The sequence below is a fragment of the Acidovorax sp. 93 genome, from assembly GCF_003633835.1.
GTDB lineage: Bacteria > Pseudomonadota > Gammaproteobacteria > Burkholderiales > Burkholderiaceae_C > Acidovorax > Acidovorax facilis.
The window spans coordinates 5107501-5221500 of sequence record NZ_RBIT01000001.1 but is presented as its reverse complement, the minus strand read 5'-3'; the positions used below and the strand labels follow the sequence as shown (position 1 = coordinate 5221500).

Below are 114000 nucleotides of genomic sequence, written 5' to 3'. Positions count from 1 at the left end.
GCCGCTCACCTTCAAGAATTCGTCCGCTTGGATTAATTTGGTAACTTTGCCGACCCTCCAGCCTTCGGACCAAGCGTACCGGTCCTCGTAGACAGGTGTGCTGCAGCCGGAGATCGCAAGGAATGTCAGCGCAGCAGCTGACAAGAGCATTGATTTTTTCATCATGAAATTTCCTTAGCCGCTGTCTCGGTACCGCTCAATGAGTCAATGCCTGTGCTGATGGTGCACATCGGGCGCGTGGGGATGGGCATGAGTCACCGGCTCGTGAAAGTGCACATGGCTATGGCTCCCAGTGGGCATCACGTCATGGGAGTGCGTATGGTGTCCATCGTCGTGACGGTGGGCATGCTCATGCTCCAGCGGGTCATGCGCATGTTCATGCCCGTGACTTTCAGCCAAATGCAGCAGCACCCCCGCAAGCATCAGAAGACCACCGAGCAGCATCAGCCACCCCGCAGACCGTTCACCGAAGCCGAACGCTACAGCCGCACCGATGAAAGGTGCAAAGGCGAACACGGAGCCAGTCCGCGCCGCCCCAAAAGCCCGCTGCGCTAGAAGGTAGAACCGAAGACTCAAGCCATACCCCGTGGCCCCCACGGCAAAGAGCCCTAGAGCTGCCGTCAGGGTGGGCAAAGGCTCGCCCCACGCCATGGCAAGACATGCTGTCGCAGCGGCTCCCAGCGAGGCCTTTGCCATTACGACCTGGCTGGGATCGCGCTCGGCCAGTCCCCGGGACAGGGTGTTGTCCACGCCCCAGGCCACCGTCGCCAGTAGCACGGCAAGCAGACCGAGCAGCTGCGTGCCGCCCTGCAGGCCCTGGTCCATGACCAAAGCCATGCCACCGGCCAGCAAAAGAAGCATGGCTGCCCACACACGGCGGTCCATGGTCTCGCTATACAACCACCACGCCAGAGTGGCTGTGAACAGCGCTTCCAGCGTGAGCATGAGCGACGCGCTGGCGCCACTCGTGTGTTGCAGACCCCAGGACAGGGCGACAGGACCTAGGGCAGCGCCAAACCCCGCCATGCCGATGAGGCGCCAGGCGTCGGATCTTTGCAACCTTGCCTCGTGGGCAGCGGTCCGCAGGGACAAGGCACCAACGACAGCCGCCCCTGCATACAGCAGCGCAGCCGTCGTGAACGCCCCCAGCCCAGCACCCAGCCGTTGAACCAGCGGGGTGCTGATGCCAAACAAGGCTGCGGCCAGCAAGGCCAGCAGACCGCCTCGCAGTGCAGGCAAGGACAGAGAGCCGCGCGCCATGGGCCTTACTTCACCGTGAATCGTACAGTGACGGTCTTTTTGCTGTTGGTCGTGATCAGCGCAACCACCTTTGTGCCCTTGACCAACTTCACGCCCTTGGCCTCCAGCTTGTTGCCGCCTGCAGATTTCAGGGGCGCCTCTGCCTTTTCAGTGCCGTTCAGCACGGTGACCTTGCCGCCAAACTTGGATGCGTCCGCATCCTCGTCGTGGTCCACGATGTAGATTGCCGCGCCGTCAGCGGTGGCGACCAACTCGAACGACAGGTCGGAGGCGGTTTGCACCACGCCGCCGTGAGCAGGCTCGGCTGCACCATGGGCCATTGCAGCAGGCGCACTTGTCAGGGATGCCATCACGATTGCGGTGGCTGCCAGCAGTTGGGAGAAGTTCTTTTTCATGGTCATTTGGGTTTCCTTCCGTTGAGTTTGTTTCACTGGCGCGCTTCAAAAGGCAGCGCACCAAGGCCTATCAAAAAGTGGGTGAGAATTAAGCTGGAGCCTGGGATCAGAAGGCCTCCTGGCCTATGGGTTCGCTTTCGGCTTGCGCGCTGCTGCCCTCAATCAAGCGCCGGGTGGCACTTTCGCCGAAAAGCCAGAACATCACGGGCGTCAGCAGCGTGTCCAGCAAGGTCGAGCTGACGAGTCCACCAAAAATCACGACCGCCACCGGATGCAGGATTTCTTTACCAGGTGCATCGGCCGCCAGCAGCAGCGGGGTCAGCGCAAAGGCAGCCACCAGCGCCGTCATCAACACCGGGGTCAACCGCTCCAGCGAGCCGCGCACGACCATGGGTTGGCCGAAGACCTCACCCTCGAACTTGCACAGGTTGATGTAGTGGCTGACCTTCAAAATCCCGTTGCGTGTGGCAATGCCCGCCAGCGTGATGAAGCCCACCATGGAGGCCACGGACAGGCTCACCCCCGCCAGCCACATCGCGGCCACGCTGCCGATGAGCGCCAGCGGAATGTTGGCCATGATGATCCCGGCCAACACCGCCGACTTGTAGCGTACATACAAAACGAGAAAGATCATTGCCAAAGACACCAGCGACAAGCCGACGATCAGTTGCATCGCTTGCTCCTGGGCCTGGAACTGGCCTTCCAGACTCAGAAAGGTCCCCGGTGGCAATGGCGTCTTTGCCATCACCGCACGAATGTCTGCAATGACTCGGCCCATGTCGGAGCCGTCCGTGTTGGCATAAACGACGATGCGCCGACGACCGTTTTCTCGGCCAATCTGGTTGGGGCCATCGGTTTCCTGGACCGTGGCGATGGCAGACACCGGTATCTGCCCCGCAGGCGTGTCGATCAGCGTGCGAGCCAGATCCTGAGGACTGCGTTTGTCATCGGGCAGGCGCAGCACCAGTTCATAGCGGCGCAGGCCGTCCACAATCTGCGCACCATGGGCACCATCCGTCAGGGCCTGCAGCACCCGCACCGCCTCGCCAGGAGACAGCCCAACCTGCGCGGCCTTGCGGTGGTCCAGCCGTACCGTGATCTGGGGGATCAGCACCTGCTTTTCCACGGTCAGATCCACCAGCCCTGGAACGCCCGAGAGTCCCTGGCGCATCTGTTCGGCCAGGCCCCGCAAGGTGTCCGTATCGTCGCCGAAGATCTTGAGCGCGATCTGCGCCCGCACCCCTGACAAGAGGTGATCCAGGCGGTGGGAGATAGGCTGGCCAATGGCCACCTGGGCTGGAAGGACGGCCAAACGGGCACGGATGTCTGCCATCACGGCCTCGCGGTCCCGGGCGGACCGCTTCAGGTCCACATCAATCTCGGCCGAATGCACGCCTTCGGCATGTTCATCCAGCTCGGCCCGCCCCGTCCGGCGCCCCACCTGGGTGACCTCGGGGACCTCAGCAATCAGCGTCTCCGCCAACGCGCCCATGCGATTGGCTTCCGCCAGCGCAGTGCCTGGGTTGAACACCATGCCCAGCACCAGCGAACCCTCATTGAAGGCAGGCAGAAAGGCGCGTGGAAAAAACGGGACGCTTGCAGCTGCTGCAGCTACCGCCAGTGCAGCGACAGCCATCAGCACCTTGGCGCGAGAAAACGACCAGCTGAGCACTTGCGCATCCCGCCGCTTGAGCCAGGCTACCAACGTGCTGTCACCGTGGTCCAGCCGTTTCATCCCCGGCAACAGGTAAAGGCACAGCACGGGCGTTACTGTCATCGAGACCAGCATCGAGGCCAGCACTGACACGATGTAGGCGATGCCCAGGGGCGTGAACAGGCGCCCTTCGATGCCCGGCAGCGCAAACAGCGGCACAAACACCAGCACCACGATGGCGGTGGCGTAGACGATGCCCGAGCGGACCTCCACGCTCGCCCGGCGCACGACCTCCAGCATGGACAGAGGATTGCCCTGGGCACGGTTTTGCTTCAGCCTGCGCAGGATGTTCTCCACGTCCACCACCGCATCGTCTACCAGTTCGCCAATGGCAATGGCCAGGCCGCCCAGGGTCATCACGTTGATGGACTGATCCATCAACCGGAACACCATGGCTGTCACGGCCAGCGACAAGGGTATCGCCACGAGCGAGATCAAAGTGGTTCGCGCGGACAACAGGAAGGCGAACAACACGATGGCCACCATGATGGCGCCATCGCGCAGAGCCTCGGTCACGTTGCCGATAGACGCCTCGATGAAGTCCGCCTGGCGAAACAACACCTTCGGAGCAGCCAAACCCACGGGCAGCCCTTGTTTGAGGTCCCCCAACGCCGCTTCGATGGCGTGGGTGAGCTTGACGGTATCGGCCGCAGGCTGCTTTTGCACACTGACGATGACGGCAGGCACGCCGCTGTATCCGGCGTCACCGCGCTTCATGGCGGCAGCGAACCGGACATTGGCCACCTGTTCCAGCAAGATGGCTCGGCCGTCCTTCCAGGCTACGGCCACGCCCTGCAGGTCTTCGACACGGCTGGTGCGGCCAATGTGGCGGATGAGGAATTCACGGCTGTTGAGGTCGATGAAGCCACCTCCCGCATTCCCCGCAAAGCCTCGAAGGGCCTGCTCGATCTGCGTCAATGTCACCCTGAACTGCGCCATGCGCGCGGTATCAGGCTCCACCCGCAACTGACGTACTTCACCGCCGATAGGGATGACCTGAGACACCCCTGGAATCGACAGAAGTCTTGGGCGCAGCACGAAGTCCGCGTACTCACGGGCCTGCATGGGTGTCGCTGCGGCGGCCTTACCATCGCCTGCTGCCAACGGCAGTGCGATGAGCATGACTTCGCCCATGATGGAAGACACCGGTCCCATGACGGGCGTAATGCCTCCGGGGAGTTGCTCCCGCACCAGTGCCAGGCGCTCCGCCACGAGCTGGCGGTTGCGGTAGATGTCCGTCCCCCAATCGAACTCGGCATAGAGGATGGACAGGCCCACGCCGGACGTGGAGCGCACGCGCGTGACCCCCGGCATGCCGTTGAGCGCGGTCTCCAGAGGGAAGGTCACCAGTTGCTCGACTTCTTCGGGTGCCATACCTCCTGCTTCCGTCAAGACGGTGACCAGGGGTTTGTTGAGGTCGGGAAACACATCGACCGGCGTGCGCCATGCGGTGATGGCCCCGTAGACCATCAGCAGCGCCGCGACCGCCAGGACGAACAGGCGGTTGTGAAGGCTGTTCCTTACGATCCAATTGAACATTGCGTGGGCTCCGTTCAGCGGATCTGTGCGATCAGCGGCGCACCTTGCACCACCACGCGGTTGTCAGCGCCCAGGCCCTGCGTGACGACCACCGTGGCGGCGTCCAGGGACCGGTACTGCACCGGCTGGGGAATGTAGCGCTCTGCACCGGACTTGATCCAGACCACCGGCTCGTTGGCACTGTTGCGCACGACGGCCTGCGCAGGCAGGACGAAGCCCTTCACCTGCTCGTTCAGCGAGGCCACGACGGTGACGGGCTGTCCGACCGCCAGCGGCAAGGCTGTGCCCGATTGCTCCGGGACGGCCCTGAAAGTCATCGGGAGGACGCCATCACGCAGGCTGCGCGCTGCGCCGATCAGCTGCAGCTTGACGCCAAGCACCCCCTGCAAGTGGGCTGTACCCGTGCGTGCGGGCAAGCCAGGATCTGCCGTAGTGGCCTCCACCAACACTCGTGCAGGGTCAATCACCTCGAACAACACTTCGCGGGCCTCAACCACCTGGCCTTTGGTTGCGTCGGCTCTGGCAATCACGCCGGAGACGGGAGCCAGCAAGGCCTCTCTGGCAGCCAGGCTCGCTCCAATGCTTTTCTCGCGCGCGGTGAGGCTCTGTAGCTCAGCACGTGCGGCCTCGATCTCCTTGCGCGGCACCGTGCCTTCAAGGGACTGCAGCCGCTGCACCCGCTGTGCGGCCAGTTCCCGGCCACTGCGCAACTCGGCCAGCTGGGCCTGCTGGTTGGCCTGGGCATAAGGCTCGGCGTGATGGGCCACATAGGCCAGCACCTCTCCTTGCCGCACGGTCTGGCCGGCGACCGGCAGACCGCGTGGTCCCGCTTCGATCCGTCCCCCATGGATCGCCTGGACACGACCACTCGCATTGGGGTCCACGACCACACGGCCTGACAGCTCGATGGTGGCGGCGGCCTGGGTTTCAGGGGTCAACTGTGTGCGGATACCCAGGCGCCGTTGGGCGAGCATCGGAACGTTGACACTGCCGTCTGGCAACCGCATCAAACCGGATGCGCTGACCGCCGTGGGGGCATCTAGATGCTCACCGTTCGGCCCATGGGCACCTGGCGCTGCGACGGCAACAGGTGGGAACATCGCCGCGATGCACGCGATGGCAGTCAGGCCGAGAACGTGAAGCATGCGGGTCGCCTTGGCTTTTTGGATCAATGAGTTCACAGCGCATCTCCTTTGGAAGATGTGCCTGCAGCCTTGGGCCTGCGACCAAAGAACCAACCGACCGCTGCCAAGACGGCCAGGGCCAGAGCCAGCCACACCGTGCGGGAGGGCCCATGGGCGTGACCGTCGTCGTGGGAGTGACCATGGTCATCGAGCACGGCACCGGCGACTGTGAGGGTGCCGTCAAGCAGGTCAGAGTCATTGCCCGCCAGTACGGTGACCACCATGGGGTGGTCACCGGGCGCCGCCAGGGCCTTGAGCATGTTGGCATCGTCGATGGCGTAGTCCCCCATGTCCGCATGGAACTTGGCAGGCGCCTTGAGATTGCCCGTCTCCACCTCGACCGTGGCGTTGAGCACGGGCTCGTTGGTGGCAAAGCGGTTGATCAGGATGGACAACTCTCCGCCCTGCAGCCGGCCCACCAGCTCGAAGGCTTCCGAGCGGGCCTCAAAACTGGGAACGGAGCCGCTGTTGGCCCCTGCTTGAGCGGGGGCGTCCAGGTGCTCACCATTGGGGCCGTGCGCGCCTGGCGCGGCATAGCTGGGTGTACCTGAAAGCACCAGCACGGCAAAGCCTGCCCCCAGCAATATGCTGCGGTAGCCGATGAGGAATAGATTCAAGAGATTCATGGAAGGATTCCGAGAGATTGCTGGAGGCGCGCGAGGGCCAGGCCCAGTGCCACTTGCTGGCGCGCGAAACTGGTGTCTGCCTGGGTAGCTGCGGCGAGCGCGCGCAACAACTCGGGCAACGGGGTTTCTCCAGCCTTGAAAGATCGGTCAATGAGGGAGGCGCGCTCCCTCAGCAGTGCCGAGCGCTGGCGCTCCGCCTCCAGTTGCTGCTCGGCCGTGTGCACCGCAGCCTGCGCCATCGCTGCATCAGCAGCCAGCCGCTCCTCGGTTCGCTGTTTCGTGGTCAGCGCCACATCCAGCTCACTCAGTGCTGCAGCTTGCAGTGGTTGGTTGCGGCTCGCTGTGCCCAGGGGAATCCGCAGGCCGACCCCGATGCTGTTTTGCGCCGACTCGCCCCTACCAGGAATGTCTTGCCGGATACGCAGTAGCAGTTCAGGCGGGTCGCGCCGTGTGGCGGCCACCACGTCAAGCCGCTTGCGTGCGCGTTCAACCGTTAATGCAGCGACACGCGCATCCGGGTGCGTTTCAACGGCGAAGTGCGCCCCGCCTGGTGAAACTGCGGCACCATCAGAAACCGGGACAGACGTGAGATCAGGCGCCAGGGCTATGCCCGTCAGGGTCATCCATTGCGACTGGCTGGCGCTCAGGCGCTGGCGTGCAGCCAACTGTGCAGATTGCGCAGCCAGAGCCTCGGATTGAGCGGCAAGCGCATCCGCGTGGGCCAGATCACCCGATTTGACACGGCGCCGTACGTCGTCGGAGATCTCGTGCAAAGATCGCACTTGGGCGTCCGCCAGGTCGGACCCGGCCTTTTGCGCGGCAATGCCCCAGGCGGCTTCCCGCACCAGTCCCGCGAAATGCAGGCGCCCCGCTTGAACGGCAGCTTGGGACAGCTCTGCGTCGGCGGCCACAGCAGCGCCGCGTGCATTGCGCTGCCCAGGCAACCACAGCGGCCACGCCAGGCCGGCCTCGGCTTCCCTGCGTCCTGCCGACGTTTGCCAGCGGTCGTCTCGGTAGGAAAACTCCAGTGCGGGGGGCGCAGCCCACAGACTGGAGATAGCCGCCCGTTCGGCAGCAGCCCGCTGTGTCTGACCTTCGGCTTCTCTCGCCTGGGTGGCACGCTGCCATGCGGCCTCCGTAGCTTGTGCCAGTGTTGGAGCCGCGGGCGATGCCGTGGCTGAAAGCGATGGGGCGGTATTGGACTGCGCAACCGCAGCGCCAACGAGGACGCAGCTCAAAGCACAGCCTGCGGCACAACGCACCGCAAGCCCGGAAATAACAAAACGCACGTGATTCCTGACCGATCAAAGGCGGCAAACCAGGATCGTTGACGCATCAGCGCCTGATCAAAGTAGTACCGCACCGATGAACAACCCCGCTTTCGTGTGGAAAGCGCGGCGCTAAGGGTGGATCAGGAAATCAGTCGGGGAGGTCGTCGTAAACCGTCCAGATGAGGGGACGGGCTGACGGATTCGGCGGTCACGGCCGGTGCGGGTGAGCGGTCGAGAGGAAGCGACAGTTGCGGGAAGTGGAGAAGTGCTGCAGTCCCAGGGCCTGCGTCCGCCAGCATGTGCTGGATGGACTCCTGGGAATCGTCTTGGTGCGCCACACCGTGTTCATCATGGTGGTGGGCGGAGCCTTCCAGATGCATTTCAGCATGCACCGCCTGGAACTCGCCCTCGTGGTCGAACGCAGCCGTCTGGCGGGCCGTTGCGAAGGCCTGGCAGAAGAAGGAGCTCAACAGGATGACTGCGAGCAGTCGGCGCATGAAATTGGAAGCAGGCAATTGAAAATTCGTCGCAATGATAGCCGCAGACTGCTGCCTGTCTCGCAGAAACCCACATCTAACACCTGGTATCAGGGGTCTTGCAGCCATGTACAGAGGCACCGAGGAATCCGTACGGTGTAGATCCCCCTTGGACCCGCGTCACGATCTCGTGCGTATGGCCGCACCCAGCGCAAAAACTGAGTTTGGCGCATTCTCACGCGGAAGTTGCCGTTTAGGCGGAGCAAGCCGTTTTGGTGTTGGCGCCGCCCCAGGTGGTTCCTCCACGGCACATCCAGTAGCGAGATGACGCTCCACCAAGTCAGCCAGAGTAACGGACCGCAAATAGTCTTCCACCGTTTGATGGAATGCTCTCCACAACTCATGTGTCATGGCCCCTGTTGGGCGCTCATGGCGTCGTGGCCACGAGGGAAGCGTTCCGATTTTCCCTGCTCAGTGGCCCGAGATAAGTCCGCGACGGGAATTCCTGGGCCAGTATTCGGACTGTGCTCGGTCAGCGTCTGCTCTTGAGACAGCGTGAATGTCTGATTCAGGCTGAAGAGAGCCGCTCGATAGATGTGACCTAAGCGGCGACGGCGCTCTTCACCGGTCATTCGGCGGTTAGAAGGCTGTATGACCGGTGTACTCCCGAGACCTGCCACTTGATGCTCGATACAGGTGGGCAGAACACGATCGACGGTTCTTATAAGGACGGTGCAGCAGCTCCCGACCCGATGCGGCGCTCGTACCGCCAAGGCGCCTCCCCGATAGCAGCCGTTAGCTTACTTGTGGGCCCACCATCTCGCTTGCGCGAAGCTAGGTTTTACAGGTAATGGACACAGGACTAACCCGCTCTTGCGGTAGATGCGCCGCCCTCACTATCCGTTGTAAACGAATTCACAGCGGGCCAAAACCTCGGTGGGCTGGTAGCTCCCATATCTTCCGCGTGAGCGACCGGCCTCCGAGATGAGGTGCAAGTGCTTTCGAGCGCGCGAGGCCAGGACATACAGCAGCTTGCTGGCGGCGACATCGCCGTCGGAATCACTGAAATGGGGCACCATGCCCTGAAGAAGACCGAACGCGATGACCACGTCAAACTCGGCGCCCTTGACCCCATGAATGGTCGACACGGTGATCCCGGTCCGTTCGCGGAACACCTTCTTGAAGAACGACAGATCGGTGATGTAGCTGGCACCAGAGTTCTGCAGCCTCTCCAGCCGCGCCTGGGAACTCGCAAAGAATGCCTCGCGATGCTCCACCAGCGCGGGGAAAGCATTCAGCTCGATCAGCAGGCGATCCAGTAACGCTGCGAACGCCTGGTCCAGATACGCCAAGCCGTCTGTCTCGGCAATGGCGAGAGAGTTGGACTCCCGCAGCAGCGAACGCTGCGTGATCCTGGACGTGTCGACGCCGAAATCGCGGAGGTCGGCAATGACGTCCCTGGCCCATCGCATGCGTCGCACGAGCATTTGGGGCGACGACTCCGTCAGCAAGATCTTAGAGAGCTTGAACCAAAAGTTGTCGGGATCATTGCTGAACGGCACCAATCCCGGACCGTCGAACTGCTGGTCGGGGAGCTGTGCCACAAGTTTTCGGGTGGTAGACGCCAGCAAGATCCACCACGGCGCCAGCACGCATATCTCTTCGGGTGCATGTCCGTCGGCCAAGCTCTTTTGGATGAGCCTGACGAGCTCATCGTGAAGATCTTCGTGCGCAACGAGGCGGTTGTAGGAGACTTGGCTCGGAAAGCCAACCATCTTGCCAGCTCCCTCAATGTCGGTAGCGTGCACATTAAAGTTGGAGAAGTGCCCGATGATCCTCGCACTTGAGCGGTAGTTCAAACGCAGCGTCATCTCCCGAATTGGAATGTCCGTGAGCGCGCGAAAGTCCGCCGCTGAAATGGCATACCCGCCAAGTGATCCGTAAATCGCTTGATTGGGATCTCCTACGATGAACGTCTTGGTGCTACCGGCACCCGCCCGCAGGATGGCCCCCACCAAGTTGTATTGGATCCGCTTCGTATCCTGGTACTCATCGACGAGGACATATGAGAACACTTGGGAGAGCAGCGCCACGATATGCGGCTGACTTCGGATCAGTACCTGGGAGTACCAGAGGATCAACTCGAAATCGATTCGTCTCGTTTCCATTAGCTCTCGAAAGTACCCCGCCAGCACTTGGTGGATCGTGTCATGCTTCCAGGTGTCGGCGCACCCGAGCCGGTAATCGTCTTCTTCGAAGTAATAGTCGCAGTCATAAAAAGTCACGCCGGGGTACTGTGAGCACAGTCGCTCAAGCATCTTCTCGCGGTCGTGTCGGTCCAAGACCGTGTACCCACGAGCCAGCTCCGGGACATAGATCCCGTAAGGCTTGATGATCCATTCGAGACAGAACGAATGAATGGTTCCGATCCACAGGGCGGTGGTATCGACTCCGAGGGCTTCGATTCGCTCCTGAATCTCGTCAGCGGCACGGTGTGTATAGGTGATGGCCACGACGATGCGCTTATCCGTGCGCCGGGACAGCTCATACGCGATCTTGTACGTCAGGGTACGCGTTTTTCCGCTGCCTGGACAGGCGACCAGGAAGACGCTCGACGGCTCTTCTACTGCAGCCGCTTGCTCAGGATTGAGCTCCGTGGCATCCCAGACAAACATCAAGCCATCTCCGCCAGGAACGCATGGACTACGTCGCCAGGTAACGCCGTTGCAGCTGCGGCACGAAGGGTCGGCAGATCTATCTCCGAGCGCCCGAAACGCTCCACCTCAGCATTGAATGCCGTCAAGCGCGGACGCGCAGCTCGGTCGATAGCCAACATGCGATTCATTCGATGACGGAGGATTCGCATGATCAGCGGTCGCGAGAACGGGCCATGCGCAAACAGCACCGCGTCTCGGATGTAGCCGGGCACCACGGCTTGATGATCCAGCGTTTGCGCGAGCAAGATGGCAAACCACCCCTTGCCTTCTTGCTCGGCCATCGTCAAGGTCCGACCGCCACCTTGGTCGATGAGGCCCGAGCGAAGATCGGTGGTTGCCTGCGTGATCGTCGCTGGCGCCTTGTAGACCTTGTCTACTGTGCGCACAATGGCTTCATGATTGCCCGAGCCGAGCAGATCCACCTCAAAGGTATGTGTGGCGTAGAAGCTCTGAACCCAGGCGTTGCCCACGGCAAATGCATCCAAATCAATTTTTCGCAGCGCCCCAGCCGCTTGCGAACCAATCGCCTTGCGCTTCCTGGCGGCCAAGGCGTCGCCATCCGCCGCATTCGGCGTTGTGTCGAAGAAGATCGTGTCCAAGTCAGTGACGATCGCGCACCGCTTGCGGATCCGGATGTCGTGGAACAGGACCGCGACGTTTTTGAAGCCGGTACTGCGGATGTTGATGACACTGATCCCCAACTCGTCCACGCTCAAGCCCAGGACCTTCTTCACGAGCACAGGGATCAGGATCTCTTCCGCGTCACCCTCCACCAAAATTACGCTCTTGGCGAACAGTAGGTTGCTTCGCACTGCGTCCAGGTACCGCTGGATGCTTGTCACCTGAGCAGGATCCAGTCCGGTCGCCGGCTGGTATGCCTCACAGAATGCGCCGCGTCGACCTAGGATGTTGACGTTGCTCACGTTGCTCACTTCGGAGATGTGTGTGGAGTGAGTCGTGTAGATGACCTGAGCATCCTCGTAGGCGATGCGATCAAACAGCGTCTTCTGGATATGGGTGTTAGTGCCAGTGCAAACGTGATCAGCAGTGCCAGTCGAACATTGACCAGGGGCTAAAGCTGGTTCCATTAGAAACCAGCTGTGGATAACTATAGGGTGGATGCTTCGGTAGGGCCTCCTTTTTTTGAACTGGTGGTTGGTATTGCCGAGCCGTCAGGCGAGGCCCCTTCCTCCGCGGTCTCGCTAACCTGGGCGGCCACTGCCTTCTTGGTCTGCTCACGAGCCTTGATGCGCCCCTTGGCTTCGTGCGTGCTGTGGCGGAAGCGGTAGGACTCGTTGCCGGTCTCGATGATGTGGCAGTGATGGGTCAAGCGATCCAGCAACGCGGTGGTCATCTTGTCATCGCCGAACACCGTGGACCACTCCGCGAACGTCAGGTTGGTGGTGATCATCACGCTGGTGTGCTCGTACAGCTTGGACAGCAGGTGGAACAACAAGGCACCACCGGCCTGGCTGAAGGGCAGGTAACCTAACTCGTCGAGCACGACCAGGTCCATGCGCACCAGACTCATGGCGATGCGTCCGGCACGGCCCTGGCTCTTCTCATGCTCCAGGGCATTGACCAGATCGACCGTGGAGTAGAACCGCACTCGCTTGGCGTGCCGGGTGAGCCCAGCAATTCCCAGCGCCGTGGCCAGGTGGGTTTTGCCGGTGCCTGGGCCGCCGACCAGCACCACGTTCTGCGCATCCTGCGTGAACGAGAGGTCCGCCAGTTTCTGGATCAACGCGCGGTCGACCGGCGCGACGGTGAAGTCGAACCCAGCCAGGTCGCGGTGCATCGGGAAGCGTGCCGCCTTCATCTGATGGGCGATGGAACGCATCGCCCGATCAGCATCTTCAGCCTGCAGCAGGTGCTCCACCAGCCAGCGTGATGCAGCCAAGGCCGTATCGCCGCCTTGCTCCGTCAGATCGGCCCAAGCCGTGGCCATGCCGTTGAGCCGCAGCGCCTTCAGTTGGGCCTGTACATCGATGGAGGTCTCACGCATGGCCCACCTCCTGCCCGTCTAGATGATCCTGGTGGGTGGGGCGCAGCCGGTCATAACGCGCGGTATCGGCCTTGGGCGCCTGGGTGAGTTGCAAGGACGTCTGCGCTTGCGCCGGCGTGGCCGGGTTGTTCAAGCGGGCCAGCACGTTGCGCACGTGTTCCACGCTAATGCTGCCGCTGGGGGTCCTGCCTTCGAGTACCAGCTCGATGGCCACCAGCACCGCTTCCAGCCCGGCCTGCGGCACCACGGCCAGCACCTGTGCCATGACCCGGTCTCCTCCAGGGTGCCTGAGCAGCGACTGGCGCAAACGCAGCAACGGCGCCGGCAGGTCCAGGAACGGCGTGCCGTTGCGCAAGGCGCCCGGTTTGCGCTGCACCAGGTCGATGTAGTGCTGCCAATCGTAGCTGGTCTGGCCGCTGCCCGGCAGCCGGGCGTGACTCGCGACGACGGCGTCCGCGGCCGCCACATCGATTCGCTCGGGATAGACGCGGGTGCTGACGATGTGGCCGGCCCACTCGCACGGCACGGAATAGCGGTTGCGAGCGGCAGCCACCAGGCAGGTGCTGCTGACCCGGGCCAACCGTTCGACGTAGCCGTCGAAGGGGGCCGGCATGGACATGAGGTGAGGCTTCTCCAACTCCCACATCTCGGCCACGGTGAACTGCCGATGGATCGGGTGCGTGGTGTCGCTCCACACCGAACGACATCGCTCGCTCAGCCAGGCATTGAGTTCGATGAACGAGCCGAAGCGACGGGTCGCGGCTTCGATCCAGATGCGCCTGCGGCTGTCCTGCACGTTCTTCTCCACCACCCCCTTCTCCCATCCCGAGGCGACGTTGCAGAAGTCGGCATCGAACAGGTAGTGACTGCACATGGCTGCGAAGCGCGCGTTGACGGTGCGCTGCTTGCCACGCTGCACCTTGTCCACAGCGGTGCGCATGTTGTCGTAGATGCCGCGTCGGGTGACGCCACCTAGTGCCTGGAACGAGCGTGTGTGCGCGTCGAACAGCATCTCATGACCCTGGCTGGGGTAGGCCACCAGCCAGAAGGCCCGGCTGGCGCACAGCTTCAGGTGCGCCACTTGCACGTTGTAGAACACACCGCCGACGAGCATGGCTTCGACGCTCCAGTCGAACTGGAAGGCCTCGCCCAGCTCGAAGCTCATCGGAACGAACGCCTTGGCCGGACTGGCTGCGGACTCCACCCGCCAGCGCCGGATGTAGTCGGTGACGGCGCTGTAGCCGCCGCGATAGCCCTGGGCCTGTATCTGAGCAAACAAAGCTCGGCCGCTGCGCCGTCCCTGCTTGGGGCGATGGCTGTCGGTCGTGAGCGCTTGATGCAGGATCGGCTCGAACGCAGTTAGCTTGCCATCGAGCTTCACCCGCTCGTACTTCGGCACAACATCGCCGGGCGCCTTGAGCCACTTCTTGACCGTGTTGCGCGACAGGCCTGTGCGCTTTGCGATCTCGCTGAGAGAGAGTTGGTCGCGCAGCCTCATGCGCCTGACCTTGCCAATCATGTCCATGGTGATCACCTTGAATCCCCTGCTGAAATTCTCAGCAGGTCAGTGGAACACCCTGGTCAATATTGGATTGGCACTTTGCGGTTTAGCTGGTCAAGATTGCATCGGCACCAACAGTTCAGCGGCGAAAACCCCGGCAGTGGATAGCTCTCGACGACGACATCGAGGGTTGGCCTGAATCATGTCTACATAACCTCGTCGCATGCGATGGAACGACGGGCTTGTCCAACCCCGACGTCCAACAGGAACTGAGGGAGAAGTTGGGCCACTGTTTTGCGGCTCTGGGTGCCAAAGCCTCGTAATTCCTAGAAGCAGCAGATGTCGGGGAGCTAGGCCGCGAGAGGCTCATTGCAGTCCGTCGGCTCACCGTAGCCAGAGGCAGAATTGCAGCGATTGCTGGCTTTCGCTCGTGCGTGTCAGCTGACGGCTCAATAGCCGATTCCTGCCCTTGGGCCCAGCTCAAACGATGAGTGATGTATTTCTTTCAATGATCGGTTTGGTGAGTGGAGAAGTCACGTAGCAGTTTCACTGCGGCAACCTAATAAGATCTCATCGCAATGACGTCGCGCCCCGACCCAATGATCACAACGCAAATGCCCGTGACTGCCGGAAAACTTGCGCGCCAACTACAGACAGCCGGTCGCGGAGAACTCGAAATCGAGATCCCCTCCGGAGCACAGCTCGATCTCTCCACCACTCCCGGTGCGTCGGTCGATGGCGGCAAGTTGCGTTTCGCTCGCATTGAGTACCGGAACTCGGCAGCAGCTTGGGATGTTTTGGCTGAGTTGGGCGATCCTCCTTTAACGAGCAGGTGGTGTGGGCCGCAGCCTATGACCAGTGGCGCCGCGAGATTGGCAACACCGACATGGCTAGCGGAAGGCTTCTAGTGGCCATCCACCCATGGGTCAGCGTCCTGCGCCTGGCGACGACACTATCGAGTACCGGTTGAGCCTTGGACTTGTGACAGAAAGCAGTCCAATTTTTTATCCGCTCCCCACCATTCCATCGAAACAATCGATGATCGGTGACAGGTAGATCTTGCCAGCCGGGATCTGGAACTACATCGAAAGGAGGCGTCTATATTCCGCGTCTAGATATGCATCCACGGCCTCATCATCTAGCGTGCCCTCTCCGTACCAAGCTTTCAGTTCCTTCAAAGCCAATGTGCCGAATCGAGCCCACGCCAGAAGATTGCTACGCAGCATGAATTGAATGATCTCGCCTCCAGACCGCAGTGCCGCATCAGCCCCGTCTACAAGACACAAGCTGTTGATTTCCACGCAGAAGTGACCCACTAACCCCCGGGTCAGCTTTGCGTGGAAATCAACAATCAACCCATCAGTACTGGTGCGCGGCACCCTTGGGGCTTTATCTACAGGCTGCAGAGCTATCTTTACGACCCACAGTGCATGAGTCAAATTTGTAGAAAATTCCCACAATCGAAAAATAATTGTTGAAATCTAATTTTTATACATGAAAAAGTCCATAACTTTAGTCAATTAAGGCGACGCAATCCCCCAACCAGCGCATCACTCCACTGTGACACTCTTGGCCAGGTTCCTGGGCTTGTCCACATCCGTCCCCCGCGCACACGCGGTGTGGTACGCCAGCAGCTGCAGCGGCACCACGTGCAGCAGCGGGCTCAAGGGGCCGTAGTGCTCGGGCATGCGGATGACATGGATGCCGTCGCTGCTTTCAATGCGGGTGTCGGCGTCGGCCAGCACGTAGAGCACGCCAGCGCGCGCGCGCACTTCCTGCATGTTGCTCTTGAGCTTTTCGAGCAAGGTGTCATTGGGCGCCACGGTGACTACGGGCATGGCACTGGTCACCAGGGCCAGGGGACCGTGTTTGAGTTCGCCGGCCGGGTAGGCCTCGGCGTGGATGTAGCTGATTTCCTTGAGCTTCAAGGCGCCTTCCAGCGCAATGGGGTAGTGCAGGCCTCGACCCAAAAAGAGAGCGTTTTCCATCCGGGCAAAGTCTTCGGCCCAGCTGATGATTTGTGGCTCCAGCGCCAGCACGGCCTGCAGGGCCACGGGCAGGTGGCGCATGGTTTTGAGGTGGGCGGCTTCTTGCTCGTCGCTCAAACGGCCTTTGGATTGGGCCAGCGCCAGCGTCAGTAAAAACAAGCCCGCCAGCTGGGTGGTGAAGGCCTTGGTGCTGGCCACACCGATCTCGACACCGGCGCGCGTGATGTACGCCAGCTTGCATTCGCGCACCATGGCGCTGGTGGCCACGTTGCAGATGGTCAGCGTGTGCTGCATGCCCAGGCTCTGCGCGTGGCGCAACGCGGCCAGGGTGTCAGCGGTCTCGCCAGACTGGCTGATGGCGACAACCAGGGTGCGTGGGTTGGGCACGCTGGTGCGGTAGCGGTATTCGCTGGCCACTTCGACTTGCGTGGGGATGCCCGCGATGTCTTCGAGCCAGTATTTGGCGGTGCAGCCGCTGTAGTAGCTGGTGCCGCAGGCCAGGATCAACACGCTGTCGATTTCCTTGAACACGCGCCAGGCGGCGGCGCCAGGTTCGCCATGCTGGCCCGCGCCGTCGAACAGCTCGGGCACGATGCCAGCCAGACCTTCGAGCGTGTCGGCGATGGCACGCGGTTGCTCGAAGATTTCCTTTTGCATGTAGTGGCGGTAGGGGCCCAGCTCGGCCGCGCCGCTGTGGGCCAGCACGGTGCGCACGGGGCGCTGTTCGGGCGTGAGTGCGGCACCGTCCTTGCGCACGATCCAGTAGCGACCCAGCTGCAGGTCCACCAGGTCGCCCTCTTCCAGATAAACGATCTGGTCAGTGACGCCCGCCAGGGCCATGGCATCGCTGGCCAGAAAGTGCTCTGCGCCCCCGTTTCCAACCCCCAGGATCAGCGGCGAACCAGCGCGTGCACCCACCACGCGGTGCGGTTCGTCCTTGTGCATCACGGCGATGGCGTAGGCGCCATGCAGTTCGGCCACGGTGGCCTGCACGGCGTCGAACAGGTCGCCGCTGTAGTGGCTGTCCACCAGGTGGGCGATGACTTCGGTGTCGGTCTGGCTCACAAACACATAGCCGCGTGCCTGCAGCGCCTTGCGCAGTTCTTCGTGGTTTTCAATGATGCCGTTGTGCACCAGGGCCACACGGCCCGGCCTGGCCGGGTCGTTTGCCTGGTTCTGGCCCGCGCTTTGGGCCTGCGCGTCTGCGCCAGTGCCGTGGCTGAAGTGCGGGTGGGCGTTGTGCACGGCGGGCGCGCCATGGGTGGCCCAGCGGGTGTGGGCAATGCCGGTGGCACCGTCGATGTATTCGGTGGTCACCTGCTCCAGCAACTCAGCCACGCGGGCGGTGCTGCGGGCGCGCTGCAGGCCCGCCGGGCGCGCTGCATCGAGGCTGGAGGCATGTACCGCCACGCCGCAGGAGTCATAGCCCCGGTATTCAAGCCGCTGCAGGCCCTGGACGAGGATGGGAACGATGTTGCGCGTAGAGACCGCGCCGACGATGCCGCACATGGTGTTTGCCCTTGGGTTGGATTCGATGGGGCGGATCGTAAGCAGCATTGAGAAAAATTATCGATTGATATTTCAATGAAATTGAACTTAAATTTCACCAAACACAATGCATGAAATTTTTATTCAATTTATAGAAAATAATGGAATCCATATCACTCGACAGCACAGACTTGCAGCTGCTCAACCTGCTGCAAACCGACGCGGCGCAGAGCAACCAATCCCTGGCCGAACAGGTGCATGTCTCCCCGCCCACCTGTCTGCGCCGCGTCAAGCGCCTGCACGATGCCGGTCTGATCGAGCGCCAGGTGGCCATCCTGCAGCCCGATCGGCTTGCGGCCATTCAGGGCCACGGGCTGGCCTGCATCGTCGAGGTGTCGCTGGACCGCCAAGGCGCCGAACAGCTTGACGCGTTCGAAGCCCGCGCCGTGGCCGACGACGCTGTGCAGCAATGCTGGCGCGTATCGCCCGGGCCGGACTTTGTGCTGGTGGTGCACACACGGGACATGCCGGGGTACCTGGCGCTGTCGCAGCGCCTGTTCACGGGCGATGCCAATGTGCGCAACGTGAAGGCCTTCTTTGCAACCCGCAGGGCAAAATTTGGTACAAAAGTGCCTCTAGCGCTTGATCATAAAGCGCAAGCAGCTATTTAATTCATAGCAAATGGTTGACAGCCCCTTTGCATGCCGTTGTCCCAGTCCTCTTGCCTTCCCGCCGCATCGGCATAGAGTGGTTGGACACACAGGAGCCACGCCGCATGGAGTTCAAGGACTACTACCAGACGCTGGGGGTCAGCCCCACCGCCACGGCCGACGAGATCAAGAAGGCCTACCGCAAGCTGGCGCGCAAATACCACCCCGACGTGAGCAAGGAGCCCGACGCCGTGGCGCGCATGACGGCGGTGAACGAGGCCAACGCCGTGCTCTCCGACCCGGAAAAACGCGCCGCCTACGACCGCCTTGCGCAAGAACCGCGCATGCAGCCGGGGCAGGACTTCCGCCCGCCCCCGCACTGGGATGCGGGGTTCGAGTTTTCGGACGGCGCGGGTGATCCGGGTGGCGCTCCGGGCGACTACAGCGACTTCTTTGAACAGCTGTTTGGCCGTGCCGCCCGGGCGCGTGGCGCCGGGCGCAGCGAACACACCAGCAGAAGACCACCCCCCACCCAGCGCGGCGCAGACCACCACGCCCGCATCGAGCTGGACCTGGCCGACGCCTACCAGGGCGCCGAACGCACCCTCACGCTGCAAAGCGCGCACCAGGCCGATGACGGATCGCTGGTGCGCGACGAGCGCCATCTGGCCGTCAAGATCCCGCAGGGCGTGCGCGAAGGCCAGCTCATCCGCCTGGCTGGCCAGGGCAGCCCGGGCTGGGGTGGCGCACCGGCGGGCGATTTGTTTCTGGAGGTGCTGTTCAAGCCCGACCCGCGCTGGCGCGCGGAGGGCCGCGATGTCTACCAGCCGCTGGTGGTGGCCCCCTGGGAGGCAGCCCTGGGCGCCTCGGTCGAGGTGGGCACGCCGGGCGGCTCGGTCATCGAGGTGGCGGTGCCCGCAGGCTGGAAGGCGGGGCGCAAGCTGCGCCTCAAAGGCCGGGGCATCCCGGGCACACCACCGGGCGACCTCTATCTGGAACTGCATATGGCCCTGCCGCCGGCCACCACCGATGCCGAACGCGCTGCGTACGCCGCGCTGGCCCAGGCCTTTCCCCACTACAACCCGCGCGCTGCGCAAGGAGCCCAGCCATGAGCGCCCACTCCCCCACGCCCCCTGCAGAACTGCTCGACGATGGCAGCGCCGCCCTCACGCTGGACGCCCTGGCCCGCGCCTGCCGCATGGATGCCGAATGGGTGGCAGCGCGGCTGCAGGAGGGGTTGCTGCAGGCTGGCACCGAAGGCGAAGGCGACCGCTCGGCCTGGCGCTTCAGCGGGGCCACCGTGGTGCGCGCCCGGCGCATTGCCCACCTGGAACTCACCTTCGACGCCGACCCGCACCTGGCCGCACTCACGGCCGACCTGATCGAAGAAGTCACCACCCTGCGCCAGCAGCTGCGGCACCTGAAAGGCCGTTGAACGGCGCTGAGCACGACGGGACGCCTGGGGGCCACGCCGCAGCACCTGGTCATTTCATGCTGGCATCGCCCCACAGGGGCATGTAAGCTCCCCCCAGCCCCTTCGCGAGCCCGCCCCCCCCAGAGCGCTGCACGAGCGGCATCACCCTATCCATCCATGCCCACACCCCGCCGCCAGATGCCCCGCCGCATCTACCCCCTGCGCATTCTGGGCATGGGGCTCGGTGGCATGGTGGTGGGCGTGGTGCTGTGGGAGCGCCACGCCAGCGTCACCGCCTGGCTGGCCATGGTGCTGCCTGCTTTTGTGTGGCCCCATGTGGCCTACCTGATCACACGGCACAGCGCCGACCCCTACCGCGCTGAAACCCGCAACCTGCTCATTGACTCCGCACTGGCCGCCAGCTTTGTGCCGTTGATGCACTTCAACCTGCTGCCCAGCGTGTTGCTGCTGACACTGACCATGGTGGACAAGATCACCACCGGCATCCGCGGGCTGTGGGCGCGTGCGCTGCCCGCCATGCTGGTCGGAGGGCTGGCGGGCGTGGCGCTGGCCGGCCTGCACTGGGCGCCGGAAACCTCCATGCGGGTCATGGTTGCCTGCCTGCCGGTGATGGCGCTGCACACGCTGTCGGTCAGCATGGTCAGCTACCAGCTCATCCGCCAGTCGGCAAGGCACAACCAGATGCTGGACGAACTGCGGCGCGTGGATGCGCTCACGGGCCTGTTCGGGCGCGGCCACTGGCAAGAGCAGGCCGAGGCGGCGCTGCGCCGCCACCACGCCAGCAACGAACCCGCCTGCATGCTGATGCTGGACATTGACCATTTCAAGGAAATCAACGACGCCCATGGCCACACCGTGGGTGACGAGGTGATCCGCGCGCTGGCCCATGTGGTGCGCGGCAACGTGCGCGCGGGCGACTGCGCGGGGCGCTACGGCGGCGATGAATTTGCCATCGTGCTGCCGGGCATGCTCGCCAAGGACGCGCTGGCCATTGCCCACCGCATCCGCGAGCAAACCGAAGGCGTGCGCCTGCGCAGCCTGCCCGGCGTGCGCATCACCAGCAGCATCGGCGTAGCCCCCGCCGACCACCGCCACAGCAACCTGCGCGCCTGGATCGACGCCGCCGACGCCGCGCTGTATGCCGCCAAAAACGGTGGGCGCAACCGCGTGGCGGGGTGCATGGAGCCAGCGCTGGCGCCTGCGGTGTAGCAGCCCAGAACCGGTTCCAGAACACCACATTCGCCGCCCCGTGCCAGCATGACCCCCGCGAACGATCCGCAGCCTGCTTCTTACCGCCGCCACGGTGGCATCGGCCCCGCGTCGGAGCGGCTGACCTACCGCCGCATCTACCCGTTGCGCATGCTGGGCATGGGCCTGGGTGCCGTGTTGCTGGGCAGTGTTCTGCACGACAACCAGTCTCCGGCGTGGATGTGGTGGTTGCTGGGGGTCACCGCGCTGGTCTGGCCCCAGCTGGCCTACCTGCTGGCCCGGCACAGCGCCGATCCCTACCGGGCCGAAGTGCGCAATCTGCTGATCGACTCGGCCATCGCTGGCATGTGGGTGCCGCTGCTGCACTTCAACCTGCTGCCCTGCGTGGTGATGGTCCTCATCACCACCTACGACAAGTTCAGCACCGGCATCAAACGCCTGTGGCTGCACTCCCTGCCCGGCATGGCGGGCATGTGCCTGCTGATGACCTTGCTGCTGCGGCCCGAGCCACGACTGGAAAGCTCACTGCTGGTGGTGGTGTGCACCCTGCCCCTGCTCATCGTGCATGGGTTGGCGGTCAGCACGTCCAGCTACCGGCTGATCCGCACGGTGGCGCGGCAAAACCGCGAGCTGGAGAGCCTGCGCCGCACCGACGCCCAGACCGGCCTGGTGGCCCGCAGCCACTGGCAGGACCAGGCCAAGCTCAGCCTGGAGCGGTTTCACGCCAGCGGCAGCCCCGCCTGCCTGCTGATGATCGACATCGACCACTTCAAGTCCATCAACGACCTGCACGGCCACACCGTGGGGGACGAAGTGATCCACGCCGTGGGCCAGGTGATCCTGGACTGCGTGCGCGCACACGACCACGCAGGCCGCTACGGCGGGGACGAATTTGCAGTGGTGCTCAGCGGCACCCGCGCAGCCGATGCGCTGGCCATCGCCGAGCGCATTCGCAGCCGCATCGCGGCCCTGCACCTGCGCGACCAGCCTGGTTTGCACCTCACCAGCAGCATCGGCCTGGCACAAGCCGCGCCCCACCAGGCGGGCCTGCGCGAGTAGATCAACGACGCCGACGCCGCCCTGTACCGCGCCAAAAACGCCGGGCGCAACCAGGTGGCAGACCATGAAGCGCAGACATCCCACGCGGCACCACCTGCGCCGGTGGTGCAGACCCATTGAACCCGGAGGGGGTTTGCTGAACCTGCTGAGCCCGGGGCGCTGACAACGCCGCGGGACCCAGGAATCAGCATAAAAATTGCCGCCAGCGCTTATCCATCAAGCGTAAAAAGCTATATTTTTAATAGCAAATTATCAAATCTTTGCTCACGCCGGCCAGCACACGCGCACCGTGCAGCCACCGCCCGGCACCGCCGTGGCACTGATCTGCGCGCCATGGCGCTGCGCCACCGCGCGGCACAGCGCCAGCCCCGCGCCCACGCCGTCAAACTCTGTCTCGCGGTGCAGGCGCTGGAACACGCCGAACAAGCTGCCCGCGCGCGCGGGGTCAAAGCCCACGCCGTTGTCTTGCACCGTAAAGGCCACCTGGCCTGCGGGTGCAGCATCCGCCGACACCGTGATGCACGCGTGCGCCACGGGGCGGGTGAACTTCAGGGCATTGCCCAACACTTGCACCAGCAGCTCCTGCAGCAGCGTGGGGTCGGCCTGCAGAGTGGGCAAATCCGACGCAATGCGCCACTCCACCGCACGCCCAGCCTCGGCAGCGGCCAGCGCGGCGCGCGCCTGGGCGATGGCACCGCCCAGCGGCACCGGCTGCAGGCGCAGCGGCGCGCGGCTGGCGCGCACCAGGGTTTGCAGGCCGTCGATCATGAGCCCCATGCGCCGGGCAGACTGGTCCATCGTGGCCAGAAAACCCAGCGCCTCCTGCACCTCGGCACCCAGCACCACCTCGGGCGGGAGGTCGCCCAGCACCTCGCGCACCAGCGTGCCGTACGACGTCACGTGCCGCAGCGGCGCGCGCAGGTCGTGCGACACGGCACGCAAGAACTCCTCTTGCGCAGCGGCCATGTCGGCCACCTGCTGCTGGCTGCGGGCCAGTTCGGCGCGCAATCCCTGCAATTGCTGCAGCTCGTCCCCGGCGCTGGCGTCTGGCGCGCTCATGGCTTGGGTTGTTTGGCGGGTCTCGCCCAGTTGGCAATGCTGACCTGCTTGCCCCGCGCCACACTCAGCGCCCCCGGCGCCGTGCTCTTGGTGATGGTGCTGCCACCACCCACCGTGCCGCCCGCACCAATGGTCACGGGCGCCACCAGCACGCAGTTGCTGCCCACATGCACATCGGCCTCGATCACCGTGCGATGCTTGTTGGCGCCGTCGTAGTTGGCGGTGATGCTGCCTGCGCCGTAGTTCACGCGTTCGCCCACCGTGGCGTCCCCTAGGTAGGCTAGGTGGTTGGCCTTGGCACCATCGGCCAGGGTGGAATTCTTCACTTCCACAAAGTTGCCGATGTGCACCTCGCGGCCCAGTTGGGCGCCGGGGCGCAGGCGGGCAAACGGGCCGATCAGCGCGCCCTCGCCCACGGTGGCGCCCAGCTTTTCGCCGTCGATGTGGGTGTAGGGGTGGATCACCGCGCCTGCCGCGATGCGCGCATTGGCAATGCAGCAGTTCGCGCCGATGCTCACACCCTCGCCCAGCTCCACACGGCCGGTGAAGACGCAGTTCACGTCGATCTCCACGTCCTGCCCGCAGACCAGCTCGCCACGCACGCCGGTGCGGGTGTCGTCGCGCACATCGAACCGGGCCGGGTCGGCCAGGCGCACGCCCTGCTTCATCAGCGCCCGCGCCTGGCGCAGTTGGTGCGCACGCTCCAGCTCGGCCAGTTGCAGCGGGCTGTTGACGCCTGCCACTTGCAGAGCGTCGGTGATGCGGTGGGCCACCACGGGCACACCATCGGCCACGGCCATGGCGACGATGTCGGTGAGGTAGTACTCGCCCTGCGCGTTGTTGTTGGTCAGCCGCGCCAGCCAGGGCGTGAGCAACCGCGCGGGCACGGCCATGATGCCGCTGTAGACCTCGGTGATGGCGCGCTGGGCGTCGCTGGCGTCCTTGTGCTCGACGATGCCTTGCACGGCATCCGATGTATTGCGCACGATGCGGCCATAACCGGTGGGGTCGGGCAGGGTCACCGTCAGCAGGGCCAGCTTGCCGCCTTCGCTGGCAGCCACCAGGGCGCGCAGGGTGTCGGCGTGTGTCAGGGGCACATCGCCCGAGAGCACCACCACCGTGCCGTCATCGCGCAGGTGCGGCACGGCCTGCTGCACCGCGTGGCCGGTGCCCAGCTGGGGTTCCTGCCGCACGAATTTGAGGTCAAAAGAGGCGCTAGCGCCTGCTGCACCTGCGGTAGCCGCTTCTACTTCTGTAGCGCCGTGGCCGGTGATGACGATGGCGCTGCGGGCCTGCAGGTGCGCGGCCTGGTCCAGCACGTGGTGCAACAAGGGGCGGCCAGCAAGGCGCTGCAGCACTTTGGGCAGGCGGCTTTTCATGCGCGTGCCTTTGCCGGCCGCCATGATGAGGATGTCGAGTGAGGTCATGAAAGGGGAGATGGGTGGGCGCTGCAAAAGCCCGGCGCGCGGGCATGGCGTGGATTATCGGCTGCAGCCCGCTGGGCGCAAAAAGCTATTAAAACAATAGCTATTCACGCTTATCTATCAAGCGCTAGAGGCCATTTCTCTCAGATTTCTGCCGCGGCAGACAGCGTTTTACAGCAACGGCATTAGTCGGGGCGGCGTGTCGTAGTACTCGGCGATGCGCGCGAGAGCCCGGGTGTTGAGCAGGCGCAAGCGGCCGTTCTTCAGCTCATGCAGGCCCAGCAGCGACAGGCGCCGCAGCGTCTTGTTGGTGTGCACCAGCGACAGCCCCAGGGCGTCGGCAATGTGCTGCTGGTTGAGCGGGAACGCCACTGTGCCGTCCTCCACCAGCCCGATGCGGTCGAGCCGCCGGTACAGGTGCATGAGCAGCATGGCCACGCGCTCGGTGGCGTTGCGGCGGCCGGCGGTAAGCAGGTTGTCGTCCACATGGCCTTCTTCGTGGGCCGACAGCCAGGTGATGTCGTAGCCCAGGCGCGGGTGCTCGCGAAACAGCGCCCACAGGCTGTCGTTCTGGAACACACACAGCGAACAATCGGTCAGCGCCTCGATGCCATGGGTGGAGACATCGCCAAACTCCTGCTGCAGGCCCACCAGGTCGCCAGGCAGCAAAAAATTGAGGATCTGGCGGCGCCCGTCGCTCATGGTCTTGTAGCGAAAGGCCCAGCCCGAATACAGCGTGAACAGCTTGGCGTTGGTCTGGTTTTCGCGTACCAGCGCGCCGCCTGCTTCCACGGCCAGGCTGTCGGTGCGAAAGCCTTCAATGAAGTCCAGCACCTCGGGCTTCACGGCGGTGAAGGCGCCGGTCTTGCGCAATCTGCAATCGTGGCACGTTGGGGGGCAGACATGGGCGGGCAGGGTGGCGTTCATGGTGGCGCAATTCTCATCGATTCACATTTGGCGACAGCACCACAACGCGCCGGGTGGCGCAGCAGTTACATCTATGTCTTTTGACATTGTGCAACCGCCGTGTGCCCCCTACATTGGGCCTCACTTATGAACGTATCCCCCGCCCTTTACGAGGTCCTCTACGTGAGCACCCTCGCCCCCGAGCAACCGCTGAGCGTGGTGGCCGAGATTGCCGGGCGAGCGCGCCAGGTCAACGCGGAGCTGGACGTGACGGGATTGCTGATTTTTGACGGCCAGCGTTTTTGCCAGCAGCTCGAAGGTCCGCAGAAGGCGGTGCTCAAACTCATCGAACGCATCCGCAACGACCCCCGCCATGTCAACGTCGAGGTGCTACACCACGGCCCGCTGGCGGGCCGGCGTTTTCAGCACTTCAGTCTGGCATTCAGCACCGTGGAAGACGAGGATGCACTCGCCCGCATGGAGAAATTGGATGGGGAAGCAGCCCTGGCCGCCTTCGAAGCCGTGCGGGGCGAACTCGTCCACTGAGATCGCTCCCCCCACAGCACGGGGCAGGCACCAGACATCAAGCGGCGACGGGCCAGCGCCGCAGGACCAGCGTGGCGTTCACGCCGCCAAAACCAAACCCGTTGAGCATGGCGTGGGAGAGCGCCATGGGCCGGGGCCGCAGCGCCACCAAGTCCAGCCCCTCGGCCAACGCATCAGGCGTGTGCAGGTTCAGCGTGCCCGGCACCACCTGGTCGCGCAGCGCCAACGTGGTGAAGATGGCGGCCACCGCGCCCGCCGCCCCCAGCAGATGGCCTGTGGCCGACTTGGTGGAGCTGATGGCCACCTGTGACCCCGCGCCAAACACACGGCGAATGGCCGCTAGCTCGCCCCGGTCGCCCACCCCGGTGGACGTGGCGTGGGCGTTCAGATGCTGCACGTCCTGCGCCGTGAGGCCTGCCTGCGCCAGCGCTGCCAGCATGCTGCGCGCTGCGCCGTCACCGTCTTCGGGGCCGGAGGTGATGTGGTACGCGTCGGCCGACGTGCCGTAGCCCACCAGCTCGGCCAGCGGCGTGGCGCCGCGCGCGAGGGCATGGTCCAGCGCCTCGATCACCAGCATGCCCGCGCCCTCGCCCATCACAAAGCCGTCGCGCTGCGCATCGAACGGGCGCGATGCCTGCTCGGGGGTGTCATTGAACGCCGTGCCGAGCGCCTTGGCCGCTGCAAAGCCGCCCAGGCTCACGCGGTCAATGGCCGCCTCGCTACCGCCGCACAGGGCCACATCGGCCTCGCCGCTGCGGATCAGGCGCGCGGCATCGCCAATCGCCTGCACGCTGGCGGCGCAGGCGGTGACCGGCGCCCCCAGCGGCCCCTTGAGGCCATGGCGAATCGACACCTGCCCTGCCGCCAGATTGACGAGGAAGGAGGGCACCGTGAACGGCGACAGGCGCTGCGGGCCGCGCGTGTCGGTGGTGCGCACCGCCTCGGCAATCGCGCCAAAGCCGCCAATGCCCGAAGCGATCACCGTGGCCGTGCGCTCGCGCGCACGCTCATCGGCGGGCGGCCAGCCGGCCTGCGCCAGCGCCTGCTGCGCCGCGCCCAGCGCAAAGGGAATGAAGCGGTCCATCTTGCGCTGGTCCTTGGACGAGACGACAGCGTCCACATCCCAGCCGCCTTCGGGGTCTTGCGCCACATCCGGCACCTGCCCCGCCACCTTGGCGGCAATGCCGTCCGTGACCGCGTCCGGCAGGCGCGACAGGCCCGAGCGCCCGGCCAGCAGGCGCTGCCAGACCAGTTCCACGCCGCAGCCCAGCGGCGACACCAGGCCCATGCCCGTGACCACAACGCGCCGCATCAGGCCACCGCCTTGTCGCGGCACAAACCACTCCACACCTCGGCACCACGGCCGCCAGGGATCATTTTTTTCATGCATTCACCTCGTCAGACAAATTAGGCGCAGCACCAAGAACCGGTTCTGGGACGCTGCATCGACGCGCGGAAAGGGCCCGCGCCTTTATGATTGCAGCCATCATCATAAAGGCACAACCGCTTTTTGCGTACGCTCGCAATCAATAAGAGGCTCCCATGAAGGTTTCCAAAGCACAGGCCGCAGAGAACCGGCAGGGCATCCTGGATGCAGCCTCCCGCCTATACCGCGAGCGGGGGCTGACCGGCGTGGGCGTGGCCGACATCACGCGCAACGCCGGGCTCACCCATGGCGGGCTGTACCGGCATTTCGCCTCCAAGGACGCGCTGGTGCAGGAGGCGTGTGCGCGGGCGTTTGACTGGTCGATGACCCCGCTGGAAGGCGCCACACCCCACACCACCGTGGGCGAGCGCATCCAGCGCTACCTCTCGCCCCAGCACCGCGACGCGCCGGGCACCGGCTGCCCCGTCGCCGCGCTGGCGGTGGACGCCGCGCGGGCGGGCGGTGGGCTGTCGGAAGTGTTTGCCGAGGGCATCGAGCGCAACATCCAGCGGTTTGCCCAGTTGTTGGTCGACAGCAGGGCCGAGGCAGGCAGCGCAACCGTGCGGTCACAAGACCGGGATTGCGCGATACAAGTGCTGGCCACCATGGTCGGCGGGCTGGTGCTCGCCCGAGCCACCGCTGCGGCGCAGCCCGCGTTGTCGGATGAACTGCTGACGACGCTGCAGACCCAGCTGATTGGGCTGTTGGGCGAAGAGCCGCGCTGACGGTCTGGTGCTTGCCCCGTTCGCTGTTAAAAAAAGAGCTGCTACCGCTTGATGGACAAGCGGTAGCAGCTCTTTTGACTCTAACCCCACACCCAACCGAGGCGACCGAGCGCCTCAGATCAGGTCAGGCGCAGCAGGCATCGCCCCAGGCGGGAGCCCCGTTGCCAACGGACGCACGGCGCCACCAGGATGCGGGGCGGGCACTGGCGGCATCGCTATCCACCCAGCGGTACTGCAGACGGCGGCCGTTCAGCGGCTCGACCACCACAGACTGGCCCGCAGCCACGGGCAGCGACTGCCCTGCGCACAGGAACACGTCGCTGCTGTCGCCCAGGCCCTTGCCCAGCGTAACCCAGGCCTGGCCTTCGGCAATGCGCAAAGTCATTGCAACCTTGGGTGCCAGCGTGACAGCAGCGCCCGCTGCCACGTTGCCGGTGCTACCAGCGACCGCGCCCAGCGCGCGGGAAGATGCAAACAGATGAAGAGCGTGAGAGGTTGTCATGGTGTTCTCCGGGTAAACCCTAATAAGACCGTATGGTGCGCGGCTTGCAGAACAACGTCCAATGAAAAGCACGGCACCTATTGATGCTTTTCCTGCATATACGCTTCAAGCGGGCTTGCGCTGTAGCGGTGCTGCTATCCGATGCAGAGCAAACCGGGCCAGACCGGCGGCGAACCGGCCGCCTGCGCCCGTCACATCGGCCAGCGCCGCACCCAGGGCGCGCCCGCCTTGCCCCAGTGCCTGCACCAGGTCGCGCAGCGGCTGCACCACGCCACATTCCCAGTCGCGGGCGGCCAGGCTTGTGGGCTGCGCCGTGGCGGGTGCCACCACGCTGTCCCAACGGAAAGCCACGGCCTCAGCGTTGCCCCGGGGGTTCCAGGCTTCCATCACCACATGCTGGCCCGGCGCAATGGTCAATTGCTCCCCAGCCCGCAGCACATGATCGGCCGCCGCACCCGGCAAATCCGCCAAAGACCCGCTCAGGGTGAGCCAGACCTGCCCCTGCGCAATCTGCAATACACCATGGGTGTGCGGCCGCAGCGACAAGGCCCGGCCTGTGGCCAGTTTCCAGCAACCGGCCGCACGACGGCCAGCCAGGGCGGCGTGGACGGATTGTTGCGATTCCAGAACGTTGCGGGGGGACATGACAGGCTCCTTGGCTTCAGTAAAACGTGTTGAGGAGCCTGAATGGTGCGCCTTCCACCGTACACAGTCCAATGAAAACGCGGTACGCTATTCATTCCGTCAACGCATGAATCGCCCTCCAGGACACCTGCCATGGTCTCTGCCGAATATTCCCCCGCCGTCCTTCGCACCCGCCCCGTGGCCACCGGGCACTGGCGCGCCTTTCTGGCCGTGGCCAAACACCTCAACTTCCGCGCCGCCGCCGACGAACTGGCGCTCACCCAGTCGGCCGTAAGCCGCCAGATCCAGGCGCTGGAGGAAGAAGTGGGCGTGCCCCTGTTTCTGCGCCACACCCGCGCGGTGGAGCTGACCAGCGCGGGCGCGCAGCTGCAGCGCGCGGTAGGCCCGGCGCTGGAGCGCATGGACGCCGCCGTGCGCCTGGTGCGCCAGACCGCCGGGCGCCGCAGCGTGGCCATCACCACCTGGGCCAGCTTTGCATCGATGTGGCTGATCCCGCGCATGGAGGAGTTCCAGCGCGACAACCCGGGCATCGACATCCGCATTGATGCGAGCGACGTGCAGGTGGACCTGGAAACCTCGGACGTGGACCTGGCCCTGCGCTACGCCATGCCCGCCGGCGCCACGCAAGGCGGCATCCGCCTGTTTGGCGAGCAACTGGCCGTGGTGGCCAGCCCCTGGCTGCTCAAGAGCGGCAAGCCGCTGCGCACGCCGGCCGACGTGGCGCAGTTCACCCTGATCGAGGCAGGCGACGCCCACCGCACGCACTACCTGGAGTACCTGAGCTGGCGCCGCTGGTTCGACACCCGCGACCTGACCAAGCTCCAGCCCCAGCGCTGGCTGTACTTCAACTACGCCCACCAGATCGTGCAGGCCGCGCTGGCCGGCCAGGGCCTGGCGCTGGCACGCATGCCGCTGATTGCCGATGCGCTGGCCGCTGGCGACCTGGTGGAGGTGCTGCCCGGCCACCGCATCGACTCGCCGCTGGCCTATTGGCTCATGGTGGGGCCACGCAGCGCGCAGCGGCCGGAGATCAAGGCCTTCTGCGCCTGGCTGCAGGTGCAGGCCGAGGCCACCCGCCAGGCAATTGGCGATGTGCCCGACCCGGATTTGAACGACAACCTGGACGGGGCCTGATGAAGAAAGCGCTGGGCCTTGCGGCTTCAGCGCTTTTATTTTGATAGCTGCCAGCGCTTATTCGACAAGCGCTGGCAGCCAATCTGACTTAAAAATCAGGACAAAATCACTCTTGCGAACTTGCGCTTGCCCACCTGCACCACGTAGGTGCCCGCAGCCAGCTTCAAGCCCTTGTCGCTGACCACGCTGCCATCCACACGCACGCCGCCGCCGTCGATCAGGCGGTTGGCCTCGCTGCCCGAGGGCGCCAGGTTGGCCTGCTTGAGCAAGGCGCCGATGCCCAGCGGCGCACCGGAGAGCGCCACCTCGGGAATGTCTTCGGGCACGCCGCCCTTGCTGCGGTTGATGAAGTCCTGTTCGGCCGCATCGGCCGCAGGCGCGCTGTGGAAGCGCGTGGTGATCTCCTTGGCCAGCATCACCTTGGCATCCTTGGGGTTGCGCCCGCCCTCCACCTCGGCCTTGAGCGCGGCGATCTCGGCCAAGCTCTTGAACGACAGCAGCGTGTACCAGTCCCACATCAGGGTGTCGCTGATCGACAGCACCTTGGCGAACATGGTGTTAGCGTCTTCGGCAATGCCGATGTAGTTGTTCTTGGACTTGGACATCTTGTCCACGCCATCGAGCCCCACCAGCAGCGGCATGGTGAGCACACACTGCGGCTCCTGGCCATATTCCTGCTGCAGATGACGGCCCATGAGCAGGTTGAACTTCTGGTCCGTGCCGCCCAGCTCCAGGTCGCTCTTGAGCGCCACAGAGTCGTAGCCCTGCATCAGCGGGTACAGGAACTCGTGCACCGCAATGGACTGGCCGGTGGTGAAGCGCTTGTGGAAGTCGTCGCGCTCCATCATGCGCGCCACGGTGTAGCGCGAGGCGAGCTGGATCATGCCGCTGGCGCCCAGGGGTTCGCTCCACTCGCTGTTGTAGCGGATCTCGGTCTTGGCCGGGTCCAGCACCATGCTGGCCTGCTTGTAATAGGTCTCGGCGTTCACCTTGATCTGCTCGGGCGTGAGCGGCGGGCGCGTGCTGTTGCGGCCCGAGGGGTCGCCGATCAGGCTGGTGAAGTCCCCGATCAGGAAAATCACCTGGTGGCCCAGATCTTGCAATTGCCGCATCTTGTTCAGCACCACCGTGTGGCCGATGTGGATGTCGGGAGCCGTGGGATCGAGCCCGAGTTTGATGCGCAGCGGCTGGCCTGTGGCCTCCGAGCGCGCCAGCTTCTTGACCCATTCGTCCTGCGGCAGCAGCTCTTGCACGCCACGCAGGGAGATTTCGAGGGCCTGTCTTACACCATCAGAGACCGGGGTTGTTGTAACAGCAGATTGATTCATAAGGGTTTTTTGGGATGTCTAGACAGCATGCACCGCTATACTTCAGCCCACATTGCTTGAGGCGGATTCTAGTGGGACCGCTGTTTCGACCTGTTTTTGACCATTCTGTCGAACGACTGCAGCCTGACAGTCTGTGCTCCATGCCTTGCCCCGCGCCAGCACCGGGGAAGTGTCACGGATTCACTCTCACCCTGGGGATAGACCATTGATTCACGGCTTGACCACCGCCAGCTCGGCTTTGCTTGACCGGCTGTCCCGCACGATCCAACAACATCCCAAACGCATCACCGCCGCCGTCGCAGCCATCCTGCTGACGGGTGGTGGCGGCGCATTCGCTGTGGCGTCCTTTGCGCCGGACCCGGCCGAGCTGCCGGTGCGCATGGTGAGCTACCCCGTTGAATCGCTGGCAGAAAACCTCGTGCTGGGCGAGCTGGAAGCCCCGGGCTTTTCGCTGTTCCGCTCCGAACAGGTGCGCTCCAGCGACACCCCCGAGTCGCTGCTGCAGCGCATGGGCGTGGCCGACCCGGCCGCCGCTGCATTCATGCGTGGTGACACTCCTGTGCGACAAAATGTGCTGGGCCGCACCGGCCGCATCGTTTCGGCAGAGACCACCGACGACCACCGCCTGATTCGCCTGACGGTGCGCTGGGTGCCGGACGACAGTGGCAACTTCCGCCGCCTGATCGTCGAGCGCACGGGCGACAACAAGTTTGCGACGCGCATCGAAACCGCCAAGATGACGACCAACAGTCGGCTGGCGGGCGGCATCATCCACAGCTCGCTGTTTGCCGCCACCGATGCGTCCAACATCCCAGACGCCGTGGCCGTACAGATGGCCGAGCTGTTCTCGGGCAACATCGACTTTCGCCGCTCCCTGCGCAAGGGCGACCGCTTCTCGGTGGTGTACGAAACGCTGGAAGCCGATGGCGAGCCCCTGTCCAGTGGCCGCGTTCTGAGCGCCGAGTTCGTGAATAACGGCAAGACCCATGAGGCCGTCTGGTTCCAGGAACCCGGTGCCGCCAAGGGCGCCTACTACACGCTGGACGGCGAAAGCATGCGCCGCGCGTACCTCACATCCCCGGTGGAGTTCTCGCGCGTGACCAGCGGCTTCAAGATGCGCCTGCACCCCATCCTGAAGACTTGGCGCGCCCACCTGGGCACCGACTTCGCCGCGCCCACCGGCACCGCAGTGCGCACCGTGGGCGATGGCGTGGTGGAGTTTGCAGGCGTGCAGAACGGTTTTGGCAATGTGGTCTTCGTCAAGCACCGCAACCAGCACGTCACCGTGTATGCCCACCTGAGCCGCATCGACGTGCGCCAGGGACAGTCGGTCGAACAAGGCCAGACCCTGGGCGCCGTGGGCGCCACAGGCTGGGCCACCGGCCCGCACCTGCACTTTGAGTTCCGCGTCAACGGCGTACACCAGGATCCGCAGACCATCGTGGCCCAGAGCGAGGCCGCAGCGCCAGTCTCAGCGGCTTCGCGCCCTGCGTTTGACCGCCTGGCTGCCAACATGCGCATCCAGCTGTCGGCCGCTGCACGGATCGAACAAGCCAGCGCAGAGTGAAGTGAAGCCCCCCCTGAGTCGCTTCGCGCCTTCCCCCCACGGGGGGACGCCGCCAGCGCACGCAAGCGAAGCGCCGCATACGCGGCGCGGCGGCCCTTGCGCGGCAGCCACAGGCCTCGGCCGCGCCGCTTGCCTGGGCTTTGAGGCCCCTGGACCTGAGGCTCTTCCGTCCACGCCTTCACAGTCCACACGGCTCCTGTGAGCGCATCCGAGCTGTACATCGGCCTGATGTCGGGCACCTCGCTCGATGGCATCGACGGGGTGCTGGCCGATTTTTCCGGCTCGCACTGCGTGGTCACCCACCATGCCAGCGTGCCCTTCGCGCCCGAACTGCGGGCCGAACTGATGGCCCTCAACACCTCGGGCATTGACGAACTGCACCGCGCCGCGCTGGCGGGCAACGCCTTGTCACAGGCGTATGCGCAGGTGGTGCAGACGCTGCTCGAACAGAGCGGCCTGGCTGGCTCTTCCATCCGCGCCATCGGCGCCCACGGGCAGACGGTGCGCCACCGCCCCCAGGAATTTGATGGCACGGGCTATACCCTGCAGCTGGGCAACCCAGCCCTGCTGGCGGAGCGCACCGGCATCACCGTGGTGGCCGATTTCCGCAGCCGTGACGTGGCGGCAGGTGGACAGGGTGCACCCCTGGTGCCAGCGTTTCACCAGGGGGTTTTTGGCCGCGCGGGTGAAACCGTGCTGGTGCTCAACATCGGCGGCATCTCCAACCTCAGCGTGCTGGGCGCCGACGGCAGTGTGCTGGGCTTTGACTGCGGCCCCGGCAACGCGCTGATGGACTACTGGTGCCAACGGCACACCGGCCAGGCTTTCGACGCAGGAGGCGCGTGGGCCGCCAGCGGAAAGGTGCTGCCGGAGTTGCTGGCATCGTTGCTGGACGAACCGTTTTTGCACAAGCCCCCCCCCAAGAGCACGGGGCGCGATCTGTTCAACCCCGCATGGCTCGCCCACCACCTGGCGCCGTTCGCACAGGCAAACCCTGCCGACGTACAGGCGACCCTGACCGAATACACCGCCCGCGCATGTGCAATAAGCGCAAACAGCTACAAAAAAAATAGCAAAACGATGGCAGTGTGCGGCGGTGGCGCACTCAATGCCTACTTGATGGCACGGCTGCAGGCAGCCTGCCCTGGCGTGCAGGTCACCGCCACCGATACCCTGGGCCTGCCCGCATTGCAGGTGGAGGCGGCGGCCTTTGCCTGGCTGGCACGGCAGGCGCTGCACGGACGGCCCGGCAACCTGGCCAGTGTGACCGGCGCTGCGGGAGCCCGTGTGCTGGGCGCTGTTTACCCGGCCTGAAAAAACAAAAGCCGCCCATGCGGGCGGCTACGTGGTAAGAGGTCAGGTACAGAGGGGTGTGTACCACCTGACCCCTACCCTCTCCGTGTCAGGCAGAGAAGCTGGAGCCACAGCCGCAGGTGGTCGTGGCATTGGGGTTCTTGATAACGAACTGAGCCCCTTGCAGGTCTTCCTTGTAGTCGATCTCGGCGCCGACGAGGTATTGGTAGCTCATGGCATCGATCAACAGCGACACACCGTTCTTCGTCATGGTGGTGTCGTCTTCATTGGTGATTTCATCAAAGGTGAAGCCATACTGAAAACCCGAGCAACCGCCACCTTGCACAAAAACGCGCAGTTTCAGGTCAGGGTTGCCCTCTTCGGCAATCAGGTCCGCCACCTTGGCCGCCGCGCTGTCCGTAAACAGGATGGGGGCAGGCATTTCGGTCTGGATGTTTTCGGCAACAGCGCTCATGGGGTACTCCGGGTTCAAAGTTTGCGGTGAATAGTACTGCAGTCTTCTCGGGAATTCAGTTCACTGCCCGTTTGACGCTAACTTCAGTGGGGGCTTTTCCTCCACCAGCACAGCCACCGGGCACATCTGCCCGGCAATCACGGCGCCCTGGTGCATCTCCAGCGCCTTGTAGTGCACATTGCCGGTGATCTTGGCCTTGGGCTGCAGCTCCAGCAGTTCGGCAGCGTGCACAGGCCCCACCACCTGGCCATTGACGATCACATGGTCGGCATGCACCGCCCCCTCCACGCGCGCCGTCTCGGAAATCACCAGGATGCTGGGCTGCTCCGAACCCGCACGGATGTCCCCCACCACCTCGCCATCAATGCGCATGCCTTCGGCAAAGTGCACATCTCCCTCGATCCGGGTGCCCTGGGCAATCAGGCTTTTGATCGGCGGCTGCTTCTTGCGGGAAAACATGGGTGAAAACTCCTCAATGCGCATGCTCCACCCCGGAGCATACAAACGGAAAACGACGGGCCAGAAAGCCCACGGAAACGGCTACGGCGCGAAGCCCCGCACACATCACCCCTGCCTGCTACAACGACCGGCGCAGGGCTGTATGGGGCCTTGCAGCAGGCTGGATGAGGTTCCCCGGAGGGGCCTTCCCAACCCTGCCGCCGGACTAGTCGATGGTCATCGCCTGCACGGCGCGAACCGCAGTGCCCTCCAGCACGCGCGCGGTCACGGTTTTTACCACGGCGCTGGGGGGCAGATCGAGCACACCCTCAATGCGCCGGTACTGCTTGACCTGCAGCGGCTGCCCTTGGGCCGGCTGGGTCTGGGTCCAGGGCTTGCCATCCTGGGTGCCCGTCAGAACCAGTTCCAGCCGGCCATTGAATTCGGGAGCATTGCGCGTCGACTGGATCACCAGGACCTGCCAGCGCAGCTGCATTCCCCCCAGCACCTCGGCCTGCAGACTACGGATCGCCAGCCCTTCGGCCTTTGCGGCGGGAATCAGCTTTTCAAAGAACCCCAGGTCTTCGCGCAGCGTGCGGTTGTCGGTCTCCAACTGCCGAACCTGCGCCATCAGGCTTTCCTTGGCAGCCCGCTCGGCCACCAGAAGACTCTCGGCCGTATGGGCTACCGTCTGTTGCTCTTGCCCCTCAGCCCGCAGGCGATCCACTTCCGCCCGCAATTGCAGGAGTTCGTCACGGGAGACGGTATCCAGCCCTGCGATGGACTTTCCAAACTCAAAGGCCCAGAGGGCTACTGCCGCACAGAAACCAAAAACCACGGCCAGGGCCAGCCAGCGAAGGGGCCAGGGCAAGGCACTGCGGATGGCCACCCTTGGGGCGCTGATCGTCAGTCGGCGGCGCAGAAGGCGAAGGCGCATGGTGAGAAGGGGTGAAACATCAGGATGGCTCGGAGAAAAGAGCGCACCTTAAACGAAAAAACCGCCCGAAGGCGGTTTTTTGTTCTGTAAAGCAGTCCGAGGAAAGCTTCGCAGGGAGAATGATGCCAGCCCGAAAGCCGCCATCCCTCCAGAGCCCAACCAGCTTAACGCTTGGAGAACTGCTTGGCGCGGCGTGCGGAATGCAGACCGACCTTCTTACGCTCGACTTCACGGGCATCACGCGTCACGAAGCCAGCTTGGCTCAGGACGGGCTTGAGGGATGCGTCGTAGTCGATCAAAGCACGGGTGATACCGTGGCGGGCAGCACCGGCCTGGCCGGATTCACCACCACCGTGCACGTTGATCTGGATGTCGAAGGTTTCGACATGGTTGGTCAACGCCAGGGGTTGCTTGGCAATCATGATCGAGGTTTCGCGGCCGAAGTAGGACTGGATGTCCTTGCCGTTCACCGTGATCTTGCCGGAGCCTTTTTTCAGAAACACGCGGGCGACGCTGGACTTGCGACGGCCGGTGCCATTGTTCCATTCACCAATCATCTCAAGGCTCCTTAGATTTCCAGCACTTTGGGCTGCTGGGCGGTGTGGGGATGCTCAGCACCACCGTACACCTTGAGTTTCTTGATCATCGCGTAGCCAAGGGGGCCCTTGGGCAGCATGCCCTTGACAGCCTTTTCCAGCGCGCGGCCGGGGTGCTTGGCTTGCATGTCGCGGAAGTTCGTGGCCGTGATACCGCCGGGGTAACCCGAGTGGCGGTAGTACACCTTGTCCAGGGACTTGGTGCCGGTGACCTTGAGCTGGGCGGCGTTGATGATGACGATGAAGTCACCGGTATCGACGTGAGGCGTGTAAATGGCCTTGTGTTTGCCGCGCAAACGGAGAGCAACTTCGCTGGCTACTCGTCCGAGGACCTTGTCGGTCGCGTCAATCACAAACCACTCGTGCACAACCTCAGCGGGCTTTGCGCTGAAAGTAGTAGTCATGAGTTTTCTCTTCAAAAGAGGGTTTGGCGGGTCCTTTTCCACGGTCGGTGCTTCTCTGAAGGAAGCCTCTTAGGTGGCGTAAAGTCTTCGCCGCGGGACCACAAAAGCGCTGCGAAGCCCGCGATTATACGAATTTGCAGGCCTGTGGCGCAAGCCCGTAGCCGGAAAGCAGCCCACGGCCCCCTCGCCCACGGCTAATTGGGGGTCTGCCGGCGGCGCTGCTCGTCGGCCTCGTAGCGGCGGCGGTTCTCCACGCAGATGGGCTGGTTGGCCTGGGATGGCTTCTGGCATTCCTGGTGGATGCACATGGGGCGTGCGAGGAAATTGGCATCTGCACAGGCCTCTTGCGGGCTGGGCACACGCGGTGGTGGCGGGCGAGGCTTGGGCTCGGCCACCACAGGGGGCGGTGGCGGGGGCGGCTCCTCATGCACCACGATCGGGGTCGGAGCCGGCTCAGGGGCGGCCCGTCGCGCACGAGTGGGGGCGCGCGGAGCAGAAGCAGGGACCAGTGCTGGCGCAGGCATGGATGCAGCAGCCACCGTATCGCTCGCAGCGCCGTCCACAGCAGCAGAGGCCGCTGCGGCCGGGTCCTGCAGCGCCGTCTCCATCACTGCAGGCGGCGGCGCTTGGGGCGGCTCTGCCATCTCGGTGATGATGTCGTCCTGCGGCGCCTTGCTGCTCTGGGCCCAGCGCAGGCCGGCGGCAGAAACCACCACGGCCACCACAGCCACCCCGAGCCACACCAGAACCGGCGAGCGCCGTGTGGTTTTCACCGCCTTGCCGTGGGGGCGGGCGATCTCCCGCTCCAATGGCTGTGGCCGATGGTCGGACGCATGGCGGGTGGTGTTCCCCGGCTTGTGGCCGCCCGCGGGATCGTCGTAGCGGGAGTCATCAACCACCACCGTGTCTCCTGCGTCGATGAAAACCGTATCACCCGCATCGGCAGCCACAGTGTCCGGGCCGCCCAGCATCACGGTGTCTCCGCCAACATTCGCTTCGCCCGCGGGAGTGGCACGCCCTCCGGCATCGTGGGCCACTCCGTTCCCGGTGGCGCGTTGCGCCTGGGCGTGCATCTCTGCCACGATGCTGGGTGCTGAGGTCACATCCACCGTAGGCGTTACCAAGCCCGGGCCCGGCTGATCGGCAGGCTCCACCCAGATATCCCCCAGGTCGTTCCGGAAGTCGAAGTGCTCGCTCCCCTCCGGCGCGGACGTCATCTCCATGAGTTGCAGGAACGCGTCGATGCTCTGCGGCCGGTCCTCCGGCTTGAGCGCCAGCGACTGCGCGATCGCCGCCACGAAAGGCGCGGAATACTCCACGCCAAACTGGCGCTTGACGGTTCTGGCCACGCGGGAGAACGACACCATGCGATCGCGGATGGAGCGCAACGTGGCAGGCAGCGGCGTGTCGTTGCACAAGCAGCCATGCACCACCGCAGCCAGGGAATACAGGTCGCTCCACGGGCCCTGGCGCAGATCCTCGTCGCCATCGGAATATTGCTCTATGGGCGCGTAGTTGACCTTAAGGACAGCGGTGTGTTTGCGGTCCTGGTCGTTGATCGCGTGCCGGGCAGCGCCCAGGTCGAGCAGCACCGGGGGGCCGATGTCCTGCAGAAAAATGTTGTCGGGCGAAATATCCCGATGCAGGGTCTTACCGTCATGCAGCACCCGCAGGGCACCCAGCACCGACCACAGCACCTTGCGCAGCCAGATCTCGGGCGGCGGGGTGCGCATCTGGGCACGGGCCTGCTTGAAGGTCATACCGCTGTAGAGGGGCATGACCATGTAGGCGGTGTTGTTCGCCTCCCAGAAGCGGAACACCTTGACCAGCGAAGGGTGGTCAAACTGCGCCAGCAGGCGCGCCTCACCCACAAAAGAGGCCAGCCCGGCCTGGAACGTTTGCTGGTCCGACGAGGATCTCACCCAGAGCGACTGGCCCTGCGCACGCCCCGCCAGCGCCGAAGGCATGTATTCCTTGATCGCCACGGCCCGGTGCAGGGAGTGGTCAAAGGCTTTGTAGACCATGCCAAACCCGCCAACCCCCAGGAGCGCAAGGATCTCGAACTCAGCGAGGCGGGTGCCTGGCGGCAGCGCATCCACATGGCTGACACCGCTGGCTGGGGCTTGGCTGGAACTTGCGATCATGGTGGAAAGGGTGTGGCGTGCGGGCTTGTTTCGACAGAGATTGTGGGTGAACGGGTGCCAACACCGCTCCAAACGCAATCATGAAGCATGCCAGCACGTGCTACAGAAACAAAAGGCTTCCCGTCTGCCAAAAAAGTTACACACCCTGGTCAGAGATACGCCGATTGTGCCGCGCCATGGTTCCTGGCCGCCCTCAGCCCATGACAAATTCGCATGGAACCATGAACCGGCGTCTGGTGCCCGCCACCCAGTGCAGCCACCCCTCGACCCGGCCCAGTGAGGCGACAGGGCGCACTCGTTACCATAGAGCCATGTTCAGTTATCGCCACGCCTTCCACGCAGGCAACCATGCCGATGTGCTCAAGCACACGGTCTTGATCGCCGCCTTGCAACACCTTACCGAGAAAGACGCGGCCCTCACCGTGCTGGACACGCATGCGGGCGCGGGCCTCTACCGGCTCGATGGCGACTACGCCAGCACCAGCGGCGAAGCTGCAGACGGCATCGTCCGCCTGTTTGCCCCCACGGCCCCAACCCTCACACCGGCCCTGCAGGCCTATGTGGACATGGTCCGTGCCTTCAACCAGGGCAACACGCTGCGGGTTTACCCAGGCTCCCCGTTCATCACCCAGCGCCTGTTGCGCGACCACGACAAACTCAAGCTCTTTGAGCTGCATCCCACCGACCTGCGCGCTCTGGCGGGCAACGTGGCCCAGCTCGAAGCAGGCCGCCAGGTGGCCGTGCTGCACGAAGACGGGTTCGAAGGGATCAAGAAATTCCTGCCTCCACCGGCCCGCCGCGCTTTGGTACTGTGCGATCCCAGCTATGAAATCAAGAGCGACTATGCCAAGGTGCTCGATATGGCGGCGGATTCGCTCAAGCGCTTTGCCACCGGCACGTACGCCTTTTGGTACCCCATCATCCCGCGCCCCGAGGCGCACGACCTGCCTCGCCGTCTCAAGACCCTGGCCACCAAGGCAGGCAAAAGCTGGCTGCATGCCACGCTGACCGTCAAGAACAGCAAGCTCACCGAAAACGCTGCTGGCGACGTCAAGCGCCCAGGCTTGCCAGCCAGTGGCATGTTTCTGATCAACCCGCCCTTCACCCTGAAGGCCGCGCTCAAAACCGCACTGCCACAAATGGTGGAATTGCTGGCCCAGGACAAACACGCCACGCACACCCTGGAATCAGGCGGCTGATGCGTCCAAGTGGCGGGTCGTTCTTACGGCCCATCCGCCCCCACGTCCTCACTCTTCAGGGCAGGTCGATTCTCCATTGGCCACAGGAAACACCTCCACCGGCTTGAGCCCCAGACCGTGCAGCCCCAGGGCAATGGCTGCAGCGCGGCTCAAGTCCACGATCCGGCCCCGCGCATGGGGCCCACGGTCATTCACGCGCACCACAACCCCTCGGCCCGTGATCTGGCTGCGCACACAGATGAATGTGCCAAATGCCAGGGTGGGGTGCGCAGCGGTCATTGCGTGCATGTCAAACCGCTCACCACTGGCTGTCTTGCGCCGGTGAAACCCAGGCCCGTACCAGGACGCGAGTCCGGTCTCTGGCGCCACCTCGTACCGGCCAGACTCCCCCGAAGGCGCAGCCCATGGAGCGTCAATGGGCTCACCAAGAGGTTGCACCTCCTCATCCAGCAGCCCCGCCTCGGCCAACGCGGCATCCACGGCATTCGGGGTGGAGGGCTCTGCCGTGTTACCGGCCCCCTCTGCCTGCGCAGCAGGCAACCACGCACAGTAGGCCGCAACCAGCAGGGGCAGCAGCCGCAGCTGGGCGCTAGCGCTTGCAGCGCTCCAAAAATGCTTCCTCAAACCGTCGCAGATCGTTTTTCTCTCCATCCGTCAAATCCGTTCTGGCGCGTTTGTTGGTAAGAATGCGGCGAGACTCGGCGCATTGCTGGGCGTGCCGCTCCTGCTGCTCCCTGGAAGCCTGTGCTGCGACCTGGGCAGACTTTTCGTCTTCCCGGCGCTGCTTGTCGCGGTGGCGGCGCTCCGCCGAAAGCCGTGAGTACGCATCCTGCTCCTCCTCCCGGCAATCGCGCCGGTATTCGCGCCGCATTCCTTCCACCACATCGGCCTTGATGCCCCGGCCATACGCTCCCCGGATGTTTTCATCCAGGGCCCGGCAGCGCGCGCTCAGATACTGATGGTGGTCCGGGGTTTCGGGCGATGACCGCACCGGCGAATAGCTGTCATAACGTGGCGATGAATATTGCGCCGGGGCAGGCCCCGCCACAGCGGCTGTGGTGCGGGCACCCTCAGGACACGGCCGCGACAGGACAAAAGTGTTCCCATTTCCGTCCCGGCAGTGGTAGCGGGTCTGCGCCTGAACGCCCGACATGCCCAACACCCACACACACAGCGCACACCATACCGCCACCCCAGCTCGTTCCATGACCACCATCCCCCTGCAAATGTTGCAAAGTGCTAATGGTAGCCAAGCCGTGGTCGTCAGATCCCCAGGCGGCGGCAGATTTCCAGAGTGGCCGCACTCTGGTTCATGGTGTAGAAATGCAGTGCGGGCACGCCCGCGCTGCGCAGCTGGTCACACAGATCGGTCACCACATCCAGCCCAAAGGCCTTGATGCTGGCTGTGTCGTCGCCAAACGCCTGCAGGCGCAGCCGGATCCAGCGGGGAATCTCGGCACCGCAGGCGTCCGAGAAACGCATCAGCTGCGTGGAGCTTCCGATGGGCATGATGCCCGGCACCACAGGCACGTTGGCGCCCAGGCGCTGTGAGTCTTCCACAAAGCGGAAATACGCATCGCTGTTGTAGAAATACTGGGTGATGGCCGAGTCCGCACCCGCCTGCACCTTGGCGATGTAGGCGTTCAGGTCTGCCTCGGGCGACTTGGCCTGGGGATGCACCTCGGGGTAGGCGGCCACTTCGATGTGGAAATCCCGGCCCGTCTCCGCGCGGATGAAGGCCACCAGGTCACTGGCGTACTGAAACTCCCCGCCCGCGCCGTAGCCGCTGGGCAAATCGCCACGCAGCGCCACTAGGCGCTTGACGCCCATGGCCTTGAGCGTGGCGAGCTGCTCGCGCACGGAATGGCGTGTGGCACCAATGCACGAGAAGTGCGAGGCGGCGCTCACACCTTCGGCCAGGATTTCACGCACCGTGCCAAAAGTGCCCTCCTGCGTGGAGCCACCGGCGCCGTAGGTCACCGAGCAGAAATCCGGGTGCAGCGCATACAGCTGCTGGCGCGCGGCCCGCAGCTTGTCCGCACCTTCGGGCGTCTTGGGCGGAAAAAATTCGAAACTCACCGGGAAACCGGTGCCCTGGGCATTGGCAGCAATCATGGTGCCCTCCTCGCATAAACAAAAAATTCATGGTTGCCGTCGCCACCCTGGATGGTGCTGTCGAGCCAGGCCTGCACGGCCAGACCCAGTTCGGCGCAGCAGTCGCGGATGCGTTTTTCCACCACGGCATACAGGGCGGCATCCCGCACCACACCGCCCTTGCCCACCTGGCCGGGCTGCAGTTCAAACTGCGGCTTGACCAGCATGAGCAGGTGGCCGTCAGGGCGCAGGAATGCGGCGATGGCGGGCAGCACCAGGGTCAGCGAGATGAAGGACAGGTCCCCCGTCACCAGGTCGAACGCCGGTGTCGTGTCCACCCCCGCACATTCGGCGCGGCGTCGGCGCTGGACGGGCAGTGTGCCCTGCGCGCGGGCTTCGGCGCGCTGGGCGCGCTCGGACTTGAAGGCTTCGATGTCCTGGTCCTTGGCGTCGCCGCTATCGTCGTAGGCTTCGTCCACCAGGCCGCCGTTGCGCATCCAGCTGTAGGGCGCCTCGGGCTGGGTTTCGTTGTCTTCGTCGGCTTCGACGACTTCAGAGAGCGCCAGCTCGCAGGCTTCCTGCAGCGCCTGGGCGGTCAGCGAGCGCGCGTTCACGCCCTCCACGCAGACCACACGCAGATCGCTGCGCAGCCGCTCGTGCAGCTGGCCATGGCCCACATCCACACCGATGACCTGCGCCGCGCCCTGCTGCAGCAGGCAATCGGTAAAGCCGCCGGTGCTCTGCCCCACATCCAGGCAGCGCAGCCCGGCCACGGACAGCCCCGTGGCCAACAAGGCGCCTTCCAGCTTGAGGCCGCCGCGCGAGATGTACTTGGCCTCGGCATCGTCCAGCAGCTTCACCTCGGCCACGGACGGGATGTCATCGCCGTTCTTGGTCACCTTCTGCCAGGGCGCCAGGGGTGACAGACGCCACTCCACGCCCGCAGCAATCAGCCGCTGCGCTTGCGAGCGCGTGGCCGCATGGCCCGCTTCCACCAAAAATACATCTGCACGCATGGCGCTCATCCTTTAAGAGTCAAATCAGCCTCCAGCGCTTATCCATCAAGCGCAAGCAGCTATCATAATAGTAGCAGCCACGATGCAGTGATCCACCAGCGCACCGGCGGCATGCCGCCAAGGCGCGCAATGCGCCTGGGGCGCGGGATCAATAGCGGTAGGTATCCGGCTTGTACGGGCCTTGCTTGGGCACGCCAATGTAGGCGGCCTGCTCGTCGGTCAGCTCCGTCAGCATGGCGCCCACCTTCTTGAGGTGCAGACGGGCCACCTTTTCGTCCAGGTGCTTGGGCAACACGTAGACCTTGCCGTTTTCGTAGTAGTCGCTGTGGGTGAACAGCTCGATCTGGGCAATGGTCTGGTTGGCAAAGCTCGACGACATCACAAAGCTCGGGTGGCCCGTGCCGCAGCCCAGGTTCACCAGGCGGCCCTTGGCCAGCAGGATGATGCGCTTGCCGTCCGGGAAGATCACGTGGTCCACTTGGGGCTTGATCTCTTCCCACTCGTACTGCTCCAGCGACGCCACCTGGATCTCGTTGTCAAAGTGGCCGATGTTGCAGACGATGGCCTGGTCCTTCATGGCCAGCATGTGCTCGTGGCGGATCACGTCCTTGTTGCCGGTGGTGGTCACGAAGATATCGGCCTTGTCGGCAGCGTATTCCATCGTCACGACCTTGTAGCCTTCCATCGCAGCCTGCAGGGCGTTGATGGGGTCGATCTCGGTCACCCACACCTGGGCGCTCAGTGCACGCAGGGCCTGGGCGCTGCCCTTGCCCACGTCGCCATAGCCGGCCACCACGGCCACCTTGCCAGCGATCATCACGTCGGTGGCGCGCTTGATGCCGTCCACCAGCGATTCACGGCAACCGTACAGGTTGTCGAACTTGCTCTTGGTCACCGAGTCGTTCACGTTGATGGCGCGGAACATCAGCGAGCCCTTGGCCGACATTTCCTTCAAGCGGTGCACCCCGGTGGTGGTTTCTTCGGTCACGCCGATGATCTGGGCGCTCTTGCGGCTGTACCAGGTCGGGTCCTCAGCCAGCTTGGCCTTGATGGAGGCGAACAGGCAGGTTTCTTCTTCGCTGGTGGGGTTGGCGATCAGCGAGGCGTCCTTTTCGGCGCGCTTGCCCAGGTGCATCAGCAGAGTGGCATCGCCGCCGTCGTCCAGGATCAGGTTGGGGCCTTCGCCTTCGGTGCCGGCGGGGCCAAAGTCAAAAATGCGGTGGGTGTAGTCCCAGTACTCGGCCAGGGTCTCGCCCTTGATGGCAAACACGGGCGTACCGGCGGCAGCAATGGCGGCGGCGGCGTGGTCTTGCGTGGAGAAAATATTGCAAGAAGCCCAGCGCACCTCAGCGCCCAGGGCCTGCAGCGTCTCGATCAGCACGGCGGTCTGGATCGTCATGTGCAGCGAGCCCGTGATGCGGGCGCCCTTGAGCGACTGCTTGGGCGCGAACTCCTCGCGGATGGCCATGAGGCCGGGCATCTCGGTTTCGGCGATGCGGATTTCTTTGCGGCCCCATGCGGCCAGGCCGATATCGGCAATGATGCAGTCGGTGTTGACCGGGGCGTTGACGCGTGCGTTCATGATGGTTTCTTGCTCCAAAGCATGTTTGAAAAACCACTGGTCGCGGGAGTGAAAAAGCTCACCACACGAGAAGTGGATGAGCGTCGTTGCTAGATGACTCCGAGCCTCACGCCCCGCCTGTGCTGGGGACGCTGCAACGCTCCTCGGATCGGCGGATTATAAAAGCAAGTGCATTCCCCGCACCATGCCCCGGGATGAATCCGTCCTCGGCCTTGCACGGAACAGTAAAATCCCGCCACTGCCGCCCCTGCGTCCCACGCCGGTCCCGGCCCGAAGATTCTTGCGCAGGGCGCTCTGCCCCGCACCCATCCCATTCAGGAACCCCCTGTGTCCTACGCCCCAGAAACCCGGCGCCGCCGTACCTTTGCCATCATTTCCCACCCCGACGCGGGTAAGACGACGCTGACGGAAAAGCTGCTGCTGTTCTCGGGCGCGATCCAGATCGCAGGCGCCGTGAAGGGCCGCAAGGCCAGCCGCCACGCCACCTCCGACTGGATGGAAATCGAAAAGCAGCGCGGCATCTCGGTGGCCAGCTCGGTCATGCAGATGCTGTACCGCGAGCACGTGATCAACCTGCTCGACACGCCCGGCCACAAGGACTTCTCGGAAGACACCTACCGCGTGCTCACCGCCGTGGACTCGGCCCTGATGGTGATCGACGCGGCCAACGGCGTGGAAGCGCAGACGCGCCGCCTGATCGAGGTCTGCCGCCAGCGCGACACGCCCATCATCACCTTCGTGAACAAGATGGACCGCGAAGTGCGCGACCCACTGGACATCATGGACGAGGTGGAGCGCGAGCTGGGCATGCCCTGCTGCCCCATGACCTGGCCCGTAGGCCAGGGCAAGAGCTTTGGCGGCATCATCAACCTGCGCACCAAGACCATGACGGTGTTCGAGTCCGGCAGCGAACGCCGCCCACAGGACTTCGAGGCCATCCCCTTGTCGGACGAGGCGACTCTGCGCACACGCTTTGGCGCTGAGTTCGACGCCGCGCTGGAGAGCATGGAACTGGCCGTGGGCGCATCGCCCGCGTGGGACCATGAAGCCTTCCTGGCTGGCAAGCTCACCCCCGTGTTCTTCGGCTCCGGCGTGAACAACTTCGGGGTGATGGAGGTGCTCGATGCCCTGGTGGACATGGCTCCGCCCCCCGGCCCGCGCGTGAGCACGCTTGAAGTGAACAAGCAACCCGTGGTGAAGACCATCCAGCCCGAAGACGAAGGCTTTGCCGGCGTGGTGTTCAAGGTGCAGGCCAACATGGATGCCAACCACCGCGACCGCATCGCCTTTGTGCGCGTGGCCTCGGGCAAATACACGCCGGGCATGAAGCTCAAGGTGCAGCGCACCTCCAAGGAGCTGCGCCCCACCAGCGTGGTGACCTTCATGTCGCAACGCCGCGAGGCCGTCGAAGAAGCCTACGCAGGCGACATCATTGGCTTTACCACCCACGGCGGCGTGCAGCTGGGCGACACCATCACCGATGGTGCCAACCTGCAGTTCACCGGCCTGCCGTTCTTCGCGCCCGAAATGTTCATGACGGTGGTGCTCAAGAACCCACTGCGCACCAAACAGCTCCAGCAGGGCCTGGCCCAGCTGGGCGAGGAAGGCGCGATCCAGGTCTTCAAGCCCGACGCAGGCGGCAACATGCTGCTGGGCGCCGTAGGCCAGCTCCAGTTTGAAGTGGTGCAGCACCGCCTCAAGGCCGAGTACGACGCCGATGTGCGCCTGGAAGGCTGCCAGTACACCGGCGCGCGCTGGATCACCGCCGACAACGCAGCCGACCTGCGCGCGTTCACCGACGCCTACCCGCTGCGGCTGGCGCACGACGCGGCCGACACACTGGCGTACCTGTGCACCAGCCCGTATGACGTGCGCCTGGCGCAAGAGCGGTTTCCGAAGATCCATTTCCACCCGCTGCGCGAGCATGCGGGGTTGGCGCTGCAGGGCGCATAGCCCGCACAAGAGGGGGAAATTCTTGCGCAGTCAGCCGATCAATTTCTCCACGGCGCCGCTTTGCACCAGGGCTGGCATCGGCTCCACCATTTCCGCACTGCCCCTGGTCGGTGCGGACTTGCTGCTGCTGAAGACTTGGACCAGAGGGCGTGATGTGCCTGGGAGTGTGGGCAGCAGAAGGCATCGAAGCGAAACGTACGAAAACCGAGGATCGCGTGGTGCTACCGACAAGCCCAGGGTGGGCCCCTGGGCGCTAGAGGTGGTACCACGCGAGACCGGTTTATTGCGCGTTGCAGCCGATGCGCCTTCTGCCGCCCGCACTCCTAGCCACTACACGCCTGCAGCGCTCAACTTCCTGCGTCATTGGCAATGGATGCTCCAGCATTGAAAGCCGCGCGCATCGCGCTGCGCGCACACATCGACCGCCACCCCTGGATCGAGTGTCTCAGCGCCACACTGCTTCTGTCTCTGCTCACCCTGCTGGTGCATGGCGCATCACTCCAGGGATCCTGGCGCTGGGATGACGGCGCTCACCTGAGCTACGCCGCCCAATACACACCCTGGCAATATTTCTTGGAGCCCCACGTTGCCCAAGGGCACTCCAGTGCCAATGTCGCTCCATGGAACCTGCTGTTCTACGACATCAACCTGAGCTTGTTCGGCATGGCCGCCGCGGGCCACTACGCGCACTTGCTGCTGCTCGTGGGGCTGGGAGCCGCGTTGTTCTATGCCGTGTTGCGAGAGTGGGTGGAGCCCCTGCCCGCACTGATCGGCGCCGTTGCGCTGTTGCTTGGCAAGCCCACTGCCCACATCGCGGCGGGACTGATGCATGGGCACTATGCGACCGGCTTCGTGTTCGCCATGCTGTCGATACTGGGGTGGACCCGGTATCTCAAAGGCGGGCGCGGATACTGGCTGGGGCTGTCGACCCTGGCCTACCTGCTGGCGACTACCTGCAAGGAAGTCTATGTACCCCTGGTCGTCCTCTTGCCCTTCCTGCCCGTGGGCACGCGGCCGCAACGGGTGCGTGCTCTGATACCGTTTGTGCTGATTGCACTGGTCTACATAGGGTGGCGCTACCTGCTACTGGGGCGCCTCGTGGGCGGCTACAGCCAAGGGGTTTTCGATGCCAGCGAGGCCCTGCGCCAGTTGCTCCGGGTTCCCAAATTGCTCCTCGGCTCCAAACCGCCCGGCAACATCCTTGCCGTTGTATTTCTCGGCCTTCTGTGTCTTGCGGCCGTGAAGCGCCGCCTCCATGCGCCTGTGTTCTTCGTGTCCTTGGGCAACGTCCTGCTGCCGCTGATACCGCTGACGGCCTTTCCGGGAATTCACAGTCCGGACCGTTACCTGTTCGTGCCGTGGGTGGCGTTTTCAGCCTGCCTGGCGGTCGTCTGGCCGCGAGAGACGCGCCCGGTTTTTGCCCTTGTTGGAGGCGCAGCGCTTGTTGCGGCCCTGGCAGGTGTGCATGCGCAGGAGAAACAGGCGCTCAGGCCCAACCTGGCGTATTGGGACACGCTGTACCGCTTTGCCTTGTCGCTCGACAAAGAGCGGCAGGCCATATTCGTAGTCCCTGAGTTCGGAGGCACCGATGATGGATACAAACGCTTTGTACTGACCCGCGCCAGAAACACCGCCGACCTGTTTGCGCCAAAGCCGCAGCCAGGCGATTTGCTCGTCGTGGACGAAAAGGGCCGTGGCCTGGAACAGGTCCCATTGGCCACCCTGCAGCTATTCGAGTTCCGTGGCGGGGACATGGTGCCCATGCCCCCCGAAAGGGTCGCAGAGAAACTCCCGAGCCTGGCGCGTGGGCAACCTGCCCAAAGTGTCCGTTAGAAGCAGTCATCTCTTCGTCCACAGAAAAAGGTGCATCCGCGACTTTCACCAACGCCCCCTCTCGCCATCCCTATGCCTTCTCGTTCCCCCATGCTTCCGTTGAGTACCTGGAATCCTCCCGCCCGCCTCGTCGGCCTGCTCACCGACATCGACGACACGCTGACCACGGAGGGGGTTGTGCCTGCGCACGTGGTGCAGGCGATGGAGTCGCTCAAGGCCCGGGGACTGGCCGTGATCCCCATCACGGGTCGCCCCGTAGGCTGGAGCGAGCCCTTTGCGGCCGCCTGGCCTGTGGATGCCATCGTGGCCGAGAATGGTGCTGTGGCCCTGCAGCGCTCTCTGGACAAGCGCGATGCGCTGTTAAAACGATATCAACAGGATGCAGCCACGCGCGCAGCCCATTTCGCCCGCATGCAGCAAGTGCTGGCTGACATCGAAGCCAGGGTGCCCGGAGCCCGCCGCGCGACCGACTCGCCCGGACGCGAAACGGACATCGCCATCGACCACAGCGAGTTCACACACCTGCCCCAAGAGCGGATCGACCAATGCGTGGCGATCCTGCGCGCCGCAGGCATGAACGCCACCGTGAGCAGCATCCACATCAACGGCTGGTTCGGCGCGCACAACAAGCTGGAGGGCGCGCGCTGGATCGTGCGCGAGTTGCTGGGACGCGACCTCGACGCGGAGATCGACCGCTGGGTGTATGTGGGCGACTCGACCAACGACCAGCTCATGTTCGAGCACTTCCCCCACAGCGTGGGGGTGGCCAACATCGCGCGCTTTGTGCCACAACTGCAGCACCTGCCGCGTTATGTGACCCAGGGCGAACGTGGCGCGGGGTTTGCCGAAGTGGCACGGGCGATCCTGGCGGGTCTGGATCGCAGCGGGAGCTGAGCCTGAAGCAGCCTTGGCCGAGAAATTTGAATAGAAATGCGGCCTAGCGCTTGATGGATATGCGCAATAGCTATATTTTTAATATCAAAACTGCACGACCCACGCCCTTCTCAGGCCTTGAGGAAGATGTCCGTATCCGGCGCAAAACACGCATGCAGCGGCAGCAGCGCCCCACCCAGCGCGCGGGCGTCCGAGCCCATGGTGCCCAGCTCCAGCCGGGGCGGCTGGTGCAGGCCTTCCCAGTTGTAGTCGGCCAGCGCGTGGCGGGCGCTCTCGCACAGGGCCTGCAGCAGCTCAGGGGCTGCGGCGCCATCGACCACCACGGCATCCAGGTCCAAAAACGCCGTGGCCGAGACGATGCAGTGCGCCAAGCCCGCAGCCGCGCGTGCGATCCAGCCCCGGCTGTGTTCCAGCCACGGGGCCTGCAGCACGCGCTTGTCGTAGGCGGCCATGGGGTCGAGACCGTGTTCGCGAAAGCGCTGCTCCAGCTCCCACAGGGAGGCCTGGCTGATGAGCTGCGCGGGGGCCTGGCCCGGCTGGGCAGGTGACAGCGGCAGCGAGGCCACCGCACCTGCGTTGCCATGCAGACCGCGATGCAGGTGCGAATTGATGACCAGCCCGCCACCCACAAAGGTGTCCATGAACAGGTACAGAAAACTCGGGATGTCGCGCCCGCGCCCCTGCAGCAGCTCGGCCACGCAGGCGGCGGAGGTGTCCTTGGCAAAGGACACGGGCAGCTCGGTCATCTGCTGCACCTGCTCGGCCAGGTCGATGTTGTTCCAGGCCTCGGACTGCGCCTCGGTCAGCCCCAGCATGCGGTGCCAGCCGCCGAGCTGGAACGGCGCGGCCACGCCCACCCCTACCACGCGCGAGCGCAGCGGGCCCAGGCCGTCGAGCAGCTGGTTCAGGTGCGTGCGGATCGCAGGCAACAGCACGTCGATGTCAGGGAAGGCGTAGTCGAGCACGATGCGCTCGCGCACATGGCCGGTGAAGTCCACCAGCAGCCAGTCGGCACTGCGGCGGCCGATCTTGATGCCGATGGCAAAGGCGCCGTCGGGGTTGAGACCAATGGGCACCGAAGGCTGGCCCACACGGCCGCGCACCGGGGCTTCGCGGCGCAGCAGCTGGTCTTCATCGAGCCGCGCAGTGATGAGCCCGATGGTCTGCGCCGTGAGGCCCGTGACCCGCGCCATCTCGGCCTTGGCCAGGCTGCCGTGTGTGCGCAGGGCCTGCAGCACCACGCGCTCGTTGAACTGGCGCAGCCCCACATGGTTGGAGCCACGCTGGCGCAGCAGCGCGGGGCTGGCGGCAGCGTTGTCAACGGCGGGTAGGGATGCGTCGGTGTCCAGCATGGTGATGAATCGATCAGGCGTTCAGAGTGTCGCCGATGACGCCCTTGCGCAGCAGGAAGTTGCCCCAGGGCTGCAGCTCTCCCGTCACAACGATGGCATAGGCCTTTTTGACGCGCTCGTAGAACGCAAAACGCTCCACGCCTTCGGCCTGCTCACTGGCCACGCCCTCGCGCGCCAGCACGTCCATGGTTTCGCGCTGCAGGGCTGAGCGGTAGGGCACCTCGGTACCGCCCACCTGCATGTAGGCCACGGGGTGCGGCACGTCCTGCGCCAGGGGCAGCACGCTGGCCACCGCTTGAACGGCACGTGCCATCCCAATGCCCGGCAGGCGCAGCACGGGCTTGCCCGCGCCCAGGCTCATGGCGGTGAAGTTGGCGTCGGCCAGCACGATGGCGTCGTCATGGCCCATTTCCGCCAGCACCTTGAGCAGGTCGGGGGTCAGCAGGGGGTCGATGTTTTTCAGCATGGTTCAGGCCAGGCATTCAGCGGGCAGGTCGGACGCAGCCATGGCACCCGTCATCACGGCCACGGTGTCGCTCATGCTGATCTTCTTGGGGTTGACCACGGCGGCGCGCTTGCCCAGGCGGGCGATGTGGATGCGGTCGGCAATCTCGAACACATGGGGCATGTTGTGGCTGATGAGGATGACGGGCAGGCCCTTGTCGCGCACGCGGCGGATGAGCTCCAGCACCATGTTGCCCTCCTTCACGCCGAGGGCGGCGGTGGGCTCGTCCATGATGACGACGTGGCGCGCAAACGCTGCCGCCCGCGCCACGGCCACGCACTGGCGCTGGCCGCCGGAGAGCGTTTCCACCGCCTGCGTCATGGAGCGGATGCCGACCTTCAGCTCGGCCATGCGGGCCACGCTTTCTTCGAGCATCTTCTTCTTGTCGAGCATGCGCAGTGCGCTGCCCAGCAGTCCGGGGCGGCGCAGTTCGCGCCCCAGGAACAAATTCTCGGCAATCGTCATGGCCGGGGCCACGGCCAGGTCCTGGTACACGGTTTCGATGCCCGCTTTGCGCGCGTCGATGGGGCTCTTGAACTGGATGCGCTGGCCGTCGAGCAGGATCTCACCTTCGTCGGGCACGGTGGCGCCCGACAGCGCCTTGATGAGACTCGACTTGCCCGCGCCGTTGTCGCCGATCACGGCCAGGATTTCACCGGCGCGCAGTTCAAAGTCGGCACCATCGAGCGCGGTGACCTGCCCGTAGCGCTTGACCAGGCCCTTGGCCTGCATGACCAGCGGGGCGTTCGTTGTGTGTGGGGTGGTGGTCATGATCAACGCACTCCTTTGCGCGAGAGTTGGTCGGTGGCCACGGCCAGGATCACGAGGATGCCGGTGACGAGGATCTGGTACACCGACGACACGCCCATGAGCGTGAGCCCGTTGCGGAACACGCCCACAATCAGCGCCCCCACCAGCGTGCCCAAAATCATGCCGCGCCCGCCAAACAGACTGGTGCCGCCCAGCACCACGGCGCTGATGGCGTCCAGGTTCTCGGTCTGGCCCGCGTTCGGGTCGCCCGCCCCGGTGCGCGCCACCGACAGCACCGAGGCGATGCCGTAGAACAGGCCCGCCAGCACATACACACCCAGCAGCACCTTGTCGGTGGCAATGCCGGTGAGGCGCGTGGCCTCGGGGCTGTTGCCCACGGCGTACACATGGCGGCCGGGCGCAGTCTCGCGCAGCGCAAACCAGGTGACGAGGTACAGGGCCAGCATGAGCACGGCCCCCCACACGATGGCGGTCTGCCCCAGCTGGAAGGTGTTGCCCAGTGCGGTCATGCCAGCCGGGATGTCGGTGATGGTCTGCGCGCCCGAGTACAGCTGCGTGGCGGCAAACGCGATGTTGAGCGTGCCCAGCGTGACGATGAAGGGCGGCAGCTTGATCTTCGTGACCAGCAGGCCGTTGATCAGGCCGAACAGCATGGTCACCGCCATGCCGCACGCAATCGCCACGGGGGCCGAGAGGCCGTAGTCCGCCGCCATCTTGGTCATCACAATGCCGCCCAGCGCCATCACCATGCCACACGACAAATCGATGCCCGCGGTGAGGATGACCAGCGTCTGGCCGATGGCGATGACCGCCACCACCATGACCTGCTGCAGGATGAGCGCGAAGTTCTGCGCCGACAGAAAACGTTCGCTCTGCGTGGCAAAAAAGGCGCACGCCAGGATCAGCGCGATGAACGGCCCCAGCGTGGCCAGCGGCGGTAATTTGGAAGCGGTCGAGGACATGGCGGCTCCGTGCGGGTGGACAAAGGGGGCGCTCAGGCAGGCCCGTTGCGGCTTGCCTGGCGCCAGATCAGCAGAGGCCGCTTATTTAGCGCCCCAGCACAGGTCGGTGCCGGTCTTCACATCCTTGCTGTCCACGCCCGCCATGGGCTTGGCAGCGATCAGCGTCACGCCGGTGTCGGTGTAGCCGCTGACCTTCTTGCCGGTCTTGGCGTATTCCACGCCTGCCGCCACGCCCATCGCGGCCATGCGCAGCGGGTACTGCTGGCTGGTGGCGGCGATCACACCCTTGCCCACGTCGGCGATGCCTGCGCAGCCACCGTCCACCGAGACGATGAGCACGTTCTTCTCCTTGCCTGCGGCCTTGAGCGCGTTGTAGGCACCGGCGGCGGCGGGCTCGTTGATGGTGTAGACGATGTTGATGTCGGGGTTCTTCTGCAGGCAGTTTTCCATGCCGGTCTGGCCCTTGGCGCGGTCACCAAAGCTGTCGGCCATGCAGACCACTTCGGCGGGGCGCGACAGCTCATTGCTCTTGGCATCGTTGGCCTGCAGGCCAAAGCCCTTCAGGAAACCGTTGTGCCGCTGCGCGCCCACCGGGTGGCCGGGGAACAGGTCCAGCGTGGCAATCACAGGTTTCTTGCCCGCCGCGGCGGCCTTGGCGTACTGGCCGATCAGCTCGCCCGCCTTGTAGTTGTCGGTGGCAAACAGCGCGTCCGTCGCATCCATGGGCTCGGTGGGGCTGTCGAGTGCAATCACCATCACGCCGCGTGCCTGCGCCTTCTTGATCGCGGGCACGATGGCCTTGGCGTCGCTGGGGGTGATGAGGATGGTCTTGGCACCTGCGGCGATCAGGTTCTCCATGGCCGTGACCTGGCCCGCGTTGTCGCCATCGGTCTTGCCTGCCGCCGACACCAGCTTGGCGCCCAGCTTCTTGGCCTCGGCCGTGGCGCCCTCTTTCATCTTCACAAAGAAGGGGTTGGTCTCGGTCTTGGTGATGAGGCCGATGACGGGCTCGGATGTCTGCGCCTGGGCCAGGCCACAGGCCAGGGCGCCGGTGAGGGCAAGGGCAGAAAGCGCAAAGGCGGGGGTGCGTTGCATGGTGTTGTCTCCGGGTGTTGGGATGGCAGATTCCTGTCGGCCCCGTGCTGCGCGGCTGGCAGGTGAACCACTCTTGTCGGGTGGATGGGATCGAACTATAGTGGCCGACGAGTTAATAAATCAAGTGGATTTACTTATGGTTTTCCCTATCCAGTCCCCCGACTCCAGCCCCGCCCACACCGCACCGCCACTGCGCGTGGCCACGGCGGGCGAGGCCTTGTTTGACCTGATCGAAGAGCCCGATGGCCGCCTCAAGCCCTGCGCGGGCGGCGCCGTGTACAACCTCACGCGTGCGCTGGGGCTGCAGGGCGTGGGCACGCTGTACCTCAACCCGCTGTCGGGCGACATGCTGGGGCGACAACTGGCGCGCGGCCTGCACGATGCGGGCGTGGCCCTGGCCTCCCCCACGCCGGTGCGTGCGCCCAGCGCGCTGGCGCTGGCCGCACTGGATGCCGAGGGCAAGGCCAGCTACAGCTTCTACCGCGACGGCGTGGCCGACCGCCAGGTGACAGCCGATGCGCTCATTGCCGCGTGCGCCGCCCAGCCCCACCTGCAGGTGGTGGCCACGGGCTGCCTAGCGCTGGTGGCGCAGGACGCAGCCATCTACCAGCCCTGGCTGGCAGCGCAGCGCGCAGGAGGCCGCATGGTGGTGGTGGATGCCAACCTGCGCCTGTCGGCCGTGGACGATGCCGATGCCTACCGCGCCAACGTGATGGCTGCCCTGCAGCACGCCCACCTCATCAAGGTGAGCGACGATGACCTGGAGGCGCTGGCCGTTCCGGGCGCCAACGCATTGGAACGCGCCCACTATTTGCAGCAGCAAACACAGGCCCAATGGCTCGCCCTGACCCTGGGGCCGGAAGGTGCCTGGCTGCTGCAGCGCGACGGCCTGGCCGTGCATGCGCGCGAAGAAGCGCCGATCACGGTGGTGGACACCGTGGGCGCAGGCGACTGTTTTCTGGCGGGTTTGATCACCGCCTGGCTGGCAGGGCCTGAGCGGGGCGAAGAAGCGCTGACCTTGCGCACGGGTGGTCTGACGGCGCCCGTTGCGGAAGCCCGGCTGCGCGCCATGCTGCACCATGCGCTGGCCAGCGCCGGCCACTGCGTGGAGCGCGCGGGCTGCACGCCGCCGCGTTACGAGGAAGTGCGCGAAAGGCTGGCGTTGCGGCGCTGAGCGACCGCAGCGGGCCGATAGCCCTTACTCAGCCGGTTTGGCTGCCGGTTTACGGGCTCGGCTGCGAGGACGGGCAGCGGGTGCCTTGGCGAGTGTGGCGCCTTCTGCCTCGGCGGCTGAGGCCTCGGGAGCGGCAGTAGAGGACTCGGCACTTACCTCCCTCCCTCCAGCACGCGCGCTGCGCGCACGGGGCGTGGCGGCCTTGCGGGGGCTGGCGCCGGGCTTTGCGCCGTCTCCACTGCGCGCGCGGCTGCGGCGAGGGGTGGCGGCTTCGGGGCCATCGTCCTCGGTGGATGCACCGCCTTCCGGCGTGTCCGCACCCTCTTCCACTTCGGAGCGCATTTCTTGCAGCGGGGTGGAGTCGATCACCGGCTCTGGCGGCGCAGCCTCGGGGGCAACGGACTGGCTGAAGTAGCGGCTGGCCGGACGCTCTGCAGGGGTATCGGCCTGTTCGGCCTCAAGGTGTTCGTGGCGCTGCGGGGAGCGCGTGTCTGCCCGGTCCGGGCCCTCACCGCGACGCCCTCGGCTGCGGCCCGATGGGCCCTGCTCTTCGCCGCCGTCCGAACGCAGGTCAGGCGCCGTCGCCACCGCATGGAAGTCGTGCCGTGTGGCGCCGCCCTGGCTGGCGCGCTCGCCCGCGCCCTCTGACCTGGCGGGCGCCGCTGTTGCGCTGGGCTGACCAAGGCTGCGGAACACATACGCACCCGATTTTTCATCGCGCCCAAACTCCAGCAGGCCGCGCGCCTGCGCTTCTTCGAGCAGGTTGCCAAAGGTGCGGAAGCCATACCGGCCTTCGCTGAAATCGGGCTTGCGACGCTTGATGGCCTCCTTGAGCACCGAGGCCCAGATCTTGCCGGTGTCGCCGCGCTCGGACAGCAGGGCTTCAAACGTTTCGGCCGCCAGCTCCACGCCCTGGGTCCGGCGTGCGTCCTGACCTTCCTTGCGGCTGCGCTCCTCCTCGGGGCTGCGGCGTGGCGCGGACGGCGGGTTGCTGCCTGGGGCCTGGCGGCGGGCCTGCGCACGCTGGTTCTCGCGCACCAGGTCGTCATAGAAGATGAATTCGTCGCAGTTGGCAATCAGCAGATCGGACGTGGACTGCTTGACGCCCACACCGATCACCTGCTTGTTGTTCTCGCGCAGCTTGGACACCAGCGGCGAGAAGTCCGAGTCGCCGCTGATGATGACGAAGGTGTTGACGTGCGACTTGGTGTAGCAGAGGTCCAGCGCGTCCACCACCAGGCGGATGTCGGCTGAGTTTTTGCCCGACTGGCGCACATGGGGGATCTCGATCAGCTCGAAATTCGCCTCATGCATGGTGGCCTTGAAGCCCTTGTAGCGCTCCCAGTCGCAATAGGCCTTCTTGACCACGATGGAGCCCTTGAGCAGCAGGCGCTCCAGGATGGGCTTGATGTCGAACTTTTCGTACTGCGCATCGCGCACGCCCAGAGCGACGTTTTCAAAGTCGCAGAACAGGGCCATGCTGATGCTGTCGGAGGGGGATGCCATATCGTGTGTGAGTTCCGTTCAATGCTGCGGATCATCACACGGAACGCATTGCACCCTCCGAAGGGAGTGGCCTCAGGTGGGTTTGGCCAAGCCCAGTTTCTCTACCAGCGCCTTCTCGCGCGTGAACGTGTCCTGCGCAAACTTCTTGTACGCCGCCGTGCTCATGTACATCGGCACCATGTCATAGCGCGCCAGGGCCGTGCGATAGCTCTCTTGCTCCATGGCCTGCTTGAAGGCATCGTGCAGGCGCTTGACCACCGCATCGGGTGTGCCCTTGGGCGCACCGATGCCAAAGGGCGAGTTCTGCACCAGGTTCAGCCCCAGCTCCTTGAGCGTGGGCGCATCGGGGAACTTGGCCAGGCGCTCGGCACCCCAGGTGTTGAGCACGCGCAGCTTGCCAGCCTCGACCTGCGGTGCAAAACCGGTGGAGTCGGCAGCCGCCATGATCTGCCCGCCCAGGATGGACTGCATCAGGTCGGCGCTGCCCTTGTAGGGCACGTGCAGCAACTCCAGGCCCAGTTGCTGGGCGATCAGCTCCATCGTAAGGTGCGGGCTGGTCATGGTGCCGGTGGAGCCGTAGCTGAGCTTGCCGGGGTTGGCCTTGGCCCAGGCCACGAAGTGCGTCCAGGTCTTGAGCGGCGAGTCGGCGGGCACCACCAGGCCAAACGCGTAGCCTGTGACGTTGAGCACGTAGCTGATGTCTTTGACCGGGTCCCAGTTGATCTTGGTGGTGTAGGGCAGGCGGAACACGCCCAGGGGGATCTGCGCCACGGTGTAGCCGTCGGCAGGCACGGTTTGCAGTGCCTGCGCGGGCAAGGTGCCGCCCGCGCCGGGCTTGTTTTCAACAATCACGGTCTGCCCCAGGATCTTGCTGGCGTTGTCGGCCAGCGCGCGCATGGTGATGTCGGTGGGGCCACCGGCCGGGAAGGCGATGATCAGCTTGATGGGTTTGTTGGGAAAGCTCTGGGCCTGCGCCAGGAACGCGGGGGCGGCGAGGCTGGCGGCTCCCCATTGGATGATCTGGCGACGTTGCATGGCGAAGCTCCTCAAAACGAAAGACAAAAGATTCGCTCATTGGACTGCAGCCCCTCGCGCGGGGCATGCAGGAAACCCCCTAGCCTCTGTCACCAAGGCGGCAGCGCGGCTGGGGCAGGATGGTTCCCGCAACGCGCCGGTAGCGCGCAACACCGCAGGCGTTTGTCACACTTTGTACGTGGACAGCAGCAGGCTGGTTTCCGTGTTGGCAATGCCCGGCGTGAGGCGGATGCGGCCCAGCGCCGCATCGAATGCCTCCAGGCTTTCGGCGCGCACCTCGGCCACGATGTCCCAGCGGCCGTTGGTGGTGTGCAGGGTGCCCACCGTGGGCTCACCGCGCAGCGCATGGATGACAGCGGGCGCCGCATTGCCCTCGACCGCGATGCTCATCCACGCACGGATGCGCTGGGGCTCCGAATCGGGCCGCAGCCGCACGGTATAGCCGACGATGACACCGCCCTCCTCCATCTTGTGCAAGCGGTTCTGAACGGTGCCGCGCGATACACGCAGCTTCTGCGCCAGCGTGGCCACGGGGGTGCGTGCGTCGGCGCGCAGGATGCTGAGGATTTCGCGGTCGGTGTCGTCCAGTTTGGTCATGGCAGGCTCTGTAGCTGGCAGTTCGGCAATTTTCTGTGCATTGTGGCCCTGCAAGCTGGGACGGGCATTTCTTCCGCCCGGCGTAACGCGGACGACTTCTCACGCTGAATCTGGATCAGGAAGGCCGGCAGCGCCCGTCTAAAAAGCATCAAACGCTATCAAAACCATAGCTCCTGCATCACAACGAATCCGTGGGATGCGGGGCCTGCGCATCCAGCCGCGCATCACAACCCACGCCCGATGCGATCCAGCGCCGGGCCATCGCAGACAGTGCGCGCACAGCCCAGGGATGGGACAGGCCGGTGACACCACCAGGGTCGGCCACCATGCCACACCAATAGCGCTGGTCGGCATCGCTCCAGCGCAGGGCCGTGCAGGCCCCCTTGCGGCGCCGTGACACCAGCATCCCCAGCGGGCAGGGCTCCGCCAGGCAGCACAGCCCACAGCCGTTGCAGGGTGCGCCTTCTGCGGGCTTGGCGGGTGCTGCAGGATGCAACCACACCACGGTGGGGTGAGCAGGCAGTTGTTCGGGCATGGGGTGCAAAGGGAACACGCGCGAGCGGCAAATGCCCCCCGCGCTCCACGGTGCATTGTGCGGCCCCATTACCGCCGCGCGACTGGCTGCACGACCACAGGCCCCAACAAAAAAGCCCCCGCTGCGATCACAGCGGGGGCCAAACCGGTCGAAGGGACCGGGGAGGGAGACAAGTAAAGAGGGAATGAAACTGCCGCCGGATCAGCAACCCAACGGCCGGTTCGGGCGCATGGGCACGATGCCGGTGACGCGCAAGGTGGCATTCGAGCCATCCGTGGCTGTCAGCGTTTTTCCGCTGAAGCGCACCTGGTCGCTCTCGCGTACCACCGCCGTGTCAGTCGGCTCGCCGCTGGCGTATTCCTTGCCATCAAAGGTCAGGAAGACCTGGTGCAGGCCCGTCGCATCGGGGCGATAACGGATGTCGCCAAAGGCGGTGGCCGAAGAACCCACCTTGTTGGCCCCGTCAAAGCGGAAAGCACACAACTCGGGCACCGAGCCGATGGGGTTTTCCTTGTCCACGCCGGTGAGGTTCAACGTGCCGTTGCCGTACACACCGTTAAGACCGTCCACCGTAGCGCTGGTCACGGTCAGCACACCGGGTTCGTTGCTGGGTGTTGGGTCATCGTCATTGCCGCCGCCGCAGGCGACCAGCAGCACAGAAGCAGCCGCAAGGGCAGTACAGGTCTTGAGGAAATGAAAAGCGTTCATGGTGATGGGCGTCCGTAGATGTGGATGGAAGGTGGGGAGCCGATCCCCTGCAACCCATCGTAGGAAGCCCACCCCGCGCAGCGCGTGCGCCATGTTCCGCGTTGTGCGTAGGACATGGGCCGACAGGGGTGTGCGCCAACCAAATGGCTGGCATGGCGCCACCCTGCCCCTGCCGCCCGCACCGCTCACGTATCTCAGCGCGCCAGCACCGCCGCCAGCGCCTTTCCAGTATGTGTGCCCGCCGCCACCACATCCTCGGGCGTAGCGGCTGCCACGATGCGCCCGCCTGCGTTGCCACCTTCAGGTCCCAGGTCCAGGATCCAGTCAGCCTCGGCGATCACATCCAGGTCGTGCTCGATCACGATCACGCTGTGGCCGCCATCGACCAGGCGGTGCAGCACACGGATGAGCTTGTCGACGTCGGCCATGTGCAGGCCCACGGTGGGCTCGTCCAGCACATACAGTGTGTGCGGCGCCTTCTGCCCTCGGCGGCCCACCTCGTCGCGCACCTTGGTGAGTTCGGTGACGAGCTTGATGCGCTGCGCCTCGCCACCGCTCAAGGTCGGCGACGGTTGGCCCAGCGTGAGGTAGCCCAGGCCCACGTCCTGCAAGAGCTGCAGCGGGTGCGCAATGCTGGGCATGGTGGCGAAGAAGCCCACGGCCTCATCCACCTCCATCTGCAGTACGTCGCCAATGCTCTTGCCGCGCCAGGTCACGGCCAGGGTTTCGGGGTTGAAGCGCGCGCCGTGGCAGGTCTCGCAGGGCACCTTCACATCGGGCAAGAAGCTCATCTCAATGGTGCGCACGCCCGCGCCTTCGCAGCCGGGGCAGCGACCTTCGCCGGTGTTGAAGGAAAAGCGCCCGGCCGCGTAGCCGCGGGCCTTGGCCTCCAGCGTTTCGGCAAACAGCTTGCGGATGGTGTCCCAGAAGCCGATGTAGGTGGCGGGGCATGAACGCGGCGTCTTGCCGATGGGCGTCTGGTCCACTTCGAGCACGCGGTCGATGCTCTCGAAGCCCGACAGGCCCGTGCAACCGACCAGTGGCGGCGCCTTGCCCGCGTCCATGGCATCGCGCCCGGCCTTGGTACTGCGCTGCTGCACCCAGGCCTGCACATTGGCCAGCAGCACATCGCGCGCCAGGGTCGACTTGCCCGAACCGCTCACGCCCGTCACGGCCACCAGGCGGTGCAGTGGCACGGTGGCCGTCACGTTCTGCAAGTTGTGCAACTGCGCGCCATGCACCGTAAGCCAGCGCATGGCGGCACGTTCCTTGGCCTCGGTCAGCGCGTCTGCGGCCAGCGATGCGGCCTGGGCCGCGCGCTTCTTGACGGCAGCGCTCTGTCGGCCAGTGGGTGCTGCAGCTTCGGCACGGGCAAAGGCGGCCGTGGCCTCGGCACTGACCTCGCTGGCCGACATGCTGCGGCGCAGCTGCAGCGGATGCTTCATGGCGTGCAGCAGGTAGCGGCCGGTTTGCGAATCTTCGGCGCCCGTGATGTCGGCCACGCTGCCCTGCGCCACCAGGCGCCCGCCGCGTTTGCCCGCGCTGGGGCCAATGTCGATGATGTGGTCGGCGCGGCGGATGGTGTCTTCGTCGTGCTCCACCACCACCAGCGTGTTGCCCTTGTCACCCAGCTTGTGCAGGGCGTTGAGCAGGATCTGGTTGTCGCGCGCATGCAGGCCGATGGTGGGCTCGTCGAGCACGTAGCACACGCCCTGCAGGTTGCTGCCCAGCTGCGCGGCCAGGCGGATGCGCTGGGCCTCGCCACCGCTGAGCGTGGGCGCGCCCCGGTCGAGCGTGAGGTAGCCCAGGCCCACTTCTTCGAGGAATTCGAGGCGGCTCTGGATCTCGGGCACCAAGTCGCGGGCGATGTCGCCTTCGCGCTGGGTCATGCCGCCTTCGATGCGCAGGGTCTCGATCCAGCGGCGCACATCCGTCACCGACAGCGCGGCGATTTCGGTAATGCCCACTCCCGCAAACTTCACCGCGCGGGCCGTGGCGTTCAGACGCGTGCCGTGGCATGTGGGGCAAGCGGTGTCCTGCAAATCTTCCACCTCGGGCTCGGCAAAGGTCTGCTCGCGGCCCTTTTCCTTGTCGTCTTGTACCGAGTCGTCAAACACCTTGCGCTGGTCCTTGGTGAGCTTGACGCCGGTGCCCACGCAATCGGGGCACCAGCCATGCTTGCTGTTGTACGAGAACAGGCGCGGGTCCAGCTCGGCATAGCTGGTGGCACACACCGGGCAGGCACGCTTGGTCGAAAAGGCTTGCAGATGGCCAATACCGGCCGTGGGCAAGCCGCCCTCCATGGCCGCAGCCAGCGTGTCGATGCTGCTCAGCACATGCACCACGCCCTTGCCGTGCGTGAGCGCGTCGGCCAGTGCCTTGCGGAGCTGGGCTTCGTTCTCGGGCGACACGTCGATGCTGGCAACAGGCAGCTCGATGGTGTGCTCCTTGAAGCGGTCAATGCGCGGGAAGTTGGTGGTGGGCAGGAAGTTGCCATCCACGCGCAGATGCGTAAAGCCGCGCGGGCGCGCCCAGTCGGCCAGCTCGGTGTAGACGCCCTTGCGGTTCATCACCAGCGGCGCAAGCAGTCCGATGTGCTGACCGCGAAACTGCGTGAGCAACTGCGCGGCGATGCTCTCGGGCGTTTGCGGCTGCACGGCTGCGCCGTCTTTGGTGCAGTGCTGGGTGCCCAGCTTGACGTACAGCAGGCGCAGAAAGTGCCACACCTCGGTGGTGGTGCCCACGGTGGACTTGCGACCGCCGCGCGAGAGGCGCTGCTCGATGGCGACAGTGGGCGGGATGCCGTACACGGCATCCACCTCGGGCCGACCGGCTGGCTGCACGATGCTGCGGGCATAGGCGTTGAGCGATTCGAGGTAACGCCGCTGGCCTTCGTTGAACAGGATGTCAAACGCGAGCGTGGACTTGCCCGAGCCGCTCACGCCCGTCACCACGTTGAACTTGCCACGCGGAATGTCCACGCTCAGGTTCTTGAGGTTGTGCTCCTTGGCGTTGACGATTTGTATAGCGTTTTTGGCCGCTGGCGCTTGATTCATATGCGCGAGGCGCTCTGATTTTCGTAGCACAGCAGCTTTTTCGTGCACCGAGTGGCCGCCCACGCCCAGCGCCAGTTCGTAGTCGCGCAGCGCCTGCCCGGTGTGTGAGGTGGCATGGGCACGCACGTCCTCGGGCGTGCCCTCGGCCACGATGAGGCCGCCCGCGTAGCCGCCTTCGGGGCCCAGGTCGATGAGCCAGTCGCTGGCGCGGATCACGTCCAGGTTGTGTTCGATGACGATGAGCGAGTGCCCCGCATCGATGAGCTTGCGCAGCGCGCGCATCAACTTGGCAATGTCGTCAAAGTGCAGGCCAGTGGTGGGCTCGTCAAACAAGAACAGCGTGCCTTTGCGGGCGACGGACTGGCGCGATTTGGATGCGCTGCGCGCAGCCTCCGCCAGAAAGCCTGCAAGCTTGAGGCGCTGCGCCTCGCCGCCTGACAAGGTCGGCACGGGCTGGCCCAACGCCACGTATTCGAGCCCTACATCCACGATGGGCTGCAGCGCGCGGATCACATCACGGTCATTGGCAAACAGGTCGGCCGCCTCGGCCACCGTGAGAGCCAACACGTCGGCCACATTCAACGTCCGACCACCACGCTCGATGGTGATCTCCAGGATCTCGGGCCGGTAGCGCTTGCCATCGCAGTCCGGGCAGCGCAGGTATACGTCGCTCAGGAACTGCATCTCCACATGCTCAAAGCCCGAGCCGCCGCAGGTCGGGCAGCGCCCATCGCCGCTGTTGAAGCTGAACTTGCTGGCCGTGTAGCTGCGCTGCTTCGACAGCGGCGCCACGGCAAACAGTTCGCGGATGCTGTCCCACGCGCCCACGTAGCTCACGGGGTTGGATCGGGCGGTTTTTCCGATGGGGGATTGATCGACAAACACAACATCCGACAGATGGTCGGCGCCCAGCATGCGGTCGTGCGCGCCCGGCGTGTCGGTGGCCTTGCCAAAGTGGCGCAGCAGCGCGGGGGCCAGCACGTCCTGGATCAGGCTCGACTTGCCCGAGCCACTGACGCCGGTCACGGTGACCAGGCGCTGCAGCGGGAACTCCACCGTCACATCCTGCAGGTTGTGCTCGCGCGCGCCTTCGAGGATGAGGCGCGGCGTGGATTCGGTGACCATTCGCTTGAAGCCAAAACCCACGTGCTTGCGCCCACCCAGGTAGGCGCCGGTCAGCGTGTCGGCGTTGCGCAAATCGGCCGTGGTGCCGTCAAACACAATCTGCCCGCCCAAGCGGCCGGGGCCAGGGCCCATGTCGATCATGCGGTCAGCCGCCAGCATCACGGCGGGGTCGTGCTCCACCACCACCAGCGTGTTGCCCGCATCGCGCAGGCGCAGCATGGCCTCGGTGATGCGGTGCATGTCGCGCGGGTGCAGGCCGATGCTGGGCTCGTCCAGCACGAACAGCGTGTTGACCAGGCTGGTACCCAGCGCCGTGGTGAGGTTGATGCGCTGCACCTCGCCGCCACTCAGTGTGCGGCTTTGCCGGTCGAGCGTGAGGTAGCCAATGCCCACGTCGCACAGGTATCTGAGGCGGGTGGTGATTTCTTCGTGCAGCAGCTTGAGCGCTTGCGCGTCGCCGCCCTTGGCGTCGTCGCCCACTGGTAGCTGCATGCGATCAAAGAACTGGCGCAGTCGGTCGATGGGCAGCAGCATCAGATCGTGCAGGCACAGGCCGGGCAAGGCCTCCAGTTGCTCGCGCGACCATTGCACGCCTTCGGGCATGAAGCGTTTGCCAGGCTCCAGCACCGCATCGGCATCCTCCTTGCGGCCGATGCGCCAGAGCAGGCTTTCGGTCTTGAGCCGCGCACCCGCGCAGGTGGGGCATGGCGTGTAGCTGCGGTACTTGGACAAGAGCACGCGGATGTGCATCTTGTAGGCCTTGCTCTCCAGGTACTCGAAGAAGCGCTTGATGCCGTACCACTGCTTGCTCCACTGCCCGTCCTTGTAGCCCGGCGCGCCGTGGATGACCCACTTTTTCTGGTCGTCGGTCAGCTTGTACCAGGGCGTGTCGCGCGGGATGCCGGCCGTCTCGGCGTGGCGCATGAGGTCGTCCTGCGCTTCTTTCCAGGCGGGGGTCTGGATGGTCTTGATGGCGCCTGCGCGCAGCGTGAGCTTGTCGTTGGGAATGACCAGGCCATAGTCCACGCCGATCACGCGGCCGAAGCCCCGGCAGCTCTCGCACGCTCCCACGGCGGAGTTGAACGAGAACATCGAGGGGATGGGGTCGCTGTAGCGCAGGTCGCTGTCGGGGCAGTGCAGGCCTGTCGAGAACCTCCACAACTCGGGCTCGCCCTCATCCACAAGACGGTACACGTTCAAACGCCCCGTGCCACGCTTGAGCGCCACCTCAATCGCCTCAATCACCCGCGCCTTCTCGGCATTGCCCAGGCGGAAGCGGTCGGCCACCACATCGAGCACCTTGCGTGGGCCAGTGGGCGTGGCCACCTCGCGCTCGGCCTGGACCTTGGTGAAGCCGCTGGCAGACAGCCATTGTTCGACCTGTTCGGCCGATGTGTTGGCAGGCAGCTCGACCGGGAAGGTCAGCACGATGCGCGGGTCGCCTGCAGCGGCACTGCGCTGCTGCAGCTCGGCATAAATGGTCTCGGGCGAGTCGTGCCGCACCGGCTGCGCGGTCTGCTTGTCGAAGAGCTGGCCCGCACGCGCGAACAACAGCTTGAGGTGGTCGTTCAGCTCCGTCATCGTGCCCACGGTGGAGCGGCTGGAGCGCACGGGGTTGGTCTGGTCGATGGCAATGGCCGGGGGCACACCCTCGACCTTGTCCACGGCCGGTTTGTCCATGCGGTCCAGGAACTGGCGCGCGTAGGCGCTGAAGGTCTCCACGTAGCGACGCTGGCCCTCGGCATACAGCGTGTCGAACACCAGGCTGGACTTGCCCGAGCCGCTGGGGCCGGTCACCACCGTGAGTTCGCCGGTGCGGATGTCCAGATCCAGGTTCTTGAGGTTGTGCTGGCGTGCGCCGCGGATACGGATCAGTCCCTGGGTCATGGAGGCAGTCTTTTTCGAGGGTGAGGCGGAACATTCTAGGCACCGCAGTGGCGCCCGTCCGGCCTTGCCGCAATACCCTTTGATTGCGGGTCTGCTGACAGGTGCTGTCACAACATCGGGTTATGCCGGTTCGCAAACAGGGCACATTTGTCTAGAGTAGCCAGTCAATCCAAGGAGACGACCATGTACAAATGGACACAATGGGGAGCCGCAGTCGCTCTGGCCGCCGCGCTGTGCGGCGCTGGCCATGCCCAGATCCTGATCGGGCAAACCGCCGGCTTCTCCGGGCAGGTGGCGGCAGGCGTGAAGGAAACCACCGACGGCGCCCTCCTCTATATCGATGCGGTCAACGCCAAGGGCGGCGTCAACGGCCAGAAGATCGAACTGACCTCGCTGGACGACAAGTTCGACCCCAAGCTGGCCGCAGAAAACGCGCGCAAGCTGATCGAAGAAAACAATGTGTCAGCGCTGTTCCTCACACGCGGCACGCCCCACACGGAGGCCATCGTTCCCCTGCTGGAAAAGCACGGCGTGGCACTGGTCGGCCCTTCCACGGGCGCCATGGTGCTGCACCAGCCCGTGCGCAAATACGTCTTCAACGTGCGCGCCACCTACCAGCGCGAGGCAGAAAAGGCCATGACCCACCTGGCCTCCATGGGCATTACCCGCATTGCCGTGGTGTATGCCGACGACAGCTTTGGTGCCGATGGCGTGGCGGGGGCGCAAAAGGGCCTGGCGGCGGCCAAGCTCACACCCGTGGTGCTGGAGAAGTTTGACCGTGCCAAGCCTGATTTCGCCCCGGTTGCGGCCAAGGTGGCCAAGGCAGACACCCAGGCCGTGCTGATGATCGCCTCCGGCTCTGCCGTGGTCGATGGCAGCAATGCGCTGCGCGCCGCAGGCTCTGCCGCACAGATCGTGACGCTGTCCAACAATGCCTCGGGCGGCTTCATCAAGAGCCTGGGCAACAATGCGCGCGGCGTGATCGTGACCCAGGTGTACCCCAATGAGCGCGCGGTGACCTACGCCATGGTCAAGGAAGCCCAGGAGCTGGCCCGGGCCAAGGGCTTGCAGGAGATCAGCCCCGCCATGCTCGAAGGTTTTGCAGCCGCCAAGGTGCTGGTGGAAGGCCTCAAGCGCGCCGGCCCCAAACCCAGCCGCGACAAGATCCACACAGCCCTGGAAGGCATCAAGAAATTCGACCTGGGCGGGCTGGAGGTGAGCTACGGCCCAGACGACCACACGGGCCTGGACTTTGCCGACCTCTCCATCATTGGTACGGACGGCAGGTTCCGTCGCTAAGAGCCTGTTTACGATCTCGCAGGGGATCGCAAACAGGCTCTAGGAGCCATCTCCCGGATGGCCATAGGTTGCGCAGGCCCGGCTCCGTCCGGGCCTACGTATTTCTACAGTTTATTTGTCACCGTTTGTATCTATATTGATGCCTCCAACAAACAGGCATCTTGGGACAAACATGAGATTGACACACTGGCTTCGCGGGGGCGCTACCCTGGCCGCCATCTTCGCAATGGTGGGCGCAGCCCACGGACAGATTCTCATTGGACAGACGGTGGGCATCACGGGCTCGGCAGCGGCCACGGTGGCCGAATCCATGCAGGGCGCGGCGCTCTACATTGATCACATCAACGCCCGGGGCGGTATCGCAGGGCAGAAGGTGGAGGTCATATCCCTGGACGACAAATTCGACCCCAAGCTGACCCTCGAAAACACCCGCGTTCTGATTGAGGAAAAAGGCGTGATCGGGCTGTTCATGACACGGGGCACGCCCCACACCCAGGGCATCATGCCGCTGCTGGAGCAGCACGGCGTGCCGCTGGTCGGCCCCTCCACCGGCGCCATGGTGCTCCACCAGCCGGTACACAGGTTCATCTTCAACGTGCGCGCGCCCTACCAGCGCGAGGTGGAAAAGGCCATCACCCACCTCAACACCCTGGGCATCAAGCGCATTGGCGTGGTGCATGTGGACGACACCTTTGGCGCAGATGGCCTGGCAGGGGCACAGCTGGGCTTCAAGGCCAACCAGCTGGAAGCCCTCTTTGTCGAGAAGTTTGACCGTGCCAAGCCCGACTACAGCGCCATTGCACCGCGTGTGGCGCAAAAGCAGCCCCAGGCCGTGGTCTTCATCGGCACGGGCGCGGCGGTGGTGGACGGCATCAAGGCGTTGCGCGCTGCAGGGGTCACGGGGCAGATCGTGACACTGTCCAACAATGCCTCGGGCGGCTTTGTCAAACTGCTGGGCGACCAGGCCCGGGGGGTTGTGGTCACGCAGGTCTTTCCCTCCGAGCGGTCGGTGAACTACCCGGTGGTCAAGGAAGCCATGGAGCTGGCCCGCGCCAAGAACTTTTCCGATCTCACGCCCGCGATGGTGGAGGGCTTCGTCAGCGCCAAGGTGCTGCTGGAAGGTATCAAACGCGCGGGCCCCAAGCCGGACCGCGCCAAGCTGCACACAGGCCTGGAGAGCATCAAGAAGTGGGACCTGGGTGGCGTGGAGCTGAGCTACAGCCCCACGGACCACAGCGGTCTGGTGTTCGCCGACCTTTCCATCATCGGAAGTGACGGGCGCTTCAAGCGATGACACCCTAAGAAACTGAGGCGCTGTGCGGGCTCTTGCCCTGCGCCGCGCGAGGAGCGGTAGGGGCGTGGAGTGTGCGGCCCACCGTGACAGCCCCGCACAAAACAAAAGCCTGCGGCCTTTCGGCTGCAGGCTTTTTTGATGGGCTCGGGATGGGGCCCGGCGGCTTACTGCGCGCTGGCCGCAGATGCAGGTGCCGACGCAGGCGCCGCTGCGGGTGAACTGGCAGCGGGTTCGGGCGCATGCACGGCATCTGCGCCGTGTTTTTCACCACCCATGTCGGCCTTGTCGCCCGCCGTGATGATCACGTACATCGACAACGCAGCAAACAAGACGAAGCCAACAACAATCTTCCACATATCAATATCTCCTAGAGGGATGGGTTTGTTCAATCAAGGAGCCTGGGCGCTGCGTTGTAGGTTGTACTGTGTGGCACAAGCCCCTTGATGGAACACAGGGCCCGACCCTTGCGGGGCGGGCCCTGTTCACCGGTCAGAACCGATCAGTCGTTGGCGTAGATGTCCACGTCCTTGGTTTCCTTGATGAACAAGCCACCGATCACCACCGTGGCACCGGCAATGATGATGGGGTACCACAGGCCGTTGTACATGTTGCCGGTCTGGGCCACGATGGCGAACGCCGTGGTGGGCAGCAGACCGCCGAACCAGCCGTTACCGATGTGGTACGGCAGGGACATCGAGGTGTAGCGGATGCGGGTGGGGAACATTTCGACCAGCATGGCGGCAATAGGGCCGTACACCATGGTCACCAGCAGCACCAGGTAGGTCAGGATCACGGTGACCATGACCTTGTCGATGCGGGCGGGATCTGCCTTGGTGGGGTAGCCCGCAGCCTTCAGTGCATCGGCCACAGCCTTCTTGAACTCGCCATCTTTCTTCTTGGCTTCGTCAGCGGGCAGGCCCTTGCTGGTGTACGAGGCGATGACGGTTTCACCGATCTTGATGGTGGCGGGGGTACCGGCGGCGCCCACGGCGTTGTCATAGCTCACCGAAGCGCCAGCCAGAACCTGCTTGGCGATGTCGCACGAGCTGGTGAACTTGGTGGTGCCGGTGGGGTTGAACTGGAACGAGCATTCCTTGGGGTCTGCCGTCACGATCACTTGGTTCTTGGCCTGGGCTTCAGCCAGGGCGGGGTTGGCCGCCTTGGTCAGTGCGCCGAACACAGGGAAGTACGTCAGCGCGGCCAGCAGGCAGCCTGCCAGGATGATGGGCTTGCGGCCAATCTTGTCCGACAGCGAACCGAACACGATGAAGAACGGTGTGCCGATCAGCAGCGACACAGCCACAAAGATGTTGGCGGTGGCGCCATCAACCTTCAGGGCTTGTGTCAGGAAGAACAGCGCATAGAACTGGCCCGAGTACCACACCACGGCCTGGCCGGCGGTCAGGCCCACCAGCGCCAGGATCACGATCTTCAGGTTCTTCCACTGGCCGAAAGACTCGGTCAGTGGGGCCTTGGAGGTCTTGCCCTCGGCCTTCATCTTCTGGAAGGCAGGCGATTCGTTCATGGACAGACGGATCCAGACCGAGATGGCCAGCAGCAGGATCGACACGATGAACGGAATGCGCCAGCCCCAGTCGCCAAAGGCTTCTTCGCCCAGCACGGTGCGGGTACCCAGAATTACCATCAGCGACAGAAACAGCCCCAGCGTGGCCGTGGTCTGGATCCAGGCGGTGTAGGCGCCGCGTTTGCCGTGCGGAGCATGCTCGGCCACATAGGTGGCTGCGCCGCCGTACTCACCGCCCAGCGCCAGGCCTTGCAGCAGGCGCAGAATGATCAGGATGACCGGGGCCGCCACACCGATGGAGGCATAGGTCGGCAAGATGCCCACGATGAAGGTGGACAAGCCCATGATCAGGATGGTGACCAGGAACGTGTACTTGCGGCCGATCATGTCGCCCAGGCGGCCGAAGAAAATCGCGCCGAACGGACGGACGATGAAGCCCGCTGCGAAGGCCAGCAGCGCGAAGATGAACGCCGATCCGGCATCCAGCCCGCTGAAGAACTGCTTGGCGATGATGGCGGCGAGCGAGCCGTACAGGTAAAAGTCGTACCACTCGAAAACGGTGCCGAGCGACGACGCGAAGATGACCTTGCGCTCTTCGGGCGACATCGGCCGCGGTGCGGGATGGATGGTTGCCATGGTGTCTAGTCTCCTATTGGTTGTGCAGACCGCACTGCGGCGGGCTGTACGCATTCTTGGAGATGGCACTGACCACGCTCTGACGCGAAACCAACAAGAGCTTTCATCAAACTGACCGCTCTCTGACAACTTAGGGAGAAACCCGCAGCACCTCTTTCAGCATCCGGAAACAGCTCAGGACTTCGCGGGTAAACCCGATGGGAGCTGGCTGACAGCATTCCAGCCCGGGCCATCAAACCAGTCGTCACCTTCCAGGTAGGCGCGCAGCATGGGCAGGCCATCCAGCCCCCAGAAGACCTTGCCGTCCACCACAAACGCAGGCACACCAAACACACCCACCGCCTGCGCGGCCTCGGTGTTGGCGCGCAGCAGCGCCTTAGGGCCTTCGCTGTGCATGTCCTGCCCCGGTCGGATTTGTTCGGCCAGATCGGCCGCCAGCGTGGCCAGGCGCTCGGCGTCCAGCGCGTCGTGCCCGCCCTGCCACACATGGCGCAGCACGGTACCCGCCACATAGCGGTTGATGCAACCGTCGTCGCTGCAGGCCAGCGCCTGGCGCAGCAAGGGCAGCGGGTTGAACGGGTGCCGTGCTGGCATCTGCAGCGGCGTGCCCTGCGCGTGGCCCAGCCAGGTCACGTGGCGGTAGGTCCAGGCGCGCTTGGGCGCAATGCCCGCGGGCCCCGGGTTGGCGTGCTGCTGCAGCAACGCGCCCAGCAGCACCGGGCGGTATTCGACGCTGTAGCTCAGGTCCACCAGCGCCTCGGGCAGGCGCTCAAAGGCCAGCCAGGCGTAGGGCGAAATGAAGTCGAGGTAGAACGTGATGTGTTTCATGGCTCAGCCTTCTGCGCTTTCTGGCTGCACCGGCACGGCAATGCCCGCCCGGTCCAGCAACTGGCGCCAGATGCCCCGCCGCAGGTGCGAGTCGGCACGCGACCAGATGCGGATCTCGTCGAGGGAGCGAAAGCAGCCCTCGCAGTGGCTGCGGTCGGGCGACATACGGCAGACCGAGATGCAGGGCGAGGGCACGGCCTCGGTGTTTTCAGCATCAAAATGGCCACCAGCGCTTATCTGCAAAGCGCGAACAGCTAGCAATTCAATAGCATTCATGCCGCAGACTCAGGTGCAACCACCTGCACCACATCCACCACGGGTGCACCCGTCAGCCGCTGAAGATCGCTGGGGTGCAGCGCAAACACACCATGCGGATGCCCCGCCGCCGCCCACACCACCTCAAAGCGCAGCAGGTCCTGATCGATCAGCGTGACGGGAGGCGTGGCGTGCGCCACGGGCGACACACCACCGATGGAAAAGCCCGTGCGGCTTTTCACGAAGTCGGCATCGGCGCGGCCGATCTTGCCGCCCACGTGGGCCTCCACCTTTTTCTCGTCCACCCGCCGGTCGCCCGAGGTGACCACCAGCACGGCCACATCATCGCTCTTGCGGCGAAAGATGATGCTCTTGGCAATCTGCCCCACGGCAATGCCCAGCGCATCGGCCGCCTGCTGCGCGGTGCGCGCTGCGTCGTCCAGCATCTGCGGCCGGTGGGGGTGGCCCAGGGATTCCAGCGCTGCAGCCACGCGCTGCACACCTTCAGGCAGATTTTTCAGTTCAGCTCCACACATCGTTTCTTACTCCGAAATCACAATCGTCCCAGGTATTTTGACCGCATGGCGCCAGCCCCGGCCGACGCGCCGGCAGCACAGGCCCTGCCGGACCAGCGGGTGCATCCCTTCCGCACTGGGAGCGAGGCGGCTGAGATGCGTCAGCGTCTCAGCGGCAGTGGCCTATTACCCCGCACGTTTGGTCAATAGCGCGTTGGCAGCGCGGGAGTTGGGCTTGCGGCCCAGAAAGTCGCTAATGTAGGCACCCGCGTCGATGAGCTTGTCGAGGTCGATGCCCGTCTCGATGCCCATGCCCTGCAGCATGTACACCACGTCTTCGGTGGCCACGTTGCCGGTGGCGCCCTTGGCATAGGGACAGCCGCCCAGCCCGGCCACGGACGACTGGAAGTTCCACACGCCCAGCTCCAGCGCGGCCAGCGTGTTGGACAGCGCCTGCCCGTAGGTGTCATGAAAGTGGCCCGACACCTCGTCGATGCCAAAGTGCTGCAACGTGGCCTCCAGCGCCTTCTGCACCTTGCGCGGCGTGCCCACGCCGATGGTGTCGGCCACGTCCACACGCTGCACGCCAATGCCCTGGAGCAGGCCTGCGAGATACGCCACGCGCTCGGGCGCAATGTCGCCTTCGTACGGGCAGCCCACGGTGCAGCTCATGGCGCCGCGCACACGGATGCCAGCGGCCCGTGCGGCCTCCACCACGGGGGCAAAACGCTCGATGCTCTCGGCAATGCTGCAGTTGATGTTGCGCTGGCTGAAGGCCTCGCTGGCGGAGCCGAAGACAACGATCTCGTCGGGTTTGTCCAGCACGGCAGCCTCAAAGCCCTTGAGGTTGGGCGTGAGCACCGAATACGCGACGCCGCTCTGGCGGGTGATACCGGCCATCACCTCATGGTTGTCGGCCATCTGCGGCACCCACTTGGGGCTGACGTAGCTGGTGACTTCGATCTCTTTCAGGCCCGCCTGCTGCAGGCGGTGCACCAGCTCGATCTTGACGGCGGCTGGGACTGGGGTCTTTTCGTTCTGCAGGCCGTCGCGGGGGCCAACGTCGATGAGGCGGACGCGGGAGGGAATGCTCATGGGGCTACCAAGGATGGATCAAGGAATCCGCCATTGTCTCGCCTGCGCCTCCACAGGGCCACCCCATATCGTGCCAGACCATTCGCCGGACGCGCCATCAGCCCGTACGGGTGCCATCACCCGCCACCTCTTGCAGCAGCAGGGCCACCATGGCTTGCGCCGCCAGCGACAGCGGCCGCCCCCGGAGCGTGATAAGCCCGATGGGCCGGTGCAGCACGGGCGCCTTGAGCGGGCGTGTGACCACCTCGGGCCGGCGCACCACCTGGGCGGCCAACTCGGGCAGCGCGCTCACACCCAGCCCCGCCGCCACCATGGCCGCAATGGTGGCCAGGTGTTCCACCTCGTAGCGGGGTTCAAAGCGGATGCGGTGCGTCAGCAGGGCCTCTTGCGCGTACTGCCGCACGCTGGTGCCCGCAGGCATGGAGATGTGGTGCAGCTCGGCCACGTCGGCCCAGGCGATGGCACCCCGCCCACGGGCCAGGGTGTGCGTGCGCTGCATCAGCAGCACAAACCGATCGGACACCAGCGGGGTGTAGTCCAGGTCCGCATAGGCGGGGTTGGCGGCGGTGAGGGCAAAGTCCACGCGCCCGGCACGCACCATGTCAAACGCCGGGCCCGCCAGGCTGTCGATCAGCTCCATCTGCACGCCCGGGTGCTGTGTGGCGAACCGGGCAAACGCGCGGGGCACGGCACCGGCTGCCAGCGACGGCAGCGCCGCCAGCGCAACGCGGCCCACCTGCAGCTGCGCCACCTCCTGCACGCGGCGCACCGTCTCCTCCATCTGGTGGCGCAGGAACCGCGCCTGCTCGGCAAACACCTCGCCCGCCAGCGTGAGCTGCACGGTGCGCGTGGTGCGCTCGAACAGGCGCACATCCAGCATCTCCTCCAGCCGCGCCACCGTGCCCGACACCGCCGACTGCGACAGGTGCATCTGCAAGGCCGTGCGCCGAAAGCTCAGCGTCTCGGCCAGGGAGAGGAACACATCCACCTCGCGGGCGGACCAATTGATCTTCATACCCGATCAGTCTATCGAAAAAGACGTCTGGACCGCGCAATGGGAGCCCCCTAGACTGCATTGCACGCAAGTACGCTCAGCAAAAAACAGGAGACAAGATGGACAACAGTTCGCCTCGCAACGCACGCACCGTGGTGGTGGGCGGAGGCACCATGGGGGCCGATGTAGCCGTGGTCCTGGCACGGGGCGGCGCGCAGGTCACGGTGGTGGACCCCCACGCTGCACGTCGCGACCAGCTGCTGCCTCATATCGCCCAGGAGCTTGCCGCCGCTGGCCAAACCACCCACGCTGGCCCGGTACAGGTGTGCGCCAGCCTGCAGGATGTGGACTGGAGCGGCGTGGTGCTGGTGGTGGAATGCATCACCGAGCAACTGGCTGCCAAGCAAAAGCTGTTTGCCGAGCTGGAAACCGTAGCGCCGCCCAACGCCGTGCTGGCCAGCAACAGCTCGGGTTTTCCCATCAGTGCCATCGCCCAGGGACTGGCCACGGCGCAGCGCATGCTGGGCCTGCACTTCTTCATGCCCGCGCACCTGGTGCCGCTGGTGGAGGTAGTGCTGGGCGAGCGCAGCGACCCGGCCCTGGGCACCTGGCTGCACGCCTTCATGCGTGGCTGCGGCAGCGTGCCGGTGCTGGTCAAGAAGGACAAGCCGGGCTTTCTGGCCAACCGCATGCAGCATGCGCTCTCACGCGAGGCGTTTGCGCTGATCGACGAAGGCATTGCCTCGCCCGAAGACGTGGACGCCGCCGTGCGCTTTGGTTTTGGCTTCCGCTTTCTGGCGGCCGGGCCGGTGCTGCAGCGCGACCATGCGGGCATTGAGGTGCACACCGCCGCCGCAGCCACCATGTACCCCACGCTGTCGAACACCGACGTACCCGCCCAGGCCCTGCGCGACAAGGTGGCGCAGGGTCAGTTCGGCATGAAGACCGGCAAGGGCTTTTTCGACTGGCCCGAAGACCGCAAGCAGGCCGAACGCGCGCGCTACGACACGCTGCTGCGCCAGGGCCTGGCCCTGCTTGCCAGCGAGCTGCCCACCATCGAGCCCCCCACCGCCACCTCACCGACGGACACCCCATCGACCACCGGAGCCCGCGCATGAGTGCATCGCCCGCATCACCCACCATTGCCAGCCAGTGGGTTGACCCGCTGATCGTGACCGTGGCGCCCAACGGCGCCTACAAGCAGCCTGCCGACCACTCCGCCGTGCCCATCACACCGGCCACGCTGGCCACCACGGCCAAGGCCTGCCTGGACGCGGGAGCGGCCATGCTGCACATGCACATCCGCGACGCGCAAGGCCGCCACAGCCTCGATGTGGAGGGCTACCGCGAGGCGCAGCGCGTGGTGCGCCAGGCTGTGGGCGACGCGATGGTCATCCAGATCACCAGCGAAGCCGCAGGCGTGTACCAGGCCCCCGCGCAGATCGCCATGGTGGAGGCCCTGCAACCCGAGGCCGTGTCCATCGGACTGCGGGAAGTGGACAAGCCCGAGATCGGCGAAGCCGGACTGCAGCGCTTCTTCACCGGCCTGGCCCAGCGCCGCACCATGGTGCAGGTCATCCTGTACGACGTGGCCGACCTGCGCCGCTGGCAGGCACTGCGCGCCAGTGGCATGGTGCCGGATGCGCCTTGGTTCCTGCTGTTTGTGCTGGGCCGCTACAGCGCGGGCCAGACCTCCAGCCCGCGCGACCTGCTGCCTTTTCTGAACGCCCATGACGGCAACGAGCCCTGGGCCGTGTGCGCCTTCGGGGCGGCAGAGAACGCCTGCGTGGCCGCAGCCGCCGTGTTTGGCGGCCACGCCCGCGTGGGGTTTGAAAACAACCTGCTGTGCAAGGACGGCAGCGTGGCCCCCGACAACACCGCACTGGTGCGCCAGGCCGTCGAAGCCGCCGCCGCACTGGGCCGCCCGCTGGCCACCGCCGCCGACATCCGGCAGCGCTTTAGCGCAGGCTGAGCGGCACCGCTCCATCGCGCCCCCCATCCATTGACATCAACCCGCGACAGACGGGCTTTATCCATCCCCACAGGAGACAGACATGCACCACCGCCACCTTTCCTTATCCACGCCTCGCACCGCCCGGCGCGCCGTGCTGCACGCAGCCCTTGCCGTGCCCCTGGCCCTGGGCGTCGCAGGTCACGCAGCGGCGCAGACGGCCGCCACCGCCTTCCCCAGCAAGACCATCCGCTTTGTGGTGCCCTACCCGCCCGGTGGCCCCACCGACCTGATGGCCCGCATGCTGCAGCCCGAGCTGCAAAGCCGCCTGGGTGTACCTGTGGTGGTGGACAACAAGGGCGGCGCTGGTGGCAACACCGGCAGCGCGGAGGTGGCCAAACAGGCGCCAGCGGACGGCCACACGCTGCTGCTGGCCGCCAGCGGCCCGATGGCAGTCAACCCGTCGCTGTACGCCAGCATGCCGTTCAACCCGCTGACCGATCTGGCGCCGGTGATCCAGCTGTCGGCATTCCCGCTGGTGCTGGAAGTGCACCCCTCGCTGGGCGTCAAGACCCTGGCCGAATTCCTGGCCCTGGCCAAGGCGGGCAAGCCGGTGCTGAGCTACGCGTCGGCCGGCAACGGCACACCGCAGCACCTGGCGGGTGAGCTGTTCAACACCACAGCGGGCGTGAAGATGGGGCACATCCCCTACCGTGGCGCTGGCCCAGCGCTCAACGACCTGATCGGCGGACAGGTGAACGTGATGTTCGACATCGTCGGTAGCTCCCTGCCCCACATCCAGGCGGGCAAGCTCATCCCGCTGGCCGTCACCTCCAGCGAACGTGCCAAGGTGCTGCCCAATGTGCCCACCATGGCGGAGGCTGGCATTGCGGGCTACCAGATCACCGGCTGGCATGGCATTGCGGTGCGCGCTGGCACCCCGCAAGCCACCGTCGACAAGCTCAACGCCACGGTGAATGCGATCTTCAAGGAACCCGCCTTCCGCGCCAAATGGGAAGCAATTGGCACGCCTGCGGTGGGGGGCACGGCGGCAGATTTCGGGGCGCTCATCAAGGCCGACGCGCAGCGCCTGGGCAAGCTGGTGCGCGATGCCGGCGTGACGGTGGATTGAAAAGGCACACCCTCTGTGCCCGCGCACAGAGGGCTATGCGACAGACCTGGGTCGCAAGCGCAGCAACAGCCAGCCCAGCGCCATGCCAATGGCACTGGACAGCAGCATCACCGTACCGGCCACGATCTTCACGGCGGTGGAGCTGCTGATCTCGGCCTGCGACGGGTCTTGGGCGGAGTAGCGCACCGAGACGGTCTCACCCACCTCGTGGATGGCCTGCTGCTGGCGTGCGACCGAGTCTGTGAACCGGAATCTCCGCCCATCGCCCGCCACAAACTCCACAATGCTTTTCTTGGCAAGCCCCCGGCGGTGGGTCGCGCCCGTCATGATTTCTTCATGCGCAACCACCCGGCCCCTGGCGGTGTGTGTGTCGCCCAGCATGTTCATGCCAGAGGCCAACAACCACGCTGCGCCCAGCGCGGTCAAGGCGCTGGGCACCAGCAGGATCCAGCCCAAAAGACCAAAGAAGCGGCGGAAGGTGGAGGAGCTCATGCCCGCCATTCTCTACGCTGGCGAGCGCGTGGACCGTCGGCCTCAGTAGCCTCGCGCGGGGTTCACGATGCCCGCCACCGTCTCGCCGTGCTCCAGCGCCACCATCTTGCGTGCGATCTGGGCAATGCTCTCGTCGCGCAGCGTGCGCGCCGAGGTGTGGGGCGTGACGGTGATGCGCGGGTGCGTCCAGAACGCATGGCCTGCGGGCAACGGCTCGGTGCGGAACACATCGAGTGTGGCGCCTGCCACATGGCCGCTGTCAATGGCGGCCAGCAGGTCTTCGTCCACCAGGTGCGCGCCGCGCGCCACATTGATCACGTAGGCACCCGGCTGCAGGCGAGCGAGCGTGCCCTTGTTGATGACGTTGGTCGTATCGGGCGTGAGCGGCAGCAGGTTGACCAGGACGCGGCTCGCGGCCAGAAAGTCATTGAATTGATCCGCGCCCGCAAAGCCGCGCACGCCGTCGATGGCCTTGGGGCTGCGGCTCCAGCCATTGATCGGAAATTCAAACTGCGCCAGCGCCTTGGCAACCCGCTCGCCCAGCACGCCCAGGCCCATCACGCCGATGGGGTAGTCGCTGCGCAGGCGCGGCTTGCGGTAGCCCCAGCGGCCCGCCTGGGTGTCGGCCTCATAGCCATCAAACTCGCGGAAGTGGCGGATGACCGCGTGGCACACGTACTCGGCCATCTGCACCGCCATGCCTGCGTCGTCCAGGCGCACCACCAGGGCCTTGGGAGGCAGGCGCAGCTTGAGCAGGGCATCCACCCCCGCGCCAATGTTGAACAGAGCTTTGAGCGCTGGCTGCTCGTCCATGAACTGCTGGGGCGGCGCCCACACCACGGCGTAGTCGGCCTGCGGGGCGCCGGGTTGCCAAACAGAGATCTCAGCGCCGGGCAGCGCGGCGGCCAGGCCCTGCAGCCAGGGTTCGGCCTTGGTGTCGGTACAACAAAAGGTGATTTTCATGGGGCCCAAGCGTAGCCGCAATGGGCCCCCTGCGCTGTCACCTGCAGACGACTCGGGACACTACTTGGCTCAGGCCTTGTCGGCGGCTGCCAGTTTGAGCAGTTCTGCCCCCTCGGTCACCTGGTCACCCGGCGCATACAGCAGTTCCTGCACCACACCGTCCACAGGGGCAGCAATGGTGTGTTCCATCTTCATGGCTTCCATCACTGCCAGCGGTTGACCCTTGGTCACGGCGTCGCCCGCCTTCACGGCAAACGACACCACCTTGCCAGGCATCGGGGCTGTGAGGCGCCCGCCTTCGGCCGCAGCCTCGCCCGCGTGGGCCAGCAGGTCGATGGCAGTGATCTGCGTGGCGCCCAGCGGGGTGAATACGTGGTCCACCTCGCCCTGGGCATACACAGCCGCACGCGTGCGCTGACCTGCAAACTGCAATTCGATGCCCTGCCCCACAGCGCTGAACACCAACGGCCCGGCCACTGCGGCATCGCCTTCGCCGACGGCCAGATGCAGGCTGCCACCACGCTCGTAGGTCAGCAGCGCCTTGGCGTGCTCACCACCAAACTCGAACTCAAACCGGCGCTGCACCACGCCATGGGTGTGAAAACCATCGCGGCGGCTGAAGGGGTCCACGCCCTCGCTGGCGCGCTCGCGCAGCAGGGTCTGAGCCACCGCCGCCGCAGCGGCCAGCGGCAGGCCCACGCTTTCCTGGTGGAACAGCACGGCCTGCTCGCGCGGGATCAGCGCGGTGTCCAGCTTGGCGCTGGCAAATGCCTCGGTGCGGGCCACGCGGCGCAGAAACTGCACGTTGGTCGCCAGGCCCACGATGTGGGTCTGCGCCAGCGCTTCATCGAGCCGGGCCAGGGCTTGCGCACGCGTGTCGCCGTGCACGATGAGCTTGGCCACCATGGAGTCGTAGTACGGGCTGATCGCATCGCCTTGGCGCACGCCGGAATCCACGCGCACCGCGCCCCGTTCGAAGGTCACACACTCGGGCAGCGCGTACACGTTGAGCGCCCCGGTGGCGGGCAGGAAGTTGTTGTCGGGGTTCTCAGCGCAAATGCGCGCCTCGATGGCGTGACCTTGGATACGCAGGTCTTCCTGTTTGAGCGGCAAGGGCTCGCCTGAGGCCACGCGCAGTTGCCACTCCACGAGGTCGAGGCCCGTGATGGCCTCGGTCACGGGGTGCTCCACCTGCAGGCGGGTATTCATCTCCATGAAGTAGAACTTCATCTGCTCGGGCGCGTCGTAGCCGCCGGGCTGCTCGACGATGAATTCCACCGTGCCCGCGCCCACGTAGTTCACCGCCCGTGCTGCGGCCACGGCAGCCTCGCCCATGCGGGCGCGCAGCTCCGGCGTCATGCCGGGGGCGGGCGCTTCTTCCAGCACCTTCTGGTGGCGGCGCTGCACCGAGCAGTCGCGCTCAAACAGGTACACGCAGTTGCCGTGCGTGTCGCCGAACACCTGGATCTCGATGTGGCGGGGGCGCTGCACGTATTTTTCGACCAGCACCGCATCGTCGCCGAAGCTGTTGATGGCCTCGCGCTTGCACGAATCGAGCGCGGCGCCAAAATCCTCGGCCTTGTCCACGGCGCGCATGCCCTTGCCACCACCACCCGCGCTGGCCTTGATGAGCACCGGGTAGCCAATGCGGTCCGCCTCGCGTTGCAGCAGTGCCGGGTCCTGGTCAGCGCCGTGGTAGCCGGGCACCAGGGGCACCTGGGCCTGCTCCATCAGGCGCTTGGACTCGGCCTTCAGCCCCATGGCATTGATGGCGCTGGCGGGCGGGCCGATGAAGACCAGGCCTGCGTCGGCACAAGCCTTGGCAAAGTCTTCGTTCTCGCTCAGGAAACCGTAGCCAGGGTGGATAGCCTGCGCGCCCGTGGCCTTGGCGGCGTCGATGATGCGCTCCCAGCGCAGGTAGCTGTCCTTGGGCGCGCTGCCGCCAATGTGCACGGCCTCGTCGCACACGGCGACATGTTTGGCGTTAGCGTCGGCATCGGAATACACGGCAACGGTTTTCACGCCCAGGCGCTTGGCGGTGGCGGCCACACGGCAAGCGATCTCGCCTCGATTTGCGATGAGTATCTTGTTGAACATTTTTAAGCCACCTTGGCAGAACCAGAAAAGAATGAAGACAAACGCCGCACCACGGCGCGCAGAAACTTGAACAGCACCACCAGCAGCAGTACGGACACCACCACCATCACGACCAACGCAACACCAAACGCCACCGGGTGCTGCGTGGCCAGCCAGACCACGGCCACGACCAGGCCGTCTTCCAAGAACGACAGGCCCCAGTTGGAAAACGGCTCGGGCGAGGTGTTCACCGCCGCCCGCGTGGTCATCTTGGTGGCCAGCGCCGTGGCAGAGAGCGAGCCCCCCAGCAGCCCAGCCACCACGGCCATGGTGGCGTTGTCGGCGCCAAACACGCCATAGGCCAAAGCGGCGCCCGCAGGCACGCGAATGAAGGCGTGCAAGGCATCCCAGGCGCTGTCCACCCAGGGCACCTTGTCGGCAAAAAACTCCACCATCAGCATGAAGCCGCTGACCATCAGCACCAGCGGGTGCTGCAGCATCGCCAGGCCGGGCGGCAGGGGCATCCAGCCCAGCACGCCCATCATGCCGACCAGGAACACTACGGCATACAACCGAAAGCCGCTGGCCCAGCCCAGTGCGGCGGCCAGCGCCAGCAGGCTGGGCATGTCGAGCTTCGCAGATGCTGTGGCTGCCGCGTCGCCCACGGCGCGCGCGGTGCCGCCATCCACATGCAGCCCCAGCGTGTGGAGCCACTGCACGATGTTGAACCAGAGGGTGTCCATGGCCTGCTTGTACCGATCAGCCCAACCAGGCGGGTTTGCGCTTGTTCAGGAACGACTGCACACCTTCCTTGCCTTCGTCGCTGGCGCGGATGTCGGCAATGCCCTGCACTGTGGCGGCGATGAGGCCCGCGTTGATCTCCCGCTCTGCCACATCCATCACCAGCTTCTTGCACACGCGCACAGCGTTGGGGCTGGCGCTGGTCAGGGCCTTGAGCAGTTCGTCCACCTTGGCGTCGAGCTGGTCAGCGACCACGACCTCGTGCACAAAGCCAATGCGCAAGGCTTCGGCCGCGCCAAAACGCTCGGCCGTGAGGAAGTAGCGGTGCGCAGCGCGTGCGCCCATGGCACGGATCACATACGGGCTGATGGTGGCGGGGATGAGCCCCAGCTTCACTTCGCTGAGGCAAAAGCCCGCCGTGTCCACGGCCACGGCCATGTCGCACGCGGCCACCAGGCCCATGCCGCCTGCATATACATCGCCCTGCACACGTGCCACCGTGGGCTTGGGGCACTCGTAGATCACCCGCAGCATCTCGGCCAGCTTTCCCGCGTCGGCGATGTTCTCGTCGCGCGTGTAGTCGGCCATTCGGCGCATCCAGTTGAGGTTGGCACCGGCGCAGAAGGCCGGGCCTTCCGCGGCCAGCACCACGGCGCGCACATCGGCACGCCCTCCGACTTCCAGAAAGGCGGCGGTGATCTCGGCAATGACCTCATCGCTGAAGGCGTTGCGGATTTCGGGCTGCGTGAGCGTGATGCGCGCCACGGCGCCGGTTTGGGTGATGGACAGGTTCTGGCTCATGGCGTGGACGGGTTTTGCAGGAAGTAGACAAGGTCCAGCTCGGGGCTGGGCTGGCCCAGGGCGGTCAATGCTGCGGTGATCTGGCCCCGGTGGTGGGTGCCGTGGTTGAACACGTGCGCCAGCGTGGCCGCAAACGGCAGCGATGCCGCTGTGCCGCGCATGGTGGTGTAGTCGAGCGTGCCGCTCCAGCGGTCCGGCTTGAACGAGGCTATCAGCGGTGCCCAGCGGGCCGCGCCTTCGCGCAGCCGGGCATCCAGCCGCACACGGTCAGATTCCAACTCGGCGTCCAGCGCCACCTTGGGCGAAATGCCGTCGGCAAAGCGCACGAACCAAAGATGGTGTTCGCCCACCAGCAGGTGGTTGAGCGTGCCGTGGATGCTTTTGAAGAACAGGCCCACATCGCGACGGTAGTCCTCTTCCGCCAGCGCCCGCACTGCATCAAGCAGGCGCGCCGTGGCCCACACGTTGTAGCGCGCAAGCTGGGTGAAGTGGGCAACAGCGTCCATGGTGGCTCCTGCTCCTGCTACATGCGGAACAGGCCGAACTTGGTGTCTTCGATGGGCGCATTGCGCGTGGCCGCCAGGCCCAGCGCCAGCACGCGGCGCGTATCGGCGGGGTCGATCACGCCGTCGTCCCACAGGCGGGCGGTGGCGTAGTAGGGGTGGCCCTGGTCTTCGTACTGGCGGCGGATGGGGGCCTTGAAGGCTTCTTCTTCCTCCATGCTCCACTGCCCACCCTTGGCCTCGATGCCGTCGCGCTTCACCGTGGCCAGCACGCCCGCAGCCTGGTCGCCGCCCATGACGCTGATGCGCGCGTTGGGCCACATCCACAGGAAGCGGGGGCTGTAGGCACGGCCGCACATGCCGTAGTTGCCCGCGCCAAAGCTGCCGCCGATGATGATGGTGAACTTGGGCACGCTGGCCGTGGCCACGGCCGTGACCATCTTGGCACCGTTGCGCGCAATGCCTTCGTTCTCGTACTTGCGGCCGACCATGAAGCCGGTGATGTTCTGCAGGAACACCAGCGGGATCTTGCGCTGGCAGCACAGCTCGATGAAGTGCGCGCCCTTGAGCGCCGACTCGCTGAACAGGATGCCGTTGTTGGCGATGATGCCGACCATCATCCCTTCGATGCGCGCAAAGCCCGTGACCAGCGTGGTGCCGTAGCGCGCCTTGAACTCGTCGAACTCGCTGCCGTCGACGATGCGGGCAATGATCTCGCGCACGTCGAACGGCTTGCGCGTGTCCACGGGGATCACGCCATACAGCTCCTCTGCTGCAAATTTAGGAGCTACTGGCGCTTGATCCGAAAGCGCTGGAGCCTTGTTTTTATTCAAATTACGCACCGCATTGCGTGCCAGCTGCAACGCATGCATGTCGTTCTGCGCCAGGTGGTCGGCCACACCCGACAGGCGCGTGTGCACGTCGCCGCCGCCCAGGTCTTCGGCCGTGACGACCTCGCCCGTCGCAGCCTTCACCAATGGCGGGCCACCCAAAAAGATGGTTCCCTGGTTCTTGACGATGATGGACTCGTCACTCATGGCCGGCACGTAGGCACCACCCGCCGTGCACGATCCCATGACCACGGCGATCTGCGAAATGCCCATGGCGCTCATGTTGGCCTGGTTGAAGAAGATGCGGCCGAAGTGGTCGCGGTCAGGAAAGACTTCGTCCTGGTTGGGCAGGTTGGCGCCGCCCGAGTCCACCAGGTAGATGCACGGCAGGTGGTTCTGCTGGGCCACCTCTTGTGCGCGCAGGTGCTTCTTGACGGTGAGCGGGTAGTAGGTGCCGCCCTTCACCGTGGCGTCGTTGCACACGATCATGCAGTCCACACCACTCACGCGGCCAATGCCCGCGATGAGCCCCGCGCTGGGCGCATCGTTGTTGTACATGTTGAGCGCGGCCAGCGGCGCGAGTTCGAGGAACGGCGTGCCCGGGTCCAGCAGCATCTGCACGCGTTCGCGCGGCAGCAGCTTGCCGCGCGCGGTGTGCTTGGCGCGGGCGGCCTCGCCGCCGCCCTGGGCAACCTTGTCGAGCTGGGCGCGCAGGTCATCCACCAGTGTGCGCATGGCGGCGGCGTTGGCCAGAAAGTCCGCCGAGCGGGCGTTGAGTTGGGTGTCGAGAATGTTCATACGGTGTGGCTCTTCAAGCAGTCTTTTGTTCTTCCAGGCCCAGCAGATCCTTCATCTCGTCGCGGATCTTGAACTTCTGGATCTTGCCCGTCACCGTCATCGGAAAGCTGGTGACAAAGCGGATGTAGCGCGGCACCTTGTAGTGCGCGATCTGGCCCTTGCAGAAGGCGCGGATGTCATCCTCGGTGGGCTGGGTGCCCGGCTTGGCGATGATCCAGGCGCAGAGTTCCTCGCCGTATTTCTGGTCGGGCACGCCCACCACCTGCACGTCCTGCACCTGCGGGTGGCGGTACAAAAATTCTTCGATCTCGCGCGGGTAAATGTTCTCGCCGCCACGGATCACCATGTCCTTGATGCGGCCGACGATGTTCACGTAGCCCTCGGCGTCCATGGTGGCCAGGTCGCCGGTGTGCATCCAGCCGCCTTCGTCAATCGCCTCGCGGGTCTTGGCCGGGTCGCCCCAGTAGCCGTGCATGACGGAGTAGCCTTTGGTGCAGAACTCGCCCCGCTGGCCGATGGGCACCACCGCCCCGCTGTCGGGATCCACGATCTTGATCTCCAGGTGCGGCTGCACCTGGCCCACGGTGGAGACGCGCTTGTCCAGCGGCGTGTCGGTGCTGCTCTGGCAGCTCACGGGGCTGGTCTCGGTCATGCCGTAGGCAATGGTGATCTCGCGCAGGTTCATCTGCTCCACCACGCGCTTCATCACCTCGGTGGGGCAGGGCGAACCCGCCATGATGCCGGTGCGCAGGGTGCTGAGGTTGAACTCGGCAAAACGCGGGTGGTCCAGCTCGGCAATGAACATGGTGGGCACGCCGTGCAGGCCGGTGCAGCGCTCGTCCTGCACCGTCTGCAGCACGGTCAGCGGGTCAAACCCGTCGTTGGGGTACACGATGGTGGCACCGTGCGTCAGGCAGGCCAGGTTGCCCAGCACCATGCCGAAGCAGTGGTACAGCGGCACGGGGATGCACAGGCGGTCTTCGGGCGTGAGCTTCATGCACTCGCCAATGAAGAAACCGTTGTTCAGGATGTTGCGGTGCGTGAGCGTGGCGCCCTTGGGGAAGCCGGTGGTTCCGCTGGTGAACTGGATGTTGATGGGGTCGGTGGCTTTCAACGTGGTTGCGATTTGCGCCAGGCGCGGGTCGGCTGCGTTGCCGCGTGCCAGCAGGTCGGTAAAACGCATCAGGCCCGGTTCGTCAGCGCCCTGCCCCGCCTCATCGATCCACACTACGGTGTTCAGGTGGGGCAGCTTCACGGAGCCCAGCTGGCCCGGCAGCTGGTGGTGCCACTCGGGCGCCAGCTCGCGCAGCATGCCCAGGTAGTCGCTGGTCTTGAAGCGCGCCATGGTCACCAGCAGCTTGCAGCCCACCTTGTTGAGCGCGTATTCCACCTCGGACGTGCGGTAGGCCGGGTTGATGTTGACCAGCACCAGGCCCACCTGCGCGGTGGCCAGCTGCATCAGCACCCATTCGGCGTTGTTGTGCGACCAGATACCCACGCGGTCGCCGGGCGTGAGCCCCATGCCCAGCAGCGCGCTGGCCAGGCGTTGCGCCTCTGTCTGCAGCTGGGCGTAGGTATAGCGGCGGCCCTGGTGCACGCTGACCAGCGCCTCGCGCTCGGGCTGGCGGGCCACCATGTCGGCAAAAAAGGCGCCGATGGTCTGCTCGATCAGGGGAACGTCGGTGGCGCCACGGGCGTGGCTGTCCACCAGCGGTGCGAAGTTCGTTGCGGCTGCACTCGTCACGGGTTTGTCTCCTCGGCTCTGTCATGCGGCCTGCGCCGCAAGAACATGCGGGCGGGCGATCCGTAAGCATAGAAGCCTGAACCCCTGGCGGGTGGACACAATGGTTGCAAATCGTGCCACGGCTGGCACACTCTGTGGCGTGAAGACCACCGCCCCCACCGACCATCGTCTCCCAACCACTCCATCTGCCCCTGCCGCAACGCCCATCGCCTTTGTGCGTGCCATTGTTCTGGCGTACGAGCGGCGCGGCCTGAGCCCCGAACGTGCCCTGGCCCAGGCACAGATTGCGCCGCAGCTGCTGCCCGACGACAGCGCCCGCATCACCGCCTGGCAGATGGAGCAGATCTCCGACGCCGCCATGCAAGAGCTGGACGACGAAGCCCTGGGCTGGTTCAGCCGCCGCCTGCCCTGGGGCAGCTACGGCATGCTGGCACGCGCCAGCATCAGCTCGCCCACGCTGCAGGTGGCCCTGGCCCGCTGGTGCCGCCACCATGGACTGCTGGCGGACGACATTGGCCTGCATCTCACCACCCAGGGCGACACCGCCACCCTGGCCATCACCGAGGCGCGCGACCTGGGCGCGCTGCGCGAGTTCTGCCTGGTATCCGTGCTGCGCAATGCGCATGGCCTGGCGTGCTGGATGGTGGACTCGCGCATTCCGCTCATTGCTGCAGAATTTGCCTTTGATGCGCCCCCGCACGCCGATGCGTATGCCGTGTTGTTCCGAGGCCCGGTCACCTTCCACGCGCCGCGCACCGCCATTCACTTCGACGCCCGCTACCTGCACCTGCCCCTGCGCCGCGACGAGCAGGCCCTGCGCCAGATGCTGCAACACGCCCTACCCCTGACGGTGCTGCACTACCGCCGGGACCGCCTGCTGGTGCAGCGCGTGCGCCAGCTGCTGGCCGCGCCCCTGCCGGGGCAACCGGCCCACGCCCTGCCCCAGCACAGCGCCGAATCCCTGGCCGCATTGCTGCATGTGTCGCCGCGTACGCTGCATCGGCAGCTGAAGGAAGAAGGCGCCACGCTGCAGGGCTTGAAAGACGAGGTTCGCCGCACCCGCGCAGTGGAGCTGCTGCACCGCACGCAGCGGCCGATCAAGCAGGTGGCCGAGGCAGCAGGGTTTGAGAACGAGAAGAGTTTTATCCGGGCGTTTAGGGGGTGGACGGGGCAGTCACCGGCGGAGTTTCGGCGCCAAGCGAGCCCAGCGTGATAGGAAGTGGCCCAATGGCGCGATCTGCACCCTGCATGGCTGCCACGGGGTGCGTCCGCAGCCAGCCACCACTACACTGACCAGCGCTCCCGCCCGCCCTTTTGCCGCTTGCCTTCATGCTCCACCTCCACCACTGCATCAGCGCCCGCTCCTTCCGTCCCCTGTGGATGCTCGAAGAGCTGCAACTGCCCTACCAGCTCCACATGCTGCCCTTCCCGCCCCGCGCCAAGGCCCGGTGGTTTCTGGACGAGAACCCGCTGGGCACGGTGCCGCTGCTGGTGCAGGGCGATGTGCGCATGACCGAATCGGCGGCCATGTGCCAGTACCTGGCCGCCACGCACCCCGACGCGGGGCTGGATGTGGCGCCCACACACCCGGCGTATGGCGCGTACCTGAACTGGCTGCACATGAGCGATGCGACGCTGACCTTTCCGCAGACGCTGGTGCTGCGCTATGGCCGGTTTGAGACCGCAGAGCGCAAGCAGCCGCAGGTGGTGGAGGACTACAGCCGCTGGTTCCTGGCCCGGCTGCGCGCGGTAGAAACCGCGATGACCCACGGCCGCAGCGACTATCTGTGCGCGGGCCGCTTTACGGCGGCGGATGTGGCGGTGGGGTATGCGCTGCTGCTGGCGCAGCACCTGGGGCTAAACGAACAATTTGGCCCGGCCACGCAGGCCTACTGGCAGCGGTTGCAACAGCGTCCCGGCTACCAGCGGGCGATGGCCGCACAGACGGAGGCCGCCCAAGACCAGGACGTGCCGACCACCCCGGCCCCCGACACCAAACCGTGATGCGGAGGTGGGGGCTAGCCGGGCTCACGCGGCTACTCGGACTTCGCTGGTGTAGATGCAGGTCCGGGCGTGGGTGAAGGTGTCGTCGGAGCCTGCCGCGCCAGCGACTGCACCAGTGCGCGGAACTCCGGCGAGTGGCGCAGCACGCTGCCACCCGCCTCGATGAGGTCTGTGACTTCTTCCGACGTGATGGAGAACGCCGTGGGCACTTGCAGCAGGCGGCGACGCGCAACGTCGTCGTGGGCATCGCGCAGGTTGACGGAAATGACGTGGACCTCGGCACCGGGCGCAAAGGCATCGCTGCTGCCGGTGGGGCCCGCCGCCAGCGACTGGCGCCACTGCTGGGTGATGTCGCGCAAGAACTCCTGCGTCTCGCGCGTGGCGCGGGCGCCGGTGCCAAACAGCAGCGAGTCCACCACCTGGGCCATGTTGGGCACCTGGTCGCTCATGTCGATGTTCTCGGATGGGTCGCGCTCGGCGTTGACGGTGACGAGCACCAGCTTGCGGATGGTGCCGGGGGGGATGCCCACTTCGCTGAAGGTTTCGCGCAGTCCGCCACCGGCCAGGGCCCGGTCGAGCAGACGCTGCACGCCCAGGTTGTCGGCCAGGCCGCCATCCACCAGGTGGATGTAGGGGCGGCGCTGCGCGTCCAGATAGCTCAACTCATGCGCGCGGTACAGGCGCGCGCGGTAGTCGCCGCCCGCAGCCAGGGTGGCAGCGCGGGACACGGTCTGGTACTGGGGGCACTGGTCGGCGTAGTTCTTGAGGGTGACGGGGCTCAACAACAGCGGTACGGCGGACGATGCCGCCACCGCGAACGACAGCGGCACCTTGCGCAGGTCGGAGCAGATCAGCGCGAACTGGTCCCACGTGAATTCAAAGCCAGTGCCCAACGACATGTCGGTGGCGGTGATGAACAGCTGCGGGTGGCGGGGGCGCCGCGCCACATCGCCAAAGGTGCGCCCGCCATACAGCTCATCCAGCCGCCGCGCGAGCAGGTGCGTGCGGCCGAACCAGGGCGAGGTCAGGTCCACCAGGTTGCCGGGGCGCAGGGCTTGGGTGATGAGGCTGTTCTGGAAGTTCTGGCGCAGAAAGTCCTGCTCGAAGCGGGGTAGCCCCTCGATGCCGTGTGCTGCCAGGTAAGCTGCCACGATGCTGCCGCCCGAGACGCCGCTGATCACATCGGTGGCGTCGAGCAGCGTGGTGGGGCGGCCGTTCCAGTCAAAGCGCGTGGCCTGCATTTCGGTCAGCACGCCAAAGCCGAAGGCGGCCGCCCTTGCGCCGCCGCCCGAGAGCGTGACGGCCACCAGGATGGTAGGGTCGCGCTCGGACTTGCGCTCGGGGATGGACTGGTCCTCGGGCTTCAGGGGTTCGTTGATCCAGGGCCGCACCGACGAGCAGCCCGCCAGCAGGGCCAGGGCCGCCACCACGGCGCATCGCCGCATCCACAGCTTCATGCGTTGTACCGGCATTGCGCTTCTCCCATGGTTACAGGGCTGTTGGGAATCTTCTTGCGTGTTTCAGCAGCCCAGCAGCGCAGGCAACTCGGCCATACTGCGAAACACCTGCGCTGCGCCTGCTGCACGCAGGGCCTCGCCATCGTCCAGCGGCGCATAGGCAAACACCGTGGCGCCTGCGGCCACGCCTGCGGTCACGCCCGTCACGGTGTCTTCCACCACGGCGCAGCGCCCGGGCGCCACCTGCAGGGCCGCAGCCGCCGCCAGATAGACGTCGGGCGCGGGCTTGGTGGCGGGCATCTCGTGGCCGCTGAACACCCGCCCGGCAAAGTACGGTGTGAGCCCCACCTTGGCCAACTGCATCTCGACCTTGTGCCGGTCGGCACCCGAGGCGCAGGCAATGCGCCCGCCATGGTGGGCGTGCACCCTTTCGATGGTGCCGTGGATGTGTTCGATGGCGGTGAGGCGCTGGTCCAGCTCGGCATTGCGCCGCGCATAGAAGTCGGCCATCCACGCATCGGTCAGCGGGCGGCCGGTGTGGGCCTCGATGCGGGCGGCCTCGCTGCGCACCGTTTTGCCAATAAAGATGCGCATGCATTCGTCGGCATTCAGGGCCCAGCCCGCTTCGTTGAGCATGTCGCGCAGCACGCCGTTGGTGATGGGTTCGCTGTCGACCAGCACACCATCGCAGTCAAACAAGATTGCTTCAAATTTCATAGCTGTTCGCGCTTATTGGTAAAGCGCTGGAGGTCATTTTTATCAAATTTTTAGGAGTGGATATCGCCATCCACATAGAACCAGCGCCCGTCTTCGCGCACGAAGCGGCTGGTCTCGTGCAGGCGCACGGCGCGGCCGCCCACGCGGTAGCGCGCGACAAACTCCACCTCGGCGCGGTCTTCGCCTGTGCTGAGGTGGCTGCGCACTTCCAGCCCCAGCCACTTCGTGCCGGGGTCGAAATCGAGGGCCGCTGGCCGGGTGCCGGGGTGCCAGGTGGCCTGCAGGTAGTCGCCACGTTCGAGGACAAAGGCGGTGTAGCGTGACCGCATGAGGCTTTCGGCGTCGGGGGCGGCAGCGCCGTCCCAGTGGTCGAGGTAGCTGCCGCAGCATTCCCCATAGGACAAGGCCGCAGCCTTGGCGCTTTTGCCGGGTGCGGCTTGGGTACGGCCGCAGGGGCAGGGGTCGTTATGGTTCATGGACGGATGCAGGAAGGCACGCAGGCGATGCGCGCCCCACCGATGGAAACGGGCGCTGCGCGAGGCGAGTGCACCCATGGAACTGGCTTTGCCAGGCCACTGGGTGCGTCCCCCTCCCGCGCAGCGAGAGAGGGGGATGGCGCGAAGCGACTCAGGGGGAGCTTCATCTCAGCGCACCAAAGACCTTGCGGGCGATGGCGCTGCCTGCACCGGCCGGGTTCTGACGGATGCGGCGCTCTTCCTCGCCGATCATGAAGTACAGGCCGTCGAGCGTCTTGCCGGTGACGTACTGCGCAAGGTTGGCCTCCTCGGGTTTGAGCAGGCCAAAGCTCGCTGCCTTGCCCGCAAAGGCGTTGTACTTCTGGGTGAGGCCGACTTTTTCGGTGGCCTGGTTCACCACGGGCAGGAAGCGTTCGGAGAGCGGCGTGCGCGTCTTGTCGGCAAAAAAGGCGGTGACCGAGGTGCTGCCGCCGGTCAGGATGTTCTTGGCATCGGTCACCGTCATCTTCTGCACGGCGCCCACCAGCAGGTCTTTGCCCATGGGCACGGCGGCTTCGGCGGCGCGGTTGATGGAGGTGACCAACTCGTCGATGCGCCGCCCCTGGCCCAGAGACTTCATGACCTTGGCGGCGTCGTCCAGGGAGCCCGGCAGGCCGATGCGCACCTGGGGGTTGCCCAGAAACCCGTCAGGCCGCCCCAGCAGGGCGACCGCCGCCTGGGCGCCCTGGCCCAGCGCGGCTTTGAGGCCGCTGGCGGCATCGGCATTGGTAAGGTCACCCAGCGACAGGGCCCAGGCCCGCTGGCCGGTGGCGCACAGCAGGGCAGCCACGAGGCTGGCTTGGTGAAATTGGCGGCGTTGCATGGTGCGGTACTTTCGGTGGGGGACGGCAGATGATGCCCACGCGGCCACCACTGCAGTGAGTGGCGCACTGTGCCGGAGCCGTGCGGGGAATTGCCGGGATTTTCGCTCAGCGAATGAGGGGCAAGCCGCAGGCCGTAGACTGCCCCCACCCAAGCATCCAACAAGGAACCTTGCAATGTGGCAAATGAGCGTGCCGTGGTGGGAGTTTGTGCTGCGCGGCGTGGTGGTGTACCTGTTCTTGCTGGTGTTCATGCGCCTGTCGGGCAAGCGGCAGACGGGGCAGTACGAGCCGTTTGACCTGATCCTGTTGCTGATCCTGTCGAACGCGGTGCAGAACTCGATGAACGCGGGCGACAACTCGCTGGTGGGCGGGCTGATCTCGGCCAGCACGCTCATGCTGCTGCATGTGGCGCTGGCGCGGTTGGCGTTCCACTTCCCGCGCATCGGGCGCTGGGTGGACGGCAAGGCCCAGGTGCTGATCCACCAGGGCGAACTGAACCAGGCGCTGATGCGCAAGGAGCTGCTGACCCGCGACGACGTGGAGGCCGCACTGCGCGCAGGCGGCTGCCTGCACGCGCACGAAGTGGAACGCGCCACCATCGAGACCAACGGGCAGATCACCGTAGTGCTGCGCCGTCGTGGCGAGGTTGGCTGACCCGCCCCGCGCCCACCCCAACGGTCTGCACCCTCACCGCCCCTCACAACCCACGCGACTTACGCGACGCGATATGACTGCACTGAACGTTCTGGGCACCTTGCTGATGCCCTGCTCCTACGACCCACTGACCGGCTACTACCGCGACGGCTGCTGCAACACCGACGAGCAAGACCACGGCACCCACGTGATCTGCGCACGCATGACACAGGCGTTTCTGGACTTTTCGCTGTCGCGGGGCAACGACCTCATCACCCCCCGGCCCGAATCCCGCTTTGCAGGGCTGCAGCCCAACAACCGTTGGTGCCTGTGCGTCTTGCGCTGGAAGGAGGCCTACGAGGCGGGTGTGGCGCCTCCCGTGATCCTGGAATGCACACATGCGCGCGCGCTGGAGTTCGTGACGCTGGCGCAATTGCAAAGCACGGCGTTGTCCTAGGCTCAGTTTTGCGTGTAGCAGGTCTTGTTGGGCAGAACGGTGTCCACGTAGCTCTCCACACTGACCGCCGTTGGGAAGGCCGTGGGTATCTGGTCACCAAAGATGCACAGGCGGCTCCCCTTGCGGGCCCAGACGGCGCGCGATGTCAGGCCTGACGGTTGGGTCCACAGGCCCCAGAACGCGGTCAGCGTGGCCGTGCTGCCGTTACGGTCGAACGCCACATTGCCCACACCGGTCAGAGGGCCTGCCACCGTGCCAGCGCCCGTGCAGTTGGCGTCAGCATAGGTGGCCACACCGATCTGTCCCGTCACGCGATTGTCCCCCTGGCGGGTGATGCGCCACAGCGAGCGGCCCCAGGTGCCGGGCCGCACCACTACGCACAGCTCCTGCTTCCAGTCGCCTTCGGGCAAGGCCACCACCGTGCCGCAGCTCACCTCCACCGAGCCCACGTTGGCAGAGACCACGCTGCCGGAGCCATTGCGCACCGTGCAGCTCTGGCCGGAAGGCTGCGTGCGCACTGTGACCGCATAGCCCGTGCCGCCGGCCAGCGCAGTGCCGAACGTGAAGCCGCCGTTGCTGGAGACCGAGAGGTCATCGCCCCCGTTGTTCTGCAGCACCAGCGTGCCACCCGCCAGACCGGTCACTGAACCGCCAACCGTATAGGTGGCGGCCGCCAGGTTCTCACAGCGCACCTGCACGTTGCTGACGTTGGCGGTGGCGGTGCCCGTGCCCTGGGTCACCGTGCAACGCTGGCCGCTGGGCTGGGTCTTGACGGTGACGGCATAGGCAATGCCACTGTCCAGGCGCGTCACGAAGACGAAGTTGCCGTTGGCATTGATCGTCAGGTCGTCCTTGCCAGTGTTTTGCAGCGTCACCGTCTTGCCAGCGCCCAGGCCCGTGACCGCACCGCCAATGCTGAACGCGCCTGCGGTAGGCGGCGGCGTGCCATTGTTGTCATCGTCACTACCGCCACAACCCACCAGCAAGGCGGCCGCCAAGCCAAGGGGTGCCCAGCGGAAGAGGGGCCGTACGGAATGCCCAGTGCGCCCAGCACCCATTGCGCTTGCTTGTCGTGTCATGAACAGAAACCTCTTGATCGTGAATGAAGGGCGGATTCTGTGCAGCACCTCCTGCGGTACGGAACCCTACCCTGGTAGGGTTTGCGCGCCGTCCATCCTGCTCAACACTTGGCAGAATTTGCCCTACCTCCGCGCTGTCAGCGCGCCTGCGCCGCAAGGCGCAGCCACCCTCTCCCACTACATGGCCCCCACTTCCCCTTACGCGCTCATCCTGGACGACCATCCGCTCGTGGCGCACGGCATGGCCGAGTTCCTGCGCGCACGCCTGCCGCAGATGGAGGTGGTAGAGGCCGCAGGGGCGGACGACCTTCTGCGCAGGGTGGAAATGCGGGGCACACCGGCCATCGCGCTCATCGACTTCTGGCTGGCGGAAGGCGCTGCGGTGGGCCTGATCGCCCAGGTGCGCAGCCACTGCCCCGGGATGCCCATCGCCGTGATCAGCGGCGACGATGACCCCGCCGTGATGGAGCAGGCCCGGCAGGCAGGCGCACAGGGCTTCATCCACAAACAAGCAGCGCCTGAGACCTTTGGTCTGGCGGTGGAAGCCTTGCTGAGCGGGCTGGTCTGGTTTGAGCCGGGCCTGCTGGGCAGCCAGCCGCCGCGCAGCCGCGATCTGCCGGTGACTCCGGCCGAGCTGGGGTTGTCCACCCGCCAGGGCCAGATCCTCGCGCTGGTGCTGCAGGGGCTGCCCAACAAGCGCATCGCCTTGCAGCTGGACATTGCCGAGAGCACCGTGAAGGAGCACGTGACGGGCATCCTGGAGCGGCTGCGGGTGCGCACGCGAATCGAGGCCATCACCCTGTTGCGCGGCCGGCGGTTGGAGCTGTCCTGATGCGCCTTGTCCGGGCCGTGGTGCTGGTCGCGGCCTTGTGCCTGCAGACGGCACTGCCCGCAGGGGCACAGGTACCGAACCCGGACCTGGCAGAGCTGGACCGGCTGCAGACCCTGTCGCAACGCAACAGCGCCGAAGCCGTGCAGGCGCTGCAGGCCGCCGCCACCCGCTTTGCCAACGCGGCCGATGTCGCGACCCGGCGCACCTACCTGGCGGCGCTGACGGACGCAGCCTTCGAGACCGGGCAGGCTGCGGTGGTAACCGAGGGCATAGCGCAACTGAGAGCGCTTGCGGCTGCGCACAGCGATGCCTCGACGCAGGTGCTGGCCATCTGCTTCGAGGCCCGGCAATGGGCCGTGGCGGGCAAGACACGCGCCGGGCTGGACGCCCTGGCGCGCGAAGCGGGCGCGGCGGAGCAGGTGCCCGACCCCTGGGTGCGCTGGCTCTACCACTTGACGCTGGGTGCCCTGCACAGCAGCAACGGCCAGTTCGAAGCGGCGATGACCCACCTGCTGCGCAGCCTGGAACTCTCGCGCACGCTGCCGCGCCAGGCAGCCACATCCGAGCTGCGGTCGCGCACCCACCTGGAGCTGCTGCACTTCGACATGAAGAACCCCGACCGCGCGCTGCAGACCATTCGCGAGACGCTGCCGCTGGCCGAAAAGCTGAACGCCCAGCAGGCGCTGGGCTGGCTGCACCTGCACCGTGGCAATGTGGAAAACGTGCAGGGCAACCTCGACACCGCCGTGGCCGCCTACCGGCAGTCCCTGCAGATCGCCCGCGCCGGCGGGCTCACCGGGCTCCAGGCCACGGCGCTGAACAATCTGGGCGACGTCCTGCTGCAGCGCAAGGCCTATGCCGCGGCCGAGCCCGTGATGCGCGAGGCACTGGCAGCGTACCGCGACGCGCACGAGCTGAACGGGGCCGCAATGGCGCAGGCCAACCTGGGCTTTGCGCTGATGGGCCAGGGCCGCATTGCGGCTGGCGTGCACGAGGTGGAGGCGGGCATTCGGTTTGTGCACGAAGCGGGGTCCCTGCCCATGGAAGAGCTGCTGCTGGGCGAGCTCTCGCGCATGTACGAGCAAGCCGGCCTGTACCGCGAAGCCATGGCCACCACGCGCAAGCAGCAAGCGCTGGCCAAGGAGCTGTTCCATACCGAGCGCGACCAGGCCGTGGCCGCGCTGCAGGAGCGCTTTGACAGCGCTGAACGGCAGCGCCAGATCGAGCAGCTGGCGCAGGCCAATCGGGTGCAGGATGCCGAGCTGCGTGTGCGCCGCATGCAGCAGATCGGCCTGGCCGCCACGGTGGCGCTGGCCCTGCTGGCGGCGGGCGCCAGCTTTTGGCAGTACCGTCGCACCCGCACGGCCAACGCGGCCTTGGCGGCAGCCCGGCGGCAGGCCGAAGGCGCACTGGCCGAGAAGAACCTGTTCCTCGCCACCGCCAGCCACGACCTGCGCCAGCCCGTGCATGCCATGTCGCTGATGGTCGAGGCGATCAGCCTGCGCAACAGCGACCCGGTTCTTCGCCCCCTGGTTGCCGACCTGCGCAACAGCATGCAGGCCATGAACCAGCTGTTCAACGCGCTGCTGGACCTGGCCCGCCTGGAATCCGGCCAGCCGCTGGGCGCCAAGGGCGTGGTGGACCTGAGCGGACTGCTCGCGGACGTGGTGCGCCTGTTCCGTGAGCAGGCCAGCCTCGGCGGGCTGGCCCTGCGGCTATGGGTGCCGCGTGGCGGAGCTACCGTGTGGGCAGAACCGGTGCTGCTGCGCCAGGCGCTGGCCAACCTGGTGCAGAACGCGATCCGCTACACGCCCCAAGGCAAGGTGCTGGTGAGCGTGCGGGCGCGCGGCAGCGACTGGCTGGTGGAAGTGCGGGACACCGGCGTCGGCATCACCGTGGCGGACCAGTACCGGGTGTTCAGCCCCTATTACCGAGGGGAGCGGGCGGACCAGATGAACGACGCCGGACACGGCCTGGGGCTGGCCGTGGTGGCGCGCTGCGCCGAACAGATGGGCGCCACCCACGGCCTGGTGTCGCAAGCGGGGCGGGGCTCATGCTTCTGGCTGCGGCTGCAGGCCCACACCGCTGCGGCTACGGCGACGGTCGTGCCACCCGACCCGGTGGCCTTTCACCGCGACGAGACGGCAATGCGCTCGCTGCAAGGCCGCTGCCTGGTACTGGACGACGACCGCCAGGTGATCAAGGCCTGGCGCGCCATGCTGGAGGCCTGGGGCGTGACGGCGGCATACGCCACCACCACGGCCGAGGCGCATGCCCAGCTCGACGAAGGGTTCGAGCCGGATGCCATCTTCTGCGACCAGCGGCTGCACACGGGCGAGAGCGGCTTTGACGTGCTGCGCGCCCTGCTGGCCCGCTGCCCCGCTGCACGCGGCGCCATGGTCAGCGGCGAGCACAACGCGCCCGCCTTGCAGGATGCCGAGGACGAGGGCTACCTGGTGCTGCGCAAGCCGGTGAGCCCCGTGGAGTTGCAGGCGGTGCTGGCCCAGTGGCTGGGCCAGCAGAAAAATCAATCAAAACAACCTTCAGCGCTTTACCAATAAGCGCTAGCAGCTATTTTTTTTATAGTCTTCAGACGAATCAGGTAGCCATTGCCGCAACAAGGCGTGCAGCTGTTCCGGCGCCACCGGCTTGCGCAGCACCAGGTAGCCCTCTTCTTCCGCCTGGCGCAGCGCGGGCGAATCCCATTCACCGCTGACCATGGCCAGCGCGGCGTCAGGGCACAGCGCCTGCAGGCGCTGGAGCAAGGCGAACCCACTCTCGCCGGAGCGCAAACGCTGGTCGCAGAAGATGGCCTGCGGCGTGAAGCCCTGTTCCAGCCAACCCAGTGCCTCGGCACCATCGGCCGCGCAGCGCACCTGCACGCCCCAGTCCTGCAGCAGTTGCTGCCAGCCTGCGGCCACCTGCGGGTCGTCCTCCACCACCAGGCAGCGGCCCTGCAGGCCGCCCTGGCGCGCCACGGTGGCGGGCGTTGGCGCAACGACCACTGCGCTGGACGTGGCAGGCGGCAGCCGCAGCCAGAACCGCGAGCCGCGCCCCAGGCGCGACACCAGGCCCAGGGGCGCATCCATCAGCTCGGCGCAGCGCGCCACCACAGCCAGGCCCAGGCCGTAGCCTGCATCGTCTGCCACGCGCGCCGAGGCACTGCGGGTGAAGGGCGAGAAGATCCGCTCGCGCTCCTCGGCGGCAACGCCGGGGCCGGTGTCCCACACCTCCACCTGCCAGTGCCCGGCGCGGCGGCGCACAGCCAGCAGCACGCCGCCACGCTGCGTGTACCGCAGCGCGTTGTGCACCAGGTTCACCACGCACTGGCGCAGCAGCATCGGGTCGGCCTGCACCCGGGCGCTGGCCGGTGGCGGGCGCAGGCGCAGCACCAGGCCCCGGGTGCGCGCAGATTCCCCCAGCAGCGTGGCGACTTCGCGCAGCAGCGGCGCCAGGGCCACCGCCTGGGGCCTTGCCTGCACGGCCCCCGCTTCGATGCGCGACAGGTCCAGCAGCGCATTGCACATCCATTGCAGCGACTGCACGCCCTGGCGCAGGTTCTGCAGCGTGGCATCCAGCGCCGGGTCCCGGTTGCGCAGCGCGATGGATTCGGCCAGCAGCCCCACGGCATGCACGGGCTGGCGCAGGTCGTGGCTGGCGGTGGCGAGGAACTAGTTCTTCACAGCCAGCGCCTGCTCGGCCTCGCCCTTGGCGGCACGGAACCGCTCCGTCAGGTCCACATTGCTCAGAAAGAACTGATGGCTGATGCTCGCATTGCGAAAGAACACGCCAAACGCCAGATGCATGGGCAACAGGTACGGCCAGTGATCGGGAAACACATAGGGCACCGACAACAGGCTGACCGCGTAGCTGGTGAAAAAGAACCGCTTGAAAACCACCAGCGCCGCCGACTGGTGCGCGGCATGCGCCGACACCACCAGCGTGGAGCCACAGATGAACACCACGCGCAGTTCAAAGGGCGTGTCGGGCCCAGCGGAGGCCGCAGAACTCATCACCAACGCGCCGTACAACGCCGCCAGCGCTTGCACACGAGGCAACCAAACGGCCAGCAGCGTTGCCGCACCGTGGCTGTCGCGCTGCTTCAGGGCCCGCTGCCACAGGCCCCATACGCCCCACACAGCCCCCACCAGCAACAACGACGCCCCCCACCACAGCGTGATGCCAGGGGGCCACAAGCCCAGCGAATACAGCCAGGCCAAGCCCGGCAGCCCCAGCAGCGGCATGACAGTGCAGCCGTCGCGCACCCGCATGAAGCTGTTGCCCAACAACTGCAGCTGGGCGGCGGGTGCCAGGGTGTCCCAGGAGAGCACGCGTTCGGAGTTCATCGGGCCGATGTTGGCATCTTCCCGTACCAAACACCCCCTACTTTGGGAGGGTTGCGTGTTGACGCCGGCGCGTGGCAGCGCTTGGGAGTACGTCGGGCAGCGACCAGGGCATGACTGAGAGCGCATCTGCTGCGGCCCCACTCACAGCGCAACCGTCACCACCGCACGGAGGCAGCAGTCGCGGCGCCGACAATGGCGCCCAGCAGGCTCAGGCCAGCGCGCGCTGGATGATGATCTTCTGCACGTCGCTCGTGCCTTCGTAGATCTGGCACACACGCACGTCGCGGTAGATGCGCTCCACCGGGAAGTCGTTCACCACGCCGTAGCCGCCCAGCGTCTGGATGGCGGCGCTGCACACGCGCTCGGCCATCTCGCTGGCAAACAGCTTGGCCATGGCGGCTTCCTTCAGGCACGGGCGGCCTGCGTCGCGCAGCGCGGCGGCGTGCCAGATGAGCTGGCGCGCGGCTTCGATCTGCGTGGCGCAGTCGGCCAGGCGAAAGCCCACGGCCTGGTGGTTGAAGATGGCGGTGCCAAAGCTCTCGCGCTCCTTCGAATACACCAGCGCCGCATCAAACGCGCTACGCGCCATGCCCACGCTCTGCGCGGCAATGCCGATGCGCCCGCCTTCGAGCGCGCCCAGGGCGATCTTGTAGCCCTCGCCCTCGGTGCCGATGAGGTTCTCGGCCGGGATGCGGCAGTTGTCGAAGTTGATCTGCGCCGTGTCGCTGCTGTGCTGGCCCAGCTTGTCTTCGAGCCGCGCCACCACATAGCCGGGGTTGCTGGTGGGCACGAGAAAGGCGCTCATGCCCTTCTTGCCCGCCCCCTTGTCGGTCACGGCAATGACGATGGCCACATGGCCGTTCTTGCCGCTGGTGATGAACTGCTTGACGCCGTTGATCACATATTCGTCGCCCTGCTTGACGGCGGTGGTGCGCAGTGCGGAGGCGTCGGAACCCACATGCGGCTCGGTCAGGCAGAAGGCGCCCAGCATTTCGCCGCGCGCCAGCGGCGTGAGCCAGTCGCGCTTTTGCTGTGCATTGCCATAACGCATGAGGATGGCGTTGACGGGGCAGTTGGTCACGCTGATGGCCGTGCTGGTGCCACCATCACCGGCGGCGATTTCTTCCAGCACCAGCGCCAGCGTCACGTAGTCCAGGTTGGCACCGCCGAACTCTTCGGGCACGCAGATGCCGTAGGCACCCAGTGCAGCCAGGCCCTGGTGCGCCTCTTTGGGGAAGTGGTGTTCCTTGTCCCAGCGCGCGGCGTGGGGCCACAGCTGTTCTTGCGCAAAGTCGCGCACCGCGTCGCGGATCATTTCCTGGTCTTGGGTCAGCAGCATGTTGTCTCCTTGGGATCGTTCGGCGCCGGCAGGCTCTGGATGCCCAGGCACCTACCGGCGAGTCAACATGCAATTTTGCCCGCGTCTGCGGGCGCGCCCGCTAAGGGCGGGCGGACTACGTGCTCCTGCGTACCCGGGGGCTAGACCAGCGAGACCTTGCCGCTGGACAGCTCGTACACGCCCCCCACGGCGCGGATGGCGCCGCTGGCCATGCGCCCGGCCAGGAGGGGTTCGGAGGTGGTCAACCGGGCCACATTGAGCCGCACGTTCTGCTCGGTGGCGGCCACCAGCAAGTTGGCGGGCTGGCGGCGCTGCGCCGCCTCGACGGCCGGGCGGATGGCGTTGACCAGCCCCGGCAGATGGCCGGGCAGCTGGGTGCCTTCCTGCACCACCTTGATGGTGGCGGAAACAGCGCCGCAGTTGCTGTGCCCGAGCACGAGGATGAGCGGCACCTGCAGAACCTCGATCGCATATTCCATGCTGGCCAGCGCATCGTCGTTCAGGAAGTTGCCCGCCAGCCGCACCACGAACAGATCGCCGGGCCCCTGGTCAAACGCCAGCTCGGGTGCAATGCGCGAATCCGCGCAGCTCAGGATGGCCGCAAAGGGCCGCTGCCCGGTGGTGCGCGCCACCCGGCCCACCGAAAAGTCGCGCTGCGTGGAACGGCCCGCCACGTAGCGGGCATTGCCCTGCACCAGCCGCGCAAGCGCTGCGTCGGGGCCGATGCGGTTGTCGGGCAAAGGGGTGTCTGCAGCCAGCACGCGGGCGCTGGAGGCCAGGGCAGCCAAGGCTGCGGCACCGCCCAGAAGGCGGCGGCGGGACGGCGCAAGCGCCGCCGGGGTAGCAAGACAATCACACATTTTTTGGACTCCCGGTTGGGTTGCATGGAGCTGGCCCTCTCTTTAGCCAGCCCGCGCAGGAAGCCGTTTTCAGGCAGCCAGCGCCACGCAATTTTGCGGATCCACTCCACCGGGCGCCAGTCCAAATCTTGCATCGATCCGGCAGCCTGATAGCCGCCAGGCTACCAGTGCGTGGCGCGGCGCCCGTCGTGGTGCAGCAGGCGGCCTTTGTCGGCGGCCGTGACGCCCGCCACGGTGGCGCGCAGGCCGCGCACGCTGTCCTGCACGGTCAGCGCAGCGCCTTCGCCGCCCATGTCGGTCTGCACCCAGCCGGGGTCGATGGTGATGAGGGTGGCGTTCGGGTAGTCGTGTTGGGCGGATGCGATGGCCATGTTCAGCGCCGCCTTGCTGGTCCGGTACAGCCAGGAGCCGCTGTTGGGAACGCTGCCAATCTGCGACATGGACGAAGACAAGAAAGCGAACACGCCCTGCGCGTCGGCCACCAGGGGCGCAACCTGCGGCAGTGTCTGCATGGCGCCCAGCACGTTGGTGTGCATCACGGCATCGAAGTCCTGCTGGGTGGGCGGCGTGAGCGCATTGGGGCGGCGGATGACACCGGCCACATACCAGGCGGTCTCGATCTTTTCGCCCTCCAGTTGCCAAGCCAGCCCGCTGACGCTGGCAGGGTTGGCCACGTCCACGGTCAACACCTGGGCGCCCAGGGCCTGTACCCGCTCGCGGCCCGCATCGTCGCGCACAGTAGCGATGACGCGGCGACCCGCCTCGGTGTACTGGCGCACCAGCTCCAGCCCAATGCCACGCGATGCGCCGATGACCAATATGGATTTCATAGAAGAAATTTGGGTGAAATTGGGCTCTAGCGCTTATCCATCAAACGCTGAAAGCTATCAAAACAGAAGTATTCAACATCAATCCCCTCAAGCGTCGCCGAGTTGCTGCTCTTGCGCCAGTTGGGCGCGGTAGCGCTGCAGCATCGCCACTTGCGAATCGGGCTCGGTCGCAAGGCCCATCTGGTCGTGAATCATCTGGCCCATGGTGGGCAGTTGCGCGCGGTCCACCTGCGCATCGGCGGACCACAGCCGCGAGCGCATGAAGGCCTTGGAGCAGTGCAGGTAGGCCTCGGCGACGCGCACTTCGATCACTATCTTTGGGCGCTGGCGCTCGGCCGTGAAGAAGTCGGTATACAGCGCTTCGTCGCGCAGGCGTGCGGTGCCATTCACCCGCAGGGTTTCATCCACACCAGGGATCATGAACAGCAGGCCGATGCGCGGGTCACTCAGCAGGTTGGTCAGGGTGTCGAGCCGGTTGTTGCCGCCCGCATCGGGCAGCAGCAGGGTGTGGGGATCGGGTGACTTCACAAAGCCCGGCGCACCGCCGCGCGGCGAGGCATCGAGCAGCGCACCATGGGCGCCACCACTGGCCACCACGCAGAACGGCGACAGGGCAATGAAGCGCTGGCAGTGCCCATCCAGCTGCGGTTGTTGCTTGCGCAGGGCCCGCTCGCCGGGGGCTGCGTACAGGGTGCGCAATTGTTCGGGCGTTTCGATCATGGTGTGGCCTGCAAGGGGTTGAAAGAGTTCACGGGCAATGCACGGCAAACTCGAAATAGCCTGACCATGCGGGATCAAACGCGAAGGTCAGCTCCAGCGATTCGGCCTCGTCGCGCAGCAGCAAAGGTGCGAGCGTCTGCATGGCCAGCTGCTTGTCGCCCACGTAATACACGGCCTTGCGGCGCCCCGCGCGGGTCAGTGTGTAGGCCATGATGCCCAGCTGCGGCAGCGCGAGCAGCGTGGCTGCCTGGTCCTGCAGGTCTTGCACGGCGGCCAGCTGATCGCGGTTGCCCACGGCCAGGTCCAGGGTCAGCGCGTAGGCCAGATCGGCGCGCATGGCCACAGGGTTGGCACTGCGGTTGACCATGACAATGGCCTTATCTTCAGCCTCGTCACCGCTGCCATCCTCATCGTCCTGCCCGCCAAACGACAAGGTCATGCCCGACCAGTCGTGCTCGCCCGCAGGGAAGTCGCTGGTGCGGCCCAGGGTGTCCACCCAATAGCGGTCGAACACCGGCACAAACTGGCTCAGGGGCACCCAGGGTGCCAGCGGGTCGGAGGCTTCCTCCACAAAATCCACCGCGCCCACCTTGACGGCGAAGTCGTATTCGCCCAGAACATGGTCGAGCATGATGAACGCCATGTTGCGCGCGTGGTCCTGGTAGTCGCTGGGGATCTCGCGGCCAAAGCGGATCTCCAGCGCGGCCTGGCCATCGTCCTGTCCGCAGGCGACCAGCACCTCCGATGTGGACAGCTCAAAGCCCTCCATGCCGATGGGAAAGTCGGGCTGCGAGGTACGCTCGCGAAACGCGCGCACCCGGTAGTTCTGCAGCGCGGGTGCGGCAGCCACCACCTCCATCAGCAACGGAAAGTTGTCGATGCTGCCGTGGGCGGTGACGATGAGATCCACCACCGCATCGCTGTCGCCGCCAGACATCTCCAGCGCCAGGCCGCTCAGGTGACGCTCGATGAGCACGTTGGCCGACTCGACCCGCTCGCGCAGAGGCTGGGCCTGGAGCGATGCCTGGGCATCGACAAATTCACGCCAGAAGGTGGTGATCTTGGGAGATGGTGCGGTCATCGCGGTCCTTGTGAAGAGATGGGAATCATCCCATCCCTCTCCATCGTCAGACCAGTTCGAGCGCCACGGCCGTGGCCTCGCCGCCGCCGATGCACAGCGTGGCCAGGCCCTTGGTCAGGCCGCGCGCCTTGAGCGCGTACATCAGCGTCACCATGATGCGCGCACCGCTGGCGCCGATGGGGTGGCCCAGAGCGCAGGCGCCGCCGTTCACGTTGACCTTGTCGTGGGGCAGGTCGAGTTCCTTCATCAGCGCCATGGGCACCACCGCGAAGGCTTCATTGATCTCCCACAGCTGCACATCGCCAACCTGCCAGCCGGCCTTGGCCAGCGCCTTCTGCGTGGCCCCCAACGGGGCAGTGGCGAACCACTCGGGCTCTTGCGCATGCGTGGCGTGGCACACGATGCGGGCCAGGGGCTTGCAACCCAGCTTCTTCGCGGTGGATTCGCGCATCATCACCAGCGCGGCGGCGCCATCGTTGATGCTGGAGCTGGACGCGGCGGTGATGGTGCCGTCTTTTTTGAACGCGGGCTTGAGCGTAGGGATCTTTTCGAGCTTGACCTTGCCGGGGCCTTCGTCCACCGACACCACGGCTTCGCCCGCGCGGGTCTTGACGGTGACGGGCACGATCTCGGCCGCGAACGCGCCGGTCTCGGTGGCCGCCTTGGCGCGCTGCACGCTGGCGGTGGCAAACGCGTCCTGCTGCTCGCGGGTGAACTGGTACTTGGCGGCGCAGTCTTCGCCAAAGGTGCCCATGCTGCGGCCCGCTTCGTAAGCGTCTTCCAGGCCGTCGAGCATCATGTGATCAAAGATGCGGTCATGGCCCAGTCGGTAGCCGCCCCGGCCTTTTTGCAGCAGGTAGGGGGCGTTGGTCATGCTCTCCATGCCGCCTGCCACCATCACGTCGTGCGTGCCAGCCAGCAGCATGTCGTGCGCCATCATCGCGGCCTTCATGCCCGATCCGCACATCTTGCTGAGCGTGACGGCGCCAGCGCCCTTGGGCAGGCCGCCCTTGAACGCCGCCTGGCGCGCGGGTGCCTGGCCCTGCCCAGCCATCAGGCAGTTGCCGAACAGCACTTCGCCCACGGCGTCAGGCGACACACCGGCACGCTCGATGGCGGCCTTGATGGCGGCGCCGCCCAGGTCGTGCGCGGCCAGGCTGGAAAAGTCGCCCTGCAGCGAGCCCATGGGGGTGCGTGCGGCGCCGACGATGACGATGGGGTCTTGGGTGGATGCAGACATGGTGATGGTCTCCTGTGAAATGGTTCGGATGAAATGTTGGGGAGGGGTGAATGCTGGGGGCTACCGGACTGCTGAGCCATGCGCAAAGCGCCGGTCTGTGTCGTAGGGAAAGACGTCAAACATGTGGCCCGCCCGGATGCGTTCCTGGTGCGACTGCCAGAAGGCAGCGTCGAGCAGATCGGCGTGGTGCTGCATGAACACCTCGCGCACGGCATCGTTGCCGAGCAGGAAGGGGCCGAAGGTTTCAGGGAACACATCGCGCGGGCCGACGCTGTACCAGACCTCGCCGCTCATTTCCTCTTCTTCATTGCGCGGCGTGGGCACGCGGCGGAAGTTGCAGTCGGTGAGGTATTCGATCTCGTCGTAGTCGTAGAACACAACCTTGCCGTTGCGCGTGACGCCAAAGTTCTTCCAGAGCATGTCGCCCGGGAAGATGTTGGCGGCCACGAGGTCCTTGATGGCGTTGCCGTATTCGATGACGCTGTGCTCCATCTGCTGGCGCGCGCGCGGGTCTGACAGGCCGGTGTCGAAGGCTTCCTGCAGGTAGATGTTGAGCGGGATCATGCGCCGCTCGATATACAGGTGCTTGATGATCACCTCCGTCTGGCCGTCGCCGTCGCGGTCGCTGATTTCGAGCTGGCTGGGGGCGAACTTCTCGATCTCGGCAATGAGGGCATCGTCGAACCGGCTGCGCGGAAAGGCCACCTCGCTGTATTCGAGCGTGTCGGCCATGCGGCCCACACGGTCGTGCTGCTTGACCAGCAGGTACTTGGCCTTGACCTGCTCGCGCGTGGTTTCCTTCTGATGCGGGAAGTAGTCCTTGATGAGCTTGAACACGAAGGGAAAGCTCGGCAGGTCGAACACCAGCATCACCATGCCCTTGATGCCGGGCGCGATGCGGAACTGGTCGCTGGAGTGCTTCAGGTGGTACAGAAAGTCGCGGTAGAACAGCGTCTTGCCCTGCTTGGCCAGGCCCAGGGCGTTGTAGATCTCGGCCCGCGGCTTGCGCGGCATGAGGCTGCGCAGGAACTGCACGTAGGCGCTGGGCACCTCCATGTCGACCATGAAGTAGGCGCGTGCGAAGCTGAACAGCATCTGCATGTCATCTTCGCCAAACAGGGCCGCGTCGATAAACAGCCTGCCGTTGTCGTCGTGCAGGATGGGCAGCGCAAACGGCACTTCGTTGAAGCCGTTGATGATCTTGCCCACGACATAGGCGCCTTTGTTGCGAAAGAACAGGCTGGTGAGCACCTGGATCTGGAAGTTGGCGCGCAGCCTCACTTTGTCGAGCCGGCCTCGCATAGCGCCCACCACGCAGGCGGTGTCTCGGCCCAAGTCCGCAAATTCACGCTGCAGCTGGAAGTTCTCGATGATGACCTGGAAGGTCTCGCCCAGCGTGTCCCGCGACGGGTAATAGGCGCGGTAGGTGGGGCGCGCTGCGGGCTCTTCGTTTTCGATGTATTCGGTACTGACCGCAGGCCGCACAAAGATGAAGTCGTTGTGGAAATGCGTGCGGTGCAGGATCTTGGTGGTGACCGAGTTGAAGAAGGTCTCGGCCAGTTCGGGCTGGTGGTGGTTGACCAAGAGGCCGATGTAGTGCAGCTTGACCTGGTGCCACACGTCCATGGGCTGTGCACCCGCCTCGAACTCTTTCTCTAACCTGCGCACACACTCTTTCACGCGCAGGTCGTAGAACTCGATACGCTCGCGCTGGGCCCGCTGCTGGCCGTGCCAGTCGCCGGTTTCAAAGCGGTGCTTGGCCCGCGCGGACTCGGTGCGGAACAACCGGTAGTGCCGGTTGAAGCCATCCATCATGGCCTTGGCAATGCCGTAGGCCTGGGGAGCGTCAAGCCGTTGCGGGAACATGGCGGGTGCTCTGCCGTTGAGGGGATGCGGTGGTTGGCTATTGCCTTTTGACGGCAGCCACACCGGCGATTGCGGCCTTGTACAGCGAGTCCAGGCCTTCGGTGCTGCCCACGGACATGTGCAGGTTGTTGATGAGACCATCCTTGAGCCCATAACACCAGCCGTGCAGCGTAACCTTCTGGCCCCGGCCCCAGGCGTCGAGCATCACCGTGGTCTGGGCAATGTTGACGACCTGCTCGATGGCATTGAGTTCGCACAACACGTCATGGCGCCACTCCGGGGCGGTGGCGGCAATCAGGTCACGGTGGCGGTCACGCACATCCTGCACATGGCGGATCCAGTTGTCGGCCAGACCGACGCGCGTGCCCTCCAACGCCGCCAGCACGCCACCACAGCCGTAGTGCCCCACCACCATCAGGTGCTCGATGTGCAATTGATCCACCGCGTACTGGATAGTCGACAGGCAGTTCAGGTCGGTAGGCACAACAACGTTGGCCACATTGCGGTGCACAAACACTTCACCGGGCTCCAGGCCGGTGATCTGGTTGGCAGGCACCCGGCTGTCGGAGCAACCGATCCACATGTACTTGGGCTTTTGCTGCGCCAGCAGGCTGGTGAAGAAGCCGGGCCGCTCGCGCTCCATCTGGGCCGCCCAGGCGCGGTTGTGAACAAACAGGTCTTCGATGGAGGAGGGCATGTTGTCCTTGGGTATCAATGATTAGATAGAAGATCAGCAGGTTTCAGCAAACAGCTCACGGCCGATCAGCATGCGACGAATTTCGCTCGTGCCCGCACCAATCTCATACAGCTTGGCATCGCGCCAGAGGCGGCCCAGCGGGTATTCGTTGATGTAGCCGTTGCCACCATAAATCTGCACGCCTTCGCCCGCCATCCAGGTGGCCTTCTCGGCACACCAGAGGATCACGCTGGCGCAATCCTTGCGCACTTGGCGCACATGGTCGGTGCCGAGCATATCGAGGTTCTTGGCCACCGTGTAGGCAAACGAGCGCCCCGCCTGCAGCACGGTGTACATGTCGGCCACCTTGCCCTGGATGAGCTGGAACTCGCCAATGCTCTGGCCGAACTGCTTGCGGTCGTGAATGTAAGGGATGACGCTGTCCATCACGGACTGCATGATGCCCAGCGGGCCGCCGGTCAACACCGCACGTTCGTAGTCCAGGCCACTCATGAGCACCTTCGCGCCCTGGTTCAGGCCACCGAGCACGTTCTCTGCGGGCACCTCGACGTCCTGGAACACCAACTCGCCCGTATGGCTGCCGCGCATGCCCAGCTTGTCGAGCTTCTGCGCGATCGAAAAGCCCTTCATCCCCTTCTCGATCAGGAAGGCGGTCACGCCGCGCGCGCCCAGTTCAGGCTCGGTCTTGGCATACACCACCAGGGTGTCTGCATCAGGGCCGTTAGTGATCCACATCTTGCTGCCATTGAGCAGGTAGTAGCCGCCCTTGTCCTCGGCCTTGAGCTTCATGCTGATCACGTCCGAGCCCGCGCCGGGTTCGCTCATGGCCAGCGCGCCCACATGTTCGCCGCTGATGAGCTTGGGCAGGTACTTGGCTTTTTGTGCCTCGCTGCCGTTGCGGTTGATCTGGTTCACGCACAGGTTGCTGTGGGCGCCATAAGACAAGCCCACCGAGGCGCTAGCGCGCGAGATTTCTTCCATGGCCACCATGTGGGCCAGGTAGCCCATGGCTGCGCCGCCGTATTGCTCGGGCACCGTGATGCCGAGTACGCCCAAGTCGCCCATCTTGCGCCACAGGTCCATGGGGAACTGGTCATTGCGGTCAATCTCCGCCGCGCGGGGGGCGATCTCAGCCTGTGCGAAGTCGCGCACGGCGTCGCGCAGGGCGTCGATGTCCTCGCCCAGTTGGAAGTTCAGGCCGGGAAGGTTGGCGGGAATGCTCATGGGGAATGTCTCCTCGTAAAAGGTAGGGAAATGGGCCGGATTCAGCCCTGAATGTTGTCGCGTCCTGTGACCGCCATGAGGGTGCACCCCATGGTGGCGATGAGTTTTTCTTGGCTGCCGTCGATGGCGAAAGCGCGGCCTTCGCACACGGTGATGGTGCGGCCGGGCTTCAGCACCCGCCCTTCCATGCGAAATCGCTCGCCCTTGGCGGGGGCCAGCAAATTGATCTTGAACTCGATGGTGAGCACAGCAGCGTCGACCGCCATCAGGGTGAAACCGGCATATCCACACGCCGAATCCAGCGCTGTGGCCACCATGCCCGCATGGAGAAATCCGTGCTGCTGGGTCAGCCCGACCGCCCAAGGGAGTTCGATGTCCACGGCACCTGGCGCCACAAGGCCCAGCGAGGCGCCAAGGGTCTGCATGGCGCCCTGGCGCACAAAACTGTCGCGCACGCGGTCGGCAAAGTCAGCGCAACGCGGCTCAAAAGGGGGCGTCCTCACAACAGTCTCCTGATTTACGTTTACGTAAACGTCAATTATGAATCAATTTTGCTTTTCTACCTTGGCCAGCAGCGAGCGCGCCTCTTCTTCGTGCTCGCGCACCTCTTCCAGGTTGGCCTGCAAATCGGCCATCTGCTCTTCGAGCTGCTTGCGATGGACCACCAACACGTCGAGGAATTTGCGCAGCTGAACGCCCGTATCACGGGGGCTGTCATAAAGGTCAATGATCTCCTTGGCTTCCGTCAGTGAAAGGCCCAGGCGCTTGGCCCGCAGCGTCAGGCGGAGCCGGGTGCGGTCGCGTGCGCTGTACACGCGGTTGCGTCCGGCAGATCCAGTCCGCTCAGGCTGCAGCAAGCCCATGTCTTCATAAAAACGGATCGCCCGGGTGGTGAGATCGAACTCTTTGGCAAGGTCGCTGATGGTGTAAGTGTTGGCCATGGTGGGTGCTGCACACAGCAGTATCGGTTTCGCGCAGGAGACAGCCCGGTGGCGGCAGCTCCCTACAATGCATCGAATGCATGACGTTTACGTTAACGTCAATGCTAACCCATCACTCCTTCGCCATGAATCCACTCGAACACCAGATCCACTACCCGCTTGGCGACGCGCTCCCTTCCGAGGGCGGCTCCATCGAGATCGCGCCGGGAGTCCACTGGATTCGCATGGGTCTTCCCTTTGCACTGGATCACATCAATCTGTGGCTGCTGCGCGACCGACAACTGGGCGCTGGCGGTGTCATGCTGGACGGGTGGACCGTGGTGGACTGCTGCATCGACAGTGCTGCGACCCGTGCGCAGTGGGAGCAGATTTTCGTGAACTGCCTGGGTGGCTTACCTATCTTGCGCGTCATCGTGACCCACATGCATCCAGACCATATCGGCTTGGCCCATTGGCTGTGCGAGCGATGGGATGTGCGCTTGTGGATCAGTGCCACCGACTACAACGTGGCTCGGGTCGCTGTCTATGACCCGCAAGGGTTTGGCGGAGAAGCAGGGGCGGATTTTTATGCGCTGCATGGCGCACAAGACCCATCCTTTTTAGCCCATGTACGTGGGCGCGCATCGTATTTCCCGACCCTCGTGCCCGCGCTGCCACCCCGCTTTCGCCGAATCATGGATGGAGACACGCTGGACATCGGGGGCCGGGCGTGGCGTTGCATCAGCGGCTACGGACACGCGCCCGAGCATATAGCGCTGTTTTGTGCTGAGTTGACCACCTTGATCAGCGGTGACATGGTGCTACCGCGCATCTCGACCAATGTCAGCGTCCATGCCAGCGAGCCCGAAGCCAATCCACTGCAGTTGTTCTTGACTTCGCTGTTGCGGTATCTGGATCTGCCGGAAAGCACATTAGTGCTCCCATCGCATGGCAAGCCGTTTATAGGCTTGGCCACACGCATTGCCCAATTGCAAGACCACCACCGGGAACGGCTCTCGGAGATCTTGCAAGCAGCCCATGATCGTTCCTTGAGCGCTGCAGATACTTTGCCGATTCTCTTTCAACGCAAGCTGGACACCCATCAGATGACTTTTGCCATGGGTGAGGCACTGGCGCATCTGCACCATCTGTGGATGGATGGGAAGTTGGAGCGCTTTCTCGACCAAGCCGGGGTGCAGAGATTTCGCGCACCGAACAGTGTATAGACGTATCCAATACCTCAACGACACGCGCTCATTGAGTGGCCAACGGATGCCAAGCCCAACCCCGCACGCGTATAAATGCTGATCAAGGCCTACAAGGCTTGTGAGATGTCGCGCACGCCTGGTCGGCACAAGCAGAGTGAGACGGGCTAGTTGGGCTGTTGAACCGGAACGCATAAAGCAATCCGCTGCACTTGATCCGTTTTTGGATCCCCCAAAGCAAAAAACCCCAGTCAAATATGACTGGGGTTTTCTGGGCTGTAAGAGCCTGACGATGACCTACTTTCACACGGGAACCCGCACTATCATCGGCGCAAAGTCGTTTCACTGTCCTGTTCGGGATGGGAAGGAGTGGTACCAACTTGCTATGGTCATCAGGCATAACTTGGTGCTGAGCTGTTCAAGGAACAGCTCAGCGAATTCATAGAGTTTGGAATCAGATTTTTGTGTCTTTTGACTGCGTCAACTTGGCATAACAATCTTTGAGCTTTTCACACATTCCTTACGGTTTGCATATTGGCTATCAAAGTTATAGGGTCAAGCCGCACGAGCAATTAGTATCAGTTAGCTTAACGCATTACTGCGCTTCCACACCTGACCTATCAACGTCCTGGTCTTGAACGACTCTTTAGGGGGCTCAAGGCCCCGGCAGATCTCATCTTGAAACGAGTTTCCCGCTTAGATGCTTTCAGCGGTTATCTCTTCCACACTTAGCTACTCGGCAATGCCACTGGCGTGACAACCGATACACCAGAGGTGTGTCCACTCCGGTCCTCTCGTACTAGGAGCAGGCTTCCTCAAATCTGCAGCGCCCACGGAAGATAGGGACCAAACTGTCTCACGACGTTTTAAACCCAGCTCACGTACCTCTTTAAATGGCGAACAGCCATACCCTTGGGACCGGCTACAGCCCCAGGATGAGATGAGCCGACATCGAGGTGCCAAACACCGCCGTCGATATGAACTCTTGGGCGGTATCAGCCTGTTATCCCCAGAGTACCTTTTATCCGTTGAGCGATGGCCCTTCCATACAGAACCACCGGATCACTATGTCCTGCTTTCGCATCTGCTCGACTTGTCAGTCTCGCAGTTAAGCACGCTTATGCCATTGCACTATCGTCACGATGTCCGACCGTAACTAGCGTACCTTCGAACTCCTCCGTTACGCTTTGGGAGGAGACCGCCCCAGTCAAACTGCCTACCATGCACTGTCCCCGATCCAGATAATGGACCTAGGTTAGAACCTCAAACACACCAGGGTGGTATTTCAACGTTGGCTCCATGACATCTAGCGACATCACTTCAAAGCCTCCCACCTATCCTACACAGATCTGTTCAAAGTCCAATACAAAGCTACAGTAAAGGTTCATGGGGTCTTTCCGTCTTTCCGCGGGGAGATTGCATCATCACAAACATTTCAACTTCGCTGAGTCTCAGGAGGAGACAGTGTGGCCATCGTTACGCCATTCGTGCAGGTCGGAACTTACCCGACAAGGAATTTCGCTACCTTAGGACCGTTATAGTTACGGCCGCCGTTTACTGGGACTTCAATCAAGAGCTTGCACCCCATCATTTAATCTTCCAGCACCGGGCAGGCGTCACACCCTATACGTCCACTTTCGTGTTTGCAGAGTGCTGTGTTTTTATTAAACAGTCGCAGCCACCGATTTTTTGCAACCCCGTTGGGCTCGCCTTGTACAGGTTCACCTACTTGGGGCA

General features: G+C 65.0%; 103 protein-coding genes, 2 rRNA genes, 1 pseudogene and 1 riboswitch (1 of these 107 only partly in view). Of the genes and pseudogenes, 29 read left to right on the top strand and 77 right to left on the bottom strand.

What is annotated here, in order from left to right:
- Window positions 1-204: 204 nt before the first annotated feature.
- From C8C93_RS23940 to istA, 11 genes are all read right to left on the bottom strand, one after another.
- A complete protein-coding gene (locus C8C93_RS23940) occupies window positions 205-1260 on the bottom strand; it encodes a DMT family transporter (protein WP_015013010.1) in 1056 nt (351 codons plus the stop codon).
- 5 nt (window positions 1261-1265) lie between these two features.
- Window positions 1266-1661, bottom strand: a complete 396-nt coding sequence (locus C8C93_RS23935) for a hypothetical protein (protein WP_369801407.1) — start codon at window positions 1659-1661, stop codon at window positions 1266-1268.
- Between the two features lie 100 nt (window positions 1662-1761).
- On the bottom strand, window positions 1762-4908 hold the full coding sequence (locus tag C8C93_RS23930) for an efflux RND transporter permease subunit (RefSeq protein WP_121508519.1): 3147 nt from the start codon (window positions 4906-4908) through the stop codon (window positions 1762-1764).
- Window positions 4909-4922: 14 nt separating this feature from the next.
- On the bottom strand, window positions 4923-6053 hold the full coding sequence (locus tag C8C93_RS23925; RefSeq protein WP_121508963.1) for an efflux RND transporter periplasmic adaptor subunit: 1131 nt from the start codon (window positions 6051-6053) through the stop codon (window positions 4923-4925).
- Between the two features lie 32 nt (window positions 6054-6085).
- The gene (locus C8C93_RS23920; RefSeq protein WP_063459316.1) at window positions 6086-6718 is read right to left on the bottom strand and encodes a hypothetical protein; all 633 of its coding nucleotides are present in this window, start codon (window positions 6716-6718) and stop codon (window positions 6086-6088) included.
- Window positions 6715-7980, bottom strand: coding sequence for a TolC family protein (locus tag C8C93_RS23915; protein WP_370110902.1), 1266 nt, complete (start codon window positions 7978-7980; stop codon window positions 6715-6717). Before C8C93_RS23915 ends, C8C93_RS23920 begins: the two co-directional genes overlap by 4 nt.
- A 149-nt stretch (window positions 7981-8129) precedes the next feature.
- Entirely contained in the window at window positions 8130-8459 is a 330-nt protein-coding gene (locus C8C93_RS23910) for a hypothetical protein (protein ID WP_233559555.1), read from the bottom strand.
- A gap of 902 nt (window positions 8460-9361) precedes the next feature.
- A complete protein-coding gene (locus C8C93_RS23905; RefSeq protein WP_121508516.1) occupies window positions 9362-11140 on the bottom strand; it encodes a UvrD-helicase domain-containing protein in 1779 nt (592 codons plus the stop codon).
- Entirely contained in the window at window positions 11140-12105 is a 966-nt protein-coding gene (locus C8C93_RS23900) for an ATP-dependent endonuclease (RefSeq protein WP_199727067.1), read from the bottom strand. The genes C8C93_RS23905 and C8C93_RS23900 overlap by 1 nt, the downstream gene beginning before the upstream one ends.
- A 185-nt stretch (window positions 12106-12290) precedes the next feature.
- Window positions 12291-13187, bottom strand: coding sequence for an IS21-like element helper ATPase IstB (gene istB, locus C8C93_RS23895; protein WP_121506336.1), 897 nt, complete (start codon window positions 13185-13187; stop codon window positions 12291-12293).
- Window positions 13180-14712 carry an IS21 family transposase gene (gene istA, locus C8C93_RS23890; RefSeq protein ID WP_108500128.1) on the bottom strand — a complete coding sequence of 511 codons (1533 nt, stop codon included), beginning with the start codon at window positions 14710-14712 and terminating at the stop codon, window positions 13180-13182. The genes istB and istA overlap by 8 nt, the downstream gene beginning before the upstream one ends.
- Between istA and C8C93_RS25510 the strand changes: the two genes are divergently transcribed.
- Window positions 14711-14887 (top strand): hypothetical protein, encoded by a 177-nt coding sequence (locus C8C93_RS25510; RefSeq protein ID WP_233559554.1) that lies wholly within the window; start codon window positions 14711-14713, stop codon window positions 14885-14887. The two genes, istA and C8C93_RS25510, sit on opposite strands and share 2 nt — an antisense overlap.
- Window positions 14808-15011: an HAD domain-containing protein gene (locus tag C8C93_RS23885; RefSeq protein ID WP_370110899.1), complete on the top strand. Its 204-nt coding sequence runs from the start codon at window positions 14808-14810 to the stop codon at window positions 15009-15011. Before C8C93_RS25510 ends, C8C93_RS23885 begins: the two co-directional genes overlap by 80 nt.
- Window positions 15012-16238: 1227 nt before the next feature.
- On the opposite strand, the gene glmS is transcribed toward C8C93_RS23885, so the two are convergent.
- Entirely contained in the window at window positions 16239-18185 is a 1947-nt protein-coding gene (gene glmS, locus C8C93_RS23875) for a glutamine--fructose-6-phosphate transaminase (isomerizing) (RefSeq protein ID WP_121508962.1), read from the bottom strand.
- A gap of 140 nt (window positions 18186-18325) precedes the next feature.
- Here glmS and C8C93_RS23870 point away from each other — a divergent pair, with 140 nt between their 5' ends.
- The 5 genes from C8C93_RS23870 to C8C93_RS23850 all read left to right on the top strand — a co-directional run bounded on the left by C8C93_RS23870 (window position 18326) and on the right by C8C93_RS23850 (window position 22517).
- Window positions 18326-18835: an Lrp/AsnC family transcriptional regulator gene (locus C8C93_RS23870; protein WP_121508515.1), complete on the top strand. Its 510-nt coding sequence runs from the start codon at window positions 18326-18328 to the stop codon at window positions 18833-18835.
- Window positions 18836-18939: 104 nt separating this feature from the next.
- The gene (locus tag C8C93_RS23865; protein ID WP_121508514.1) at window positions 18940-19926 is read left to right on the top strand and encodes a DnaJ C-terminal domain-containing protein; all 987 of its coding nucleotides are present in this window, start codon (window positions 18940-18942) and stop codon (window positions 19924-19926) included.
- Window positions 19923-20249: a MerR family transcriptional regulator gene (locus C8C93_RS23860; RefSeq protein WP_121421212.1), complete on the top strand. Its 327-nt coding sequence runs from the start codon at window positions 19923-19925 to the stop codon at window positions 20247-20249. The genes C8C93_RS23865 and C8C93_RS23860 overlap by 4 nt, the downstream gene beginning before the upstream one ends.
- Before the next feature lie 156 nt (window positions 20250-20405).
- Complete coding sequence (locus C8C93_RS23855) at window positions 20406-21458, top strand: diguanylate cyclase (RefSeq protein ID WP_121421213.1); 1053 nt, start codon at window positions 20406-20408, stop codon at window positions 21456-21458.
- A gap of 48 nt (window positions 21459-21506) precedes the next feature.
- Window positions 21507-22517, top strand: coding sequence for a diguanylate cyclase (locus tag C8C93_RS23850; RefSeq protein ID WP_233559553.1), 1011 nt, complete (start codon window positions 21507-21509; stop codon window positions 22515-22517).
- 264 nt (window positions 22518-22781) lie between these two features.
- On the opposite strand, the gene C8C93_RS23845 is transcribed toward C8C93_RS23850, so the two are convergent.
- The 3 genes from C8C93_RS23845 to C8C93_RS23835 form a co-directional block, all read right to left on the bottom strand.
- Complete coding sequence (locus C8C93_RS23845) at window positions 22782-23576, bottom strand: ATP-binding protein (protein WP_121508513.1); 795 nt, start codon at window positions 23574-23576, stop codon at window positions 22782-22784.
- Window positions 23573-25003: a bifunctional UDP-N-acetylglucosamine diphosphorylase/glucosamine-1-phosphate N-acetyltransferase GlmU gene (gene glmU / locus C8C93_RS23840; protein WP_121508512.1), complete on the bottom strand. Its 1431-nt coding sequence runs from the start codon at window positions 25001-25003 to the stop codon at window positions 23573-23575. The genes C8C93_RS23845 and glmU overlap by 4 nt, the downstream gene beginning before the upstream one ends.
- Before the next feature lie 168 nt (window positions 25004-25171).
- Window positions 25172-25927: a Crp/Fnr family transcriptional regulator gene (locus tag C8C93_RS23835; protein ID WP_121421217.1), complete on the bottom strand. Its 756-nt coding sequence runs from the start codon at window positions 25925-25927 to the stop codon at window positions 25172-25174.
- Between the two features lie 126 nt (window positions 25928-26053).
- On the opposite strand from C8C93_RS23835, the gene C8C93_RS23830 reads away from it, so the two are divergent.
- Entirely contained in the window at window positions 26054-26452 is a 399-nt protein-coding gene (locus C8C93_RS23830; protein WP_121508511.1) for a BLUF domain-containing protein, read from the top strand.
- A gap of 37 nt (window positions 26453-26489) precedes the next feature.
- Here the strand turns inward: C8C93_RS23830 and fabF are convergent, their stop codons facing one another.
- The gene (gene fabF, locus C8C93_RS23825; RefSeq protein WP_121422874.1) at window positions 26490-27764 is read right to left on the bottom strand and encodes a beta-ketoacyl-ACP synthase II; all 1275 of its coding nucleotides are present in this window, start codon (window positions 27762-27764) and stop codon (window positions 26490-26492) included.
- Between the two features lie 230 nt (window positions 27765-27994).
- Between fabF and C8C93_RS23820 the strand changes: the two genes are divergently transcribed.
- Window positions 27995-28603 (top strand): TetR/AcrR family transcriptional regulator, encoded by a 609-nt coding sequence (locus tag C8C93_RS23820; RefSeq protein WP_121508510.1) that lies wholly within the window; start codon window positions 27995-27997, stop codon window positions 28601-28603.
- 124 nt (window positions 28604-28727) lie between these two features.
- Here C8C93_RS23820 and C8C93_RS23815 read toward each other — a convergent pair whose 3' ends face one another.
- Together C8C93_RS23815 and C8C93_RS23810 are read right to left on the bottom strand one after the other, a co-directional pair.
- Entirely contained in the window at window positions 28728-29105 is a 378-nt protein-coding gene (locus C8C93_RS23815) for a DUF2917 domain-containing protein (protein ID WP_121508509.1), read from the bottom strand.
- 105 nt (window positions 29106-29210) lie between these two features.
- Window positions 29211-29750 (bottom strand): DUF2917 domain-containing protein, encoded by a 540-nt coding sequence (locus tag C8C93_RS23810; protein ID WP_121508508.1) that lies wholly within the window; start codon window positions 29748-29750, stop codon window positions 29211-29213.
- Window positions 29751-29882: 132 nt separating this feature from the next.
- On the opposite strand from C8C93_RS23810, the gene C8C93_RS23805 reads away from it, so the two are divergent.
- Window positions 29883-30884, top strand: coding sequence for a LysR substrate-binding domain-containing protein (locus C8C93_RS23805; RefSeq protein ID WP_121508507.1), 1002 nt, complete (start codon window positions 29883-29885; stop codon window positions 30882-30884).
- 95 nt (window positions 30885-30979) lie between these two features.
- On the opposite strand, the gene tyrS is transcribed toward C8C93_RS23805, so the two are convergent.
- Window positions 30980-32212, bottom strand: a complete 1233-nt coding sequence (tyrS, locus tag C8C93_RS23800) for a tyrosine--tRNA ligase (protein ID WP_121508506.1) — start codon at window positions 32210-32212, stop codon at window positions 30980-30982.
- A 205-nt stretch (window positions 32213-32417) separates the two neighbouring features.
- On the opposite strand from tyrS, the gene C8C93_RS23795 reads away from it, so the two are divergent.
- Window positions 32418-33779, top strand: a complete 1362-nt coding sequence (locus tag C8C93_RS23795) for a M23 family metallopeptidase (protein ID WP_121421223.1) — start codon at window positions 32418-32420, stop codon at window positions 33777-33779.
- 198 nt (window positions 33780-33977) lie between these two features.
- The gene (locus tag C8C93_RS23790; protein ID WP_255424297.1) at window positions 33978-35093 is read left to right on the top strand and encodes an anhydro-N-acetylmuramic acid kinase; all 1116 of its coding nucleotides are present in this window, start codon (window positions 33978-33980) and stop codon (window positions 35091-35093) included.
- Window positions 35094-35181: 88 nt separating this feature from the next.
- Here the strand turns inward: C8C93_RS23790 and erpA are convergent, their stop codons facing one another.
- The 6 genes from erpA to C8C93_RS23760 form a co-directional block, all read right to left on the bottom strand.
- Entirely contained in the window at window positions 35182-35547 is a 366-nt protein-coding gene (gene erpA, locus C8C93_RS23785) for an iron-sulfur cluster insertion protein ErpA (RefSeq protein WP_008907234.1), read from the bottom strand.
- Window positions 35548-35607: 60 nt separating this feature from the next.
- Window positions 35608-36006: a polymer-forming cytoskeletal protein gene (locus C8C93_RS23780; protein ID WP_055394679.1), complete on the bottom strand. Its 399-nt coding sequence runs from the start codon at window positions 36004-36006 to the stop codon at window positions 35608-35610.
- 205 nt (window positions 36007-36211) lie between these two features.
- Window positions 36212-36922, bottom strand: a complete 711-nt coding sequence (locus tag C8C93_RS23775) for a DUF6776 family protein (RefSeq protein WP_121508505.1) — start codon at window positions 36920-36922, stop codon at window positions 36212-36214.
- Between the two features lie 164 nt (window positions 36923-37086).
- Complete coding sequence (gene rpsI, locus C8C93_RS23770) at window positions 37087-37479, bottom strand: 30S ribosomal protein S9 (protein ID WP_005798582.1); 393 nt, start codon at window positions 37477-37479, stop codon at window positions 37087-37089.
- Window positions 37480-37490: 11 nt separating this feature from the next.
- On the bottom strand, window positions 37491-37922 hold the full coding sequence (gene rplM / locus C8C93_RS23765) for a 50S ribosomal protein L13 (protein ID WP_008907237.1): 432 nt from the start codon (window positions 37920-37922) through the stop codon (window positions 37491-37493).
- Window positions 37923-38116: 194 nt separating this feature from the next.
- Window positions 38117-40066, bottom strand: coding sequence for a serine/threonine-protein kinase (locus C8C93_RS23760; RefSeq protein WP_121508504.1), 1950 nt, complete (start codon window positions 40064-40066; stop codon window positions 38117-38119).
- Between the two features lie 311 nt (window positions 40067-40377).
- Here C8C93_RS23760 and C8C93_RS23755 point away from each other — a divergent pair, with 311 nt between their 5' ends.
- Entirely contained in the window at window positions 40378-41265 is an 888-nt protein-coding gene (locus C8C93_RS23755; RefSeq protein ID WP_121508503.1) for a 23S rRNA (adenine(2030)-N(6))-methyltransferase RlmJ, read from the top strand.
- Window positions 41266-41313: 48 nt separating this feature from the next.
- Here the strand turns inward: C8C93_RS23755 and C8C93_RS23750 are convergent, their stop codons facing one another.
- From C8C93_RS23750 to ahcY, 5 genes are all read right to left on the bottom strand, one after another.
- On the bottom strand, window positions 41314-41889 hold the full coding sequence (locus C8C93_RS23750) for a septal ring lytic transglycosylase RlpA family protein (RefSeq protein WP_233559552.1): 576 nt from the start codon (window positions 41887-41889) through the stop codon (window positions 41314-41316).
- The gene (locus tag C8C93_RS23745; RefSeq protein WP_121508960.1) at window positions 41855-42418 is read right to left on the bottom strand and encodes a hypothetical protein; all 564 of its coding nucleotides are present in this window, start codon (window positions 42416-42418) and stop codon (window positions 41855-41857) included. Before C8C93_RS23745 ends, C8C93_RS23750 begins: the two co-directional genes overlap by 35 nt.
- A gap of 110 nt (window positions 42419-42528) precedes the next feature.
- On the bottom strand, window positions 42529-43380 hold the full coding sequence (gene metF, locus C8C93_RS23740; protein ID WP_121508501.1) for a methylenetetrahydrofolate reductase [NAD(P)H]: 852 nt from the start codon (window positions 43378-43380) through the stop codon (window positions 42529-42531).
- The gene (locus tag C8C93_RS23735; protein ID WP_121508959.1) at window positions 43377-44375 is read right to left on the bottom strand and encodes a TlyA family RNA methyltransferase; all 999 of its coding nucleotides are present in this window, start codon (window positions 44373-44375) and stop codon (window positions 43377-43379) included. The genes metF and C8C93_RS23735 overlap by 4 nt, the downstream gene beginning before the upstream one ends.
- A gap of 148 nt (window positions 44376-44523) precedes the next feature.
- Entirely contained in the window at window positions 44524-45957 is a 1434-nt protein-coding gene (gene ahcY, locus C8C93_RS23730) for an adenosylhomocysteinase (RefSeq protein WP_121422878.1), read from the bottom strand.
- A 71-nt stretch (window positions 45958-46028) separates the two neighbouring features.
- Window positions 46029-46108: riboswitch (S-adenosyl-L-homocysteine riboswitch) on the bottom strand.
- A gap of 176 nt (window positions 46109-46284) precedes the next feature.
- Here ahcY and C8C93_RS23725 point away from each other — a divergent pair.
- The 3 genes from C8C93_RS23725 (at window position 46285) to C8C93_RS23715 (ending at window position 50637) form a co-directional block, all read left to right on the top strand.
- Window positions 46285-47910, top strand: a complete 1626-nt coding sequence (locus C8C93_RS23725) for a peptide chain release factor 3 (protein WP_121508500.1) — start codon at window positions 46285-46287, stop codon at window positions 47908-47910.
- 369 nt (window positions 47911-48279) lie between these two features.
- Window positions 48280-49743: a hypothetical protein gene (locus tag C8C93_RS23720; protein WP_147433797.1), complete on the top strand. Its 1464-nt coding sequence runs from the start codon at window positions 48280-48282 to the stop codon at window positions 49741-49743.
- A 90-nt stretch (window positions 49744-49833) separates the two neighbouring features.
- Window positions 49834-50637, top strand: coding sequence for an HAD-IIB family hydrolase (locus C8C93_RS23715; protein ID WP_121508498.1), 804 nt, complete (start codon window positions 49834-49836; stop codon window positions 50635-50637).
- Between the two features lie 110 nt (window positions 50638-50747).
- Here C8C93_RS23715 and C8C93_RS23710 read toward each other — a convergent pair whose 3' ends face one another.
- From C8C93_RS23710 to C8C93_RS23690, 5 genes are all read right to left on the bottom strand, one after another.
- Window positions 50748-51989: an ROK family transcriptional regulator gene (locus C8C93_RS23710; RefSeq protein WP_121421229.1), complete on the bottom strand. Its 1242-nt coding sequence runs from the start codon at window positions 51987-51989 to the stop codon at window positions 50748-50750.
- A gap of 13 nt (window positions 51990-52002) precedes the next feature.
- Window positions 52003-52455, bottom strand: coding sequence for an RbsD/FucU family protein (locus C8C93_RS23705; protein ID WP_057270393.1), 453 nt, complete (start codon window positions 52453-52455; stop codon window positions 52003-52005).
- A gap of 3 nt (window positions 52456-52458) precedes the next feature.
- Window positions 52459-53265, bottom strand: a complete 807-nt coding sequence (locus C8C93_RS23700; RefSeq protein ID WP_121508497.1) for an ATP-binding cassette domain-containing protein — start codon at window positions 53263-53265, stop codon at window positions 52459-52461.
- A gap of 2 nt (window positions 53266-53267) precedes the next feature.
- Window positions 53268-54227 carry an ABC transporter permease gene (locus C8C93_RS23695; RefSeq protein WP_057270395.1) on the bottom strand — a complete coding sequence of 320 codons (960 nt, stop codon included), beginning with the start codon at window positions 54225-54227 and terminating at the stop codon, window positions 53268-53270.
- Between the two features lie 81 nt (window positions 54228-54308).
- The gene (locus tag C8C93_RS23690; RefSeq protein WP_056638934.1) at window positions 54309-55322 is read right to left on the bottom strand and encodes a sugar ABC transporter substrate-binding protein; all 1014 of its coding nucleotides are present in this window, start codon (window positions 55320-55322) and stop codon (window positions 54309-54311) included.
- Window positions 55323-55458: 136 nt separating this feature from the next.
- Between C8C93_RS23690 and C8C93_RS23685 the strand changes: the two genes are divergently transcribed.
- A complete protein-coding gene (locus C8C93_RS23685; RefSeq protein ID WP_121508496.1) occupies window positions 55459-56496 on the top strand; it encodes a PfkB family carbohydrate kinase in 1038 nt (345 codons plus the stop codon).
- Window positions 56497-56520: 24 nt separating this feature from the next.
- Here the strand turns inward: C8C93_RS23685 and C8C93_RS23680 are convergent, their stop codons facing one another.
- From C8C93_RS23680 to uvrA, 6 genes are all read right to left on the bottom strand, one after another.
- Entirely contained in the window at window positions 56521-58002 is a 1482-nt protein-coding gene (locus tag C8C93_RS23680; protein WP_121508495.1) for an NYN domain-containing protein, read from the bottom strand.
- 72 nt (window positions 58003-58074) lie between these two features.
- Window positions 58075-59037, bottom strand: a complete 963-nt coding sequence (locus C8C93_RS23675) for a tripartite tricarboxylate transporter substrate binding protein (RefSeq protein WP_121508494.1) — start codon at window positions 59035-59037, stop codon at window positions 58075-58077.
- Window positions 59038-59202: 165 nt separating this feature from the next.
- The gene (locus C8C93_RS23670) at window positions 59203-59634 is read right to left on the bottom strand and encodes an Lrp/AsnC family transcriptional regulator (protein ID WP_055393104.1); all 432 of its coding nucleotides are present in this window, start codon (window positions 59632-59634) and stop codon (window positions 59203-59205) included.
- Between the two features lie 178 nt (window positions 59635-59812).
- Window positions 59813-60169, bottom strand: coding sequence for a hypothetical protein (locus tag C8C93_RS23665; protein ID WP_121508493.1), 357 nt, complete (start codon window positions 60167-60169; stop codon window positions 59813-59815).
- A gap of 201 nt (window positions 60170-60370) precedes the next feature.
- Window positions 60371-60877 carry a hypothetical protein gene (locus C8C93_RS23660; protein WP_055393055.1) on the bottom strand — a complete coding sequence of 169 codons (507 nt, stop codon included), beginning with the start codon at window positions 60875-60877 and terminating at the stop codon, window positions 60371-60373.
- Between the two features lie 194 nt (window positions 60878-61071).
- On the bottom strand, window positions 61072-66945 hold the full coding sequence (uvrA, locus tag C8C93_RS23655; RefSeq protein ID WP_121508492.1) for an excinuclease ABC subunit UvrA: 5874 nt from the start codon (window positions 66943-66945) through the stop codon (window positions 61072-61074).
- A 183-nt stretch (window positions 66946-67128) separates the two neighbouring features.
- Between uvrA and C8C93_RS23650 the strand changes: the two genes are divergently transcribed.
- Together C8C93_RS23650 and C8C93_RS23645 are read left to right on the top strand one after the other, a co-directional pair.
- Window positions 67129-68244 (top strand): ABC transporter substrate-binding protein, encoded by a 1116-nt coding sequence (locus C8C93_RS23650; protein WP_121508491.1) that lies wholly within the window; start codon window positions 67129-67131, stop codon window positions 68242-68244.
- A gap of 172 nt (window positions 68245-68416) precedes the next feature.
- Window positions 68417-69538, top strand: coding sequence for an ABC transporter substrate-binding protein (locus C8C93_RS23645; RefSeq protein ID WP_158603292.1), 1122 nt, complete (start codon window positions 68417-68419; stop codon window positions 69536-69538).
- Window positions 69539-69702: 164 nt separating this feature from the next.
- Here C8C93_RS23645 and C8C93_RS23640 read toward each other — a convergent pair whose 3' ends face one another.
- The 7 genes from C8C93_RS23640 to C8C93_RS23610 form a co-directional block, all read right to left on the bottom strand.
- On the bottom strand, window positions 69703-69894 hold the full coding sequence (locus C8C93_RS23640) for a hypothetical protein (protein WP_121421240.1): 192 nt from the start codon (window positions 69892-69894) through the stop codon (window positions 69703-69705).
- Window positions 69895-70037: 143 nt separating this feature from the next.
- Window positions 70038-71699, bottom strand: a complete 1662-nt coding sequence (locus C8C93_RS23635) for an MFS transporter (protein WP_121421241.1) — start codon at window positions 71697-71699, stop codon at window positions 70038-70040.
- Between the two features lie 174 nt (window positions 71700-71873).
- Entirely contained in the window at window positions 71874-72527 is a 654-nt protein-coding gene (locus tag C8C93_RS23630) for a 2-hydroxychromene-2-carboxylate isomerase (protein ID WP_121508490.1), read from the bottom strand.
- 3 nt (window positions 72528-72530) lie between these two features.
- On the bottom strand, window positions 72531-72803 hold the full coding sequence (locus tag C8C93_RS23625; RefSeq protein ID WP_121421243.1) for a DUF1289 domain-containing protein: 273 nt from the start codon (window positions 72801-72803) through the stop codon (window positions 72531-72533).
- A complete protein-coding gene (locus C8C93_RS23620) occupies window positions 72800-73318 on the bottom strand; it encodes a YbaK/EbsC family protein (protein ID WP_055393041.1) in 519 nt (172 codons plus the stop codon). The genes C8C93_RS23625 and C8C93_RS23620 overlap by 4 nt, the downstream gene beginning before the upstream one ends.
- Before the next feature lie 165 nt (window positions 73319-73483).
- Window positions 73484-74392 (bottom strand): hydroxymethylglutaryl-CoA lyase, encoded by a 909-nt coding sequence (locus tag C8C93_RS23615; RefSeq protein WP_121508489.1) that lies wholly within the window; start codon window positions 74390-74392, stop codon window positions 73484-73486.
- Between the two features lie 97 nt (window positions 74393-74489).
- Window positions 74490-75407 carry a LysR family transcriptional regulator gene (locus tag C8C93_RS23610; protein ID WP_121508488.1) on the bottom strand — a complete coding sequence of 306 codons (918 nt, stop codon included), beginning with the start codon at window positions 75405-75407 and terminating at the stop codon, window positions 74490-74492.
- A gap of 98 nt (window positions 75408-75505) precedes the next feature.
- Between C8C93_RS23610 and C8C93_RS23605 the strand changes: the two genes are divergently transcribed.
- The 3 genes from C8C93_RS23605 to C8C93_RS23595 all read left to right on the top strand — a co-directional run bounded on the left by C8C93_RS23605 (window position 75506) and on the right by C8C93_RS23595 (window position 78469).
- A complete protein-coding gene (locus C8C93_RS23605) occupies window positions 75506-76504 on the top strand; it encodes a 3-hydroxyacyl-CoA dehydrogenase family protein (RefSeq protein ID WP_121508487.1) in 999 nt (332 codons plus the stop codon).
- Window positions 76501-77358 (top strand): 3-keto-5-aminohexanoate cleavage protein, encoded by an 858-nt coding sequence (locus C8C93_RS23600; protein ID WP_121508486.1) that lies wholly within the window; start codon window positions 76501-76503, stop codon window positions 77356-77358. Before C8C93_RS23605 ends, C8C93_RS23600 begins: the two co-directional genes overlap by 4 nt.
- Before the next feature lie 82 nt (window positions 77359-77440).
- On the top strand, window positions 77441-78469 hold the full coding sequence (locus C8C93_RS23595) for a tripartite tricarboxylate transporter substrate binding protein (protein ID WP_121421249.1): 1029 nt from the start codon (window positions 77441-77443) through the stop codon (window positions 78467-78469).
- Window positions 78470-78502: 33 nt separating this feature from the next.
- Here the strand turns inward: C8C93_RS23595 and C8C93_RS23590 are convergent, their stop codons facing one another.
- The 8 genes from C8C93_RS23590 to C8C93_RS23555 all read right to left on the bottom strand — a co-directional run bounded on the left by C8C93_RS23590 (window position 78503) and on the right by C8C93_RS23555 (window position 87417).
- On the bottom strand, window positions 78503-78961 hold the full coding sequence (locus C8C93_RS23590; protein ID WP_121508958.1) for a DUF3592 domain-containing protein: 459 nt from the start codon (window positions 78959-78961) through the stop codon (window positions 78503-78505).
- 42 nt (window positions 78962-79003) lie between these two features.
- Window positions 79004-79924 (bottom strand): glyoxylate/hydroxypyruvate reductase A, encoded by a 921-nt coding sequence (locus tag C8C93_RS23585; protein WP_121508485.1) that lies wholly within the window; start codon window positions 79922-79924, stop codon window positions 79004-79006.
- A 69-nt stretch (window positions 79925-79993) separates the two neighbouring features.
- Entirely contained in the window at window positions 79994-82021 is a 2028-nt protein-coding gene (locus C8C93_RS23580) for an acetyl/propionyl/methylcrotonyl-CoA carboxylase subunit alpha (RefSeq protein WP_121508484.1), read from the bottom strand.
- A 2-nt stretch (window positions 82022-82023) separates the two neighbouring features.
- Complete coding sequence (locus tag C8C93_RS23575; protein WP_121508483.1) at window positions 82024-82743, bottom strand: DUF4126 domain-containing protein; 720 nt, start codon at window positions 82741-82743, stop codon at window positions 82024-82026.
- Window positions 82744-82759: 16 nt separating this feature from the next.
- Window positions 82760-83542, bottom strand: a complete 783-nt coding sequence (locus C8C93_RS23570; protein WP_121508482.1) for an enoyl-CoA hydratase/isomerase family protein — start codon at window positions 83540-83542, stop codon at window positions 82760-82762.
- Window positions 83539-84048: a DinB family protein gene (locus C8C93_RS23565; RefSeq protein WP_121508481.1), complete on the bottom strand. Its 510-nt coding sequence runs from the start codon at window positions 84046-84048 to the stop codon at window positions 83539-83541. Before C8C93_RS23565 ends, C8C93_RS23570 begins: the two co-directional genes overlap by 4 nt.
- 17 nt (window positions 84049-84065) lie before the next feature.
- Window positions 84066-85673: a carboxyl transferase domain-containing protein gene (locus C8C93_RS23560; RefSeq protein ID WP_121508480.1), complete on the bottom strand. Its 1608-nt coding sequence runs from the start codon at window positions 85671-85673 to the stop codon at window positions 84066-84068.
- Between the two features lie 13 nt (window positions 85674-85686).
- Complete coding sequence (locus C8C93_RS23555) at window positions 85687-87417, bottom strand: AMP-binding protein (protein WP_121508479.1); 1731 nt, start codon at window positions 87415-87417, stop codon at window positions 85687-85689.
- 100 nt (window positions 87418-87517) lie between these two features.
- Here C8C93_RS23555 and C8C93_RS23550 point away from each other — a divergent pair, with 100 nt between their 5' ends.
- Together C8C93_RS23550 and C8C93_RS23545 are read left to right on the top strand one after the other, a co-directional pair.
- Window positions 87518-88630, top strand: coding sequence for an AraC family transcriptional regulator (locus C8C93_RS23550; protein WP_233559551.1), 1113 nt, complete (start codon window positions 87518-87520; stop codon window positions 88628-88630).
- Between the two features lie 116 nt (window positions 88631-88746).
- Window positions 88747-89421, top strand: coding sequence for a glutathione S-transferase family protein (locus C8C93_RS23545; RefSeq protein WP_121508957.1), 675 nt, complete (start codon window positions 88747-88749; stop codon window positions 89419-89421).
- A gap of 32 nt (window positions 89422-89453) precedes the next feature.
- Here the strand turns inward: C8C93_RS23545 and C8C93_RS23540 are convergent, their stop codons facing one another.
- The 4 genes from C8C93_RS23540 to C8C93_RS23525 all read right to left on the bottom strand — a co-directional run bounded on the left by C8C93_RS23540 (window position 89454) and on the right by C8C93_RS23525 (window position 92933).
- Window positions 89454-90893: a patatin-like phospholipase family protein gene (locus C8C93_RS23540; RefSeq protein ID WP_233559550.1), complete on the bottom strand. Its 1440-nt coding sequence runs from the start codon at window positions 90891-90893 to the stop codon at window positions 89454-89456.
- 48 nt (window positions 90894-90941) lie between these two features.
- Window positions 90942-91595, bottom strand: a complete 654-nt coding sequence (locus C8C93_RS23535) for an HAD family phosphatase (RefSeq protein WP_121508477.1) — start codon at window positions 91593-91595, stop codon at window positions 90942-90944.
- A 50-nt stretch (window positions 91596-91645) separates the two neighbouring features.
- On the bottom strand, window positions 91646-92071 hold the full coding sequence (locus C8C93_RS23530; RefSeq protein ID WP_158603291.1) for a YchJ family protein: 426 nt from the start codon (window positions 92069-92071) through the stop codon (window positions 91646-91648).
- Between the two features lie 163 nt (window positions 92072-92234).
- A complete protein-coding gene (locus tag C8C93_RS23525) occupies window positions 92235-92933 on the bottom strand; it encodes a DUF4197 domain-containing protein (RefSeq protein WP_121508476.1) in 699 nt (232 codons plus the stop codon).
- Between the two features lie 175 nt (window positions 92934-93108).
- Here C8C93_RS23525 and C8C93_RS23520 point away from each other — a divergent pair, with 175 nt between their 5' ends.
- Together C8C93_RS23520 and C8C93_RS23515 are read left to right on the top strand one after the other, a co-directional pair.
- On the top strand, window positions 93109-93588 hold the full coding sequence (locus tag C8C93_RS23520; RefSeq protein WP_121421258.1) for a DUF421 domain-containing protein: 480 nt from the start codon (window positions 93109-93111) through the stop codon (window positions 93586-93588).
- Window positions 93589-93661: 73 nt separating this feature from the next.
- Entirely contained in the window at window positions 93662-94024 is a 363-nt protein-coding gene (locus C8C93_RS23515) for a DUF2237 family protein (RefSeq protein WP_055393012.1), read from the top strand.
- Window positions 94025-94026: 2 nt separating this feature from the next.
- Here C8C93_RS23515 and C8C93_RS23510 read toward each other — a convergent pair whose 3' ends face one another.
- Window positions 94027-95103, bottom strand: coding sequence for a hypothetical protein (locus C8C93_RS23510; protein ID WP_121508475.1), 1077 nt, complete (start codon window positions 95101-95103; stop codon window positions 94027-94029).
- Between the two features lie 181 nt (window positions 95104-95284).
- On the opposite strand from C8C93_RS23510, the gene C8C93_RS23505 reads away from it, so the two are divergent.
- Window positions 95285-95935 carry a response regulator transcription factor gene (locus tag C8C93_RS23505; protein WP_121508954.1) on the top strand — a complete coding sequence of 217 codons (651 nt, stop codon included), beginning with the start codon at window positions 95285-95287 and terminating at the stop codon, window positions 95933-95935.
- Window positions 95935-98496 carry an ATP-binding protein gene (locus tag C8C93_RS23500; protein WP_121508474.1) on the top strand — a complete coding sequence of 854 codons (2562 nt, stop codon included), beginning with the start codon at window positions 95935-95937 and terminating at the stop codon, window positions 98494-98496. Before C8C93_RS23505 ends, C8C93_RS23500 begins: the two co-directional genes overlap by 1 nt.
- A 3-nt stretch (window positions 98497-98499) precedes the next feature.
- On the opposite strand, the gene C8C93_RS25505 is transcribed toward C8C93_RS23500, so the two are convergent.
- The 14 genes and pseudogenes from C8C93_RS25505 to C8C93_RS23440 all read right to left on the bottom strand — a co-directional run bounded on the left by C8C93_RS25505 (window position 98500) and on the right by C8C93_RS23440 (window position 111079).
- A complete protein-coding gene (locus C8C93_RS25505; RefSeq protein WP_255424306.1) occupies window positions 98500-99276 on the bottom strand; it encodes an ATP-binding protein in 777 nt (258 codons plus the stop codon).
- Window positions 99277-99432: 156 nt separating this feature from the next.
- Window positions 99433-99594 (bottom strand): annotated as a pseudogene (locus tag C8C93_RS25580) (histidine kinase dimerization/phospho-acceptor domain-containing protein); the annotation flags it as partial.
- 12 nt (window positions 99595-99606) lie between these two features.
- Entirely contained in the window at window positions 99607-100281 is a 675-nt protein-coding gene (locus C8C93_RS25500; RefSeq protein ID WP_233559548.1) for a hypothetical protein, read from the bottom strand.
- 208 nt (window positions 100282-100489) lie between these two features.
- Entirely contained in the window at window positions 100490-101620 is a 1131-nt protein-coding gene (locus C8C93_RS23490) for an acyl-CoA dehydrogenase family protein (protein ID WP_121508473.1), read from the bottom strand.
- A gap of 140 nt (window positions 101621-101760) precedes the next feature.
- Window positions 101761-102480: a carbonic anhydrase gene (locus C8C93_RS23485; RefSeq protein ID WP_055393000.1), complete on the bottom strand. Its 720-nt coding sequence runs from the start codon at window positions 102478-102480 to the stop codon at window positions 101761-101763.
- Between the two features lie 161 nt (window positions 102481-102641).
- A complete protein-coding gene (locus C8C93_RS23480; RefSeq protein ID WP_121508472.1) occupies window positions 102642-103310 on the bottom strand; it encodes an SDR family oxidoreductase in 669 nt (222 codons plus the stop codon).
- 87 nt (window positions 103311-103397) lie between these two features.
- Window positions 103398-104030 carry a pyridoxamine 5'-phosphate oxidase family protein gene (locus C8C93_RS23475; protein ID WP_121508471.1) on the bottom strand — a complete coding sequence of 211 codons (633 nt, stop codon included), beginning with the start codon at window positions 104028-104030 and terminating at the stop codon, window positions 103398-103400.
- A gap of 28 nt (window positions 104031-104058) precedes the next feature.
- Window positions 104059-105111: a DUF695 domain-containing protein gene (locus tag C8C93_RS23470; RefSeq protein WP_121508470.1), complete on the bottom strand. Its 1053-nt coding sequence runs from the start codon at window positions 105109-105111 to the stop codon at window positions 104059-104061.
- A gap of 46 nt (window positions 105112-105157) precedes the next feature.
- Window positions 105158-106351 (bottom strand): acetyl-CoA C-acyltransferase, encoded by a 1194-nt coding sequence (locus tag C8C93_RS23465; protein WP_121508469.1) that lies wholly within the window; start codon window positions 106349-106351, stop codon window positions 105158-105160.
- A 60-nt stretch (window positions 106352-106411) separates the two neighbouring features.
- Window positions 106412-108217 (bottom strand): bifunctional isocitrate dehydrogenase kinase/phosphatase, encoded by a 1806-nt coding sequence (gene aceK / locus C8C93_RS23460; RefSeq protein ID WP_121421266.1) that lies wholly within the window; start codon window positions 108215-108217, stop codon window positions 106412-106414.
- 37 nt (window positions 108218-108254) lie between these two features.
- Window positions 108255-108914: a carbonate dehydratase gene (gene can, locus C8C93_RS23455; protein ID WP_121421267.1), complete on the bottom strand. Its 660-nt coding sequence runs from the start codon at window positions 108912-108914 to the stop codon at window positions 108255-108257.
- A gap of 33 nt (window positions 108915-108947) precedes the next feature.
- A complete protein-coding gene (locus tag C8C93_RS23450) occupies window positions 108948-110138 on the bottom strand; it encodes an isovaleryl-CoA dehydrogenase (RefSeq protein ID WP_121508468.1) in 1191 nt (396 codons plus the stop codon).
- A 41-nt stretch (window positions 110139-110179) separates the two neighbouring features.
- Window positions 110180-110641, bottom strand: a complete 462-nt coding sequence (locus tag C8C93_RS23445; RefSeq protein WP_121508467.1) for a PaaI family thioesterase — start codon at window positions 110639-110641, stop codon at window positions 110180-110182.
- 42 nt (window positions 110642-110683) lie between these two features.
- Window positions 110684-111079, bottom strand: coding sequence for a MerR family DNA-binding transcriptional regulator (locus tag C8C93_RS23440; RefSeq protein ID WP_121421270.1), 396 nt, complete (start codon window positions 111077-111079; stop codon window positions 110684-110686).
- Window positions 111080-111204: 125 nt separating this feature from the next.
- Between C8C93_RS23440 and C8C93_RS23435 the strand changes: the two genes are divergently transcribed.
- Complete coding sequence (locus tag C8C93_RS23435; RefSeq protein WP_121508953.1) at window positions 111205-112284, top strand: MBL fold metallo-hydrolase; 1080 nt, start codon at window positions 111205-111207, stop codon at window positions 112282-112284.
- Between the two features lie 263 nt (window positions 112285-112547).
- Here C8C93_RS23435 and rrf read toward each other — a convergent pair.
- Window positions 112548-112660: ribosomal RNA gene (rrf, locus tag C8C93_RS23430) — 5S ribosomal RNA — on the bottom strand.
- A 154-nt stretch (window positions 112661-112814) separates the two neighbouring features.
- Window positions 112815-114000, bottom strand: a 23S ribosomal RNA gene (locus C8C93_RS23425) (it continues 1693 nt past the right edge of the window).

Coding starts and splice junctions, on each gene's coding strand:
- C8C93_RS23940 (WP_015013010.1), bottom strand. CDS start 1,260: ATGGCGCGCGGCTCTCTGTCCTTGCCTGCACTGCGAGGCGGTCTGCTG.
- C8C93_RS23935 (WP_369801407.1), bottom strand. CDS start 1,661: ATGACCATGAAAAAGAACTTCTCCCAACTGCTGGCAGCCACCGCAATC.
- C8C93_RS23930 (WP_121508519.1), bottom strand. CDS start 4,908: ATGTTCAATTGGATCGTAAGGAACAGCCTTCACAACCGCCTGTTCGTC.
- C8C93_RS23925 (WP_121508963.1), bottom strand. CDS start 6,053: ATGCTTCACGTTCTCGGCCTGACTGCCATCGCGTGCATCGCGGCGATG.
- C8C93_RS23920 (WP_063459316.1), bottom strand. CDS start 6,718: ATGAATCTCTTGAATCTATTCCTCATCGGCTACCGCAGCATATTGCTG.
- C8C93_RS23905 (WP_121508516.1), bottom strand. CDS start 11,140: ATGTTTGTCTGGGATGCCACGGAGCTCAATCCTGAGCAAGCGGCTGCA.
- istB (WP_121506336.1), bottom strand. CDS start 13,187: ATGCGTGAGACCTCCATCGATGTACAGGCCCAACTGAAGGCGCTGCGG.
- C8C93_RS25510 (WP_233559554.1), top strand. CDS start 14,711: ATGGTGATCACCTTGAATCCCCTGCTGAAATTCTCAGCAGGTCAGTGG.
- istA (WP_108500128.1), bottom strand. CDS start 14,712: ATGGACATGATTGGCAAGGTCAGGCGCATGAGGCTGCGCGACCAACTC.
- glmS (WP_121508962.1), bottom strand. CDS start 18,185: ATGTGCGGCATCGTCGGCGCGGTCTCTACGCGCAACATCGTTCCCATC.
- C8C93_RS23870 (WP_121508515.1), top strand. CDS start 18,326: ATGGAATCCATATCACTCGACAGCACAGACTTGCAGCTGCTCAACCTG.
- C8C93_RS23865 (WP_121508514.1), top strand. CDS start 18,940: ATGGAGTTCAAGGACTACTACCAGACGCTGGGGGTCAGCCCCACCGCC.
- C8C93_RS23860 (WP_121421212.1), top strand. CDS start 19,923: ATGAGCGCCCACTCCCCCACGCCCCCTGCAGAACTGCTCGACGATGGC.
- C8C93_RS23855 (WP_121421213.1), top strand. CDS start 20,406: ATGCCCACACCCCGCCGCCAGATGCCCCGCCGCATCTACCCCCTGCGC.
- C8C93_RS23850 (WP_233559553.1), top strand. CDS start 21,507: ATGACCCCCGCGAACGATCCGCAGCCTGCTTCTTACCGCCGCCACGGT.
- C8C93_RS23845 (WP_121508513.1), bottom strand. CDS start 23,576: ATGAGCGCGCCAGACGCCAGCGCCGGGGACGAGCTGCAGCAATTGCAG.
- glmU (WP_121508512.1), bottom strand. CDS start 25,003: ATGACCTCACTCGACATCCTCATCATGGCGGCCGGCAAAGGCACGCGC.
- C8C93_RS23835 (WP_121421217.1), bottom strand. CDS start 25,927: ATGAACGCCACCCTGCCCGCCCATGTCTGCCCCCCAACGTGCCACGAT.
- C8C93_RS23830 (WP_121508511.1), top strand. CDS start 26,054: ATGAACGTATCCCCCGCCCTTTACGAGGTCCTCTACGTGAGCACCCTC.
- fabF (WP_121422874.1), bottom strand. CDS start 27,764: ATGCGGCGCGTTGTGGTCACGGGCATGGGCCTGGTGTCGCCGCTGGGC.
- C8C93_RS23820 (WP_121508510.1), top strand. CDS start 27,995: ATGAAGGTTTCCAAAGCACAGGCCGCAGAGAACCGGCAGGGCATCCTG.
- C8C93_RS23815 (WP_121508509.1), bottom strand. CDS start 29,105: ATGACAACCTCTCACGCTCTTCATCTGTTTGCATCTTCCCGCGCGCTG.
- C8C93_RS23810 (WP_121508508.1), bottom strand. CDS start 29,750: ATGTCCCCCCGCAACGTTCTGGAATCGCAACAATCCGTCCACGCCGCC.
- C8C93_RS23805 (WP_121508507.1), top strand. CDS start 29,883: ATGGTCTCTGCCGAATATTCCCCCGCCGTCCTTCGCACCCGCCCCGTG.
- tyrS (WP_121508506.1), bottom strand. CDS start 32,212: ATGAATCAATCTGCTGTTACAACAACCCCGGTCTCTGATGGTGTAAGA.
- erpA (WP_008907234.1), bottom strand. CDS start 35,547: ATGAGCGCTGTTGCCGAAAACATCCAGACCGAAATGCCTGCCCCCATC.
- C8C93_RS23780 (WP_055394679.1), bottom strand. CDS start 36,006: ATGTTTTCCCGCAAGAAGCAGCCGCCGATCAAAAGCCTGATTGCCCAG.
- C8C93_RS23775 (WP_121508505.1), bottom strand. CDS start 36,922: ATGCGCCTTCGCCTTCTGCGCCGCCGACTGACGATCAGCGCCCCAAGG.
- rpsI (WP_005798582.1), bottom strand. CDS start 37,479: ATGATTGGTGAATGGAACAATGGCACCGGCCGTCGCAAGTCCAGCGTC.
- rplM (WP_008907237.1), bottom strand. CDS start 37,922: ATGACTACTACTTTCAGCGCAAAGCCCGCTGAGGTTGTGCACGAGTGG.
- C8C93_RS23760 (WP_121508504.1), bottom strand. CDS start 40,066: ATGATCGCAAGTTCCAGCCAAGCCCCAGCCAGCGGTGTCAGCCATGTG.
- C8C93_RS23755 (WP_121508503.1), top strand. CDS start 40,378: ATGTTCAGTTATCGCCACGCCTTCCACGCAGGCAACCATGCCGATGTG.
- C8C93_RS23745 (WP_121508960.1), bottom strand. CDS start 42,418: ATGTCGGGCGTTCAGGCGCAGACCCGCTACCACTGCCGGGACGGAAAT.
- metF (WP_121508501.1), bottom strand. CDS start 43,380: ATGATTGCTGCCAATGCCCAGGGCACCGGTTTCCCGGTGAGTTTCGAA.
- C8C93_RS23735 (WP_121508959.1), bottom strand. CDS start 44,375: ATGCGTGCAGATGTATTTTTGGTGGAAGCGGGCCATGCGGCCACGCGC.
- ahcY (WP_121422878.1), bottom strand. CDS start 45,957: ATGAACGCACGCGTCAACGCCCCGGTCAACACCGACTGCATCATTGCC.
- C8C93_RS23720 (WP_147433797.1), top strand. CDS start 48,280: ATGGATGCTCCAGCATTGAAAGCCGCGCGCATCGCGCTGCGCGCACAC.
- C8C93_RS23715 (WP_121508498.1), top strand. CDS start 49,834: ATGCTTCCGTTGAGTACCTGGAATCCTCCCGCCCGCCTCGTCGGCCTG.
- C8C93_RS23710 (WP_121421229.1), bottom strand. CDS start 51,989: ATGCTGGACACCGACGCATCCCTACCCGCCGTTGACAACGCTGCCGCC.
- C8C93_RS23705 (WP_057270393.1), bottom strand. CDS start 52,455: ATGCTGAAAAACATCGACCCCCTGCTGACCCCCGACCTGCTCAAGGTG.
- C8C93_RS23700 (WP_121508497.1), bottom strand. CDS start 53,265: ATGACCACCACCCCACACACAACGAACGCCCCGCTGGTCATGCAGGCC.
- C8C93_RS23695 (WP_057270395.1), bottom strand. CDS start 54,227: ATGTCCTCGACCGCTTCCAAATTACCGCCGCTGGCCACGCTGGGGCCG.
- C8C93_RS23690 (WP_056638934.1), bottom strand. CDS start 55,322: ATGCAACGCACCCCCGCCTTTGCGCTTTCTGCCCTTGCCCTCACCGGC.
- C8C93_RS23685 (WP_121508496.1), top strand. CDS start 55,459: ATGGTTTTCCCTATCCAGTCCCCCGACTCCAGCCCCGCCCACACCGCA.
- C8C93_RS23680 (WP_121508495.1), bottom strand. CDS start 58,002: ATGGCATCCCCCTCCGACAGCATCAGCATGGCCCTGTTCTGCGACTTT.
- C8C93_RS23675 (WP_121508494.1), bottom strand. CDS start 59,037: ATGCAACGTCGCCAGATCATCCAATGGGGAGCCGCCAGCCTCGCCGCC.
- C8C93_RS23670 (WP_055393104.1), bottom strand. CDS start 59,634: ATGACCAAACTGGACGACACCGACCGCGAAATCCTCAGCATCCTGCGC.
- C8C93_RS23665 (WP_121508493.1), bottom strand. CDS start 60,169: ATGCCCGAACAACTGCCTGCTCACCCCACCGTGGTGTGGTTGCATCCT.
- C8C93_RS23660 (WP_055393055.1), bottom strand. CDS start 60,877: ATGAACGCTTTTCATTTCCTCAAGACCTGTACTGCCCTTGCGGCTGCT.
- uvrA (WP_121508492.1), bottom strand. CDS start 66,945: ATGACCCAGGGACTGATCCGTATCCGCGGCGCACGCCAGCACAACCTC.
- C8C93_RS23650 (WP_121508491.1), top strand. CDS start 67,129: ATGTACAAATGGACACAATGGGGAGCCGCAGTCGCTCTGGCCGCCGCG.
- C8C93_RS23645 (WP_158603292.1), top strand. CDS start 68,417: ATGAGATTGACACACTGGCTTCGCGGGGGCGCTACCCTGGCCGCCATC.
- C8C93_RS23640 (WP_121421240.1), bottom strand. CDS start 69,894: ATGTGGAAGATTGTTGTTGGCTTCGTCTTGTTTGCTGCGTTGTCGATG.
- C8C93_RS23635 (WP_121421241.1), bottom strand. CDS start 71,699: ATGGCAACCATCCATCCCGCACCGCGGCCGATGTCGCCCGAAGAGCGC.
- C8C93_RS23630 (WP_121508490.1), bottom strand. CDS start 72,527: ATGAAACACATCACGTTCTACCTCGACTTCATTTCGCCCTACGCCTGG.
- C8C93_RS23625 (WP_121421243.1), bottom strand. CDS start 72,803: ATGAATGCTATTGAATTGCTAGCTGTTCGCGCTTTGCAGATAAGCGCT.
- C8C93_RS23620 (WP_055393041.1), bottom strand. CDS start 73,318: ATGTGTGGAGCTGAACTGAAAAATCTGCCTGAAGGTGTGCAGCGCGTG.
- C8C93_RS23615 (WP_121508489.1), bottom strand. CDS start 74,392: ATGAGCATTCCCTCCCGCGTCCGCCTCATCGACGTTGGCCCCCGCGAC.
- C8C93_RS23610 (WP_121508488.1), bottom strand. CDS start 75,407: ATGAAGATCAATTGGTCCGCCCGCGAGGTGGATGTGTTCCTCTCCCTG.
- C8C93_RS23605 (WP_121508487.1), top strand. CDS start 75,506: ATGGACAACAGTTCGCCTCGCAACGCACGCACCGTGGTGGTGGGCGGA.
- C8C93_RS23600 (WP_121508486.1), top strand. CDS start 76,501: ATGAGTGCATCGCCCGCATCACCCACCATTGCCAGCCAGTGGGTTGAC.
- C8C93_RS23595 (WP_121421249.1), top strand. CDS start 77,441: ATGCACCACCGCCACCTTTCCTTATCCACGCCTCGCACCGCCCGGCGC.
- C8C93_RS23590 (WP_121508958.1), bottom strand. CDS start 78,961: ATGAGCTCCTCCACCTTCCGCCGCTTCTTTGGTCTTTTGGGCTGGATC.
- C8C93_RS23585 (WP_121508485.1), bottom strand. CDS start 79,924: ATGAAAATCACCTTTTGTTGTACCGACACCAAGGCCGAACCCTGGCTG.
- C8C93_RS23580 (WP_121508484.1), bottom strand. CDS start 82,021: ATGTTCAACAAGATACTCATCGCAAATCGAGGCGAGATCGCTTGCCGT.
- C8C93_RS23575 (WP_121508483.1), bottom strand. CDS start 82,743: ATGGACACCCTCTGGTTCAACATCGTGCAGTGGCTCCACACGCTGGGG.
- C8C93_RS23570 (WP_121508482.1), bottom strand. CDS start 83,542: ATGAGCCAGAACCTGTCCATCACCCAAACCGGCGCCGTGGCGCGCATC.
- C8C93_RS23565 (WP_121508481.1), bottom strand. CDS start 84,048: ATGGACGCTGTTGCCCACTTCACCCAGCTTGCGCGCTACAACGTGTGG.
- C8C93_RS23560 (WP_121508480.1), bottom strand. CDS start 85,673: ATGAACATTCTCGACACCCAACTCAACGCCCGCTCGGCGGACTTTCTG.
- C8C93_RS23550 (WP_233559551.1), top strand. CDS start 87,518: ATGGTTGCAAATCGTGCCACGGCTGGCACACTCTGTGGCGTGAAGACC.
- C8C93_RS23545 (WP_121508957.1), top strand. CDS start 88,747: ATGCTCCACCTCCACCACTGCATCAGCGCCCGCTCCTTCCGTCCCCTG.
- C8C93_RS23540 (WP_233559550.1), bottom strand. CDS start 90,893: ATGCCGGTACAACGCATGAAGCTGTGGATGCGGCGATGCGCCGTGGTG.
- C8C93_RS23535 (WP_121508477.1), bottom strand. CDS start 91,595: ATGAAATTTGAAGCAATCTTGTTTGACTGCGATGGTGTGCTGGTCGAC.
- C8C93_RS23530 (WP_158603291.1), bottom strand. CDS start 92,071: ATGAACCATAACGACCCCTGCCCCTGCGGCCGTACCCAAGCCGCACCC.
- C8C93_RS23525 (WP_121508476.1), bottom strand. CDS start 92,933: ATGCAACGCCGCCAATTTCACCAAGCCAGCCTCGTGGCTGCCCTGCTG.
- C8C93_RS23520 (WP_121421258.1), top strand. CDS start 93,109: ATGTGGCAAATGAGCGTGCCGTGGTGGGAGTTTGTGCTGCGCGGCGTG.
- C8C93_RS23515 (WP_055393012.1), top strand. CDS start 93,662: ATGACTGCACTGAACGTTCTGGGCACCTTGCTGATGCCCTGCTCCTAC.
- C8C93_RS23510 (WP_121508475.1), bottom strand. CDS start 95,103: ATGACACGACAAGCAAGCGCAATGGGTGCTGGGCGCACTGGGCATTCC.
- C8C93_RS23505 (WP_121508954.1), top strand. CDS start 95,285: ATGGCCCCCACTTCCCCTTACGCGCTCATCCTGGACGACCATCCGCTC.
- C8C93_RS23500 (WP_121508474.1), top strand. CDS start 95,935: ATGCGCCTTGTCCGGGCCGTGGTGCTGGTCGCGGCCTTGTGCCTGCAG.
- C8C93_RS25505 (WP_255424306.1), bottom strand. CDS start 99,276: ATGCTGCTGCGCCAGTGCGTGGTGAACCTGGTGCACAACGCGCTGCGG.
- C8C93_RS25500 (WP_233559548.1), bottom strand. CDS start 100,281: ATGAACTCCGAACGCGTGCTCTCCTGGGACACCCTGGCACCCGCCGCC.
- C8C93_RS23490 (WP_121508473.1), bottom strand. CDS start 101,620: ATGCTGCTGACCCAAGACCAGGAAATGATCCGCGACGCGGTGCGCGAC.
- C8C93_RS23485 (WP_055393000.1), bottom strand. CDS start 102,480: ATGTGTGATTGTCTTGCTACCCCGGCGGCGCTTGCGCCGTCCCGCCGC.
- C8C93_RS23480 (WP_121508472.1), bottom strand. CDS start 103,310: ATGAAATCCATATTGGTCATCGGCGCATCGCGTGGCATTGGGCTGGAG.
- C8C93_RS23475 (WP_121508471.1), bottom strand. CDS start 104,030: ATGATCGAAACGCCCGAACAATTGCGCACCCTGTACGCAGCCCCCGGC.
- C8C93_RS23470 (WP_121508470.1), bottom strand. CDS start 105,111: ATGACCGCACCATCTCCCAAGATCACCACCTTCTGGCGTGAATTTGTC.
- C8C93_RS23465 (WP_121508469.1), bottom strand. CDS start 106,351: ATGTCTGCATCCACCCAAGACCCCATCGTCATCGTCGGCGCCGCACGC.
- aceK (WP_121421266.1), bottom strand. CDS start 108,217: ATGTTCCCGCAACGGCTTGACGCTCCCCAGGCCTACGGCATTGCCAAG.
- can (WP_121421267.1), bottom strand. CDS start 108,914: ATGCCCTCCTCCATCGAAGACCTGTTTGTTCACAACCGCGCCTGGGCG.
- C8C93_RS23450 (WP_121508468.1), bottom strand. CDS start 110,138: ATGAGCATTCCCGCCAACCTTCCCGGCCTGAACTTCCAACTGGGCGAG.
- C8C93_RS23440 (WP_121421270.1), bottom strand. CDS start 111,079: ATGGCCAACACTTACACCATCAGCGACCTTGCCAAAGAGTTCGATCTC.
- C8C93_RS23435 (WP_121508953.1), top strand. CDS start 111,205: ATGAATCCACTCGAACACCAGATCCACTACCCGCTTGGCGACGCGCTC.